The organism is Pokkaliibacter plantistimulans, assembly GCF_003194385.1.
Classification (GTDB): Bacteria; Pseudomonadota; Gammaproteobacteria; order Pseudomonadales; family Balneatricaceae; genus Pokkaliibacter; species Pokkaliibacter plantistimulans.
The window spans coordinates 1-115343 of record NZ_LAPT01000001.1 but is presented as its reverse complement, the minus strand read 5'-3'; the positions used below and the strand labels follow the sequence as shown (position 1 = coordinate 115343).

General features: G+C 53.3%; 102 protein-coding genes, 1 tRNA gene and 2 pseudogenes (1 of these 105 running past the window's edge). 43 read left to right on the top strand and 62 right to left on the bottom strand.

Annotated features, from left to right (window positions below; all coding sequences use genetic code 11):
- A protein-coding gene (locus WH50_RS00530) for an insulinase family protein (RefSeq protein WP_110185556.1) crosses the window boundary here: on the bottom strand, window positions 1–264 show its start. The gene continues 2646 nt to the left of window position 1, outside the view; 264 of the gene's 2910 nt are visible here — the first part of the coding sequence; its start codon is at window positions 262–264; its stop codon lies beyond the left edge, outside the window.
- 132 nt (window positions 265–396) lie between these two features.
- The gene (locus WH50_RS00525) at window positions 397–1242 is read right to left on the bottom strand and encodes an SDR family NAD(P)-dependent oxidoreductase (protein WP_243409928.1); all 846 of its coding nucleotides are present in this window, start codon (window positions 1240–1242) and stop codon (window positions 397–399) included.
- 372 nt (window positions 1243–1614) lie between these two features.
- Here WH50_RS00525 and WH50_RS00520 point away from each other — a divergent pair, with 372 nt between their 5' ends.
- Window positions 1615–2073: a phasin family protein gene (locus tag WH50_RS00520; RefSeq protein WP_104151537.1), complete on the top strand. Its 459-nt coding sequence runs from the start codon at window positions 1615–1617 to the stop codon at window positions 2071–2073.
- A gap of 82 nt (window positions 2074–2155) precedes the next feature.
- Here WH50_RS00520 and WH50_RS00515 read toward each other — a convergent pair whose 3' ends face one another.
- The gene (locus tag WH50_RS00515) at window positions 2156–3385 is read right to left on the bottom strand and encodes an FAD-dependent monooxygenase (protein ID WP_243409927.1); all 1230 of its coding nucleotides are present in this window, start codon (window positions 3383–3385) and stop codon (window positions 2156–2158) included.
- 326 nt (window positions 3386–3711) lie between these two features.
- Here WH50_RS00515 and WH50_RS00510 point away from each other — a divergent pair, with 326 nt between their 5' ends.
- The 3 genes and pseudogenes from WH50_RS00510 (at window position 3712) to WH50_RS00500 (ending at window position 5808) form a co-directional block, all read left to right on the top strand.
- The gene (locus WH50_RS00510; protein ID WP_104151539.1) at window positions 3712–4227 is read left to right on the top strand and encodes a chemotaxis protein CheW; all 516 of its coding nucleotides are present in this window, start codon (window positions 3712–3714) and stop codon (window positions 4225–4227) included.
- 127 nt (window positions 4228–4354) lie between these two features.
- Window positions 4355–5401 (top strand): annotated as a pseudogene (locus tag WH50_RS00505) (transposase domain-containing protein); the annotation flags it as partial.
- Between the two features lie 110 nt (window positions 5402–5511).
- Window positions 5512–5808 (top strand): ribbon-helix-helix domain-containing protein, encoded by a 297-nt coding sequence (locus tag WH50_RS00500; protein WP_110185554.1) that lies wholly within the window; start codon window positions 5512–5514, stop codon window positions 5806–5808.
- Between the two features lie 77 nt (window positions 5809–5885).
- On the opposite strand, the gene WH50_RS00495 is transcribed toward WH50_RS00500, so the two are convergent.
- Window positions 5886–7097, bottom strand: coding sequence for an EAL and HDOD domain-containing protein (locus tag WH50_RS00495; protein WP_110185553.1), 1212 nt, complete (start codon window positions 7095–7097; stop codon window positions 5886–5888).
- A gap of 164 nt (window positions 7098–7261) precedes the next feature.
- Here WH50_RS00495 and WH50_RS00490 point away from each other — a divergent pair, with 164 nt between their 5' ends.
- The 5 genes from WH50_RS00490 to WH50_RS00470 all read left to right on the top strand — a co-directional run bounded on the left by WH50_RS00490 (window position 7262) and on the right by WH50_RS00470 (window position 10337).
- The gene (locus WH50_RS00490) at window positions 7262–8005 is read left to right on the top strand and encodes a TIGR01621 family pseudouridine synthase (RefSeq protein WP_207780112.1); all 744 of its coding nucleotides are present in this window, start codon (window positions 7262–7264) and stop codon (window positions 8003–8005) included.
- 84 nt (window positions 8006–8089) lie between these two features.
- A complete protein-coding gene (gene yciH, locus WH50_RS00485) occupies window positions 8090–8416 on the top strand; it encodes a stress response translation initiation inhibitor YciH (RefSeq protein WP_110185552.1) in 327 nt (108 codons plus the stop codon).
- Window positions 8417–8467: 51 nt separating this feature from the next.
- Window positions 8468–9097, top strand: coding sequence for a flavin reductase family protein (locus tag WH50_RS00480; protein ID WP_110185551.1), 630 nt, complete (start codon window positions 8468–8470; stop codon window positions 9095–9097).
- 63 nt (window positions 9098–9160) lie between these two features.
- On the top strand, window positions 9161–9655 hold the full coding sequence (locus WH50_RS00475; protein WP_110185550.1) for an acyl-CoA thioesterase: 495 nt from the start codon (window positions 9161–9163) through the stop codon (window positions 9653–9655).
- A 535-nt stretch (window positions 9656–10190) separates the two neighbouring features.
- A complete protein-coding gene (locus WH50_RS00470; RefSeq protein WP_412053221.1) occupies window positions 10191–10337 on the top strand; it encodes a hypothetical protein in 147 nt (48 codons plus the stop codon).
- Between the two features lie 325 nt (window positions 10338–10662).
- Here WH50_RS00470 and WH50_RS00465 read toward each other — a convergent pair whose 3' ends face one another.
- The 14 genes from WH50_RS00465 to WH50_RS00400 form a co-directional block, all read right to left on the bottom strand.
- Window positions 10663–11202, bottom strand: a complete 540-nt coding sequence (locus tag WH50_RS00465; RefSeq protein WP_207780111.1) for a DUF1285 domain-containing protein — start codon at window positions 11200–11202, stop codon at window positions 10663–10665.
- Window positions 11203–11218: 16 nt separating this feature from the next.
- Entirely contained in the window at window positions 11219–11998 is a 780-nt protein-coding gene (locus tag WH50_RS00460) for a TatD family hydrolase (protein ID WP_110185549.1), read from the bottom strand.
- 141 nt (window positions 11999–12139) lie between these two features.
- A complete protein-coding gene (locus tag WH50_RS00455) occupies window positions 12140–12472 on the bottom strand; it encodes a PilZ domain-containing protein (RefSeq protein ID WP_104151548.1) in 333 nt (110 codons plus the stop codon).
- Between the two features lies 1 nt (window position 12473).
- Entirely contained in the window at window positions 12474–13493 is a 1020-nt protein-coding gene (locus tag WH50_RS00450) for a DNA polymerase III subunit delta' (RefSeq protein ID WP_279305889.1), read from the bottom strand.
- Window positions 13486–14121 carry a dTMP kinase gene (gene tmk / locus WH50_RS00445; RefSeq protein ID WP_110185547.1) on the bottom strand — a complete coding sequence of 212 codons (636 nt, stop codon included), beginning with the start codon at window positions 14119–14121 and terminating at the stop codon, window positions 13486–13488. The genes WH50_RS00450 and tmk overlap by 8 nt, the downstream gene beginning before the upstream one ends.
- Window positions 14118–15152, bottom strand: a complete 1035-nt coding sequence (gene mltG, locus WH50_RS00440) for an endolytic transglycosylase MltG (RefSeq protein WP_207780110.1) — start codon at window positions 15150–15152, stop codon at window positions 14118–14120. The genes tmk and mltG overlap by 4 nt, the downstream gene beginning before the upstream one ends.
- Entirely contained in the window at window positions 15149–15994 is an 846-nt protein-coding gene (pabC, locus tag WH50_RS00435) for an aminodeoxychorismate lyase (protein WP_110185546.1), read from the bottom strand. The genes mltG and pabC overlap by 4 nt, the downstream gene beginning before the upstream one ends.
- Window positions 15994–17232, bottom strand: a complete 1239-nt coding sequence (gene fabF, locus WH50_RS00430; RefSeq protein ID WP_110185545.1) for a beta-ketoacyl-ACP synthase II — start codon at window positions 17230–17232, stop codon at window positions 15994–15996. Before fabF (WH50_RS00430) ends, pabC begins: the two co-directional genes overlap by 1 nt.
- An 88-nt stretch (window positions 17233–17320) precedes the next feature.
- Window positions 17321–17554: an acyl carrier protein gene (gene acpP, locus WH50_RS00425; protein ID WP_104151553.1), complete on the bottom strand. Its 234-nt coding sequence runs from the start codon at window positions 17552–17554 to the stop codon at window positions 17321–17323.
- 175 nt (window positions 17555–17729) lie between these two features.
- A complete protein-coding gene (fabG, locus tag WH50_RS00420; protein WP_110185544.1) occupies window positions 17730–18473 on the bottom strand; it encodes a 3-oxoacyl-ACP reductase FabG in 744 nt (247 codons plus the stop codon).
- A 24-nt stretch (window positions 18474–18497) separates the two neighbouring features.
- Window positions 18498–19427, bottom strand: coding sequence for an ACP S-malonyltransferase (gene fabD / locus WH50_RS00415; RefSeq protein ID WP_110185543.1), 930 nt, complete (start codon window positions 19425–19427; stop codon window positions 18498–18500).
- A gap of 18 nt (window positions 19428–19445) precedes the next feature.
- Window positions 19446–20471 carry a phosphate acyltransferase PlsX gene (gene plsX / locus WH50_RS00410; RefSeq protein ID WP_110185542.1) on the bottom strand — a complete coding sequence of 342 codons (1026 nt, stop codon included), beginning with the start codon at window positions 20469–20471 and terminating at the stop codon, window positions 19446–19448.
- Window positions 20472–20473: 2 nt separating this feature from the next.
- The gene (rpmF, locus tag WH50_RS00405) at window positions 20474–20656 is read right to left on the bottom strand and encodes a 50S ribosomal protein L32 (RefSeq protein ID WP_104151557.1); all 183 of its coding nucleotides are present in this window, start codon (window positions 20654–20656) and stop codon (window positions 20474–20476) included.
- Window positions 20657–20675: 19 nt separating this feature from the next.
- Entirely contained in the window at window positions 20676–21038 is a 363-nt protein-coding gene (locus WH50_RS00400) for a YceD family protein (protein ID WP_207780109.1), read from the bottom strand.
- 311 nt (window positions 21039–21349) lie between these two features.
- Here WH50_RS00400 and WH50_RS00395 point away from each other — a divergent pair, with 311 nt between their 5' ends.
- Window positions 21350–21958, top strand: coding sequence for a Maf family protein (locus tag WH50_RS00395; RefSeq protein WP_279305888.1), 609 nt, complete (start codon window positions 21350–21352; stop codon window positions 21956–21958).
- A 96-nt stretch (window positions 21959–22054) separates the two neighbouring features.
- Here the strand turns inward: WH50_RS00395 and sppA are convergent, their stop codons facing one another.
- From sppA to WH50_RS00380, 3 genes are read right to left on the bottom strand one after another with little or no spacing between them, the layout of a single operon-like run.
- Window positions 22055–23080 carry a signal peptide peptidase SppA gene (gene sppA, locus WH50_RS00390; RefSeq protein WP_104151558.1) on the bottom strand — a complete coding sequence of 342 codons (1026 nt, stop codon included), beginning with the start codon at window positions 23078–23080 and terminating at the stop codon, window positions 22055–22057.
- A complete protein-coding gene (locus WH50_RS00385; RefSeq protein WP_104151559.1) occupies window positions 23077–23736 on the bottom strand; it encodes an HAD family hydrolase in 660 nt (219 codons plus the stop codon). The genes sppA and WH50_RS00385 overlap by 4 nt, the downstream gene beginning before the upstream one ends.
- Window positions 23737–23794: 58 nt before the next feature.
- Window positions 23795–24664, bottom strand: coding sequence for an alpha/beta fold hydrolase (locus tag WH50_RS00380; RefSeq protein ID WP_110185541.1), 870 nt, complete (start codon window positions 24662–24664; stop codon window positions 23795–23797).
- Between the two features lie 238 nt (window positions 24665–24902).
- Between WH50_RS00380 and pabB the strand changes: the two genes are divergently transcribed.
- Window positions 24903–26267, top strand: coding sequence for an aminodeoxychorismate synthase component I (gene pabB, locus WH50_RS00375; RefSeq protein ID WP_243409926.1), 1365 nt, complete (start codon window positions 24903–24905; stop codon window positions 26265–26267).
- A gap of 69 nt (window positions 26268–26336) precedes the next feature.
- Here the strand turns inward: pabB and cysB are convergent, their stop codons facing one another.
- Entirely contained in the window at window positions 26337–27311 is a 975-nt protein-coding gene (cysB, locus tag WH50_RS00370; RefSeq protein ID WP_110185540.1) for an HTH-type transcriptional regulator CysB, read from the bottom strand.
- A gap of 222 nt (window positions 27312–27533) precedes the next feature.
- On the bottom strand, window positions 27534–29438 hold the full coding sequence (gene dsbD / locus WH50_RS00365) for a protein-disulfide reductase DsbD (RefSeq protein WP_165838250.1): 1905 nt from the start codon (window positions 29436–29438) through the stop codon (window positions 27534–27536).
- Window positions 29439–29693: 255 nt separating this feature from the next.
- Here dsbD and WH50_RS00360 point away from each other — a divergent pair, with 255 nt between their 5' ends.
- The gene (locus WH50_RS00360) at window positions 29694–30761 is read left to right on the top strand and encodes a 3-deoxy-7-phosphoheptulonate synthase (RefSeq protein WP_110185538.1); all 1068 of its coding nucleotides are present in this window, start codon (window positions 29694–29696) and stop codon (window positions 30759–30761) included.
- A 568-nt stretch (window positions 30762–31329) separates the two neighbouring features.
- On the opposite strand, the gene nfuA is transcribed toward WH50_RS00360, so the two are convergent.
- Window positions 31330–31920: a Fe-S biogenesis protein NfuA gene (gene nfuA / locus WH50_RS00355; RefSeq protein ID WP_104151564.1), complete on the bottom strand. Its 591-nt coding sequence runs from the start codon at window positions 31918–31920 to the stop codon at window positions 31330–31332.
- Between the two features lie 264 nt (window positions 31921–32184).
- On the opposite strand from nfuA, the gene WH50_RS00350 reads away from it, so the two are divergent.
- Together WH50_RS00350 and WH50_RS00345 are read left to right on the top strand one after the other, a co-directional pair.
- Window positions 32185–33498, top strand: a complete 1314-nt coding sequence (locus tag WH50_RS00350) for an MATE family efflux transporter (protein ID WP_243409925.1) — start codon at window positions 32185–32187, stop codon at window positions 33496–33498.
- A gap of 135 nt (window positions 33499–33633) precedes the next feature.
- Window positions 33634–34806, top strand: coding sequence for a cation:proton antiporter domain-containing protein (locus tag WH50_RS00345; protein ID WP_110185536.1), 1173 nt, complete (start codon window positions 33634–33636; stop codon window positions 34804–34806).
- Between the two features lie 87 nt (window positions 34807–34893).
- Here WH50_RS00345 and WH50_RS00340 read toward each other — a convergent pair whose 3' ends face one another.
- Both WH50_RS00340 and WH50_RS00335 read right to left on the bottom strand, forming a co-directional pair.
- Complete coding sequence (locus WH50_RS00340) at window positions 34894–36783, bottom strand: feruloyl-CoA synthase (RefSeq protein ID WP_110185535.1); 1890 nt, start codon at window positions 36781–36783, stop codon at window positions 34894–34896.
- A 233-nt stretch (window positions 36784–37016) separates the two neighbouring features.
- Window positions 37017–37853: a p-hydroxycinnamoyl CoA hydratase/lyase gene (locus tag WH50_RS00335; RefSeq protein ID WP_104151568.1), complete on the bottom strand. Its 837-nt coding sequence runs from the start codon at window positions 37851–37853 to the stop codon at window positions 37017–37019.
- A 171-nt stretch (window positions 37854–38024) separates the two neighbouring features.
- Here WH50_RS00335 and WH50_RS00330 point away from each other — a divergent pair, with 171 nt between their 5' ends.
- The gene (locus tag WH50_RS00330; RefSeq protein WP_104151569.1) at window positions 38025–38501 is read left to right on the top strand and encodes a MarR family winged helix-turn-helix transcriptional regulator; all 477 of its coding nucleotides are present in this window, start codon (window positions 38025–38027) and stop codon (window positions 38499–38501) included.
- 66 nt (window positions 38502–38567) lie between these two features.
- Here WH50_RS00330 and WH50_RS00325 read toward each other — a convergent pair whose 3' ends face one another.
- Window positions 38568–39455, bottom strand: a complete 888-nt coding sequence (locus WH50_RS00325; RefSeq protein ID WP_110185534.1) for an alpha/beta hydrolase — start codon at window positions 39453–39455, stop codon at window positions 38568–38570.
- A gap of 273 nt (window positions 39456–39728) precedes the next feature.
- Complete coding sequence (locus WH50_RS00320) at window positions 39729–41480, bottom strand: sigma-54-dependent Fis family transcriptional regulator (protein WP_110185533.1); 1752 nt, start codon at window positions 41478–41480, stop codon at window positions 39729–39731.
- Window positions 41481–41807: 327 nt separating this feature from the next.
- Here WH50_RS00320 and WH50_RS00315 point away from each other — a divergent pair, with 327 nt between their 5' ends.
- The 4 genes from WH50_RS00315 (at window position 41808) to WH50_RS00300 (ending at window position 46450) form a co-directional block, all read left to right on the top strand.
- Window positions 41808–43286 (top strand): benzaldehyde dehydrogenase, encoded by a 1479-nt coding sequence (locus tag WH50_RS00315; protein ID WP_110185532.1) that lies wholly within the window; start codon window positions 41808–41810, stop codon window positions 43284–43286.
- A gap of 67 nt (window positions 43287–43353) precedes the next feature.
- Window positions 43354–44145, top strand: a complete 792-nt coding sequence (locus WH50_RS00310; RefSeq protein WP_243409924.1) for a coniferyl-alcohol dehydrogenase — start codon at window positions 43354–43356, stop codon at window positions 44143–44145.
- A 124-nt stretch (window positions 44146–44269) separates the two neighbouring features.
- Window positions 44270–45208: a SphA family protein gene (locus WH50_RS00305; protein ID WP_110185530.1), complete on the top strand. Its 939-nt coding sequence runs from the start codon at window positions 44270–44272 to the stop codon at window positions 45206–45208.
- Between the two features lie 135 nt (window positions 45209–45343).
- Window positions 45344–46450: a PA0069 family radical SAM protein gene (locus tag WH50_RS00300; RefSeq protein WP_165838248.1), complete on the top strand. Its 1107-nt coding sequence runs from the start codon at window positions 45344–45346 to the stop codon at window positions 46448–46450.
- A 22-nt stretch (window positions 46451–46472) separates the two neighbouring features.
- Here the strand turns inward: WH50_RS00300 and WH50_RS00295 are convergent, their stop codons facing one another.
- Entirely contained in the window at window positions 46473–47627 is a 1155-nt protein-coding gene (locus WH50_RS00295) for a GGDEF domain-containing protein (RefSeq protein ID WP_110185529.1), read from the bottom strand.
- A gap of 814 nt (window positions 47628–48441) precedes the next feature.
- On the opposite strand from WH50_RS00295, the gene WH50_RS00285 reads away from it, so the two are divergent.
- A complete protein-coding gene (locus WH50_RS00285) occupies window positions 48442–48627 on the top strand; it encodes a hypothetical protein (protein WP_110185527.1) in 186 nt (61 codons plus the stop codon).
- 393 nt (window positions 48628–49020) lie between these two features.
- Here WH50_RS00285 and sucD read toward each other — a convergent pair whose 3' ends face one another.
- The 9 genes from sucD to sdhC form a co-directional block, all read right to left on the bottom strand.
- Window positions 49021–49902, bottom strand: a complete 882-nt coding sequence (gene sucD, locus WH50_RS00280; protein WP_110185526.1) for a succinate--CoA ligase subunit alpha — start codon at window positions 49900–49902, stop codon at window positions 49021–49023.
- Window positions 49902–51068: an ADP-forming succinate--CoA ligase subunit beta gene (sucC, locus tag WH50_RS00275; RefSeq protein ID WP_104151589.1), complete on the bottom strand. Its 1167-nt coding sequence runs from the start codon at window positions 51066–51068 to the stop codon at window positions 49902–49904. The genes sucD and sucC overlap by 1 nt, the downstream gene beginning before the upstream one ends.
- 192 nt (window positions 51069–51260) lie before the next feature.
- A complete protein-coding gene (gene lpdA / locus WH50_RS00270) occupies window positions 51261–52697 on the bottom strand; it encodes a dihydrolipoyl dehydrogenase (protein WP_104151590.1) in 1437 nt (478 codons plus the stop codon).
- Window positions 52698–52733: 36 nt separating this feature from the next.
- Window positions 52734–53936, bottom strand: a complete 1203-nt coding sequence (gene odhB, locus WH50_RS00265; RefSeq protein ID WP_110185525.1) for a 2-oxoglutarate dehydrogenase complex dihydrolipoyllysine-residue succinyltransferase — start codon at window positions 53934–53936, stop codon at window positions 52734–52736.
- Between the two features lie 59 nt (window positions 53937–53995).
- Window positions 53996–56827: a 2-oxoglutarate dehydrogenase E1 component gene (locus WH50_RS00260; protein WP_110185524.1), complete on the bottom strand. Its 2832-nt coding sequence runs from the start codon at window positions 56825–56827 to the stop codon at window positions 53996–53998.
- 348 nt (window positions 56828–57175) lie between these two features.
- Window positions 57176–57886, bottom strand: coding sequence for a succinate dehydrogenase iron-sulfur subunit (locus tag WH50_RS00255; RefSeq protein ID WP_243409923.1), 711 nt, complete (start codon window positions 57884–57886; stop codon window positions 57176–57178).
- 10 nt (window positions 57887–57896) lie between these two features.
- Window positions 57897–59669: a succinate dehydrogenase flavoprotein subunit gene (gene sdhA, locus WH50_RS00250; protein ID WP_110185523.1), complete on the bottom strand. Its 1773-nt coding sequence runs from the start codon at window positions 59667–59669 to the stop codon at window positions 57897–57899.
- Between the two features lie 3 nt (window positions 59670–59672).
- A complete protein-coding gene (sdhD, locus tag WH50_RS00245; RefSeq protein WP_110185522.1) occupies window positions 59673–60020 on the bottom strand; it encodes a succinate dehydrogenase, hydrophobic membrane anchor protein in 348 nt (115 codons plus the stop codon).
- Window positions 60014–60391 (bottom strand): succinate dehydrogenase, cytochrome b556 subunit, encoded by a 378-nt coding sequence (gene sdhC / locus WH50_RS00240; protein WP_110185521.1) that lies wholly within the window; start codon window positions 60389–60391, stop codon window positions 60014–60016. Before sdhC ends, sdhD begins: the two co-directional genes overlap by 7 nt.
- A gap of 520 nt (window positions 60392–60911) precedes the next feature.
- Between sdhC and gltA the strand changes: the two genes are divergently transcribed.
- Window positions 60912–62195, top strand: coding sequence for a citrate synthase (gene gltA / locus WH50_RS00235; protein WP_110185520.1), 1284 nt, complete (start codon window positions 60912–60914; stop codon window positions 62193–62195).
- A gap of 165 nt (window positions 62196–62360) precedes the next feature.
- Window positions 62361–63266, top strand: coding sequence for a tRNA 2-thiocytidine(32) synthetase TtcA (ttcA, locus tag WH50_RS00230; RefSeq protein WP_110185519.1), 906 nt, complete (start codon window positions 62361–62363; stop codon window positions 63264–63266).
- Window positions 63267–63324: 58 nt separating this feature from the next.
- Here ttcA and WH50_RS00225 read toward each other — a convergent pair whose 3' ends face one another.
- From WH50_RS00225 to recQ, 5 genes are all read right to left on the bottom strand, one after another.
- Complete coding sequence (locus WH50_RS00225) at window positions 63325–64407, bottom strand: 5-(carboxyamino)imidazole ribonucleotide synthase (protein WP_110185518.1); 1083 nt, start codon at window positions 64405–64407, stop codon at window positions 63325–63327.
- Complete coding sequence (gene purE, locus WH50_RS00220) at window positions 64404–64898, bottom strand: 5-(carboxyamino)imidazole ribonucleotide mutase (RefSeq protein ID WP_110185517.1); 495 nt, start codon at window positions 64896–64898, stop codon at window positions 64404–64406. Before purE ends, WH50_RS00225 begins: the two co-directional genes overlap by 4 nt.
- 205 nt (window positions 64899–65103) lie before the next feature.
- Window positions 65104–66762: a pyridoxal-dependent aspartate 1-decarboxylase PanP gene (gene panP / locus WH50_RS00215; protein ID WP_243409920.1), complete on the bottom strand. Its 1659-nt coding sequence runs from the start codon at window positions 66760–66762 to the stop codon at window positions 65104–65106.
- Window positions 66763–66892: 130 nt separating this feature from the next.
- On the bottom strand, window positions 66893–67309 hold the full coding sequence (locus WH50_RS00210; RefSeq protein ID WP_110185515.1) for a YqaA family protein: 417 nt from the start codon (window positions 67307–67309) through the stop codon (window positions 66893–66895).
- Window positions 67310–67315: 6 nt separating this feature from the next.
- On the bottom strand, window positions 67316–69472 hold the full coding sequence (gene recQ / locus WH50_RS00205) for a DNA helicase RecQ (RefSeq protein ID WP_110185514.1): 2157 nt from the start codon (window positions 69470–69472) through the stop codon (window positions 67316–67318).
- Window positions 69473–69563: 91 nt separating this feature from the next.
- On the opposite strand from recQ, the gene WH50_RS00200 reads away from it, so the two are divergent.
- A complete protein-coding gene (locus WH50_RS00200; protein ID WP_165838247.1) occupies window positions 69564–70157 on the top strand; it encodes a YecA/YgfB family protein in 594 nt (197 codons plus the stop codon).
- A 71-nt stretch (window positions 70158–70228) separates the two neighbouring features.
- Here WH50_RS00200 and WH50_RS00195 read toward each other — a convergent pair whose 3' ends face one another.
- The 4 genes from WH50_RS00195 to WH50_RS00180 form a co-directional block, all read right to left on the bottom strand.
- Window positions 70229–70756 carry an outer membrane lipoprotein gene (locus WH50_RS00195; RefSeq protein WP_243409919.1) on the bottom strand — a complete coding sequence of 176 codons (528 nt, stop codon included), beginning with the start codon at window positions 70754–70756 and terminating at the stop codon, window positions 70229–70231.
- Between the two features lie 391 nt (window positions 70757–71147).
- The gene (locus WH50_RS00190; protein ID WP_110185511.1) at window positions 71148–71378 is read right to left on the bottom strand and encodes an HP1242/YdcH family protein; all 231 of its coding nucleotides are present in this window, start codon (window positions 71376–71378) and stop codon (window positions 71148–71150) included.
- Window positions 71379–71478: 100 nt separating this feature from the next.
- Entirely contained in the window at window positions 71479–71793 is a 315-nt protein-coding gene (locus tag WH50_RS00185; protein ID WP_110185510.1) for a BolA family protein, read from the bottom strand.
- A gap of 110 nt (window positions 71794–71903) precedes the next feature.
- Complete coding sequence (locus WH50_RS00180; protein ID WP_110185509.1) at window positions 71904–72836, bottom strand: adenosylmethionine decarboxylase; 933 nt, start codon at window positions 72834–72836, stop codon at window positions 71904–71906.
- A gap of 252 nt (window positions 72837–73088) precedes the next feature.
- Here WH50_RS00180 and WH50_RS00175 point away from each other — a divergent pair, with 252 nt between their 5' ends.
- The 3 genes from WH50_RS00175 to WH50_RS00165 all read left to right on the top strand — a co-directional run bounded on the left by WH50_RS00175 (window position 73089) and on the right by WH50_RS00165 (window position 76506).
- Window positions 73089–74084 (top strand): adenosine deaminase, encoded by a 996-nt coding sequence (locus WH50_RS00175; RefSeq protein WP_110185508.1) that lies wholly within the window; start codon window positions 73089–73091, stop codon window positions 74082–74084.
- Window positions 74085–74198: 114 nt separating this feature from the next.
- Window positions 74199–75263: a succinylglutamate desuccinylase/aspartoacylase family protein gene (locus WH50_RS00170; RefSeq protein WP_110185507.1), complete on the top strand. Its 1065-nt coding sequence runs from the start codon at window positions 74199–74201 to the stop codon at window positions 75261–75263.
- A 100-nt stretch (window positions 75264–75363) separates the two neighbouring features.
- Window positions 75364–76506, top strand: a complete 1143-nt coding sequence (locus WH50_RS00165; protein WP_243409916.1) for a PQQ-dependent sugar dehydrogenase — start codon at window positions 75364–75366, stop codon at window positions 76504–76506.
- Between the two features lie 112 nt (window positions 76507–76618).
- On the opposite strand, the gene fabF (WH50_RS00160) is transcribed toward WH50_RS00165, so the two are convergent.
- Window positions 76619–77857 carry a beta-ketoacyl-ACP synthase II gene (gene fabF, locus WH50_RS00160; RefSeq protein WP_110185505.1) on the bottom strand — a complete coding sequence of 413 codons (1239 nt, stop codon included), beginning with the start codon at window positions 77855–77857 and terminating at the stop codon, window positions 76619–76621.
- 343 nt (window positions 77858–78200) lie between these two features.
- Between fabF (WH50_RS00160) and WH50_RS00155 the strand changes: the two genes are divergently transcribed.
- The gene (locus WH50_RS00155; protein ID WP_110185504.1) at window positions 78201–79187 is read left to right on the top strand and encodes a GlxA family transcriptional regulator; all 987 of its coding nucleotides are present in this window, start codon (window positions 78201–78203) and stop codon (window positions 79185–79187) included.
- 61 nt (window positions 79188–79248) lie between these two features.
- On the opposite strand, the gene WH50_RS00150 is transcribed toward WH50_RS00155, so the two are convergent.
- Window positions 79249–79998, bottom strand: a complete 750-nt coding sequence (locus tag WH50_RS00150) for a TIGR00266 family protein (protein ID WP_207780108.1) — start codon at window positions 79996–79998, stop codon at window positions 79249–79251.
- An 826-nt stretch (window positions 79999–80824) separates the two neighbouring features.
- Between WH50_RS00150 and WH50_RS00145 the strand changes: the two genes are divergently transcribed.
- From WH50_RS00145 to WH50_RS00125, 5 genes are all read left to right on the top strand, one after another.
- Complete coding sequence (locus WH50_RS00145) at window positions 80825–82408, top strand: cytochrome ubiquinol oxidase subunit I (RefSeq protein ID WP_110185502.1); 1584 nt, start codon at window positions 80825–80827, stop codon at window positions 82406–82408.
- A gap of 11 nt (window positions 82409–82419) precedes the next feature.
- Window positions 82420–83547, top strand: a complete 1128-nt coding sequence (gene cydB / locus WH50_RS00140) for a cytochrome d ubiquinol oxidase subunit II (protein WP_110185501.1) — start codon at window positions 82420–82422, stop codon at window positions 83545–83547.
- Between the two features lie 60 nt (window positions 83548–83607).
- Window positions 83608–83712: a cytochrome bd-I oxidase subunit CydX gene (cydX, locus tag WH50_RS00135; RefSeq protein ID WP_104156948.1), complete on the top strand. Its 105-nt coding sequence runs from the start codon at window positions 83608–83610 to the stop codon at window positions 83710–83712.
- Between the two features lie 309 nt (window positions 83713–84021).
- Window positions 84022–84639 carry a hypothetical protein gene (locus WH50_RS00130; protein WP_110185500.1) on the top strand — a complete coding sequence of 206 codons (618 nt, stop codon included), beginning with the start codon at window positions 84022–84024 and terminating at the stop codon, window positions 84637–84639.
- Between the two features lie 243 nt (window positions 84640–84882).
- On the top strand, window positions 84883–85494 hold the full coding sequence (locus tag WH50_RS00125; protein WP_110185499.1) for a hypothetical protein: 612 nt from the start codon (window positions 84883–84885) through the stop codon (window positions 85492–85494).
- A 168-nt stretch (window positions 85495–85662) separates the two neighbouring features.
- Here WH50_RS00125 and WH50_RS00120 read toward each other — a convergent pair whose 3' ends face one another.
- Entirely contained in the window at window positions 85663–88176 is a 2514-nt protein-coding gene (locus WH50_RS00120; protein ID WP_110185498.1) for a CoA transferase, read from the bottom strand.
- A 785-nt stretch (window positions 88177–88961) separates the two neighbouring features.
- Here WH50_RS00120 and WH50_RS00110 point away from each other — a divergent pair.
- The 4 genes from WH50_RS00110 to WH50_RS00095 all read left to right on the top strand — a co-directional run bounded on the left by WH50_RS00110 (window position 88962) and on the right by WH50_RS00095 (window position 94540).
- Window positions 88962–90575, top strand: a complete 1614-nt coding sequence (locus tag WH50_RS00110; RefSeq protein ID WP_207780107.1) for a BCCT family transporter — start codon at window positions 88962–88964, stop codon at window positions 90573–90575.
- 97 nt (window positions 90576–90672) lie between these two features.
- On the top strand, window positions 90673–91830 hold the full coding sequence (locus WH50_RS00105) for an iron-containing alcohol dehydrogenase (RefSeq protein ID WP_110185495.1): 1158 nt from the start codon (window positions 90673–90675) through the stop codon (window positions 91828–91830).
- Between the two features lie 74 nt (window positions 91831–91904).
- Complete coding sequence (locus WH50_RS00100) at window positions 91905–93401, top strand: CoA-acylating methylmalonate-semialdehyde dehydrogenase (protein WP_110185494.1); 1497 nt, start codon at window positions 91905–91907, stop codon at window positions 93399–93401.
- A gap of 239 nt (window positions 93402–93640) precedes the next feature.
- Complete coding sequence (locus WH50_RS00095) at window positions 93641–94540, top strand: LysR substrate-binding domain-containing protein (protein WP_110185493.1); 900 nt, start codon at window positions 93641–93643, stop codon at window positions 94538–94540.
- A gap of 81 nt (window positions 94541–94621) precedes the next feature.
- On the opposite strand, the gene WH50_RS00090 is transcribed toward WH50_RS00095, so the two are convergent.
- Together WH50_RS00090 and WH50_RS00085 are read right to left on the bottom strand one after the other, a co-directional pair.
- A complete protein-coding gene (locus WH50_RS00090; protein ID WP_110185492.1) occupies window positions 94622–95338 on the bottom strand; it encodes an LrgB family protein in 717 nt (238 codons plus the stop codon).
- A complete protein-coding gene (locus tag WH50_RS00085; RefSeq protein ID WP_243409915.1) occupies window positions 95322–95705 on the bottom strand; it encodes a CidA/LrgA family protein in 384 nt (127 codons plus the stop codon). The genes WH50_RS00090 and WH50_RS00085 overlap by 17 nt, the downstream gene beginning before the upstream one ends.
- A 276-nt stretch (window positions 95706–95981) precedes the next feature.
- On the opposite strand from WH50_RS00085, the gene WH50_RS00080 reads away from it, so the two are divergent.
- Window positions 95982–98147 carry a malate synthase G gene (locus WH50_RS00080; protein WP_110185491.1) on the top strand — a complete coding sequence of 722 codons (2166 nt, stop codon included), beginning with the start codon at window positions 95982–95984 and terminating at the stop codon, window positions 98145–98147.
- A 57-nt stretch (window positions 98148–98204) separates the two neighbouring features.
- Here the strand turns inward: WH50_RS00080 and WH50_RS00075 are convergent, their stop codons facing one another.
- The 3 genes from WH50_RS00075 to WH50_RS00065 all read right to left on the bottom strand — a co-directional run bounded on the left by WH50_RS00075 (window position 98205) and on the right by WH50_RS00065 (window position 99827).
- Window positions 98205–98789, bottom strand: a complete 585-nt coding sequence (locus WH50_RS00075) for a hypothetical protein (RefSeq protein WP_207780106.1) — start codon at window positions 98787–98789, stop codon at window positions 98205–98207.
- 132 nt (window positions 98790–98921) lie between these two features.
- The gene (locus WH50_RS00070; protein ID WP_104156953.1) at window positions 98922–99320 is read right to left on the bottom strand and encodes a GFA family protein; all 399 of its coding nucleotides are present in this window, start codon (window positions 99318–99320) and stop codon (window positions 98922–98924) included.
- 24 nt (window positions 99321–99344) lie between these two features.
- On the bottom strand, window positions 99345–99827 hold the full coding sequence (locus tag WH50_RS00065) for an Lrp/AsnC family transcriptional regulator (RefSeq protein ID WP_104156954.1): 483 nt from the start codon (window positions 99825–99827) through the stop codon (window positions 99345–99347).
- Window positions 99828–100080: 253 nt separating this feature from the next.
- Here WH50_RS00065 and WH50_RS00060 point away from each other — a divergent pair, with 253 nt between their 5' ends.
- The 4 genes and pseudogenes from WH50_RS00060 (at window position 100081) to WH50_RS00050 (ending at window position 106420) form a co-directional block, all read left to right on the top strand.
- On the top strand, window positions 100081–102189 hold the full coding sequence (locus WH50_RS00060) for a transketolase C-terminal domain-containing protein (RefSeq protein WP_110185489.1): 2109 nt from the start codon (window positions 100081–100083) through the stop codon (window positions 102187–102189).
- Between the two features lies 1 nt (window position 102190).
- Window positions 102191–103483, top strand: a complete 1293-nt coding sequence (locus tag WH50_RS00055; protein ID WP_110185488.1) for a dihydrolipoamide acetyltransferase family protein — start codon at window positions 102191–102193, stop codon at window positions 103481–103483.
- A gap of 290 nt (window positions 103484–103773) precedes the next feature.
- A pseudogene (locus WH50_RS26780) lies at window positions 103774–103919 on the top strand (integrase core domain-containing protein); the annotation flags it as partial.
- 863 nt (window positions 103920–104782) lie between these two features.
- Window positions 104783–106420 carry an electron transfer flavoprotein-ubiquinone oxidoreductase gene (locus tag WH50_RS00050; RefSeq protein ID WP_207780113.1) on the top strand — a complete coding sequence of 546 codons (1638 nt, stop codon included), beginning with the start codon at window positions 104783–104785 and terminating at the stop codon, window positions 106418–106420.
- 252 nt (window positions 106421–106672) lie between these two features.
- Here the strand turns inward: WH50_RS00050 and WH50_RS00045 are convergent, their stop codons facing one another.
- The 3 genes from WH50_RS00045 to WH50_RS00035 form a co-directional block, all read right to left on the bottom strand.
- Entirely contained in the window at window positions 106673–107155 is a 483-nt protein-coding gene (locus WH50_RS00045; RefSeq protein ID WP_133251206.1) for a LexA family protein, read from the bottom strand.
- Window positions 107156–107325: 170 nt separating this feature from the next.
- Window positions 107326–107748 carry an immunity protein Imm33 domain-containing protein gene (locus WH50_RS00040; protein WP_110185485.1) on the bottom strand — a complete coding sequence of 141 codons (423 nt, stop codon included), beginning with the start codon at window positions 107746–107748 and terminating at the stop codon, window positions 107326–107328.
- A gap of 113 nt (window positions 107749–107861) precedes the next feature.
- Entirely contained in the window at window positions 107862–108194 is a 333-nt protein-coding gene (locus WH50_RS00035; RefSeq protein WP_104154133.1) for a hypothetical protein, read from the bottom strand.
- 437 nt (window positions 108195–108631) lie between these two features.
- Here WH50_RS00035 and WH50_RS00030 point away from each other — a divergent pair.
- Window positions 108632–108708: transfer RNA gene (locus tag WH50_RS00030), tRNA-Pro, on the top strand.
- Window positions 108709–108952: 244 nt separating this feature from the next.
- On the opposite strand, the gene prpC is transcribed toward WH50_RS00030, so the two are convergent.
- The 4 genes from prpC to rlmKL all read right to left on the bottom strand — a co-directional run bounded on the left by prpC (window position 108953) and on the right by rlmKL (window position 114514).
- Window positions 108953–110083 carry a bifunctional 2-methylcitrate synthase/citrate synthase gene (gene prpC, locus WH50_RS00025; protein WP_110185484.1) on the bottom strand — a complete coding sequence of 377 codons (1131 nt, stop codon included), beginning with the start codon at window positions 110081–110083 and terminating at the stop codon, window positions 108953–108955.
- Between the two features lie 101 nt (window positions 110084–110184).
- On the bottom strand, window positions 110185–111090 hold the full coding sequence (gene prpB, locus WH50_RS00020) for a methylisocitrate lyase (protein WP_110185483.1): 906 nt from the start codon (window positions 111088–111090) through the stop codon (window positions 110185–110187).
- 58 nt (window positions 111091–111148) lie between these two features.
- Window positions 111149–111853: a GntR family transcriptional regulator gene (locus WH50_RS00015; RefSeq protein WP_110185482.1), complete on the bottom strand. Its 705-nt coding sequence runs from the start codon at window positions 111851–111853 to the stop codon at window positions 111149–111151.
- 486 nt (window positions 111854–112339) lie between these two features.
- Window positions 112340–114514 carry a bifunctional 23S rRNA (guanine(2069)-N(7))-methyltransferase RlmK/23S rRNA (guanine(2445)-N(2))-methyltransferase RlmL gene (gene rlmKL, locus WH50_RS00010; protein ID WP_110185481.1) on the bottom strand — a complete coding sequence of 725 codons (2175 nt, stop codon included), beginning with the start codon at window positions 114512–114514 and terminating at the stop codon, window positions 112340–112342.
- Between the two features lie 454 nt (window positions 114515–114968).
- Between rlmKL and rmf the strand changes: the two genes are divergently transcribed.
- Window positions 114969–115175, top strand: a complete 207-nt coding sequence (gene rmf, locus WH50_RS00005; RefSeq protein WP_104154138.1) for a ribosome modulation factor — start codon at window positions 114969–114971, stop codon at window positions 115173–115175.
- The last annotated feature ends 168 nt before the right edge of the window (window positions 115176–115343 follow it).

Here is a 115343-nt window from a genome sequence, read left to right as displayed (position 1 = left end):
GCGGCGGGTCATCATGAAGAACGGATCACGCACCGGGTAGCGTTCGCTGCCGCACAGGGCCGTATGCTCCAGAATATGTGCTACGCCGGTGGAGTCCATGGGCATGGTGCGAAATGCCACCATGAAGACGTTTTCTTCGTTATCGCTGGCAATGTGGTAGTGCATGCTACCGGTCTGAAGGTGTTCGAACTCGGCAACTTCAATTCCCAAGGACGCAATGGGCGTCTGCCGGATTAGGCGGAAGGCGGAGTGTGTCTTCATCATTTAGTTTCATCCAGACAACGCTGCACTGCCTCTGATCATTGTTACCGTCAGGGCGTACAGCAAAAACTCAGTAACGGCACACACCATTACAACCAGTCAGTTCTGTCAGGCCAGCAAACTGTGCTTACAGTCTCAATCAGCGGCCTTTAATAGCAATTTATCCAACATACGGGTCGGCAGCAGCCGTTTCAACCAGGGCAACACTCTTGCCGGGCGGGTAACACGATAGCGAGGCCTCGGATTCGTTGCCGTCAGTGCACTTTCCAGCACTTCCAGCACCGCTTCAGGCCCCAGAGTGAACTTGTCATTCAACCCGTCACGCTGCAAACGCGCGATCATATTGTCATAGGTGGCCGAGAAGCGGCTGTTGTTCTTATCGATATGACGCATGAATGCCTGATAGGCATTATCACGAAACTGACTCTGAATCGGACCGGGCTCAATCAGCACGACCTTGACGCTGGTATCAGCCAGTTCCAGTCGCAGGGTATCTGCCATCCCTTCAATGGCAAACTTACTGGCCACATACGCGCCTCGTAGCGGCATGGCCACCTCGCCCAGCACCGAGCTGTTGTAGATCAGCCTTGCGTCTGATGAGGCTTTGAGCAGGGGAAGCAACTGACGTGTCAGCTCATGCCAGCTGAAGACATTGGTTTCAAACTGCTCTCGCAGGGCTGCGACAGGCAGATCCTCTAGCGCCCCTGGCTGGCCGTATGCACCATTATGAAAAAGTGCATAGAGTTTGCCTCCTGTCAGTGCATGAATCTGCTCCACCGCCTCATTCAGCGACCGGCCGTCGCGCAAATCCAGTGGCAATACCGTCAGGCCCTCTTTCTGCAAACGCTCAACATCTTCCTGTCGGCGGCAACTGGCGATGACGCTGTATCCCTGCTGATGCAGAGCCAGAGCGCAATGACGGCCAATGCCGGTTGAGCAACCTGTGATCAGTATCCATTTCTGCGTGCTATCTACTGTCAACCTCAGCCTCCTTTCCACGAGCTGGTAGCCACTGTAACCAAGATGACTTTCAGGATAATCAGCGATTGTTGATCCATATCGTGGCAAACACCCTGTGACACACTGACAATTGATCAATATTTGCACATGGCATTTGATGTGCATGTGCAGCACTGAAGACCCTGTCAGTCGCCAAGGGTGTGGCACTGGGGCAATCTGCAATGATATTGAAACTACCGCCAACTAATGTTTTGACTAGCCAAACTATTGCTTTGACTAAATTGTGAACAGCGATTAACATCTGTTCATCCTTATTGTGCAACGCACAAAACAGCATAAGTGCCAAGCGCAAATCCATAGGTGAGAAGCCCGATAAACTACAGGAGTTGCCCCATGTACGAAGCTTACTTTACTGACTTTAAAAAGACTTTTGCGCCCATGACTGAAGCCATGGAAATCAGCAAGAAGGCCTTTGACAAACTGAGCAGCTGCCAGAGCGCCTGCTTTGTAGACTTGAGCGGAAAATGCTTCAAGCAATCTCAGGCCCTGATGGAAACCAAAGACGTCAAAGCCGCCATGGATCTGCAGGTGCAGTTTGCCAAGGATATGGAAGCGCGTCTGACCAATACCTTTGAAGAAAGCGTCGCTGCCATGACTGAAGCGCGTGAATCTTACACCGCACTGTTTGAAAAACAGATGTCTGAACTGACCGACTCTTCAACTGCCTTTGACTTCAGCAAGTTCGTTGATTTCAGCAAATTCGCGCTGGACAAGGCGAAAGAAACCACCAAAGAAGTCACCAAAACTGCCAGCAAAACCGCTAGCAAAGCTGCTGCTACTGCCACTGAATAATTCAGCGCCAGTAACAGCCAAATAACAATGCCGACGCAGCGATGTGTCGGCATTGTCATATCTGCAGGCAAGAAAGCAGTGCTCAGAGGGTGGAACTCAACCCCATTGCGTACTTCATGACCTTATTCTTGATCGGCCCGGTTTTATCAGCCAACCCCAGCCCCAGAATGCGCAATAGTTTCAATGGTGGTAAGGAAGATGAAAAGGCTCTGGCGAACAAGTCCATCGTGCTCATCATCAGCAAATTGGGCTGTCTGCGCCGCTTTTCGTAGTCTTGCAGCGGTGCCCCCTCACGAAGAGATTGCGGTGTAGCCTCACGCAATACATCACGAAGCGCCATAACATCCATAAATCCGAGATTTACCCCCTGCCCTGCCAGCGGGTGGATACTGTGTGCCGCATCTCCAATCAAAACGATACCGGGCTTAACATAACTTTGCGCATGCTGGCGTTTGAGCGGGAACCAGGTCCGCCCCTCAATGGCAGCAATCTGACCCAGCTCAGCAGGAAAATGCTGCTCGAATGCGGCTTTCAGGCTGTCAATATCCATCGCCATCAGCTCCTGCACTTTCTGCGGCGTGTTGTACCAGACCAGTGATGCATGGGGTCCACTCAGTGGCAAAAATGCCTCTGGCCCGGTCTGACGAAAGCGCTGCCAGGTAATATCCTGCTGGCTATAGACGGTGCCTACGTTGGCAACGAGCACATGCATGGGGTATTCCCAGGCGGTGACACCAATACCTGCAGTGTCTCGTACGCGGGAGCGTGCACCATCGGCGCCCACCAGCAGTGAGGTGTGGAAGCTACGCCCATCATCCAGGGTCAGCGTTGAAGCACTGCCATCGTAGTCAATCTGGTTAATACTGGCGGGGCAGATTACCTCGACGTTGTCATACTGCTCCAGTGCTTGCCACAGGCCCAACTGAACGATGCGATTTTCAATGATGTGACCAAGGTAGTCTCGTTGAATATCGTGACTGTCGAACAGGGTGCCAGACTGCCAGTCTTCTTCCCACACCCGCATACGACGATACGGACAAGCTCGCATGGCAAGAATCGCCGACCATGCTCCTACTTCAGCAAGCAGCTGCTGCGAGGCCACACTGATTGCAGAAACACGCAGATCATGGGGTTGTTCTGCAGTAAAAGGCTCTGGTAACTGCTGCTCCAGCACCACCACACGGTATGCCGTATTGCCTAAGGCGGCAGCCAGAGCAGCCCCTACCATTCCACCACCAACTATGACGATATCGACGTCAACTACCGCTGGGCGATGCTGATTTGAACTAACCTCTGCTGTAGTCTGGCTCACAGTAACCTGCCCTCTCGCAGTTGCACATTTTTCATCAGGCAATATCAAGGCTATTAAACTTCAATAACTCATTGCTCATCTCTACCGCCGTAAACCTGTTTATCACTTACCCGCAATTACTTGCGTACAAAAGTCGGTTAACAGGCCAGGTGGGAGGGATTATACTGCAGAGCCAGTGGTTCATCTGTATGAAATACAAGGGTTTTGATCCAGCACACAGTGACACAGGATACTGCCGACAAGTCACTGGCTGACGCCACCATACAGGCACAAGCTGCCAAGCTGTGCTACCGTGAAGAAAACCAACGTGTGACCGGGCTGACGAAATGGCAAAGAACGAAGCAAAAAGCCAGGCTGAAAATAATGATCCACTGATGCAGTGGGCCACATTCAACCTTGCTGAAGAAACCTACGCAGTCGATGTAATGCAGGTCAAAGAAGTTCTGACCTACTCCTTCACAGAAATTGCTCCCGTACCGGGGTCTGCCTACTTTATTCAGGGCATTCTCAATCTGCGTGGTAACGTCATCACCGTAGTCGATACACGCGTGCTCTTTGGCTTGCCAAATACAGAGTCCACCAGCAACACCCGTATTGTGGTTATGGAGTTCCAGGATCAGGTCGTTGGCATGGTGGTCGATGCCGTAGCCGAAGTCATTTACCTGCGCCAGTCTCAAATCGAACGCACACCCAACGTGGGCACTGAGGAAAGTGCAAAATTCATTCAGGGTGTCAGCTATCACAATGACGAGCTGATCATCCTTCTGGACCTGAACCGCATCATTGAAGAAAACGAGCACGCCAAAGAAAGAATCGCCGAGCATGCGGCCGAAGATTTCTGATAGCTGAGCCAAGTTGACTGTTGTGAAGCCCCCCATGGGATAATGCTACCCTGTTAAGGCTCACCGCCTTCCCGGAGGCTTAAGAATATCCGGTATTCTTCACTGGATACCGGATTCTCTTGCGCCTATTCAGCAAAGCTTGCTCGACATGAACGAGCGGCACTCTATTCACTGATTTCCGCACCTTATACCCAGCATATCCCCGTCGAGTGCATCGAGTCAGCCCTCCACCTTTCCTGCCAGGCCGCCCTTCGGCGGCGCCGATTGCCCAATGCTCTTGCTGATGCTGGTGCAGGGTATGGCGCCGTTCAGGAACGAACCGGTAACGTTGCCCCGAGGATGACCGGCACAGTTTGCAGGTACTGGCCGTCGACAGGGCCTTGCTGCAGACACCCGATACGCCAACGCTGCGTGAGCATTTCCGCTCCGGGAACAGCTCAACCAACCGCCAGACACCTTTCCCGATGCTGCGGCTCGTTGCACTGATGAATGCGCACTCGCATGTCAATCTGGATGCGCCACTCAGCCCCTTTTCGGCACAGTGAACTCTTCCTGGCTGATACGTTTTAGCCCACATACTTAATCACTCCACAACCCTGTTTGACAAAGGCTTCTGGGACACCAACTTCCTGTACCAGCGGGCATCCCAGGAGAGCGGTGACACTGATTAATCTCCGACGAGCGCAAGGCGAGGAACTGGAGCGCTACAGCGAGCAAGATCGCCTGCTGCGCATGAAGGTCTCGCCCACAGGCCCACGAACGCAACTCGCGCTGCCATAAACCTGGACCGTCCGAGCGGTAAGCTATGAGGTCAAGAGCCGATGGAAAACCGCCTTCACTTCATTACCGGTAGGGCAGTACAGTGCCGTGACGCTGTACTACAAGAAGGTCGAGCTGATTTATTAGAAGGCATAGGGATGGTTGCTGGCCTATAACGTGGTGCGGCGAGAAGCCAGCCAGGCGGCGGTGAGCTATGATCGACCGCCGAGTCGGATCCGTTTTAAACCGGCCTATCAGTATCGCGGCACAGTTGATCGGAATGGTGGCAGCGCAGCCGGTATCGAGAACAGGGGCATGGATCTCGGAACTGAAAGCGGGAATGGCAAGTTTGTTCCCGGAAGACCGCCGTCCTCGACCTTCGAGACCAATGACAGTCAAGATGTCCATAGACAGGGCATTTACACTCGCCCACAGAATACGACCAGACATTGTTGCTTCAACACTGATCCTACCCAGTTGTTCTGCTAAGCTACTTCACTCTGAGCATTGAGGGAGCGCCCCAGCATGTGTGATATTTATGCGAGCACAGATCCAGCACTCTATGAGCCTGTAAGCAGATCGATACGACTAAACGGGCAGGTAACAAGTCTTCGCCTTGAGCGCCGGTTTTGGACACTATTGGATCAGTTAGCACATCACGAGCAGTTATCCACGCCTCAGTTCGTCAGTACCCTCTATCTGGAGGTATTGCAACGGCGAGGAGAGATACAGAATTTTGCATCGTTGTTGCGTGTAATTTGCACCGAATATGCGAGCCGACAGGCAAATACCCTGGCAGAAGAGGCGGCTGAACTGCTCTGAGTCATGCAGGTTCAGCCAGAAGACGAATGCGAGTGAGATAGTTCAGCAGTACACACATGCTGTGCTATTACGCACAGCTAAGCGAGGCCAGCAGCCATTTTGCCAGCCCAACCAACACTCTCCATGTACGCAACACCCGGATCGTAGGGCGCTTTAGCCAGCCGTTCGACCATGTTCCATTGTTCCCGCTCATAAGCTCGGGTAATCAGAAGCAGCTCCCCCAGAGCACCCACGCCTTTCATCCCTTTTGCCAGACGTTCATCCAGCGGCAGATCTTGCAGAATCTGGCTTATCGACACACCGTAGAGCATTTCAAGACTGCTCAGAATGCCCAGAATAAAGGCATCTGCGGTGTCTTCTCCTTTCTGCTCTGCCAACAGCTCACACATTCGCGCACGCGTCAGGGCCAAGACAATCTGTTCTGAGATGCATTGCTCATTACAGACCGTCAACAACATCGTCAGCCATTTCTTCATGGCGATCCGCCCTAACAGGTTGACCGTTTCGCGGACTGTGGTGATTTCGCGTACAAAGGCAAACTGAGCAGAGTTGATGAGCCGCAGCAACTTATAGGTTAACCCTGGATCCATACGAATGATCTGTTCAATCTCTGCCGATCCAGCCCCTTTTGAAAGGGCATCCAGCGTCCGCAGCAGGACTGATGCACTGGCAGGAATTCGCTTACCTTTGGTTAATGTTGGGCGACTGAGAAAATAGCCCTGAAATAAATGACAACCCAGTACCTTGCACTGCTCCAGCTCATCAGCTGTTTCCACTTTCTCCGCCAGGATGCGCTTCCCGAACGGCTTCAGCAGCTCGATCTGTCGCCCAACTTCTTCAATACCCAAAGCGAGCACATCCAGTTTGATAATGTCAGCCAGCTGTACAAAAGGCTTTTTGGAAGGTGTATAGACAAAATCATCCAGCGCCAGGGTGTATCCGTCTTTTTTCAGTAGCACCAGTGCGTCAAACAGTAGCTGATCGAAGCCTGCATTCTCGAGGACTTCAAGAACTACCTGATCACGCGGCAAGTCAGGAATCTGGTGGGAAAGAATAAACTGACGGCCAAGATTGATATAGGCAGGGAGAAATACCCTGTTCTTCGAGCCGGTATCCCAAATGGCCATGAAGTTATTGATGATAACGTCACGGGTAGCACCGTCAGGATCATCAAACAGTGCCTGATGCTGATCCTGCTGACTTCTGAACAACAGTTCATAGCCACAGATTCTCAACTTTGCGTCGAAAATAGGTTGGCGCGCAATCAATACGTTATAGGCCCCGCCCATGCTTTATTCCAACTTCCGTGAAAGACCCTAACCATAACATCGTCTACCAAAGACGACACCCATCCCCTCACGAAGGATTAGCCACTTTCAGCGCCATCCAGAACACAGAAGCTTTGGGAGCACCAAATCAGTCTGCTAATCTTTAGTGCTTGCTGGAGATCCCTATGTACGAAGTACTCATAGATACTAACGATTTTTTATTGATCAACAAATTTCCTGGCGTCAGTTTCCACAGTGAAAGTGAGACAGGTTTGGCTGCTCAGTTGAAGGCCGATCTACAGCTCCCAGAGTTATACCCGGTACACCGCCTCGACAAAGTGACTTCCGGGCTGATCATCTTCGGTAAAACCCTCGCCTTTACACGCCATATCGGAGCACAGTTTGAGAACCATTTGGTTCGTAAGCTCTATGTAGCACTAGCCGATAAGCGCCCAAATAAGAAGCAAGGCTGGATTAAAGGAGACATGGAAAAAGGCCGTCGCGGCAGCTGGAAGCTGTCTTCGTCCATGACCAACCCTGCCATCACCCAATTTACCAGTGCCAGCATTCGAGCCGGATTACGTGCTTTTTTCCTTTACCCTCATACAGGTAAAACACATCAGCTGCGTGTGGCTATGAAGAGCCTCGGCTCCCCGATTCTGGGCGATACGCTGTATTACCCTAAGAACGTCCCGGCTCCGCTGCTCCAGACACCGGTTGAGCGCACTTACCTGCATGCGGCTGCGTTGTCATTTCACTGGCAGGAACGAGTACACACCTATGTCCTCTGGCCACGTCAGGGTGACCTGTTCCTGAATATCAACTGGCATCAGGCACTGATCAGCCATAGCCAGCCCTGGATGACATGGGTCCTGGATGCCATTGAGCTGGGGCACCATGATCAGCCCGTGCTATCCGTTGCAAGTTAACTCCTTCACGTCCAAAGGTTTCTCCTCCGACACAATCAAGGTTACCATGCCTGATAAACATACCCAGGCATCCAAGAGGACATCATGTCTCGCCGCGACACTACGTTGGTTTACTCTACTGAACATGGCCGAATCAAAGAGGACAAAGCGCCTGCTGCCCGCCCCAAAGGAGACGGTATCGTCCGCATTCGGCGAGAAACCAAGGGACGCAACGGTAAAGGCGTCACCACTGTCGACGGCTTTGACCTTGATGATGCAGCCCTGAAACTACTGGCCGCCGAGCTAAAGAAACGCTGCGGAACAGGTGGCACATTGAAAGATGGTGTGATTGAAATTCAGGGTGATCAACGCACTGTCATCCAGCAAGTACTGGAGAGCAAGGGGTTCAAGGTTAAACTTGCCGGAGGCTGATGTACTGCTATCACCTGATTAACCGCCCCTAATAGCAATAAGGACGTCATTGTGCATTTCGAAACCCTCGTCAACGGACGTGGTCCGCTACGTCATGATCCCTTCAAAGCATTAGTGGTTCCCCGTCCCATAGGCTGGATTTCATCGTTAAGTCGGGAGGGTCATGTCAACCTTGCCCCCTACAGCGCCTTCAACATGGTGGGCTACGACCCCAATATAGTGATGTTTGCCAGCGCCGGGCGTAAGGACAGCCTGAATAACATTGAAGCCACCGGCGAATTCGTCTGTAACCTTGCGACCTACGATTTGCGCGAGGCGGTAGTGAAGACGTCAGTACCAGTCAACCACGGGGTGGACGAAATGCAGCTGGCAGGCCTGACCGCGGCCCCCTCTCTGCATGTTAAGGTGCCACGCGTGGCCGAGTCTCCGGCTGCACTGGAATGCCAGTATCTGCAGACAATTCCTGTACCCACTCTGGATGGCAGTGAGCCACAGCACTTTATGGTACTGGGCAGAGTTGTCGCAGTTTATCTGGATGATGCCATTCTCACTGATGGCAAAGTGGATATCGCCAAGCTGAAGCCTTTGACCCGTCTGGGTTATCTGGATTACGGTGTGCTGGAAGATTGCTTCAGCATGCCTCGCCCCAAAGCCACACCAGATGGCACCGGCATAGACTGACTTATCACCGTGTTTAACTTCAGTGCACCTGCCTGAGAGCATCCGCATAGAGAGAGGACCTCCATGGATTTTAGTAATCATCAGCTCACCATGACCGTACTGATGACTCCGGATATGGCCAATTTTTCCGGCAATGTTCACGGGGGCACCATTCTCAAATACCTCGATGAAGTCGCTTACGCCTGCGCCAGCCGCTATGCCGGACGTTACGTGGTCACACTGTCTGTCGATCAGGTGATGTTTCGTCAGCCTATTCATGTAGGTGAGCTGGTAACCTTTCTGGCCGCCGTCAACTTTACCGGTAATACCTCGATGGAGATCGGTATCAAAGTCGTCACCGAGAACATTCGTGAGAAACTGGTACGCCATACCAACAGCTGCTACTTCACCATGGTTGCAGTAGATGATGAACGTAAACCGGTCGCTGTCCCGCCTTTCATCCCCACCACCGAGGAAGAGAAACAACGCTTTGAAGCAGCCAAGCTGCGCAAGCAATTACGTCGCGAACTGGATGAGCGTTACGCAAGTATCAAGCAGGAATCTCAGACTCAGGCCTGACCTCATCATAGATGCTATGCTGCGTAGATTCGCAGCATAGCGGCTTTGTTCTGGAAGCCGGCAGAACCCCGCACCTCCATCGTCATATCGAACAAAACTTAGCCCCTGATGCTTGATTAACTTGGCTAATGGGTTTTAAAAAGCTCAAGAAGATAACGGTATAAGATAAATAACCTCCGGCAAAGCCGGAGGCTCATTGGGGGGGCGCCCTAAAAGGGCTATCCGTTGCGCCCAAGGCGCTACATCATCCCGAATTTCAACTGGTCACGATGCCCATCCTCTTTCTCCTGATTCCTGATGTATTCACGCCCCCTCTCTTCATCTACTCCCCACAGTATTGACAATATTGCAGCATCCTGACGGTCCCCAGGGGAGGAGCGGTATTGGCGGATCCGCCGTTTCAGTCACCGCAGCTGCCTGGTGACGCTGCCTGTCTCGCCACAAGCCCCGCAACGGTACCCGAGACTCCGAAATACCTGATTGCTCACCTAGTCAATGGTCAGTTGCGTCAAGTGCTGACATCGATGATCGACCGATGCGTTATCCATCCGACGACATCGTTCACCTTCATACTCATCGCTGGGAGATCAAGCTGGGTTACCGGGAAATGAAGCAGTACATGCTGGGAAGTCGACTGACCCTGAGGAGCAAAAAGCCGGACATGGTCTGGCAAGAATTGTGAGGCACGCTGCTGGCGTAAAACCTGCCACGCTTCCAGACAGCGCCATGCCCCCCTGCCAGATTAGCTTCAACCAAGCCAACGGCGTCCCCGGACAAGGTTCCTCCGGCTATCAAGGCCCTGACCGATTGGCACCCGCCTTAGTCCTGCCACTGAGGCGTGAGCGAATCCATCCGCGAGAGGTGAAGCGGTGCCCTTACCGCTACACCCTTAAATAAGGAAAAGCCAGTCAGTTGCCTTAACTGACTGGCACTATGCGTCCTTTTAAGAGAGTATTTTCGACAAAAGAAAAGACTGTGGTAGCTGGAACAGCAATAGACAATTTCAGTTAGATAGTGCCAAGGCAAAACCATTCACCCTGACTCTGCAGCCACATTCCCTCGACATTTTGTTCGGTACGCTGCTCAGCCAACTCAACCAGCTGGTAAAAAACGTTGCGATGAAGCCTCGCCCAGAGATTTTTGCGCACCAGCACATAAGGAATTTCGCTAGCGTTGCCATGAGCAGCCCTTACACGTATTGGATGCTCACGTCCAAGTGTGATCACCTCTTCACAGTTAGTGACCATCACCACACTGTCATCACGTACCTCGGCTGCCAAAATAACAAAAGGCGCGTCTTCTACCTGAATACGTACTTTCTCTACCGGTGTAACCAGGTAATAGCAGCCATCATCATCCAGGCGAAGGATACGGGAGAATAGCTTCATCAACGCTGGACGCCTGAACTCTCCTCCCTCATGCACCCAGGTACCATCAGCGCGTATGACCAGATCCATATCAGCACAAAAATCAGGATGCCATTCTTCCACCGGAGGAAGGCCATCAGCTGTCGCATGCTGCTGCAGAAGTGCCAGATCAATAGCCATATACGCTCCTCACCGGTTAAGCGCGATGAAACAACGCTTTATAGTTCGTAGTTGTGAGCTCAGCCATTCTGGCCAAAGGCAACTGATGAAGGTCAGCCAGGCACTGCGCCACTTCAACAACGTATTGTGGCTCATTGGTTTTTCCACGATACGGGACCGGTGCCAGATATGGGGAGTCTGTCTCTACCAATACGCGATCCAGTGGCACCTTACGCGCGACTTCACGCAAGCTGTCTGCATTACGGAAGGTAAGGATGCCAGAGAATGAAATGTAGTATCCGAGATCCAGTGCAGCTTTGGCCATTTCCCAGTTCTCGGTAAAGCAATGCAGCACACCCGCTGACTGCGTTGAACCATAGGCACGAATCAGCTCCAGAGTATCCTCTCTGGCTTCTCGAGTATGAACCACGATAGGCAGATTCAACTTACTGGCCACACGCAATTGCAGACCGAAGACCTGCTTTTGGGCTTCACGCTGCTCATCACTGTCCGTATAGAAATAGTCGAGCCCGGCCTCGCCTATCGCCAATACCTTTGGGTGATCGGCCAGGGTCATCAATGCTTCTTCAGATGGTAACGAGTCTACCGGGTGCAATGGATGGATCCCGACGGTAGCGTAAACATCGTCATGCTGTTCAGCGATTTCACGTACCTCTTGCCACTTATCCAGATCGACGCCTATACATAAAAACTCTGCGACACCACGCTCTCTGGCTGCACGCAGTATGTAGTTCAGGCCATCAGCCTGCTCTGGCTTCAACATGTTCAGGTGACAATGGGAATCGACAATTTTCATGAGTATTCAATAAGACACTTTAGTGAGTAAGAACGAATACTAATTTGCCTGGAGACAGATTCTCTGACTCACAATCAGCAGTTCATATCAGAGGGATCATTCAGCTGACTAACTACAATCCATCACGCTGCTGATCAGATATTACATTGTGAACGTAGTGGTATCAGATTCCTGAGTTCCCGCCAGCAGCGTTTCGAGTTTACGAATAGCTGCTTCGTCTTGCGGATTGACCTGAATTCCAACACCCGCTGGGCGATTATTCTGACCACCAGGCGGAGTAATCCAGATCACTTTGCCTGAGACCGGTACCTTTTCAGGCTCATTCATAATAGTTAATACCGCGAATACTTCATCACCCAGCTGATAGGTACGCTGAGTAGGGATAAACAAGCCACCTCGTTCAATGAAAGGCATATAGCACTGATACAACATGGTCTTGCTATCAAACGTACAGTTCAGTATTCCGTGTGCCATTTCAATTCCTCACGGGTTTGCCGTCTACTCTGGACCGAGAACTCGTCCGCATCAGTCGAGACCATTCGATCAATATCATTTCCAGAGCCAAAGACGGATTGAGATTAGCCGTGCCATCCAACTGCACTCTTAAAACATTTAGTTTTTCGTAAAATGCCAGCCACTCAGAGGCTCGGGCAGTTGCAATAGCCGCACTCAGCAGCTCGGGCTGAAACAAACCGGTTGTTGAATGCGCCGCTCCCATCATCTGCTTGACGGCCTCGCTTATCCAGTCCGACAGCCAACTGAGAATCATGCCTGTCTGGCGATTCTTCCATAGCTCTGCCAGCTCAGAAACACTGACCCTGCCGGCCTGCAGTCCGATCAGTTGTTGCTGCCATTCATCCCATACCTGCAGCAGATTGGCCTCATGATACTCCAGTGCCTTCAGAGGGGAGCCGCGAGCGATGTTGAGCAACTGGGGAAACTGATCCGCACTGACGCACTGTTGCACCAACCATTTTTGCGAATCTTCTGTAGCGGGCAGCGAGAAGGCTAACTGTTGGCATCGACTTCGAATGGTGGGCATCAGCCTGGTAAAGTGTGCTGACCATAAAACAAAGAGCGTCCGCGCCGGAGGCTCTTCAAGGTTTTTCAGCAGCGCGTTGGCTGCTTGTACATTCAACCGATCAGCATTCTGTACCAGGACCACCTTACCGTTACCCTGTTGCGCAGTTTCCGCACTAAACTCACTCACCTGACGGATAGCATCGACTTTAATGGTTCCCTGCGCGCCTTCTGGCACAATCACTATTCTGTCTGGGTGACTACCGTGCCCTAACAACATACAACTACGACATTGGCCACATGGAGTACGCTGCTGAGCCGAACACAAAAACCACGCAGACATGTACTCAGCGAACTGCCGCTTTCCTACCCCTTCCGGCCCATTCAGCAACAACGCATGAGGTAGACGCCCCTGCTCATGCCGAGCAATCACCTGCTGCCAGATTGACTGCTGCCAGGGCAATAACTCAGCCACGATGCAGCTCCGACCATCCACTCAGAGCTTGAGTGATTTGATCCTTTACCGACTCCAGGTTCTGATCTGCATTGATTACACGAAAACGCTCAGGCGCTGACTCTGCACGCGCCAAAAATGCCTGTTTGGCGCGCTGGAAGAAGCTCATGGCTTCTTGTTCTATTCGATCAGCTGCGCTACGACGAGAGGCACGGCGCATACCGACTTCCGGCGTGACATCAAGCAAGAGCGTCAAATCGGGCTGGAAGCCTGCCTGTACCAGGTTTTCCAGTTGCACAATTGGCTCAAATGGTAACTGCCGCCCTCCCCCCTGATAGGCATAGGTGCTGTCAGTAAAACGATCACAAACCACCCAAGTACCTAGGTTCAGCGTTGGTTTAATCAACTTTTCAATATGTTGTGCTCGAGCCGCAAACACCAGCAGCAACTCGCTAAGAGGAACCACCTGCTCATCACGAGGAGAAAGAACGAGCTGGCGAATCTCCTCTGCGATAGGAGTGCCCCCAGGCTCTCTTGTTAGCACATAAGGAATATTTCTATACTCCAGCCAGGCGACAATGTGCGCCAGTGCAGTTGTCTTGCCCGCTCCCTCAGTACCTTCAAGCGTTATGAAACAACCTCTTGTCATTTGCTTTTATCTTCTGCCTTGGGACGATTTTTCAATACCTTGAGGTATTGGCTCACCGCTTGATTGTGCTCCTGAAGTGAATCAGAGAACGTGTGCCCGCCATTACCGGTGGCTACAAAATAGAGTGCTGTTCCCTCCGCTGGATGCAATGCAGCGTGAATAGCTGCTGCTCCGGGCATAGCGATCGGCGTAGGTGGGAGGCCAACAATGGTGTAAGTGTTGTAAGGGGTTGGGCTGTTCAAATCCGCCTTGGTAATATTGCCATCGTAGGCATCCCCCAAGCCGTAGATCACCGTCGGGTCTGTCTGTAATCGCATCCCCTTTTCGAGCCTGCGCACAAAAACGCCTGCAATCTTGTCACGCTCTTCGGGAACGCCTGTCTCTTTCTCAACAATCGAAGCCATAATCAGTGCTTCGTAGGAATTCCGATAAGGCAAGCCATCTGCCCGCTGCTTCCACTCTTCACTAAGCACCTTCTGCATACGGTCATAGGCCTGAGAAAGCACATCAGCGTCAGACATACTTGAATGATAGACGTAGGTATCAGGGAAAAACCGCCCTTCCGGGTGCTGACCTTCGTGCCCCAGCTTCTGCATCACAGCGGCAGGCGTCATGCCATCCAATACACTCGCTAACTTCTCCTGCTCATGCAGAATACGAAGGAAGTCTTTGAAGGTATGCCCTTCCACCAGCGTGACGCGATATTCCACCACTTTGCCTTCCTGCATCATCTGCAATAACTGCAGAGGAGTCAGACGTGGAGATAACTGATATTCGCCAGCCTTGATGGTGGCATTGGGGTGTTTCCATCGGTTATACAGCAACAGCAGTCTGGCATGCTGCATTAATCCTAAGCGTTCCAAATCCCTAGCAACCTGATTCAGTGAACTGCCCGGGCGCAAGGTGTAAACCTGATTATCACTCTGTAGTACCAGTGGCTTGTTTAATTGCTGCCATCCCCATTGCCATGCAAATGAACCAGCAATAACCAGCACCAGGATGGTTAGCAACAACCTCATCAACCACTTCATTTTTGATACTCTGCCTCTAGCAATGCTTCTCGCAATCGCAAACTTATATCTCTGGACGGTAATGTTCTATCTGCCACTTCCATTGCGGGAAGAATACCAATTAGCGCATTGCAGAAGAAAACCTCATCTGCGCTCAATAAATCCTCAGCACTTAAAATACCAACCTTGGCCACCAGCCCAAGATCGTTGGCATTTTCAAGCACCCAACGCCGCCTGGTCCCTGCTATACCACACCCACTCACATCAGCGGTAAGCAGCACTCCCTCCTTGACCAGAAAGAGATTGCTCATGGTACCGCAGATCATATTGTTAGCGGTGTCATTCAAAATACCCTCGTAGTACTGAGGATCACTCCACTCATTACGTGCGATCACCTGCTCCATCCGATTAAGATGCTTCAGCCCTGCCAGTGCCTCCGACCGCGCAAGTCGCAATGAACAAAGTCGCGCTTTGATCCCTGTTCGAGCCAGAGCCTCAGCATCAGTCGCAGGAAATACAGTGACAATACGAGTCAGTGGCGCGTCTGCAGTATATCGATAGCCACGCTGACCAATACCACGTGTTATGGTGATTTTTAGGGTTGCCTCAGTTAACTCAGCAACAAGTAACAGACGCTCGATGTCACTCAGCAGCGCTTGCTGAAGGGCCTCAGCATTGAAGGAAAAATTAAGGCGGGTTAAGCCTGTTTCCAGGCGTTGCCAGTGCAACGCCCAGAGAGCAGGTTGAGAGCAGACGATGCGAACCGTTTCAAACAGCCCATCACCGTACGTCAGCCCTCTGTCCAGAATACTGACTTGGTCAGAAGGCAGACCGTTGATCAGTGAAGCCAGTACTGTCAGCATCACACCTTGCGGAAGATAAGGGTGCCGTTTGTGCCACCAAATCCAAAGGAGTTGGAGACAGTCACATCTATCTTGGCTTGTCGGGCCTCACCTGGCACATAGTCAAGGTCACAACCCTCCGACGGATTCTCCAGGTTGATGGTGGGAGGAACCACCTGATCACGCAGTGCCAGCGTGCAGAACACCGCTTCGACAGCACCAGCGGCGCCTAACAGATGCCCAATCATCGATTTAGTAGAGCTGACGGTAAGTTTATAAGCATGTTCGCCAAACACAGACTTCACTGCGTTAGACTCTGCTTTATCGCCTGCAGGAGTAGATGTACCGTGAGCGTTGATGTAATCAACTTCCTCTACATTCAAGGCTGCATCCTTGACTGCATTGCGCATAGACTGCGCAGCACCTGCGCCATCTTCGGGCGGAGAGGTCATATGATAGGCATCATCACTCATACCAAAACCAATCAGTTCAGCATAGATCGTCGCGCCGCGGGCTTTTGCATGCTCATACTCTTCCAGAACCAGCACACCAGCACCATCACTCAATACGAAGCCATCACGATCCTGATCCCAGGGCCGGCTTGCTGCCGTCGGGTCATCATTACGGGTGGATAGTGCACGAGCGGCTGCAAAACCACCCAAACCTAGCGGAGTGGTTGCCATTTCAGCACCACCAGCCAACATGACATCTGCATCGCCATGACTGATCATTCGCGCCGCAAAGCCAATATTGTGTGTGCCAGTGGTACAGGCAGTCGTGATAGCAATATTTGGCCCCTTGAAACCATAGCGGATCGCAAGGTTGCCAGAAATCATGTTGATGATGGAACCAGGAACAAAGAAGGGAGATATGCGTCTTGGCCCGGAAGCGTTCAGAACATCGTGGTTTTTCTCAATCATTGGCAATCCACCAATGCCAGAGCCTATTGCCACACCAACACGATCCATATCCAGGGAGTCACTTATGAGTCCGGCGTCTTGAATTGCCTGTTGAGCAGCCGCCATACCGTATTGGATAAAAAGATCCATTTTTTTGGCTTCTTTACTATCCATGTACAGACTGGTATCGAAATCTTTTACACAACCGCCAAAACGCGTGCTGAAAGCAGCGGTGTCAAAATGCTCGATAAGCCCGATGCCGCTTTTGCTGGCAAGAATGTTGCTCCAGGTTTCTTCGACTGTATTCCCCAGGGGGGTGAGCATGCCGAGCCCCGTCACTACCACTCTTCTCCGAGACATGCGCATATCCTCCAACGTTACTGAAAAGAAAAGCCGCTCTATTTACTCAATAGAAGCGGCTTTTCATGAAACCGAACAGGTTTAGTGCTTATTGATGAGCTTTGATGTAATCAATGGCAGCCTGAACAGTAGAGATCTTTTCAGCTTCTTCGTCTGGAATTTCGGTTTCGAATTCTTCTTCCAGAGCCATAACCAGCTCAACGGTGTCCAGGGAGTCAGCACCCAGGTCATCAACAAAAGAAGACTCAAGAGTGATTTCGTCTTCTTTAACACCAAGCTGCTCAGCAACGATCTTTTTTACGCGCTCTTCAATAGTGCTCATAACGTATCCTATTTGCTCAACACAACCCACATTATCAAATGCGGATGGCTATTTTAGGTAAACCCACGTCCTTTGCCAAGCTTGGCAGGAGAGGCGCCTTTTTACAGGTGCCGCATATATCTGCGGCACATTATCAATAATTTATCGGAGATTACAAGGTTAGATGCTGATTGCATCAGCCCATGTACATACCACCGTTAACATGCAGGGTCTCACCAGTCATGTAAGCAGCACCTTCGCCCGCCAAGAAGCCTACTACAGATGCAATTTCTGTAGGCAGACCCAGTCGAGCCATAGGGATCTGACCTTTAAGATGAGTCTTATGCTCTTCAGCCAGGCCACTGGTCATATCGGTATCAATAAAACCCGGCGCGACCGCATTGACCGTGATATTGCGAGAGGCAACTTCTCTCGCCAATGCACGAGTAAAGCCCTCAATACCCGCCTTAGCTGCTGCATAGTTTGCTTGGCCTGCATTCCCCATCGAGCCAACCACTGAGCTGATGCTAACGATACGCCCCCAACGAGCCTTTGTCATGCCACGCAGACATGCTTTGGACAGACGATAAACAGAGCTCATATTGGTGTTAACCACCTGATCCCACTCATCATCTTTCATGCGCATCAGGATATTATCCTTGGTGATACCTGCATTGTTGACAAGAATCTGGATGGCACCATACTCGCTGGCTACAGCATCAACCACGGACTGAATACTGTCTGTATCCGCTACATCCAGAACCAGCCCCTTACCCTTGACGCCAGCTTCAGCCAGTGCATCAGAAATGGATGCAGCCCCTTTTTCAGAGGTCGCAGTACCAACCACGACAGCACCCTGGCGCCCCAATTCAAGAGCAATGGCACGCCCGATACCACGGGTAGCACCTGTTACAAGCGCAACTTTACCTTCGATACTCATACACTAAGCCGCTATCAGTTTTAGTTAGGCCAGCGCACTGGCCAACGATGCAGGATCATTGATTGCTGCAACATCGAGTGCGCGCGCAATACGCTTATTCAGACCAGACAGCACCTTACCAGGGCCGCATTCAAGCATAGTCTCGACCCCCTGAGCAACCATGAACTCCACAGAGCGAGTCCACAATACAGGGCTGTATAACTGCTTAAGCAAACGCTCACGTATACCTTCCAAGCTGTCTGAAACCTGTGCATCTACGTTCTGAACAACCGCTATGGCAGGTACAACCAGCTCCACATCTGCAACAATGGCAGCCAGTCGATCTGCAGCAGGCTTCATTAACATGCAGTGCGAAGGCACACTCACAGACAAAGGCAAGGCTCGCTTGGCGCCTGCCTCCTTACATAACACCATGGCACGCTCAACAGCAGCAGCCTCACCAGCGATAACCAGCTGCCCGGGAGAATTATAGTTCACTGCTGACACTATCTGCCCTTCAGCCGCCTTATCGCAGCAAGCCTCTACAACCGAATCGTCCAGACCAAGAATTGCTGCCATCGCACCTTGCCCTGCTGACACCGCTTCCTGCATAAGCTCACCACGAGTACGAACCAATCGCACGCCATCAACCAGAGACATAGCTCCTGAACATACCAGCGCCGTGTACTCACCCAAGCTATGTCCAGCCATATAGCCAGGCGTGCGCCCACCCAACTGCTGCCACAATTTCCATAACGCCACACTGGCAGTCAGCAGCAAAGGCTGGGTGTTTTCAGTTTTATTAAGCTCCTCATCAGGACCCTGCTGAGCCAGACTCCACAGATTGACACCGATAACATCAGAAGCTTCAGCAAAAGTTTCCCCTATTACGTTGTGAGCCTCGGCCAGCTCGCCAAGCATCCCCAGATGCTGCGACCCTTGCCCAGGAAAGACAAACGCCAGTTTGGAATCCATGCACACTCTCTCTTTCTATTAGGTAGCACTTGAAATATCTGAATCTACCAAAGCTTCCTGCAGACGGGCTGGCAGCTTTAATCGAGTCAGCATAGCAGCATAGTTCAGCGCATTAAGAAATGCAGCCTCACTTGCACCACCGTGACTTTTCACAACACAGCCGTTTACACCCGCCAATACTGCTCCGTTATATATAGCAGGCTCAAACCTTTTCCCCCAAGCACGCAAAGAAGGCATCAACATCGTCGCGAGCAATCGACTGTACCAGTGCGCCTTGAGATACTCACTGAGAGAGTCAACAATAAGGCGCGCAACTCCTTCACCCGTTTTCAAGGCAACATTGCCGACAAAGCCATTGCAGACAACCACATCAGCTCGCCCTTCAAACATCCCATCACCTTCTACGAAGCCAATGAAGCGAAGCCTCTTGTCATTAGCAAGAATCTCGGCAGCAGCCTGCACTACTCCACTACCTTTAACTGGTTCTTCACCTACATTCAGCAAAGCGATTCCAGGATCAGCCCGCCCTGTCATCAGTGCTGCGAGCACACTCCCCATAATGGCATAGCTATAAAGATGGCGAGAAGTCGCCTCCAGATTCGCCCCCAAATCAATCAGTAAGCACTGCCCTTTTCGAGTCGGAAGAGTAGTAGCAATAGCTGGACGATCTACCCCCTCAAGACGTCCGAGAATAGTACACGCCATTGCCATTAGCGCACCGGTATTGCCGGCACTGACCATAGCATCGACCTCTCCTTCTGACAGCGCCCGCAGTCCGATTGCCATAGAGGAATCACGCTTACTGCGCAAAACCTGAGATGGCTTATCACTCATAGCAATATCAGACTGGGAAAATGCAACAGATATCCGCGCAGCCAAACTTTTGTGCTTTTGCACAAACGGCAAAAGGACATCCTGCGCACCGTAAAGACGCACATCGACATCAGGCTGTGAGGAGAGAAACTTGAAAATAGCGGGGAGGGTAACGCGGGGACCGAAGTCCCCGCCCATCACATCAACTGCAATGGTTGTGCGCAGTGGCAAAATTAGTCTTCAGACTTGCTTGCTACTACTTGACGACCACGATAAAAACCGTCTGGTGAAACGTGGTGACGCAGGTGAGTTTCACCGCTGGTTGCATCAACGCTCAGTGCAGGTGCACTCAGAGCGTCATGAGAACGACGCATACCACGCTTAGAACGGGTTTTACGGTTCTGTTGTACTGCCATGACTAAGAAGCTCCTAAGTCTATTTCTTCAATTTCAGCTGTGTTAACACATCAAACGGATTGGACGCTGGCCTTTCGTCCAATACTTCTTCGACCGCCTCGCCGTACTCAGTCTTGACCTCACAATCTTCGTGCAGAGGCACGAGAGGTAAACTGATTATCAGCTCGTCTTCCAACACGGGAAGCATCTCAACAAACTCATCACTCACGATCAAGGGGTCGTAATGTGATGGTAAATTTGCTGCAGCTTCGTCGTGCCAGACGATCCCCAGAGAGAAGTTGCTCTCCACTGCCAATTTCACTGACTCCAGACAACGCTGGCAGGTCATTTCAACCTGAGCATGAAGATCACCTCGCACAAAGCGAATACGCTCTTCATCCACGTCAAACTCCATTGACACTTTCACAACCCCTGCAGAGCCCTGCAGCGACTCAACCAGACGCGTGAAATGGGATAGAGGGAGATCCCCGGTCCAGGAGCTCCCTTTTTCAGCCCACTTACGTGGGTTAATTTTTGCCGGAAATGCTTGATTCGACATAAGCGCGCAATGATATTCACCAACCCCGGCAGTGTCAAAGGTCAATTACATACATAATGTATTAACCCCGGTGCTGTGCAACAGAACACCGTAACCTTTGCATGAGGCATATTAATGTTAGACTCGGCGCCTATTGTCCACTCCAGAGCGGCTCCATGCAAATGCCTTCTTCCAATCCTCCGCAGATAGTTCTTGCCTCCACCAGTCCATACCGCAAAGTATTGCTCTCCACACTTACCTCTTCATTTGTATGCACCAGCCCCAGCGCAGATGAAACAGCCCAGCCAGACGAAGCAGCCGATGCTCTGGCTCAGCGTCTAGCCAGGGCGAAAGCAGAAAGCCTTATTAACCATCATCCTTATTCACTCATCATCGGTTCAGATCAGGTTGCTTCACTCAACGGTCACTGTCTCGGCAAACCCGGTAACTATGACAATGCCTTTACCCAACTCTCCATGAGTTCAGGTCAGATTGTGAGTTTTTTCACCGGCATATGCCTGCTGAATAGCCAGTCTGGAAAGTATCAATTAGACGTAGTGCAATTCGACGTGCGCTTTCGACAGTTAACGAAAGAGCAAATTCATCACTATTTGCTACGAGAGCAACCTTATGACTGCGCAGGCAGTTTCAAATCAGAGGGGCTGGGTATTGCGCTATTTGAAGAAATGCGTGGCAGTGATCCATCGAGCCTGATTGGCCTGCCCTTAATCCGACTAACTCACATGCTGATGAATGAAGGGATTGATATTTTGACGTTGGAGTAAAGCACTCTCACTTTAAACAAAAAGGCGCAGAAACATGTTCCTGCGCCTTTGCTGTATCAGTCATGCCCAGACTGAATAATTTGCATCATGGATAACTCAGTGCATCAATGGCAAATCCAAACCCAGCTGTTGCGATACCCCTCGACCAACACTGACACCAAATTCTCTGGTCAGTTTTTGCCAGGGTGACATCTCTGGTGCATAGTCTTGCACCTCGTCCAGCCCAACAACCTCCCTGGCAACACTATCTACGCTACCCAAGCCATCAATCAGCCCGAGAGTCACCGCTTGCTGCCCGGTCCAGACCATGCCCGTAAACAAGTCCGGCGCATCCTTAAGTCTGTCACCACGCCCTTTCTTCACCTCATCGATAAATTGCTGATGAGTGACATCCAGCATCGCCTGCCAACGCTGGTCAATCTCCTCAGACCGAGGACTGAAAGGGTCCAACAGGTTCTTGTATTTACCTGATGTCATGGTTCGGCGCTCAACGCCCAACTTATCCATCAGCTGCACAAACCCAAAGCCTGATGAAATAACGCCAATGGAACCGACGATACTGGCTTTATCAGCATAGATATCGTCCGCAGCGGCTGCTACATAGTAGCCTCCTGAAGCTCCGATATCATCGATCACGGCATAGAGCTTCTTGTCAGGATGCAGCCCTCGAAGACGTTTGATTTCATCGTAGATCTGCCCGGCCTGCACGGGACTGCCGCCTGGGCTATTGATACGCAGAATGACTGCCTTGGCATGAGCATCAGCAAAGGCATCACGCAATGAAGCATTGATAGCGTCCGCACTTGCCTCCTCACCATCCGCAATAACACCCTTCAGATCGATCAGAGCAACGTGATCTTTAGTACCCAACTCGGTCTCTGCACTAGGCCATGCGAGCAGAAGAATGACGATAAAGTAGCCCAGTGTTGCGAGCTTAAAGAAGATCCCCCAACGTCTTGCCCTGCGTTGTTCCTTGAACAACCCAAGTACAACTTTCTCAATGAGGCGCCATTCCTTATTAGTGCGCACCTCCAGCGGCTGACCAGAGAAGTCCTTGTCCGCACCAGTGCTACTTGTATCCTGTTGTTCGGATCCTTCCGGCCGCCAATTAGAGTCGCTCACCCTTTCTCCTTAGTTTCCGTAAGCCAATGAACAATATCGCGAATTGAAGTGAAGAAAGCTTTCGGCGCAAAGGGTTCTAGCCGCTCCGCACCATGTACGCCATAGAGAACAGCTGTAGAGTCGATACCAGCCGCTTGCGCCATCTGTAAATCAAAACTGGTATCCCCTACCAGCAGCGCTTCGCTTGCCTGTACCCCATAATGCTCCAGCAGCTCAAAAAGCATTTGAGGATGGGGCTTAGAGGCCGTCTCATCAGCGCAGCGCGACGCTGAAAAATACTCACCCAGGCCAGTATTCTGCATTCCTCTGTCTAGTCCACGGCGACTTTTCCCAGTTGCCACCGCCAGAGAGTAACTAGCCTCACGCAATGCGGTAAGCGTTTCCCTGACGTGAGGAAATGTCGGAGATGGCTGCTGATCTGCATCAAAAAAGTGATGACTATAGATTGTCCGGAAATACTGATTGGACTGAGGAGATATCCCCGGAAACAAAGCTTCAACCATTTCAGGCAAACCCAACCCGATCAATTCCCTGATCTGACTAGCGCTCGGCTGAGCAAGCCCGGCATCTTTGGCTGCCCGCAGCATACATTGTGTGATTCGCTGTGCAGAATCGATAAGCGTTCCATCCCAGTCAAATATGATCAGTTTGTACATCAGCCATCCCGTAAATTTATTGCGACCCCAAACATCCGCCAGGTAAAAGCGTTAAACACTAACTGTTTGTATAGCGTTGACGTGCCTCGTTCATCAACCGGGCAATCTGCCGTGGTTTTTGATAAGGCAACGAGTGATCCGTACCTTTCACTTCATGGTAGTTAACCATGGTGTTTTGCCTGGCCAGATGAAGATAGTGGTCATGCAACTCGCGAACACTACGCCCACCTGCAAATAATTCTGCATGCTGTAAATGCTCAAGCAACTGATCCCGCTCGACCTCATGGGCCGAGCGAGTCACAGAATCCAGTGCATTGGCAAATCCTAACGGACGTTCTGCCAAACGGCTGATCGTCATAGACTCGGTTTTATCTGATCGATTGCGCCCCGGCGCAATGGTATCGAGAAACAGGCGAATTCCATCACTGGGATCATGATGTTGGCGAATATGCTGTGCAGCCTCGGAATAACGCTCACGAATACTCCTGACCTCATTAATATCAGCTCGGTCCAGCAGTGCAGGCTCCAGCAGATAGAGCTGTCCCACTCGTGAAGGGTTACGCTGCTTAAGCAACATGGCTATTAACCCCCCGAAGGAGTAACCGCCCAGATCGAAACGCCACCAGCCGAGCTGATCCAGCAGATGCACGACATCATCACACACTTCCTGCACGGTAAAAGCGGATTCACTGCCGTCCAGACAACGGGTTTCCCCCATTCCTCGCAAATCGGGTACGAGTATCTGCCCCCAATGATCCAGATGCTCGACAATCGCAGACCAGGTCAGCTCCCCTGCCACACCCGCACCATGCAGCAGCACCAAGCGTTCGGAAGAAGAGGCAAGATTGTTGGTATATATCTGATAGGAAACATCTACGCCGCTCACTGAAAAACTGCGGCGTACCACTGAGTAACTTTGCTGGGTCATGAGTTCCGACTGCGAGACTGCGGGTTTGGAACGAAACTGCGGTATATCACTGGCGAGCAGATGAAAGTAGCCACCCTATTCTCTGTCACCTGGCTGATTTCCGGACCTCAGAATCAGCAACGTTGAGTTACATCGTGATATACCAAGACTATGGGCCCTTAGAGCCAACCGTTGTTAGCCTACACCTTTCTTATCTGGCTGGGTAGAATTCCCTGCATCGCTACCAGGAGTCGTTCGCGTGCAATTTATTTCACTGCCATATCTGAATGCTGAAGATGCTTTTGTAGGCATCAAGATGGGAACATACCCTGTTTTACTCGACTCCAACGCTCCCCACTCACGCGATGGCCGATTTGATGTCGCCGCCTGCGACCCACTCTTTGTACTCTCTTACACCCCCGGCCAAGGTACCTATTTGCAGGATGACTCAGGGAGGATGCTGCCCTGCCCGGACGATCCCTTCTTGGCGACAGAGCACCTGCTGCAGCGCTTCAGGCAGATCAATACCGACACCGATCATCCTGACATTCCCTTTTATGGCGGTTTGTTAGGTTACTGGTCCTATGATCTGGGCAGAGTTGTTGAACATCTGCCGCAGCTGGCAGATCACGATTTAGCCTTGCCCGATATGTATTTAGGGCTGTACGCCTGGGCTTGGGTTACCGATCATGCCAAGCGATCAAGCTGGTTGGTCATCCATCCTCAATGCCCCTATTCTGCTGAATTTTTGATCCAGCGTTACCTCTCTCAGCAAGAACCATCAGAACCTTCTGCCTTTGAACTGACATCCGCCTGGTCAAGCAACATGGATCGGGCTCAATACGGTGAAAAGTTCCGTAGCGTCAAAGACTACATTCATGCAGGCGACTGTTATCAGGTCAATCTGGCACAACGCTTCAGCGCAAATTTCCGGGGGGATAGTTGGCAGGCATATCTTCGACTGCGTAAGCAGGCCCCTACTCCTTTTGCTGCCTACCTTTCTTTGCCCCAAGGAGACATCTGCTGCCTTTCGCCCGAGCGTTTTCTGGCAGTGAATCAACTTCAGGTGGAAACCAAACCGATCAAAGGCACCATTCCAAGAGGCACGACCACAAATGAAGATCAACAACTGATGGAGCAGCTGCGCAATAGCGAGAAGGATCGTGCAGAGAACCTGATGATCGTCGATTTGCTGCGCAATGACCTTGGCCGAAGCTGCGAGGTTGGGAGTGTTCAGGTGCCACTGCTTTTTGACGTGGAAAGCTACCCCAACGTTCACCATCTGGTCAGCACAGTAACCGGGAGACTACGCAACTCAGCTGACCGTCTCGACCTGCTGAAGGGAGCTTTTCCTGGCGGCTCTATTACCGGCGCCCCCAAAATTCGCGCTATGGAAATCATTGAAGAACTGGAGCCTCACAGGCGTAGCGTCTACTGCGGCAGCATCGGCTACATCAGCCTGCACGGTCGTATGGACACCAATATCGCCATCAGAACAGTGCTGTTCCATCAGGGCCAGGCGCATTGCTGGGCGGGAGGCGGTCTGGTCGCAGACTCCGTTGAAGAGTCGGAGTATCAGGAGACCTTAAGCAAGGTAGGTAATTTGCTCAGAGCGCTGGCTTAATCGCAGCAAGCCCGTGATACAAAGCCCCGCTGCAGATCGGATATCGCAGCGGGGAGAGAGCATCAGGCGTTAATGCTCAGGTAACTTAACATCAGCAAAGAGCTCATCGACTTCCTGCCGTGATGTGCACTCACCTGCTTTCTGCACCCGATCACGGGTCAGATGAGGGGCAAACAATTCGAGGAAGTCGTACATATAACCACGCAGAAAGGTACCCTTACGGAAGCCAATTTTCGTCTGACTGGGCTCAAACAGCTCACTGGCATCCAGTGCCACCAGATCATCATCGACCTCCGGCAGCACTGCCATGGATGCAATAATACCGACACCTAATCCCAAGCGTACATACGTCTTGATCACATCTGCATCCACCGCAGTAAAGACCACACGAGGGTGAAGCCCCTTGCTGTTAAATGCGTCGTCGAGCTTGCTGCGACCAGTAAAGCCGAACACATAAGTCACCAACGGATAACGCGCCACATCCTCCAGCGTCAACTTGCCTACCTGCGTCAACGGATGATTACGCGGCACCACGACTGAACGGTTCCAGGTGTAGCAAGGCATCATAATCAGATCACTGAAATGCTCCATCGCCTCGGTGGCAATCGCAAAATCGACGGTACCATCTGCTGCCTCTTCGGCAATTTGCATCGGAGTTCCCTGATGCATATGCAAGCTGACGTCCGGATAGCGCCCCATAAAACTCTTGATCACTGGCGGCAACGCATAACGCGCCTGGGTATGAGTAGTGGCAATGGAGAGGCTACCCTTGCGCTCATTACTGAACTCCTGTGCAACCTGTTTAATACTTTCAACCCGACGCAGAATTTCTCCCGCCATACTGAGAATGCTTTCACCGGCTGGTGTGACATGGGTGAGATGCTTACCGCTACGGGAAAAAATTTCGACACCTAACTCATCTTCGAGAAGTCTGATCTGCTTGCTGATGCCTGGCTGGGAGGTATAGAGACTTTGGGCCGTCGCTGACACATTCAGATCGTGTTTGGCGACTTCCCAGATATAGCGTAATTGCTGGAGCTTCATGCATTCCCCCTGGCCGTATCTGGTTATTGCTTTCCGGGCAGTGCGAACTGTTATAAATAACCGTTATACAAAAGGACCCGAATATTCCTTTTTCGGTAATTTAGATAAGGCCATGGGATTTCACAAGTGAGAATTGTATCTGTGCACCATGCTGATCCTGAAAGATGAAGCTTGCCAGCCCGGAGCGACGCTCAACAGCGGGACTCCGGGCTTGCCTCAGGGTCAGATGGGCATCCTGGACAGGTGACGCAACAGTTGCTCGGCTGACAACACACCAGACCAGCTCATCGATCGTAACAGATCACCCTGGGAGGAATAGAAAACCAATGCGGGAGGGCCAACCAGTTCGTAGAACTTGTACATGCGCTGATGGTCTGTCGTGTTTGCGGTCAGATCAACCCGGATCAGGTGAAAGCCTTTCAGCTCCTGCATGACAGCCGCATCTTTGAAGGTAAAAGCGTCAAGCTCCTTGCAGGAGATACACCAGTCAGCATAAAAGTCCATCATCACCGGGCGCCCCTGCTCTTTGGCTTGAGCCAACTGCTGCTGCAATTCCGCCCAGGTCGTGACGGTGTGAAAATTCAACTCCGTGCTGACATTACCTTCATGACTACTCCCCGCATAGACTGCCAGAGGAGCAAGTGGATTACGGCTACCACCTGCCAGCCCCACCAGCAATACGACCGAGTACAACAGCACAAGCAGTGCAATACCCTTACCCAGACGCCTTCCAGCACCGGCAGTATTATCAAGAGGCTGTAATGCACCCAACACGACAGCCGCCAGCAGCAATACAATGGCTAGCAAAGCCAGCACTAATCCCAGTGGCAATACGCGCTCCAACAGCCACAAAGCCATTAGTAACATCAGTACGCCGAAAACGTGCTTGACCGATTCCATCCAAGCGCCAGCTCTTGGCAGGATATGCCCCGCAGACATGCCCACTATCAATAATGGCACCCCCATCCCAAGGCTCATGGCAAAGAGTGCTGCCGCGCCAAGCCCTGCACTCCCCTGCTGGCCGATGAAGATCAATGCGCCAGCCAGCGGAGCAGCCACACAGGGTCCAACAATCAGTGCTGAAAGCATGCCCATCACAGCAATTCCAGCCCATCCGCCCCCATTCTTCCGATTGGCAGCAACACTGATGCGACTTTGCAATGCCGAGGGCAACTGAAGGGTAAACACACCAAACATCGCCAGCGCAAAGGTCACAAAGAACAGAGCAAGCAAGATCAGTATCCATGGTGCCTGTAGCTGTGCCTGAAGATTGGCGCCAAATAATCCAGCGATCACCCCCGCGATCGTGTAGGTCACTCCCATGGCCAGCACATAGGTCAGGGAAAGAAAAAAGGCACGTCGGCTGGACATCGGCCCTTGCTGGCCCGCAATCATGCTGGAAAGAATGGGAATCATTGGAAACACACAGGGCGTGAAGGACAGTCCCAGACCGGCAATAAAGAAGGCCAGCACGATGACCCAGCTACTTTGCTGTTTCAGCAGCTGCAGGAAGTCAGCCTGCCCCGCCGAAAACCATGACCCCGTATTGCTGGTAGATACCTGCTCGCCTTCCGGAGGCACTGTGACACCCTGTCCCTGAACAGGCTCTGCAGGCCCGGAGAGCTTGCTGCTCTCCACACTGTCAGCCGGTAAGACGGGCGTATTTATGCTGTCGCTGGCACGAACGGGAATATCTGTCACCTTCAGCTGCTGCTGTACAGGAGGAAAGCAAATCCCTCCTTCCCAGCATCCCTGATAGGTGACGGTCAGCGTATCCGAAGCAGCCGCACTCTCAGCTCGAGCAAGAGAAATCTGTGCGTGAGCCTGCTGATGGTAGACCACGACCTTACCGAACAGAGGATCCTGCTTCTCCTCGCCCGGATCGGGCAGCATCAGGCTCTCCACCTGACTGCCGGATGCCTCGACCTTGATCTTGTCTTTGTAGAGATAGTAACTCGGGCTGATATACCAGCTCAGCGCCACCTCGCCCTTCGCATTGTGATCAACCGACATCACAAAAGCCTGATCGACCGGCAACGGCTCAGTATTTGAAGATTTATCGAACAACCCGGCGTAAGCGGGTGATATCAGGATGCCCAGCAGGCAGGCGAATACTATGCGTAACATGCAGATACCGGAAAATAAGGACAGATATGGCATAGAGCGTTTCGACCGTCAGAAGTTCCCCAACCGTCGTCAGGCCCTGCATCTCTGCAATCGCTCGCATACCAGCCAGGACAACAAAGAAATGCAGGCTATTAAGCCAATAGTTTGAATCTTATGGGCTTCTGTGCCTGAGCTCACTATGGTACAAAGCTCGGGGGGACGGCACAGCCGTCACACAAAGGGCTTAGTATAACGGCCGCAAGGCCAGGAAAGAAAATGACAGATTCACGTGTAGAAAACCTCAATATCGAATCCCAAACGCTGCTTTCAACACCCGATGAGTTGAAAGCCAAGCTGCCCATTTCTGAGCGCGCACGTAATACCGTGCTGGCAGGCCGTGATATCGTGCGCAACATTCTGGACCGTCAGGACCACCGCCTGATGGTGGTGATTGGCCCCTGCTCCATCCATGACGTAGAAGCGGCCAAAGACTATGCAAAACGCCTCAAAGCCCTGGCGGAAGAGCTGTCTGATACCCTTTATATCGTCATGCGTGTGTATTTTGAGAAGCCCCGCACTACTGTCGGTTGGAAAGGCCTGATCAACGACCCCTATCTGGATGATTCCTTTGACATCGAGACCGGTCTTTATACCGCTCGCAAGTTGCTGCTCGATCTGTCCGAGCTTGGCCTCCCCCTGGCAACAGAAGCACTGGATCCTATCTCTCCACAGTATCTTCAGGACCTGATCAGTTGGTCAGCCATTGGCGCTCGTACCACTGAATCACAGACTCACCGTGAGATGGCCAGCGGCTTGTCCTGTGCTATCGGCTTCAAGAATGGAACGGACGGTGGCCTGGGCGTCGCCATTAATGCCCTGCAGTCGGTGTCACACCCACATAACTTCCTGGGTATCGATGATCAGGGTAAAGTGGCCATCACCCGTACTCGCGGTAACCAGTATGGCCATGTCGTACTGCGCGGCGGCAACAGCAAACCCAACTACGACTCTGTCAACGTCGCGCTTTGCGAACAGCAACTGAGTAAGGCAGGTGTCTCGACCAACATCATGGTTGACTGCAGCCACGCCAACTCCAACAAAGATCCTGCACTGCAGCCTCTGGTCGCAGACAACGTCGCCAACCAGATTCTGGAAGGCAACAAATCCATCATGGGTCTGATGATCGAGAGCCATATCAACTGGGGCAGTCAGTCCATCCCGGCCGATCTGAGCGAATTGAAATACGGCGTATCAATTACCGATGCCTGTATCGACTGGGCGACAACTGAGACTTGCCTGCGCAGCATGCGTGCCAAGCTGAAAGACGTGCTACCCACTCGTTAAGCAGCAAAGTATACACGCTGAACAAAAAATGGCCTTCGGGCCATTTTTTGTTCAGACAGGTGAAGGAAAACGTTCATCCCAGTACAACCCCATCGCATACAACCGAGTACAACGGAAAACGATAAGCAAGGGGATATAACAAAGAGGCAGAGTATTGCGCTCTGCCTAAGGAAGGGAAAAATCCATTTCAAAAACGTAGGTTAACGATTTGGCGGTTTTACACACTTACCTTTTGATGGAAGGTTGGTCTTAACACCTGTCAGGTAACAGGGATGCAGCCCTAAGGCTGCATCCGCCTTCAGTTTCGCCTTGCTCTTTGCTCAACAGACACTCGCTGTATGACACTATCCCCAACGGGGAGCATAACGGACGAAGCTGACAGCTATAGGTATAGCAAAGCACGACGAATTGTGCACTTTTTGAACAGATCAATTTTGCATATAGGCTTTATGTTTTGAGCACGAATAGCTCATTAGACGCTACCCACTTCGCTGCGAAGCCATACTCCGGATAACAAAAAGCCCATCTCAACGGATGGGCTTCTGGCCATTCAGGCAAGCAATCAGGCTTACTGATAGTAGGCATTTTCCTTGACAGTGTGGTCGGTTACGTCGCGTACAGCTACCAGGCCTGCAACACGTTCGATCAGCGTCTTCTCCACACCTTCCTTGAGGGTCATATCAACAGCGCTGCACCCCTGGCAACCACCGCCGAACTTGAGAATAGCCACTTTACCGGACGTTTCTTCTTCCAATCGCACCAAGCTCACCTCACCACCGTGGCTGGCGAGACCTGGGTTAATTTCACTATAGAGAATGTAGTTGATCTGGTCTTCGATAGGACTATCCGCACTGACTTTAGGCATCTTGGCATTCGGCGCCTTGATGGTCAGCTGGCCACCCATACGGTCAGTGGCATAATCCACCACGGCTTCTTCCAGAAAAGGCAGGCTGTTCGGCTCAACGTAGAGACGGAACTGAGTATATTCAGTCACATCATCAGTAGGGATAACTTCTTCGGGACGGCAGTAGGCAAGACAGGTTTCTGCATAGGGCGTGCCTGGCTGAGTGACGAAAATGCGAACGGCCATCCCTTCCACATTCTGCTTCTCCAGCAACGTCGCCAGATAGTCCTGTGCACTTTCAGTAACGGTTAACATAGCATCCCCTTTGTACGAGTACTGCTTTGTACTCATTGGAACAGGTCAAGACGGGCATTATATCCGCTCACTATCTTGATAAATATCACGGTCTTGCCGGGTATTTTAAGGTACGAATTTCAATTTATAAACCCTACCTTTTTACTAGGTTATTATCTTTTTTCCGGCAGCCTCAGCACTCTGATAGAATGGCGGCCTTTTACCTGACAACTGTCCCGTATGCCCCTATTTCGATTCCCCCTGCTACGTTCACGTGGAATCAATTTGCGTTACCGCAAATTGCTCAGCCTCAGTCTGCCTATCGTAGGCAGTATGCTGTCCCAGAGCCTGATGAATCTGGTAGATACCGCTCTGGTCGGACGTTTAGGCGAAGATGCACTGGCTGGCGTAGGTGCAGGCAGTTATGCCATTTTCCTGGCGACAGCCCTGCTTCTTGGACTGGCCTCAGCCGTACAGGCCAACATTGCCCATGCCTGTGGTGCGGAAGATCGGCAGCAACAGCGCGCGGTACTCAGCAACGGTATGCTGCTGGGACTGTTGATGAGCCTGCTGGTTGTCGGGCTGTTCTGGGCAATCAAGACACCGCTGCTGCACTGGATCACCATCCATGCCAGCGTGCAGGCCATCGCCGAACCTTACTTTGACTGGCGTATTCTGGGTTTGCCCGCCGTTGCCATGAGTCTGGTGTTTCGCGGTGTGCTGAATGGCTCCCACCAACCTGGCACCTTTCTGAAGTGGCTGGCACTGACCCATCTGCTCAATGCCAGTCTGAGTTTCTGCCTGATCTACGGACATGCGGGCTTGCCAAAAATGGGCGCCTCAGGCGCGGGGCTGGGCACAACCATTTCACTCTACGTCGGCAGCCTCGCTTACGGGCTGCTGGTGGTACGCACCTTACACCCATCCTGTCGCCTGCTCTCCCTGATACTTCTTCGTACCATGCTGGGTTATGTCATCCCCCATTCGGCACAGCAGTTATCCTTTGCCCTGAGCCTCACCGTACTGTTCTGGATCATCGGCCTGCTCGGCACTGCCCAGCAGGCCATTGCCCATGTACTGATGAATCTGTCACTACTGCTGATTCTGCCCGGCGTCGGTCTGGGGATGGCCTGCACAACACTGGTTGGCCATGCACTTGGCCGCAATCATCCCGACGCGGCTTATCGCTGGGGCATTGATGGCGTCAAGACAGCCTTCGTCGTGCTGCTGGTGCTGGGCATACCGCTCTGGTTGTTCCCTTCCTTCCTGCTGAGTCTGTTTCTGCCACAGAGCAACCTTATTGCCACTGCCAGCCCGCTGCTGATCATCACCGCCTTGATGCTGGCGCTGGATGCCGCCTCGCTGGTGCTCAATCAGGCACTGTACGGCGCAGGTGCCGGGCAGATGTCCATGACCATCAATATCGTCAGTCAGTGGTGTTTCTTTTTACCCCTGGCCTGGCTGTTTGGACCCATTCTGGGTGGCGGACTGCTGGCCATCTGGCTGGTACAGTTCGCCCAACGTTGTATAAACTCGGGCTTGTATACGTGGATCTGGCGACAGCGCCACTGGCAACCCCAGCCTGCCAGCCTTGATTGAATTGATTAGAACGTAATAGCGGTTTCATGAAGCTGACTCAGGCAGGGCAATCATGGCCATGTGACGAGCACGCAGCAGATCGTAACTACGTTCTTACGAGTATCCGCAAACCTACTTGTCAGGATGAAGTAGCGTATGGAACAACACCTGATTTACTCGTTCTTTCTGATCTTTGCCGGTGCCGCCGTGCTGGCTTCCATCGCGCTGTATACCCGCCAACCGCTACTGGTTGCCTACATTGCCCTTGGCGCAGCCTTCGGCCCCTATGGCTTTGCCTGGGTGTCCGATATCAAACTGCTGGATGAAATCTCCCACATCGGCATTATCTTCCTGCTGTTTCTGCTCGGGCTCGATATGCAGCCTTCCCACCTGTTGCACATGCTGCGCAAGGCAACTCTGGTAGCGGTACTCAGCTCTATCGCCTTTGCTGCCATGGGTTATGCGGTGGGTGTGGGATTTGGCTTTACCCAGACCGAAAGCCTGATCATCGGGCTGGCGATGATGTTCTCCAGCACTATCGTCGGCATCAAGCTGCTGCCGACCACCGTACTCCACCACAAGCACACGGGTGAGCTGGTAGTGGGCCTGCTGCTGTTACAGGACGTGATTGCCATCATCGTCCTGCTGGGTATGTATTCAGGCGACACCTCGGCAGCATCTTCAGGAGGCTGGCAGTACCTCAAAACCTTGCTGGCATTGCCGCTGATGAGTGGTTTTGCCTACCTGTTCGTGCGCTTTGTACTGCTCAAACTGATCCAGAAGTTTGACCGCTTCCACGAATATATCTTTCTGGTGGCCATCGGCTGGTGCCTGGGTATGGCAGAAGGTGCCCAGTTTCTGGGCCTGTCGGCGGAAATGGGTGCGTTTGCTGCCGGTGTGGTACTGGCCACCAGCCCGATCTCGCAATATATCGCTACCAGTCTGAAACCCCTGCGCGACTTCTTCCTGATCCTGTTCTTTTTCTCCATTGGTGCCAGTTTCAACCTCGGCCTGATCAGCAAGATTCTGCTGCCATCACTGGTCATGGCGGCACTGGTACTGACGCTGAAGCCGGTGATTTTCCGCGGCCTGCTGACACGCATCAGTGAAGACGCCAAGATGGGCTGGGAAATTGGCTTTCGTCTGGGGCAGGTGAGCGAGTTCTCGCTGTTGATAGCCTATCTGGCCACGGACCTGAATATGATCGGCATTGAAGCCTCCCACGTTATTCAGGCCACTGCGATTCTGACTTTCCTGTTGTCATCCTATATTGTCGCTTTCAACTTTCAGTGCCCGATTGCCATTCCCGATCATCTGCGCCGGGACTAGCCAGGGTATTCACCAGAGCGTTATAGCCATAAAAAAGGGCAGACTCAGTCTGCCCCAACAGGTGTAACGCACTTCAGAACCTTCGCACTATTTAGCAGCCACAATCATTCGCTGATCTTCACCGCTATACATGCTCTCAATTAGCGCAGCACGTCGTGTCAGCACCGCACGTTGGTTGATCGAACCCTTATCGGTGATTTCATGCTGATCGACTGAAGGCGGCTCCACCAGCAGATGCAGAAACGCAATGCGGGTAGCCGATCCGGTCGCACTCAGGTTGAGCTTCGCTATTAATGCCGCAAATGCTGCACGCACCGGTTCACTGTCGAGAATCTGCTGCGCCGGGCTGCCAGCCGGTAATCCCGCCAGCTTCTGACAATGCTCCAGACGCGGGAAGATCATCACGCCGATGTCATCGCGGTTCATGCCGGTAATGACGGCATCCTGCACGTAGGGCGCACCCTGACTGATCAGCCGCGCACGCATAGGCCCGACACTGACGAAGGTTCCCGAGCTGAGTTTGAAGTCTTCGGTGATACGGCCATCGAAGGCCAGACCGTATTCGGGGTGATTGTCATCCGCCAGCTTGATGGCATCGCCGCTGCAGTAATACCCCTCTTCATCGAACACTTCCGCCGTTTGCTCAGGCATGCGCCAGTAGCCAGGCATCACATGTGGGCCTCGAAAACGTGCCTCGGCTTTGTCACCCATCGGCACCACCTTGACCTCACACCCGGGCGCAGGCAGCCCCACATAGTTGGCGAACATCAGGGGGCCGGAAGTGAAGGTGCAGGATGGTGATGTTTCAGTCATCCCAAGTCCACTCATGATGCGAATACGCTCGCCACAGTGGCTTTCACTGACCGCATCGAGGCGATCCCATGCCGCCTGCGACAGCCCGGCACCAGCAAAGAAAAACAGCTTCATGCGGGAAAAGAACTTCTCTCTCAGGCTGGCATCATCATTCAGTGCATCGGTCAGCAGCTCCCAGCCTTTGGGTACGTTGAAAAACACCGTCGGGCTGATGTCATGGAGATTACGCAGCGTGGCAGCAAAGCCCTTCTCCGTTGGTTTGCCCTCATCAATGTAATAAGAGCCACCGTTGTACAGTGCGATGCCGACATTATGGCTGCCGCCAAAGGTGTGATTCCACGGCAACCAGTCAAGCAGCACCGGCGCGTCCTCGCCAAAGCAGGGGAAGGTCTGAAGCAGCATCTGCTGGTTGGCGCACAGCATCTGATGCGTGGTAATGACCGCTTTGGGTAACTTGGTCGAACCGGAGGTAAACAGAAACTTGGCGATCTGCTCAGGGGTAATGCGTGCGTTGGCCTCATCCACACTGTGTGCCGTGGTTGCCAGCAACTCCGTAAAGGCAGTGGTCTGGCGGTCAGCAATATTTCCGCGCGCCAGCACCACCTCGACGTCGTCCGTCACCACAGCATTAATCGCTCTGGCAAAAGCATCGCCATCCGTCGCATAGACCATACCCGGCGTCAACAGCTCAATGGCATGGCGCAATTTGCCGAAATCTTCCGACAGCAGCGAATAGGACGGCGACAGCGGACAAAAGGGAATACCGGCGTACATGGCTCCCATCGCCAGCTGCAAATGCGGGATATCATTGCCGGACAGAATCAGCAAAGGCCGGTCAGCAGACAAGCCACGGTCCAGCAGTGCCTGACCAATACTGCGCGCGTGCTGCACCATTTGTGCATAGCTGACCTCACGCCACTGCCCACCCGCATCACGCTCGGCAATCAGCGTACGGTCAGGATGCTGACTGGCGCCTTGCTGCAGCCGGTCGGTCAGACAACGTGGGTAAGGCTGTAAAGGTTCTCTGGACAGAAATCGCCAGACGCCGTCGGCGTCTTGTGTCACCTCCACTGGTGCAGAACCAATGGTTACATCGCGATAGCGGACAGCAGTCTGCAGTTCCGGCTGGCGACCGGGCTGTCTCGCCGCATGGATGGCATTCATGTGTCTTCCTCCCTGGGGCGCAGCATAGCTGCACCTGCGGTGACTACATGGAAACTGCCTGACCGGCTTGCCTGAAGATGTTGAATAGTCGCCACGAACACGGTGGCAGTCTGTCGATCAACACCCCTCGCCGGGGGCACTTTTATTTTTGTTGAATTGATCTTGGCTCTGGTTGCGTCGCTGCGCGCTCAAAGGGATGCCCCGACATGCTGTAAGGGCATCCTTCCGGCGCCTCAGCCGCGGCGCTTGTAGGTCTGCAGCCCGGGTTTGATGGTCTTGTCATCAAGGAACTGCTTCAGCCCTTCTGCACGGCCGCGTTCCGGGTCACGATGAATCGACTGATCGACCTTGGCATACAAATAGTCTTCGTTCTGATCCCAGGTCAGCTCACGGCAGCGTTTGAAGCCATGTTTGGCAAACCGCAGCACCACCGGATTTTTCTCCAGTAGCTTGACCGCGACCTGGCGCACTTCTTCTCGCAGCTGCGCCAGTGGCACGCTCTTGTTGACCAGTCCCATCTCTGCTGCTTCCTGACCGGTGAAGGTGTCGCCGGTCATGATGTAATACAGCGCCTGACGGTGGCCCATAGTATCAGCAACGGCCTTGCTGACCAGATTGCCGGGAGGAATACCCCAGTTGATTTCTGACAGACCGAATACCGCCTCATCTGCCGCGTAGGCAAGATCACAGGCAACCAGCGGGGAGAACGCACCCCCGAAGCACCAGCCGTTGACCATGGCAATCGTGGGTTTGGTGTAGAAGCGCAGCAATTTCCACTGCCACTCGGAGCAGTCACGGCGCATACGCTCCTGCCATACATCAGACTTCCCGTCGGTTTCGCGGAAATACTCCTTGAGGTCCATCCCCGCCGACCAGGACTCCCCAGCACCGGTCAGTACCAGCACCTGAGCTTCGTCATCCAGCTCCAGCGTTTCCAGCACATCAATCATTTCCCGGTTCAGTGTCGGGCTCATGGCATTGCGCTTTTCCGGACGATTGAGGGTCACCCAGGCAATGCCTGATTCCACTTCAACCGTAACGGTATTCCAGCGCGATAGGTAATTACTCATAATGTCAGCCCTCTGATGTTGTTGTTAACGGACATGAATTGCTCAATGACGGATCGATATGGTGTGTAATGACGCAGGCGGGCCAGCGCATTTGCCTCAACACATAATATCAACTAACCTGATATTGAATTGATACTAAGACTGCATTTGGAAAAGCGCAAGGCGGTAGTGATGAAAAAAAATGTTACGGAAGCCGTAGCCGATGACAGCCTGAGTAATGAAGGGCGCAAGCCGCTGGGCGTGTCCTACCTGATCGGCCGACTGGATCGTGCTCTCAACCGGCATATCCGCCAGGCCATCGCACCACTGGGCCTGACTATCGGCCAATACACGGCGCTATCGGTATTCAGTACACGTGGTCAGCTGTCCAATGCTCAGCTGGCAGAGCGCACCATGGTGTCTCCACAGGCCGCCAACGAGCTGATCAAGGGAATGGAGGCGCGAGGCTGGATCGAGCGCCAGCCCGACCCCAATCATGGCCGGATCATCCAGATCAGCCTGACTGCAGAAGGTCAGGCCCTGCTGACACAGTGCGACGACGCCATTGCTGAGCTTGAGGCTCAGATGCTGGAGGAGCTGTCAGAAGAGGAGCAAGGCACACTGCAAAAGCAGCTGCGCAATCTGGTAAGAGTGCTGGCGGAGATCTGATCTCCACCAGCCTTATGCGGGTTGCTGCAAACCGCTTGTGTTACCAAAAGCGGTGTCAGAACAGGATCAGCCCATATAGCGCCGGATAAAAGCGGCCGCCTCAACGATGGACTGCATCCCCTCATCCAGTGCGGGCGCGAAAAGCTGCCACGAATGGCACATACCCGGCCACAGCTTCAGCTCCGCCTGACCGCCCGCCACTCGGATACGCTCGGCCATCACGACGCTGTCATCGCGCAGCATTTCCGTTGAGCCAACATGCAGCAACACGGGCGGCAGTACCGGTAAGGGGCTATAGAACGGCGTTACTGCAGGCGAGCGCCGGTCGCCATCGCCAATGAACACCGTCAGAAACAGCTCGCTCATGGCCCGGTTAAGCAAGGGTGCATCGGCCAGCGTCGTGTGTGATTCGGTGTCATTGGCCAGATCCAGCGCCGGAGACATCGCCACCACGGCAGCAGGCTGAGGTAAACCGAGCCGACTGATACTGACCGCGGTCGACAGTGCCAGATTGCCTCCTGCCGAATCCCCCGCCAGCGCGATCTGCCCCGGCTGATAGCCCTGCGCCAGCGCCCACTGATAGGCGTGCAGACAGTCTTCATGACCTGCCGGTGACGGGCTTTCCGGTGCCAGCCGGTAATCGACGCTCAGCACGGTGACACCACCTGCCTGTGCCAGAAAACTGGTGATGGTGTTGTAACACTGCGCCGACCCCATGATAAAACCGCCACCGTGGTAGTAGATCACCAGCTTGCCGGGATCGCTGTCCGGTGAACTCAGCAGATCCGCTGAACAGGGCCCGAGATTGACTCGTTGCACCTGTGTTTCCGGTGCCATCGGAAACACCGCATTCAGCCCCTCAAACCAGTCTCTCAGTGCCTGAATATCGCCATTCTGTGGTGGCGGATTGCCCTTGCTCTGCTCCAGTAACATGGCCAGTTGTGCATCAGACATGCTGGCCTCCCTGCCTTCTGGCCCGCAAGAGTGAAGAGGAAGATTGGGTAAGCGGGAGAGACCTGGCTGAGACCGAGGCCTGTGATGTAATCATTGCCATAGCGGATTCCTGTTGTTGTTCTTGAGGAGGAAACGACAGCACATAGTCAGGATAAGCTCTGTGCATTGGGTGACTCCCGCCACTCATTTTATCAACTTACCTGACATATTTTTGATACTAGCGCCAAGTTTCATCGTTCGGCAACAGGCAATTTTTCCTTCACGATTGCACATTTATCGCTTTTGCAGGCGATAGGCCAGCTGCGCCCGGCTCAATCCCAACTGTCGTGCAGCAGCAGCCAGATTGCCGTTGGCCCGCTCCACCGCCTCCTGTAACAGACGCTGCTCCAGCTGTTCCATCGACAGCTCATCACCCGCCAGCTGCTGCAGTTGCTCCCACAACGACGCTGCCGATGCCTGTGGTTTATTGCTCAGCGCTCCCTGCCGGTTGACAGAAAAAATCATGCTCTGGGGAATTTTCTCGTTGCGGAACAGATGGGGAATATCCACCAGCCCGTCTTCGTCGGCGGCAATAACGCCTCGCTCGATAAGATTCTGCAGCTCGCGAATATTGCCGGGGAAGTCGTAGTTGAGCAGTGCCTGAGTGGCCTTTTGCGTCATCCCGCGCAACAGGCGGCCATGCAGCTGGCAGTAATGCTGGAAGAAGTGGCTGACCAGCAACGGAATATCGTCACGCCGCTCACGCAGCGGCGGCAATGGAATGGGGAAGACATTGAGGCGATAGAACAGGTCTTCACGGAACTCGCCGCGCTTGACCGCATCACGCAAGTCTTCGTTGGTGGCCGCAACCACCCGCACATCGACCTTGATGGCACGGCTGCCGCCCACCCGCTCCACCTCACGCTCCTGCAACGCGCGCAGCAGCTTGCTTTGCCCGGCAGCACTGAGCGTTGCGATTTCATCCAGAAAAAGCGTGCCGCCATGGGCCCGCTCAAAGCGACCGGCGCGGCTGTGCGAGGCGCCGGTAAAAGCTCCCCGCTCGACACCAAACAACTCCGACTCCAACAGATTCTCCGGGATGGCCGCGCAGTTGAAGGCAACAAAAGGCTGCTGGCTGCGAGGGCTGAGGCGATGGAGCATGGTGGCAAACAGCTCCTTACCTACCCCGGATTCTCCCGTCAGCAATACCGTCGCCTGCGTGCCCGCGACCTTCTGCAACGCATGACTGGCGGCGGTGAACGCCGCCGAGGCGCCAATCATTTTCACACTGTTGTCGGCCTCTGCGGTGGTCGCCACTACGGTGGATTGCTCTGCAGACATCACTGTGGGGCTGGCATACCCCTGCGGATTGAGATAGCGCAAATCCTCCTCGGCGTCGGGCCACAGCTCCGCCGTCTTGCCGATCACCCGGCACTGGCGGCTGCCCATGGATCGGCACTCCACCTCACGAAACAGTACCAGTCGCCCCACCAGACCGCTGACATAGCCAATGGCATACCCCAGCTCCAGCCAGCAGGCAGGATCAGTCCCGATCCCATAGGCAGCTATGTGTTCATCGTCCTCACTGCTGTGATGCCAGAGAAACTCTCCCTCGTAGCGGCCCTGTTCGGTATCGAACTCGAAATGCACAGGTTCCACCTTCACCATCCCTTCCAGCCCGTGCAGTTGCGTACCGGCACCGAAGATGGAGGCCGGATCAGCGTCCGGCCAGCGCTGCCGCACCAGCTGAGCATCACGCGTACCCGACACATAGCCGGTGCGGGTCAGCAGCCCCCGGGCAGCCTCGATACCCAGCGTATCGATCAGCTCCCGGCGCAAGGTGCCGAGGGAAGAGGCGTGAATCAGCAGCATGCGCTGATCGTTGAGCCAGATACGTCCGTCACCGGGCGAAAAGCACAAACACTCGGTCAGCTCTTCCAGCGTGGGCGAATGCTGATAGTCCAGCTGACTGGAGTTACCACGCAGCAGAACCCCTGCATCGAGACGAGACAGGTCGGCAAGTGAAATACGGCCAGGGTGCGTCATTGTTGTTATTCCCCGAAAAAGACAGTGAATTACGTCGGCGGGCATTCGCTCGCCGACTGCTTCCTGAGTGGAGGGTGCCTCCTGGCAGGTTGCGCAAATCATCAATTTTTTATCAGTTTACTTGATACTCTTTACTAAATGAGAAATCCAGCGCTTTACATTAGGCGCTGCAGTGGATGCGCCCAAATCCACAGACATAGCGAATATCTTTATAAAATTCAGATAGTTATATATGCCTCATCAGATTTTTCAGGGCCTGATCGACGATTGGGCACAGCGTTTGCGATAGCTGCCAGGCAAGCTCAATTGCTGACTGGAGACCCAATAATGACAACAAGTACATCCTCCACTGCCGTGCTCAAGCATCATCTCTGGCATGGCAAGCTGTTCAACGGAGACTGGATTACCGCCAGCGGCGGCCTGAACCCGGTGCAGGAACCTGCCACGCAGGAGACGTTGACCATCACCGGGATGGCCACAGCCGAAGACGTGCTGACCGCGGCCACCAGTGCCAAACTCGCACAACAGCAGTGGGTGAAGATGCCTCCCCGAGAGCGGGCCGCTATCTTCCTGCGCGCTGCCGACTACCTGCAGCAGCACTTCGATGAACTGAGCCTGTTTATCGCTCGTGAAACCGGCGGCATCATCCCCAAGGGCCAGCATGAAGTGCGCGAAGCCATTACCCTGCTGCAACTGTCCTCGGCCATGCTGCTGCAACCCAACGGTCTGACGCTTCCCAGTGTTCCGGGGCGGCTGTCCTATGCCCAGCGCGTTCCTCACGGCGTGGTCGGTGTTATTTCGCCGTTCAACTTCCCTCTGATTCTGTCACTGCGCTCCATCGCGCCCGCACTGGCCACCGGCAATGCGGTGGTCAGCAAGCCTGATCCACAAACACCGGTGAGCGGCGGGCTGATCATGGCACTGGCCTTTGCCCATGCGGGTCTGCCCAAGGGCTTGTATCAGGTCCTGCCCGGCGGTGTCGAAGCAGGTGAAGCCCTGTGCAATGCCCCTGAAATCGGCATGGTGGCCTTTACCGGTTCAACCGCAGCAGGCCGTAAAGTCGGTGAAGCCTGTGGCCGCAATCTGAAAAAAGTCGCGCTGGAGCTGGGGGGAAAAAGCTCGCTGATCATCCTTGATGATGCCGACCTCGACCTCGCCGCCAGCAATGTGGCCTGGGGTGCTTATATGCATCAGGGCCAGATCTGCATGGCCTCAGGTCGCATACTGGTGCAGGAAAACGTGGCTCCGGCGCTGATCGCCAGAATCGTGGAAAAAGCCGTCCACCTGCCCGTCGGTGACCCAACCTCCGGGCAGGTGGCGCTGGGGCCACTGATCAACCATCGTCAGCTGCAACGGGTGCACGGCATCGTGCAGGACTCCATCGCCGCCGGTGCGCGGCTGGAAGCCGGCGGCAACTACGACGGGCTGTTCTACTCCCCCACCGTGCTGTCCAACGTGACACCCGGCATGCGCTGTTTTGATGAGGAAATCTTCGGCCCGGTCGCCACTATCGTCACCTTCCAGAGCGACGAAGAGGCCGTGATGCTGGCCAACGACACCGAATACGGTCTGGCTGGAGCGGTGATCTCTGCCGACATCAATCGCGCCCTTACTCTCGGCCAGCAACTGCACACCGGGCTGTTGCATATCAATGATCAGACGGTCAACGACGAATGTATCAATCCGTTCGGCGGCTGCGGCAACTCAGGCAACGGCGGCGGTGTAGGCGGCCCGACTGACTGGGACAACTACACCCACTGGCAGTGGGTGACTATCAAGGGTGAGCCGACCCGCTACCCCTTTTGAGCACCTGTTCACCATCGGCTGCATCACGGTGCCTTCGCCCTGCAGCGACGTTTTCCCACGACTGTCCATGAACAATAAAGAGAACAACATCATGAGCCTGAACAACAAAACCCTCGTCATCACCGGCGTCGCCTCTGGTATCGGTGCCGAAGTCGCCCGTCTGGCCCGCTTTCAGGGAGCACGAGTCATTGGTCTGGATCGTAATGCCCCGGCCATGACTCTGGATGACTTTATTCAGGTCGATCTGAGCAGCACTGCACAGATCGATGCCCTGGTCGATGCACTGCCCGCCAGCATTGATGGGCTGTGCAATATCGCCGGTGTACCGGGCACCGCCCCTGCCGAGCTGGTCGGCAAGGTCAACTACCTTGGCCTGCGCCACCTCTGCCAGACACTACTGCCCCGCTTTAGCCCGGCAGCTGGCATCGTCAACATCGCCTCCATCCTGGGTGCTGAATGGCCCGCACGACTGGAACAGCACAAGGCACTGGCGGCCACGTCCAGCTATGCCGAGGGGCTAGCCTGGCTGGATGCCAACCCGGTCGCTCAGGAAACCTGCTACCAGTATTTCAAGGAAGCGCTGATCGTCTGGACCACGCAACAGGCATCGCCGTGGTTTCTCGAACATAACGTCCGTCTCAACTGCGTCGCGCCCGGCCCGGTGTTTACCCCGATTCTGGGTGACTTCGTCACCATGCTGGGTGAAGAACGGGTGCAAAAAGATGCTCACCGCATGAAGCGCCCCGCCTATGCCGACGAGGTGGCCGCGGTGATCGCCTTCCTTTGCTCCGATGCCGCACGCTGGGTTTGTGGTGCCACTATCCCGGTCGATGGCGGGCTGGCGGCCAGCTATCTGTAAAGCGCATTAGCAACCAAAACATAACGGCGACGATACGGTCTGGCGGAGTCTGGCTCCCCTCCACGCTCTGCGACCGCTCGCCGCTGCATGACACCCCGACAACAACAATAATCGAGGTTTTCCCATGCGTAGCACTTCCATCATGCTGGCCCTTGGCCTGGCAGGGCTGCCTGTTGCCGCTTCTGCCTACGATCTGCCTGCCGTCAATCTCGGCGGCACCAGTTTCTACGATGGCGCTCCGGCTCCCAACGGCCCGGGCTGGTACGCCATCGAGTATCTGCAGTCCATCAACTCCAAGCGGATGAACGATGCCGACGGTAACAAGCTCGGCCTGCCCAAACAGGACATCAACCTGTTTGTGCCTCTGACGCAGGTCATCTATCAGTCCGATCTGCGCTGGGGCAATGCCTCTCCCGGCGTCACTGTGCTGCTGCCCTGGGTTGCCGATGCCAGGGTGGACGACGGTCTCAACCATGCTGCGCTGGACAGCCAGACCGGTCTGGGCGACACCATTGTCGGCGCCTTCCTGCAGTTCGATCCCATCATGGGCGAGAACGGTCCGCGTTTTTCCCAGCGCATCGAGCTGGATGTCAGCATTCCTACCGGCAGCTATGACCGCAACAAGGCCATCAACCCCGGCAATAACTACTGGAACATCAACCCCTACTACGCCGCCACCCTGTGGGTGACACCCAAGTGGTCGTTTTCGGGACGCCTGTTCTATCTGTGGAATGGCAAGAATGACGACCCATCGACCAGCCTTGGTGCTAGCCATGACAGTCAGGCCGGACAGGCGCTGCATGCCAACTTCACGACTGAATACGCGCTGAACGCCAACATGAGTGTCGGCCTGAACGGCTACTGGCTGAAGCAGATCACCGATACCCAGGTGGACGGTGAAGACGTGAAAGGACGACGCGAGAAGGTCTGGGCTATCGGTCCGGGTATGGTCTACAAACTCGGTCAGGATGACTCGATGTTTGCCAACCTCTATTTCGAGCAGGATGCAGAAAACCGGGCGCAGGGTAACCGCTTTATCCTGCGCTTCAATCATCACTTCTGATCAGCTCCACAGCTGATCCGCAAGCGCACACCCCGGAGCTGTCGCTTCCCCTCGGCAGCTCTTTTCATTTCCTTCTTGCAAAACGGCGCCGACAAAAATACTGTATATACAGCCAGTTATTTTGAGCCTGCCGCGATGCCTGAACCCAAGGTCTTTTTCCGCCAGCCTGCCAGCCAGTTACACAGCGACAGACAGGCCATGCGTCACCGTGGCGCGCTGAACAACCCGCACAACCGTTTTCATGGTCAGTCACTGGAACAGGTGGATGATGGCTGGTACCACGATGCAGCGGAGGATCAACCCTCCATCGCGACCGAGGTACGGCAGGAAACCAGCAAAAGCATCCTGTCACGCAATACCTCACCGGACATTCCTTTCGATGTCAGCCTCAACCCCTATCGCGGTTGTGAACACGGCTGCATCTACTGCTTTGCCCGCCCCAGTCATGCCTACTGGGATATGTCGCCCGGCCTCGATTTTGAAACCCGGCTGATCTACAAGCACAACGCCGCCCGGCTGCTGGAGGAAACCCTGCAAAAACCGGGTTACCAGTGTCAGGTCATCGCGCTGGGCGCCAATACCGATGCCTATCAGCCAATTGAATCCCAGTACCGCCTGACCCGCTCCCTGCTGGAAGTCTGCCGACGCTTCAAGCAGCCCTTCTCGGTCGTGACCAAAGGTGCACTGATTCTGCGCGATCTGGATATTCTGCAGGAAATGGCCAGCGAGCAGCTGTGTGCCGTGTACATCAGCCTGACCAGTCTTGACGATACGCTGCGCAGCACACTTGAACCCCGTACAGCCACCGTTACCGCCCGCCTCAAGGTCATAGAGCGGCTGGCCAAAGCCGGTGTGCCCGTCGGCGTGATGATGGCGCCGATCATCCCGGCGCTGAATGATGTGGAGATAGAACGCCTGCTACAGACCGCGGCCGGTGCGGGCGCGACCAGCGCCAACTATGTGCTGCTGCGCCTACCGTTGGAAGTCAGCCCGCTGTTTCAGGACTGGCTGCAACAGCACTACCCGCAGCGCGCCGACCATATCATGAGCCTGGTGCGCCAGAGCCGTGACGGCAAAGACTACGATGCCAGCTTTGGCACACGTATGCGTGGCACCGGTCAGTTTGCCGACCTGATTGCCCAGCGCTTCAGGCTGGCCTGTAAGCGTTACGGTCTCAATCAGCGCCGCCTGCCACTGGACTGCAGCCGCTTTCAGGCGCCGGGCCAAATGAGTTTGTGGTGATCACGTCACACGGGCGAAAGCGCTAGCCCGGCTTGCCAAAGATCTGATAGCCGTTCTTGCCGTTACGCTTGGCCTGATACATGGCGCTATCAGCATTCTGGATCAGCTGTTGCAGGCTGCTGCCGTGGTAAGGGTAAAGACTGATGCCAATGCTGGCACCCAGATGATAACTCCTGTTGCCGATGTGAATGACCTCGGTGACGTAGCTGCGCAGTTTCTCGGCGATAACTCTGGCCTGATTTTCATCCTCCAGCTGGGTCGCAATCACCATAAATTCATCGCCGCCGATGCGGGCACAGATGTCGGCACTGCGGGTATGCGACTGAAGACGTCTGGCAACAATTTTCAGCACTTCATCGCCCACGCTATGCCCGGCACCGTCGTTGATGGGTTTGAAGTTATCCAGATCAATGTAAATGACCGCCAGCAGCTGATTGAGGCGGCTCGCCAGCGCCAGCGCCTGCTCAAACAGCTTTCCCATATAGAGCTTGTTGTTTAACCCGGTGAGCGGATCATGAAAGGCCAGCTCCAGCGCCCGTTCTTCGGCATCCAGCAAGCGCTGCTGAAGTACCACCAGAACCGCCATCAACAGCAGCAGATACTGCGTCAGCATCAGTACCGTACCCACCAGCAAACCGAGCACTTTCCATTCCGGCAGCACTTCCATGGTGGGGAAAGCAAACAGCCAGTGCAGCGCCAGCAAGCTGCTGGTAGCCGATAACGCCGTCATCAGGCGATGCAGACTCTGTCGCTCACGCCAGGCCGTACCTGCGACATAGAGCAGACATGCAATATTGAACGCGCTTAAACCAGCGGTGAGCACCAGTGTCGGGCAGTGCAGCAGCCAGGTGATCAGCAACCACAGCTCGGTAATCAGCGCGCCAGCCCAGAACCAGCGCAGTGCTGTGGTTAGATTGAAAAAACGGCAGATACCCACTGCAAGACAGGCTTTTTCCAGAACGCTAAAGCTGCCGTAAAACAGCAGTGCCAGTGGCTCCTGCTCAAGAGAAAACAGGATAAACAGCAGCAACCGAGACAGCAGCGCAAACAAGATCGCTCTCGCCCACCAGCGAGCAGCCGTATTGGCACGGGGTATCCGGCTGAACCAGAACAGCAGGATAAAGACCACAAAATAGATGGATGTACCAATAGTGTGGACGATCTGGGTAGACAGCATAGATGCGTTCATCTCAAGCAAGAGCAATTCCACCTGGCGTTTGCCGAGCTGCCGGGGAATATGCTCTCAGGCAATCCGTCGACGCCAAGCAAAAGCCATCGACTAAGCATAGTCGCTCCAGCGCGGATCACCCTGCTGTTGCGGAACTGACGTCAGTATGACGGGTGCCAGAAATACATCAGATAATGACAAATTAGACACGCCTTTACCGAGCCTGATCATCCGCACACACCGCCTTTTGCAGCCTATAACGCCCGTGCCGACCGCCGCTCCTGGTAGACCATGCAGGTATTTTTCACCGAGATTTTCCTCTTACAGGTTTGAATGCGCCTGTGGCCGTCACACGGCTACCAGCGCCCGCCGGAGAACTCGATGGATCTTGGAATCAAAGGCTGTAGCGCATTTATCTGCGGTTCCTCGCAGAGCCTGGGCTTGACCTGCGCCCGTTCACTGTTGCGCGAAAGTATGAACATCACCCTCAACAGCTGTGACGCTGACAAACTGGAACGGGTGACCGCGCAATTGCAGCAGGCGACTCCAGCAACAGGCTCCACTTCGTCGCCGGTAAGCTGCAAGACTGACATGAAGCAACCTTGCTTATGCCATTCACGCCAACTTTCCCAGCCGATCCGTGCCTTTATACCGGCCATGGTGAAGTCCACTACATGATGGACCTGTTGACCTCGGCACGTACCGCACTGCCGGCTATCTGCAAAGCCATCAGCCGAGATGTGGAGCGGATAACGTCACCGTCAACAACCTGCTGCCCGAGTACATTGATACCCCACGTCAGGAGTTCATGCTATAGCGCCTGATGAATCGTGAAAGCGTTGACCGGGAGGAAGCAGGTCGCCATCACGCCGACAGCATCGCCGCAAAAAGCGATAGCCACCAGGAAGAGCTCCGTGATGTCTGCGTCCATCTGCGCAGCACTCAGGCCAGCCATATCTCCGAAAAGAATGTGCAGCTGGATGGCTGGCCACACGACAGTCTGATCTGACGAGCTTTTCTCCGACCTGCCGGGCGTCTGTCACCGCGAGTGGCTGAGCGCCAGCGAATACCACTCAATCTGTCACAGCAATCAAAATAACAAGTGATTCACCATCATTACTTCCATCACCCACCCCACACAGCACTTACGCTCTCACGGTACTTGCCTGTCTGGTTAGCTCCATAGCAAAAGCCTTTATGAAACGGAAAACATTCGTCGCGAACACAACGCCTGTTGCGACAAAAACAGATCGACTGATCATTCATTACGCTGAAAATGAACGAGCGCTGCACTCTTGCATGAGCTCCGACCAAAGCACTCTCTCTGAAAATAAAAATGCCAGTCAGCAGAACTGACTGGCATCTGAGCACAAGGCTCGCTTTTCTTACTGGTGGAGAAGGATTACTTCATTGCCCAGCCAGTCAGTTCAGCCAACGCCTTGCCGATGTCAGCCAGGGAGCGAACAGTTTTAACACCAGCGTCTTCCAGAGCTGCAAACTTCTCATCAGCAGTACCTTTACCGCCAGAGATGATTGCCCCAGCGTGACCCATACGCTTACCAGCAGGAGCAGTAACACCCGCGATATAGGAAACAACAGGCTTGGTAACGTTGGCTTTGATGAACGCAGCCGCTTCTTCTTCAGCAGTACCACCGATTTCACCGATCATCACAATCGCTTCGGTCTGTGGGTCTTCCTGGAACAGTTTCAGGATGTCGATGAAGTTAGAACCGGGGATGGGGTCACCACCGATACCTACGCAGGTAGACTGACCGAAACCAGCGTCAGTAGTCTGCTTGACAGCTTCATAAGTCAGAGTACCGGAGCGAGATACGATACCGACTTTACCTGGCAGGTGAATGTGGCCAGGCATGATACCGATTTTGCACTCTCCGGGAGTGATAACGCCTGGGCAGTTAGGGCCGATCAGGCGCACACCCAGTTCGTCACACTTCACTTTAACGTCCAGCATATCCAGCGTAGGAATACCTTCGGTGATACAAACGATCAGTTTGATACCAGCGTTAGCAGCTTCCAGGATGGAGTCTTTGCAGAAAGGAGCAGGAACGTAGATAACTGAAGCTTCAGCGCCAGTAGCGTCTACAGCTTCCTTGACAGTGTTGAACACTGGCAGGCCCAGGTGAGTCTGACCACCTTTACCGGGGGTAACACCACCCACCATCTGAGTGCCGTAGGCCAGTGCCTGCTCAGAGTGGAAAGTACCCTGACTACCAGTGAAACCCTGGCAGATCACTTTGGTGTCTTTATTGATCAATACGCTCATTATTTACCCTCCGCTGCTTTAACTACTTGCTGAGCAGCATCGGTCAGGCTGGTAGCAGCGATGATGTTCATACCACTTTCGGCCAGTTTCTGTGCACCCAGTTCTGCGTTGTTACCTTCCAGGCGAACAACGACAGGGATCTTCACGCCGACTTCTTTAACAGCGGCCATGATACCGTCAGCGATCAGGTCGCAACGTACGATACCACCGAAGATGTTGACCAGAACGGCTTTAACATTTTCGTCAGACAGGATGATCTTGAACGCCTCGGTTACACGCTCTTTAGTCGCGCCACCACCTACGTCCAGGAAGTTGGCTGGGAAGCCACCGTGCAGTTTGACGATGTCCATGGTACCCATGGCCAGACCAGCACCGTTAACCATACAGCCGATGTTGCCATCCAGAGCAACGTAGTTCAGCTGCCATTCAGCAGCGTGGGCTTCACGAGCATCTTCCTGTGAAGGATCGTGGAAAGCCTGCAGTTTGGGCTGACGGTATACAGCGTTGCTGTCGATGTTGATCTTGCCGTCCAGGCAGTGCAGGTTGCCTTGCTCGGTGATAACCAGAGGGTTGATCTCCAGCAGAGCAAAGTCATAGTCCTGGAACATCTTGGCCAGACCCATGAATACTTTGGTGAACTGCTTGATCTGGTCGCCTTCGAGGCCCAGTTGGAAAGCCAGTTCACGCGCCTGATAAGGCTGAGCGCCTACCAGAGGATCGATGGTTGCTTTCAGAATCTTTTCGGGAGTTTCTTCAGCAACTTTCTCGATTTCCACACCACCTTCAGTGGAAGCCATGAAGACGATGCGACGAGTAGAACGGTCTACCACCGCGCCCAGATACAGTTCTCTGGCGATATCGGTGCAGTTTTCTACCAGAATCTTGGAAACAGGCTGGCCTTTTTCGTCTGTTTGGTAAGTAACCAAACGCTGGCCCAACCATTTGGCAGCGAACTCCTGAGCTTCAGCAGGAGACTTGATCAGTTTCACACCACCGGCCTTACCGCGGCCACCAGCGTGCACCTGTGCTTTCACTACCCACATATCTCCGCCAATTTTCTGGCAGGCTTCTGCAGCCGCTTCCGGTGTATCCACGGCGAAACCCTTGGATACCGGCAGGCCGTATTCGGCAAACAATTGTTTTGCCTGGTACTCGTGAAGATTCATGCTTGCTACCGTTTAAGTGTGTACTGTCCTAGATACAGCAGATCTGATGTCTGCTACCTGGCTTGTCCCAGCAAGAGGATGGTTCACAAGGCAATTGCCCTGCTCTGCCATTCCTCTTTCTGGTGATCGGCTGATGTTGCCACCAGCCGAAAACGGGATCTGATCCCGAGCTGGCGTACGCCAGCTCCTGTATTACTTACGCTTGCGGTTGGCGATATGAATCGCGTGACCGTCAACAGCCAGCGCTGCTTCGTGAACTGCCTCACTCACGGTTGGGTGAGCAAATACAGTCAGAGCGATATCTTCAGCGCTTGAACCGAACTCCATGGCAACCACAGCCTGAGCAATCAGGTCAGCAGCGTGTCCACCGATGATGTGGCAACCCAGGATGCGGTCGGTCTCTTCGTCAGCGATCAGCTTGACGAAACCGTCGGTATCATTCGCAGCCATCGCACGACCAGAGGCAGCGAAGGGGAATTTACCGACTTTGAACTTAACGCCTTCAGCTTTCAGCTGCTGCTCGTTCTTACCAACCCACGCCAGCTCAGGGTGAGTGTAGATAACAGAGGGGATCAGGTCATAGTTCATCTGAGCTTTGTGACCAGCGATGATGTCTGCAACCATGATGCCTTCTTCGGACGCTTTGTGAGCCAGCATCGGGCCGCGAACGATATCGCCGATGGCGAATACGCCAGGCACGCTGGTAGCACACTGATCATCAACCTTGATGAAGCCGCGCTCATCCAGTACCACGCCAGCATCACCTGCCAGCAGTCCTTCGGTGTAAGGACGACGGCCAACAGCGACGATCAGTTTGTCTACTACAACAGACTGCTCACCATTAGCGTCGGTGTACTTGACGGTCACTTCGCTGCCGTTCACTTCGCTGCCAGTCACACGAGCACCCAGACGTACGTCCAGACCCTGCTTCTTGAACAGCTTCATGGCTTCTTTGCTCATGTCGACATCGCACAGCGACAGGAAGTCATTCATAGCTTCCAGTACGATGACTTCAGAACCCAGACGGCGCCATACAGAACCCAGCTCCAGACCGATAACACCAGCACCGATCACGCCCAGACGCTTAGGCACTTCCTGGAAATCCAGTGCGCCAACGTTGTCGACGATGGTGTCGCCGTTCATGGGTGCAGGAGGAATGTTCACAGGGACAGAACCAGAAGCCAGGATCACGCTGCCAGCTTCAACCACGGTCACTTTGCCGTCTTTGTCAGTCACTTCGACTTTCTTGCCAGACAGCAGCTTACCGGTACCCTGGATGGAGGTCACACCGTTGGCCTTGAACAGGCCGGCGATACCGCCAGTCAGGTTGTCAACGATCTGGTTCTTGCGCTTCACCATCGCAGGAACGTCCATTTTCACTTCGCCCACGGAAATACCGTGAACATCAAAGCCATGGCTGGCTTCCTCAAACTTGTGAGTAGAGTCCAGCAGCGCTTTGGAAGGAATACAGCCAACGTTCAGGCAGGTACCACCCAGCTTGGGCTTACCACTGGCGTCGATCCACTTTTCCACACATGCGGTCTTCAGACCCAACTGGGCAGCACGAATGGCAGCAACATATCCACCAGGGCCAGCACCAATGACAACTACGTCAAATTTCTCTGACATCATTTCATTCCTGTATTAGTCAATGTGTGTAACGGATCAGATGTCCAGCAGCAGACGAGCGGGATCTTCCAGCAGGTCTTTGATGGTCACCAGGAACTGTACTGCTTCTTTACCATCGATCAGACGGTGATCGTAAGACAGTGCCAGATACATCATCGGCAGAATAACGACCTGACCATTAACGGCCATTGGGCGTTCCTGGATCTTGTGCATACCCAGGATTGCGGTTTGTGGCGGGTTCAGGATGGGGGTAGACATCAATGAACCGAACACACCGCCGTTGGTAATAGTGAAGGTGCCGCCCTGCATGTCTTCCATACCCAGCTTGCCTTCGCGGCCGCGCTTGGCGAAGTCATTGATGGTACGTTCAACATCAGCCAGGCTCATGTCATCAGTATCACGCAGTACAGGTACGACCAGACCACGCTCAGTCGATACGGCAACGCCGATGTCCTGATAACCGTGGTACACGATGTCATTGCCATCCAGAGAGGCGTTAACGGCTGGGAAACGCTTCAGCGCTTCAGTGGCCGCTTTGACGAAGAAGGACATGAAGCCCAGGCGTACGCCATTGTGGGTTTTCTCGAACAGGTCTTTGTAGCGGCTACGCAACTCCATGACCGGCTTCATGTTGACTTCGTTATAGGTAGTCAGCATGGCCGCGCTCTGTTGTGCTTCCACCAGACGCTTGGCGATGGTGGCACGCAGGCGGGTCATCGGAACACGTTTCTCAACACGAGGACCGGCAGCGACTTCAACAACAGCGGCAGGTGCAGCGGCCGCAGCAGGTGCAGCTGGCTTGTTCTTAAGATGGTTCAGTACATCTTCCTTGGTGATGCGACCACCCTTGCCGGTGCCCTTGATATCAGCAGCTTTCAGGTTGTTCTCATCCAGCAGCTTGCGTACTGCAGGACCGAAACCTGATTCGTCACTGACTTCTTCAGCGGCAGCAGGTGCAGATGCTTCAGCAGGAGTAGCTGCAGGTGCGGCGGACGCAGCGGCGCCCTCTTCAAAAATCGCAATCACTTCAGCGCTGAGGACGGTGTCGCCCTCGCCTTTGATAATTTCCTTGATTACGCCATCAGCAGGCGCAACCACTTCAAGAACCACTTTATCAGTCTCGATATCTACAATCAGTTCATCGCGGGCAACCGCCTGACCTGGTTGTTTGTGCCAAGTAGCGACGGTGCCGTCAGCTACGGATTCTGGAAACGTAGGTGCCTTGATTTCAATAGTCATGGCTATTCCTTTCTGCTCTTTTTATACAAGCTTAAGTCTAATTGACAGGCTTAAGCCTGTTACCCATAGATGGCGTCGTTAACTACTTTCTCTTGCTCTTCCAAGTGCACGGAAGTGTAGCCTACTGCCGGTGAAGCAGAGTGCTGACGACCTACACCCACCAACTCGATGTTGGGGAAACACTTGCGAATGGCATTGCGCATATGATGCTGTGAACAGTACCAGGCGCCCTGGTTCATCGGCTCTTCCTGACACCAGACGACAGACTGAAGATTGGGATACTGACGCAGTACCTCTTCCAGATCGTCTTCGGGGAACGGATAGAGCTGCTCGATACGAATGATCGCTACATCCGGGCAATTATCAGCATCGCGCTTGTTCAACAGATCGTAGTACACCTTGCCGGAGCACATAACCAGTCGTTTGACTTCGGCTTTGTTCTGTTCAACGACTTCAGGAATAACGGTCTGGAAGGAGCCGTTAGCTAACTCTTCCAGGCTGGAGATTGCCTGTTTATGACGCAGCAGACTCTTCGGGGTCATGACTACCAACGGCTTACGCAGAGGACGAATCACCTGACGACGCAGCATATGGTAGACCTGAGCAGGAGTAGTCGGCACGCACACCTGAATGTTGTGCTCAGCACACAGCTGCAGATAACGCTCCAGACGAGCTGATGAGTGCTCAGGGCCCTGACCTTCATAACCGTGAGGCAGCAACATTGTCAGCCCGCACAGACGCCCCCACTTGGTTTCACCACTGGTGATGAACTGGTCGATAACTACCTGTGCACCGTTAGCGAAGTCACCAAATTGTGCTTCCCAGATAACAAGGGCATTGGGAGTCGTTGTTGAATAACCGTACTCAAACGCCAGCACGGCTTCCTCAGACAGCAAAGAGTCGCGAATGACGCACTCAGGCTGACCTTCGTACAGGTGCTGCAGCGAGTTGAAGGCGGTGCCATCTTTCTGGTTGTGTAATACCGCATGACGGTGTGAGAACGTACCACGACCCACATCCTGTCCGGTCAGACGAATCGGATGGCCTTGCTTGATCAGCGTAGCGTAGGCAAGCAGTTCTGCATGGCCCCAGTTCAGAGGCATTGCACCGCGGCTCATCAGCTTACGGTCTTCAATGATCTTGCCGACCTGACGCTGAACGACGAAGCCTTCAGGCAGATCACAAACCTTCTCACCTAATTCGTGCAGCAGGTTAATGTCTACAGTGGTATCGCACTTGGCCGTCCACTTGTGACCCAGGTAAGGTTTCCAGTCCACGAACAGTGCCGTGTTGGGTTCCAGTACCAAAGACTTGACAACGTGCTGACCGTTATCCAGTGCATCACGATATTCGTCTTCGATCTGCTTGGACTCTTCGGCAGAGACCACAGACTCGTTGATCAGACGCTGAGCGTAGATTTCACGCGTAGTTGGATGCTTACGGATTTTTTCATACATCAACGGCTGGGTCGCGCTTGGCTCATCAGCTTCGTTGTGACCACGACGACGGTAGCAAACCAGATCGATAACCACGTCACGATGGAATTCGTTACGGTAGTCAATTGCAACCTGGGTAACAAAAGCCACGGCTTCCGGATCATCACCATTAACGTGGAAGATTGGCGCATGGACCATCTTGGCAACGTCGGTGCAATACTCAGTAGAGCGAGAGTCTTCGCGGTTACTGGTAGTAAAACCTACCTGATTGTTGATGATGATATGTACGGTACCACCGGTCTTGTAGGCACGAGTCTGAGACATCTGGAATGTCTCCATGACCACGCCCTGACCAGCGAATGCGGCATCACCATGAATATTGATAGGCAGAACCTGCTCACCATCCACGTCACCACGACGATCCTGGCGAGCACGCACAGAACCTTCAACCACCGGAGAAACAATCTCAAGGTGAGAGGGGTTGAACGCCATGGCGAGGTGAACTTCGCCACCGGTAGTCATTACGTTTGAAGAGAAGCCCTGGTGGTATTTCACATCACCGGAACCTTCCACAGAACGCTTGCCATCAAACTCATGGAACAGATCGGAGGGGTTTTTACCCAGGATGTTAACCAGGCAGTTGAGGCGGCCACGGTGAGCCATGCCGATCACAACTTCTTTGACACCCAGTTTACCGGCGCGCTGAATCAGCTCGTCCATCATGGGAATCAGAGCTTCGCCACCTTCCAGACCGAAACGCTTGGCACCGGCGTAACGCGAGCCAAGGTATTTTTCCAGGCCTTCAGCTGCACTCAGACGCTCAAGAATATGCTTACGGAAAGCAGCGTCATAGACAGGATGGCAACGCACCGACTCCAGACGCTGTTGCAGCCAGAGCTTTTCCTGAGTATCAACAATGTGCATATACTCAGCACCTACAGTTGTACAGTAGGTCTGCTTGAGGTCTGCGATGATATCTTTTAGTGGCGCTTCGGCCTTGCCGAAGAACAAGGAGCCAATCTGGAAAGTGGTATCCAGATCCGCTTCTGAGAGTTCGTGATAGCGCAGATCAAGATCAGGCACAGGCTCACGCTGTTTCAGACCCAACGGGTCAAGAACAGCAGCCTGATGACCACGTACACGGTAAGCTTCGATAAGCTTAAGTACGCGAACCTGCTTGCGCTCGTGCTCTGTGCTGACCGAGCTGGTCGCTACAGGAATGCTGCGCTTTTTATTCTTAGAAAGCAGTAGGAAGTGATCACGGATAGCGGAATGAGGAATATCTTGAATTACTTGCTCAGTGGCTCTTGGAAGACGGTCAAACTCTTGACGCCACTGATCGGGTACTGAATTTGGATCACGAAGGTAGTCTTCGTACATTTGCTCAACGTAGGCAACATTTCCCCCTGAAAGATGAGATGTACGCCACATGAGCTCCATTATGCTTTCATGCATTCTTGATCACCCTGTCTGCGGGGATTCAACTGCTAGCCCGGTCAGTGTGCGATAACCGAGTTAGCAATAATGGGCTTTCCCCGTTCCCCTTGCTTTTGGTGGTTAGCAGTCGTTCTAGATTTTATTGAAAAGTGTCTAACTGGCGGTCTGTCAAATGTGAGTCTTTTCTCTAGCCGAACCCTATCTGCCGTCATGCGACACTTAATAGCGTTTAACTATCAACCAGAACCCCATAATCACATTGCATTATTAGACGACGCAACATTCTACAGGAAGTGACACCCGACAATACAGCACTTTCATAAGCAAATCGGCCGGATTAAGCCGGCCGATTTGTTGTTTCTTTTATCAGGTCGCTTGCTGCAACAGCATTGTTCTGATTTTGCCAATGGCCTTGGTTGGATTCAGGCCTTTAGGGCAGACGTTGACACAGTTCATGATGCCGTGGCAACGGAACACACTGAACGGATCGTCCAGTTCTGCCAGACGCTGACGAGTCGCTGTATCACGGCTGTCGGCCAGGAATCGGTATGCCTGCAGCAAACCAGACGGACCGATGAACTTGTCTGGGTTCCACCAGAAGGAAGGACAAGCCGTTGAGCAGCATGCACAAAGAATACACTCGTACAGGCCATCCAGCTTTTCACGCTCCTCAGGAGACTGCAGACGTTCAATCGCTGGCGCTGGTGTATCGTTGATCAGGAAGGGCTTGATCTTCTCGTACTGACGATAGAACTGAGTCATATCGACAACCAGGTCCCGGATTACTGGCAGACCAGGCAGGGGGCGCAGTACCAGTCGGTTGTTCTCAACACACTCAGACAACGGCTTGATACAAGCCAGACCGTTCTTGCCGTTGATGTTCATGCCATCAGAGCCGCATACGCCCTCACGGCAGGAACGACGGAATACCAGTGACGAGTCCTGCTCTTTCAACAGATGCAGAACGTCCAGCACCATCAGATCACGGCCGCCAGTATCAACCTGCATTTCCTGCATGTAGGGAGCGTTATCTGTCTCAGGATTGTAACGATATACGCTGACTTGAAGCATAGTCATGGATGAGACCTCAATATGTTCTTGCCTTGGGCGGGAAGGCTTCTACAGTCTTAGGCGCAAAGTTAACTTCACGTTTTCCGACACGCTTATCAACCGGGAAGAACAGTGAGTGCTTCAGCCAGTTTTCATCATCACGGTCAGGGAAGTCATAACGAGCGTGAGCACCACGACTCTCTTTACGCGCTTCAGCTGCATAAGCGGTAGCCACGGCAACCTCGAACAGGTTATCCAGTTCCAGAGCTTCGATACGCGCAGTGTTGAACGCGTTGCTCTTATCTTCCAGATAGACGTTCTCAACACGAGGACGCAGCTCTTCAAGCAACTGCAGACCTTTCTTCATGTTTTCACCGTCGCGGAACACGCCGAAATAAAGCTGCATAATCTTCTGCAGCTCAGCACGAACAGCTGGTGCACTTTCACCGCTCTTCGAATTGTTCAGACGATTCAGACGAGCCATAGCGCGCTGAATATCAGCATCACTTGGCTCGGCAGTTTCATAGCCGTCAGCCATGAGTTTTTCAATATGGAGACCTGCTGCACGACCAAATACAACCAGGTCGAGCAAAGAGTTTCCACCCAAACGGTTAGCACCATGAACCGACACACAGGCAACTTCGCCGCAGGCAAACAAACCATCAACAAAGTGATCGTTACCATTGGCATCAATAGTGATTGCTTGACCACCCACGTTAGTTGGCACACCACCCATCATATAGTGACAGGTAGGAACAACAGGGACAGGCTCTTTCACAGGGTCAGCGTGAGCAAAGGTCTTGGAAAGCTCACAGATACCGGGCAGACGGCTGTGCAACACCTCTTCACCCAGGTGATCCAGCTTCAGGTATACGTGATCTGCATTCGGGCCACAGCCACGACCTTCCAGAATCTCCATGACCATTGAGCGTGCAACCACGTCACGAGAAGCAAGATCTTTAGCGTTTGGCGCATAGCGCTCCATGAAACGCTCACCATCCTTGTTCACCAGATAGCCACCCTCGCCACGGCAACCCTCAGTGACCAGCACACCTGCGCCAGCGATACCCGTTGGGTGGAACTGCCACATTTCCATGTCCTGCATTGGCAGGCCAAGGCGCAGCGCCATACCAACACCATCACCAGTATTGATATGAGCATTGGTAGTGGACTGATAAATACGACCCGCACCGCCAGTTGCCAGAACAGATGCCTTGGCCTTGATGAACACCACTTCACCGGTTTCGATGCAGATCGCAATTACACCCACAACGGCATCAGCTGAGTTACGCACCAGATCAACGGCATACCACTCATTGAAGAAGGTAGTGCCACCCTTGAGGTTGGCCTGATACAGCGTGTGCAGCAAAGCGTGACCAGTACGGTCAGCAGCTGCACAAGTACGAGCTGCCTGACCACCACGACCATAGTCCTTGGACTGACCACCAAAAGGACGCTGATAAATACGACCCGCTTCGGTACGAGAAAATGGCAGGCCCATGTGATCAAGTTCAAACACAGCCTGAGGTCCTACTGAGCACATGTACTCAATGGCATCCTGGTCACCGATATAATCCGACCCTTTTACGGTGTCATACATATGCCAGCGCCAGTCATCGTTAGGATCTGAACTGGCGATAGCACAGGTAATACCACCCTGGGCAGATACGGTGTGAGAGCGTGTAGGAAATACTTTAGTGATACAGGCAGTTTTCAGACCGGATTGGGTCAGCTGCAGTGCAGCGCGCATACCTGCACCACCGCCACCGATTACAACTGCATCAAAGCTGATAGTTCGCAGATTAGACATTGTTTATAGACCCCAGATTACCTGAATACCCCAGACCACATAGACAAACATCAGGGTGCCGCAGACTGCCTGAAACACAAAGCGCAGACCAGTTTGCTTGATGTAGTCAGTAGACACCTGCCACAAACCGATCCACGAATGTGCACCAATAGACAGAAGGGTCAGCAGACTGAAGACTCGCACCCAGGTATGACCAAAGAAACCGCTCCATTGAGCATAGGTCAGGTCAGGAGTGGTAATCAGATAACCAACAATCAACAGGGTATATGCAGCCAGCACCACCGCAGTAATGCGCTGCATCATCCAGTCGTACAGGCCACTACGGCCAAAACTTGTAACTGCTGTTACCATACCCAGATCCCCATCAGCAGAGAGAACACAACACCAGCAGCCAGGGTTACTTTGGCGGCGAGGTGGCCGGATTCAAGTTCTTCGCAATAACCGAAGTCCTGCAGCAAGTGTTTGATACCCGCACACAGATGATAGAAGAGTGCCGTCAGAAGCCCCCAGGCAATCAACTTCGCAAAGAAGCTGTGCTGCATGGTGGCGGAGATAGAATTAAAGCTCTCTTCAGACGTCAGCGATTGATCCAAGGCATACATCATGAATACCAGGCCGACAAACAGGGCTACGCCTGTTACGCGGTGCAGTATCGAAGATATAGCCGGAAGGGGTTGCTTGATAGTCGTCAGATCTAGGTTGACTGGTCGTTTTTTATTCACGGCTCTCTACACCTTATGACTACCCAAAAGGGTAGGATTATTAAGGGAAGCGCAATGCACTTTTAGGGAAATTCCTATTTGCACTCCCACGCCTTGATCACTAATTCACCGACCTGGTGAAAAGTACCAATGTTGCAAGCGCAAACAAAAACTTTCGGGGCGACAGTATAGTCATTACCCCTAACCTTGACAACGAACCATGAGGCATCGCGCCTAGGCAAAAGGTAAAAAGACTGTTCCCATAGCATCGAACTATTGCCGTTATTATTTTTTATTCCGCACTGCGACTAAATCATGATTGAGAATCGGTTAAGGAATAGCTATTACTAGTTATCGTTTTGTCATTGAGCTCTGTTTTGTGCTTTTGTCTGCTATCCCCGAGGAATTGACAAAGCGGTTTTAGCAAATATAGTGAGGACCGTCCTCAACTCAGGGCCGTCCAGACAAAGCCATACCGGCCCGGCGGAACAACGCCAGCCTGCCGGTGACAGATTCCATTTAACACTCACAGGAGCCACCGATGGCTGACAAAAAAGCATATCTGAAGGTTGACGGCATAGACGAGACTATTGAACTTCCCGTCTACTCAGGCACTATGGGACCCGACGTGGTCGACATTCGTGGCCTGACCGCCAAAGGGCTGTTTACCTACGACCCCGGCTTCATGTCAACTGCGTCTTGTGACTCGCAGATCACTTTTATCGATGGTGACAAAGGCATTCTGCTGCACCGTGGCTACCCCATCGAACAGCTTGCAGAAAAGTCTGACTATCTGGAAGTCTGCTACCTGCTGATGTACGGTGAACTACCCTCTGCAGAAGAGAAAGAGCATTTTGTTCGCACCGTTAAGAAGCACACGATGGTGCACGAACAGCTAAGCTTCTTCTATCGTGGCTTCCGTCGCGATGCACACCCTATGGCCATCATGTGTGGCGTAGTCGGCGCCCTGTCAGCTTTCTATCACGATTCACTGGACATCAACGACTCTCAGCATCGTGAAATTGCGGCGTTCCGCCTTATCTCCAAGATGCCTACACTGGCAGCCATGTGCTACAAGTACTCCACTGGCCAGCCTTTCATGTTCCCGCGTAATGACCTGACCTATGCAGAAAACTTCCTGCATATGATGTTTGGCACTCCTTGCGAGGAATACAAGCCTAACCCAATCCTTGCCAACGCCATGGATCGCATCTTCTTGTTGCATGCCGACCATGAACAGAATGCATCTACCTCCACTGTACGTCTGGCTGGCTCTTCTGGTGCAAACCCCTTCGCCTGCGTAGCCTCAGGCATTGCAGCACTGTGGGGACCCGCTCACGGCGGTGCCAACGAAGCCGTACTGAGCATGCTGGAGCAGATTGGTGACGAAGAACGCATTCCAGAGTTTATCGAACGTGCCAAAGACAAAGATGATCCGTTCCGCCTGATGGGCTTTGGTCACCGTGTCTATAAGAACTTTGACCCACGCGCCAAAGTCATGAAGCAGACCTGCGATGAAGTGCTGGGCGAGCTGGGCCTTGATAACGACCCACTGCTGCGCATCGCCAAGCGCCTGGAGCAGATTGCTCTGGAAGACCCCTACTTCGTTGAGCGCAAATTGTACCCAAACGTCGACTTCTACTCAGGCATCATCCTCAAAGCAATTGGCATCCCTACCAATATGTTTACAGTGATTTTTGCCCTGTCACGTACCATTGGCTGGATTGCTCACTGGCATGAACACCACTCAAGCCCAATCGCTCGTATCGGACGCCCACGCCAACTCTATCTTGGCGAGAAAAAGCGCGACTATCCCGAGAGGTAATACCGACAGTGAAGCTTGTTTTGCCTAGGCAGGCACAAGCCTATCACGTATAGCAAAAACCACCTTCGGGTGGTTTTTGTTTTTACATCCAATCACAGCTGACACGGCGGGACAGCTGAGTATAATGCGCCTCATCTTTTTTGCTGCCACCGGGCCACATTCCTAATGGAACTCAGTAAATCCCAGACAACCAACTTCAACAAACTGCAGAAGCGCCTGCTTCGTTCCATGGGCCAGGCTATTACTGACTTCAATATGATCGAAGAAGGCGACCGTATCATGGTCTGCCTGTCCGGCGGTAAAGACAGCTACACACTGCTTAATCTGCTGCTTACCCTGCAAAATTACTCCTCAGTCAACTATGAGCTGATTGCGGTCAATCTTGATCAGAAACAGCCCGGCTTCCCGGAGACAGTACTGCCAACTTACTTGCAGGGGCTGGGTATCGAGCACCGCATTGTTGAAGAAGACACTTATAGCATCGTCAAAGAAAAGATCCCGGCAGGCAAAACCACGTGCGCACTTTGCTCACGTTTGCGTCGCGGTATTCTTTATCGCACCGCCAAAGAATTGAACTGCACTAAAGTGGCCCTAGGTCATCATAGAGACGACATTATTGAGACCATGTTTCTGAACATGTTCTTCGGCGGAAAAATGAAGGCCATGCCACCAAAGCTGGTAAGCGATGATGGCGAGAATATCGTCATCCGCCCCCTCGCCTATTGCCGTGAAAAGGACATCGCTCGCTTCGCCACGCTTAAGGAGTTCCCGATCATCCCCTGCAATCTCTGCGGCTCGCAGGAGAACCTTCAGCGCCAGTCCATCAAGGAAATACTTCAGAACTGGGACAAGCAGTTCCCCGGAAGAATTGAGAGCATTTATCGCTCAATGGCCAACATTGTCCCATCACACATGACAGACATTAATCTGTTCGATTTCAAGAACATTAAAGCGGACGGCACTCCCCGTGAAGATGGCGATAAAGCCTTTGACCCCCCCGAATTTCCGCCATTAGATGCCAGCGGAAATGAATTTAACGAAGCTGATTTATTAAATATAGTGGCGATTTAATCACCAATAAAAAACCAGGAATTAATCCTGGTTTTTTATTCGATCATTATTTATGCAATCAGACTTTCATTACGTCGACAACAGCACTCACTCGCTCACTCAGCAATTCAGTGGAATTAGCGGTAATAGTGATATGGCCAATTTTTCTGCCAGCGCGCGGTGACTTTCCATAGTCATGAAAATGAGCACCATCGACATTCTGGATTACACCACGATCCGGGAAATCGCCAATCAGATTGATCATAGTGCTGAACTCTACCGCGCGCGTATCGCCCAGTGGAATTCCCGCCACAGCACGGACATGATTTTCAAACTGACTGGTCTCAGCACCTTCAATTGTCCAGTGACCCGAGTTGTGCACGCGTGGTGCAAACTCATTGGCGAGCAGACGATCACCCACCTGGAACAGTTCAAGCGCCAGCGTGCCCACATAATCCAGCGACTCCATTAGCGTCGCAACATACTGCTGAGCCTGTGCCGTCATCGGATCATCAACAAGCGGTACAGACTTGTGCAAAATACCGTTGCGATGTTCGTTTTCTGTCAATGGGTAGAAACGCATGTCACCCTGTTGCGAGCGGACAGCAACAATAGAAACCTCACGATCAAAGGGGACAAACGCCTCAGCAATGAGAGGCACGCTACCAAGCTCAGCCCACAGCTGCTCAGCCTGATCAAGCGAGCGCAGCACAAACTGACCTTTACCGTCATATCCAAAGCGCCGTGTTTTCACAACCAGCGGCAAGCCCAGGGACTCCGCCGCCTTCAGGATATCCTCTTTGGTATTGATCGGTTCAAACCCCGGCGTTTCCACACCTAACCCGCGGAACATGTTCTTTTCATCCAGACGGTCCTGTGTCGCCTCGAGCGCTCTGGATGAGGGAAATACCGGCACGAATTGCTCAAGATAGCGTGCGCTTTCGAGCGCCACATTTTCAAACTCAAATGTGACGCAATCGACCGACTCGGCAAACGCCTTGAGAGCCGCTTCATCTTCATAGGCAGCACAGACGACAGGACATACATCACTGGCACAGGCTTCTTTTGCTGGATCAAACGCAGTAAAGCGCAATCCGAGCGGATAACCAGCCAGCGCCAGCATCCGAGCCAGTTGCCCGGCACCGAGTATACCTAGTTTCACAGTGCCTCCCGCGGATCAGGCTGAGACAAAACGGTTTCAGTCTGCTTGGCGCGGAATGCCTCCAGCGCCAGATGGAACTGTTCATACTTGTTACCCAGAATACTGGCAGCCATCAGTCCTGCGTTGGCGGCACCAGCACGACCAATTGCCAGCGTTCCTACCGGAATACCTGCTGGCATTTGCACAATAGACAGCAAAGAGTCCATTCCATTCAGCGCTTTGGACTGCACTGGCACACCCAACACGGGCAGGCTGGTTTTAGCAGCCACCATTCCCGGCAAGTGGGCTGCACCGCCTGCGCCTGCGATAATCACTTCGATCCCGCGTTCACGCGCCTGTTCTGCATAGCTGAATAACAGGTCTGGTGTACGGTGAGCGGATACGACGCGCACCTCGAAAGGTACACCCAGCTGCTCCAGCATGTCTGCTGCATGGCTCATGGTTTCCCAGTCGGACTTAGAGCCCATGATGATGCCTACCAAGGGTTTCATATGCTTACGTATTCTTCACATCAGGTTGAATGCGACGGCGTACACCGTGCGCTGAATGGATACCACAGCAACTGTGGCGACAGGGCAGCATTTTAACGCACCTGTCGGCTGTCTGTGCTGTTCTTTTCCATGGTTTTGGATAATTGCCCCATTAAATCTGGCGCGACTGGTTACGATGCCAACAAACCAAACCGAACGCATTGTTTTAGATCAGAGCCACTCCGCTCAGCTGTTTAATTTCCTGCCACAACACCTTAACTGCAGGACCAGCAGCAAGCTCTCTCTGCTCCTGCAATATCGCCGTTAATATCTCATCGGTCGTCAAAGGATTCGCTAATACCACACGAAATACCGTCTTCAGTAGTCCTTGCTGGCGAGCATGTGGCAAGCTCGTGCGAGAGACAAAATATTGGCCTCTTTCACGCTGAGCTCGTTGCAATATCTGGGTAGCCTGATTTAGCAGCAGCTCCACTCGCACTGATACTTCTGACGCAGCGTTTTCAGGGCTCTCTAGCCAGCGCTGCAGTGGTGCCGGGACGTAACGATAAGTCAGGATATTGAGCACTGGCACTGACACCAGCTCAAAATCTGCTGCCATATCGATCAGAGTAGAAAAATACTTGCAGCGCTGAATATTGTTTTCAACCAGCAACCCATATCCACGACGCCCAAAGATATGCAACCCGGCATGAACCAGCATGGACATCGCGGGCCGAGACCCTTCCAGCGTTGAGCTACCCAAGTCTTTCGAGCCCTGACGGATAATGTAATTAGCATGATGCCGAATGCTCGACTGCGACTCAGGATCCCTGAACAGCACCATACCCACCCCCATGGGGACATACATCTGTTTGTGCGCATCGATGGTGACGGAGTCTGCACGCTCAATACCTTTCAGCAGTGATCGATGCTTGTCAGAAAACAGCGCCGGTCCACCCCACGCCGCATCAACGTGTAGCCAGATGCCCTCTCTTTCTGCGATCACCGCCATCTCATCCAGAGCATCAATACAGCCCGTCTCTGTCGAACCTGCCACCGCAACCAGGCTGATCACTCTCTCCCCTCTGTCGTGACAGCTGGCAATAATGTCTGACAGTTGCTGAATATCAATTGATCCGCTGTCTGTGCAGGGAACGCTGCGTATGTTGTCACGGCCAATACCGAGCACATCTGCGGCTTTAGACAAGGAGTAGTGGCCACGCTCAGAAACCAATACAACGGCATCACGATCCCCATAAGCTGCCAGGGCTTGACTCCAGCCTGCTTTGGCAATCCCGGCGAAACCGGGCTTGGGGCCATAACAGCGGTTACGTGCCACCCACAACGCAGTGATATTGGCTACCGTGCCACCAGAGCACATGGCACCTAGCTGACCGTCAGCATGGTGCAACCAGTGTCGATAGAATGCCTCTGCCCTGGCAAAAACCAGATGATGCATCATGCCCAGCACCTGCCTCTCCATAGGCGTAAATGCTTTGGAAGTTTCGGTTTTCACCACGTTCTGATTCAACGCCACCATGATCTTGCTGAGTGGCAGCATGAAATAGGGTAGTGCCGAGGTCATATGCCCGATAAAGCCGGGTGCATAGGTATTGACGGAATGAGCAACCAGCTTCTCCATCAGGTTATCTATGTGATGAGCAACTCGCACTGGCTCCTCAGGTATGACTGCAGAAGCAAACTCCGCCTCGATCTCTGCAAGATCCTTCTCGGTTGCAACAACACGGGCATTAAGAAAAGCAGCAATGTCGAGTGACAGTTCACGATCTACCTGATTTAAGGTCGCCTCTGCTTTCTCGGGCACCGTAAACACCCGCAACAAGCTATCAATACTGACATCCGTCAGAGCCTGGCTGTCACTCAAGTAGAACTCCTTAATGCACATTTACGATGTCGAACCAAATAAAGAGGTGAAACCAATCACTACAGTGAAGATGGCAAAGCTAACGTGTGTGCGAATAAGCGGAAAGGTGAAAAGCGCCCGGTAACAAAAGCTATACCTGACTGAGCAGCCACCATAGCAGGGCATATCTGGCAGCCTTCCCCAGGCAGATCATGGTCACTGAAGCGGCCCATGGCAGCCGCAACCAGCCGGCAGCCAGACAAAGACCGTCCCCAATAACTGGCGCCCAGGATAGCAACAGCAATGGCGCGCCATAACGCTCTAAACGTTTTAACCATTTATAACTTATCGATGACTGGGCTTGGTGCCAGTGTGCTATTCCACGTCCCATCAGCATAGTAATGATGCCACCGATGCTGTTACCTACAGACACCAGCACCCAGGCAGAAAAAGCAGATTCGGGGAACGTTTTGAGAAAGGCGACAAACGCCAGCTCGGAACCACCGGGCAGCAAAGTCGCTGACAATAAACCACCCCAGAACAGACCAAACAATGCCGTACCAAGCAAGACGGGCTATCCAGCCAATGAAGTATCTTCTGTTGCAGCAGGGCTGCCGACAGATGCTCTGATACAGCGTAAGTCGCCCCAGGCAATTGCACCGCCGAAAGCGTCAAACGCGCGCTTCAATACGGCGCCCTGCCCATCCGCTTCGAGGCGAACAAACTCGCGCTGAACATCCCTGACCTGCCATCCGGGCAGGCTAACCACCTCCGTCAACGCCAGCTGCCCTGCTCTTATTGCTTCAGCCAGATCCGCGTAGATCCGGTTTTCCGGGCGATTGCGTTGACGTGCAATCATTCTGGGTTCCATACCAACTCTGAACAGAGCGAGGGTCTCGTGAGCGTCGTCGTCAATCAGACGGGTAGCACCCGCTTCGCTACGGTGAAGATCAATGATATCCAGGAAAAGCTTACCGTAGGCACTCAACTTTTCTCTGCCAACGCCGGGCAGCTTAGCCATTTCATCCAGGCTTGCCGGCAGTCGCTCGATCATCTCCATCAGGGTGACATCGTGGAAAATCATAAAGGCAGCAATGCCCTTCTCCCCCGCAAGGCGCCTGCGCTCCTGACGCAATGCCTCCCAGAGCTGTTTCTGTCCACCCTGAAGTCTTGTCTGCCCGCGCTCTCGCTCTTCCTTCCACTGGGCAGCAGGCTGATCCTGTTTCAGTGCAATGGACTGCTCGCCTTTCAGTAGAGGTCGGCAGCGCTCATGCAAGCGCAAGCCCTCACCTTCCTCACCATGCCATTCCAAATAGCCAGCAGCCAATAGCTGCCGATACACCGCCCGCCATTGATTGAGCGACAGCTCTTTACCAATACCGAAAGTGGACAGTTGCTGATGGTTTGCACTCCGCACCTTCTCCGTCACCTTGCCAAGCAGCACATCAATCTGATGGCTCACTCCATAACCCCCAGTGCGATAGACACAAGAGAGTGCCTTACGTGCAGCCTCGGTGGCATCCCAGGTTCGCGGGGGATGAAGGCAATTATCGCAATTGCCACAAGGTTCAGAAGTCTCAGCAAAATACGACAGTAACAGTTGGCGACGGCAGCCAGACGCTTCAGTAAACGCCAGCAACGCCTCTAAACGAGCCCAGTCCCGTTGACGCACATCGGCAGGCACATTGGCCTCCTGAATGCGCATGCGCTGCATCAGTACGTCCTGCAGCCCGTATACCATCCATGCATCAGCGGGCAGACCGTCGCGTCCAGCACGCCCGGTTTCCTGATAATAGGCCTCAAGATTTTTTGGCAGGTCGAGATGCGCAACAAACCGCACATCCGGCTTATTGATACCCATGCCAAAAGCGACAGTGGCAACGATGATGGAGTGTGACGCCTGAATAAAAGTGCGCTGATGCTGCTCACGGATATCGGCAGGTAACCCGGCATGATAAGGCAAGGCAGGCAGCCCTTTTTCCCGCAGAAATGCTGCCACATCCTCCACCCGCTTACGCGAAAGGCAATAAACCACGCCACTATTGTGCCGATGTTCACGCTTGATGAAATTCAACAACTGTTCTTTGGCGCCTTGCTTAGGCAGCACCCGATAACGAATATTCGGACGATCGAAGCTACTCAGGAATACCGGCGCATCCAGCAACCCCAACTGCTGCCGGATTTCGTTTCGGGTCTGTTCATCGGCGGTCGCAGTCAGCGCCAGTCTCGGTACCGTCGGAAAACGGCTGGCCAGCTGCCCCAGCTGCATATATTCAGGGCGAAAATCATGCCCCCACTGCGAAACGCAGTGCGCTTCATCAATGGCAAAAAGAGAGATGGTGAGGCGGGAAAATAATTCAATCATGCCCCCAAGAACCAGACGCTCTGGCGACACGTAAAGCAGATCGAGTTCGTTATTGAGCAGCTGCCGGATAATCTCGCTGTTGGCACTGGGATCAAGCCCGTTGTGAAAACAGGCTGCGCGAACCCCTACCTGTTTCAGCCCTTCCACCTGATCCTGCATCAGGGCAATCAGCGGCGAAATAACAATCCCCACACCTTCACGCACCATGGCGGGCAACTGGTAGCACATCGACTTACCACCACCAGTGGGCATCAATACCAGTGCAGATTGGCCGGACAGCACAGATGACACCACCTGTTCCTGTAAACCAATGAAATCATCGTAGCCGTAAAGGCGTTTTAATAGCTGTCGAGCCTGTGCGATCATGGGGGCGCATTATGCTGCAAACCAAATGCTCTGTCATCGCTCATTCGGGTTCGAGAGAGTAGAATGGGATCGTCTTCTTGAGGATATATCAATGACTCAATCTTTTAATGCCCGCCCCCTGACCGATGAAGAGTTTGAAAAGCTGGAGGACTTCCTGTTTTCACCTGCTGTCAGTGAAGAAGCCATGGACTATATCGGTATCCATGCCTTGTTAACTGCCGTTGCAATCTGCCCCAAGCCCATCAGCAAAAGCACATGGATGGAAAGCATTTTCGTTGAAGCCCCCAAGTGGGAAAGTGCAGAACAGCAAACATTTGTTGAAGGCCTGCTTGACCGCGAACTGGCCTGCATTCTGGAGGAGCTGGAAGGTGAAGAGCCTGTTGAACTGCCTTGCGACCTCACTCTGGAAGACGAAGATGGCCTGCTGACCAGCTGGTGCCAGGCATTTATTGAAGGCGTTTATCTGGAAGAAGCGGCCTGGTTCAACGATCACGAAGCAGAAGTGGCAGAGCTGATGCTCCCCATCATGGTTGCCTCCGATCTGTTTGACGATCCCGATATGCAGGCCATCCGCAAGAACAAACAACTGACCGAACAGTTCTGCAGCGAAATCCCTGACATCCTCACAGACATCTATCTGCTGTTCCGCGCACCGGCCGAAGGTGGCAAAGGTAAGCGTCACTGAGCGCTAACGCACTAACAAAAAAGCGAGGCATCTTCCTCGCTTTTTTGTTTGCCAGCCCCTCAGGGCATTGATCAGATACGAGTCGCGCGAGCAGAACCGTCCTGACCCGTCAGTACCTGCACACGATCGCCTACGTTCAGAGGTGTATTCGGATCTACTTCCTGAACGATGGCGATAGACTGGCCATTGTCCATACGAATGGTCATGTTGATGCCTTGCGCCGTGGTTGCCTGCTTCTCGATCGCTGAACCCGCAATCGCACCACCAACCGCACCAATAACAGTAGCAAGGCTCTGACCACGACCGCCGCCAATGGCGCTACCCGCAATACCACCGACTACCGCACCGGGAACAGCACCCAGTCCTGACTGATTGCCTTCAATTTTCACAAACCGCATGTTGGTGATCGTGCCATATTGTACGTTCTGTACCTGACGCGCCTCATTACGGCTGTAGGTATCGCCGGTCAACGTTGAAGCGCAACCAGACATGATCAACGTGGAAGCCACGAGCGCGCTAACAAAAAAAATCTTTCCCATAACACGTATCCCTTGGTTGACAGCATTTAAGCCGACAGAAAAATCAGGCTGACCTTCCACCGCCCTGCTCCCCCCTTGCCTCACTGTTGTCTTGAAGTCAGGTAAATCAGATAAGGGACGGACTCACTTCGCATTTCCTACAGACACGTCATGTCTGTACTGAAGGGCACGCAGATTCTAGCAGGATATAACCGCCAGTTTTGAACAGCTTGTTTCAGCATAGTGAATTTATAAGCACTATTTGCAGCCACACAAGCTCGGCACAGTTTCAATAAGCGCAGAAAATTTCAGGGCAAGGTAAATAGCCCAGGAAGTATTTACGTAGCAATACCGGATAGAAGGCAGAACGTAACAGACAGAGGTTTTCTGACAGGAAGATGTGAAGTTGAAAAGGGATGACTCTTGAGAAACAAGCAGAGAGCACCAACTCAGATGCTCTCTGGCTTTTGCCTTAAGCAGTGAGCATTGCGTACAGCTCATCTTTCAGACGCAGGCGTTTCAGTTTGAACTCCTCTTCAGTTGCTGTCGCAACCGGAGTCACCTCTCCTTCCATATTGCCAACCTGACGGTTCACTTCGTGGTACTCATCGAATAACCGCAGGAAATGAGCATCCGATGTTTTCAGCTCATGGATCTTTTCGCGCAGTTCGGGGAACTCATGTACCAGGTCGTGTTGTTGCATGTTATGACTCCTGAGGTCGTATCATTGTTCGACCACCATTATCCTCAGCCATGCAGTTAACGAATTGACACCCGTCAAGACCTTGTCATAAGTACCTGAATCAACTTGCTTTACTACCACCGCGGCAGGTGGGCGATGCGGGACTGACCTGCCCTTTTTCCTGCCACTCCTGCTCGGTAAACAAATGCAGCGCCAGAGCATGGATAGGATTCTGCATAAGCTCAGCGACGCTACGATAGACCGCCTGATGCCGGGCGACGGCGCGCATCCCCTCAAATCGGGCACTAACAAGAGTGACCTTAAAGTGAGATTCGGTGGCTGGGCCACTATGCATGTGGCTTTCATTGTCGATAGTCAGAAACTGGGGAGCAAACTCCTCAATCAACAGAGACTCAAGTTTACTGGCTACATTCATGGAAAGACTCCCATAGGCAAAACGCTCCCGATACTCACAAAAAGCTCAGGAGCATAACTTGAACTAATGCCTTATTAATTGTGATGTACCGCGACCATATTCAACGGGTACTAAATGATACGCTCGGCCACGGCAGGTTCCGTTACCACTTCCAGAAAATGACGGAATGTCATCTGATAACCACAGGCCAGAGGCTGTTCATAGTGACTGATACACACCACCTTATCAGGCACAGTCAGTGCTGGTGTTATATCAAAGCTGATGACGTCATAACTCTTGGGCTGGAAAATGGCCAGTATGCGATCAAACAGCTCTGCATGTTCATGCTCAACATCCAGATTAGTCTCAAAACTGACATAGGAGCTGCGCTCCTGTGGCGTAATGTGAAAGGTCGCATAGTAGCCATCCTTGATGGCATTCAGCGAGTAGCCGTAAGGCTCAAACACGAAGTCATCAATGGTAAAGCCGGGCAATAACTCAGACAGCTGCAAACGTGAACGAATACCCTCAGCGGTTTGTCCTTCCGACCGCAGATAGTCGGCAACAGGACCACTGATGTGATACATCAACAGCTCAGCGGTGAAATCGTCAGCATCTGGTTCAAAATGATTATTCAGATGGTAAACATAGTTGTGATGGGCATCGAGATGACCAAGCCGATAGGCTGTACCTGAAATGAACTGCTCCAGCGCCTCGATATCATCCTCGACACAGGTCTTCTGCAAGTGTGACTGGTATTCGTTCTTACGCTGGAAAACCACCATGGTCACGTTATCGCGGCCATAGGATTCAAGGAATTTGGTAATGGCATTCACCAGAGTAGTGGTGCCACAGGTCAGCATCAGGAATCGATCTTCCCATACAAAGAGGCTGGATTCAGACAACAGATACGCATCACAAACCTCGTTTGAAAGCGTGGACAAAATGGTTGCCTGTGACTCCGCGACAATCACCTCCCAAAAGGGCTTGCCCAGATCACGCAGAGAGCGCCCCCCTGCTTTAACGACCACTTCAACCTTCTTTTCAGACCCTTCAAAAAACAATTTTTGTCACCTCCCACCCGTTCAGGGAACTATAAAACCCATGTTTCGCTTTGAATCGCGCATTATAGCCACCATCCACCGGAGATTAACAGGAAGTCATGGGCGAAATTATGACGGCTCTGCGTCGGTTGTATGACAGCCATAAAAACCACGTGGCGCGTTTTGTATTACTTGTTACCATGGCACAACAGCTGCATAAGCATCGATGTAGACTGTTGATATTCTTCGATTTCCCCATGACGGAGCTCAGCTATGGAGACCTTTATTCACGCCCTTCCCAAAGTGGAACTGCACTTGCACATCGAAGGATCGCTAGAGCCCGAACTGTTATTCACACTGGCTGAGCGTAATCAGATTCCACTGCCCTATGCAGATGTCGAGTCTCTGCGCGCGGCTTATCAATTCACTAATCTGCAGTCGTTTCTCGACATCTATTATCAGGGCGCCAATGTCCTGATCAGGGAACAGGATTTTTACGATCTGACCTGGGCCTACCTACAAAAATGCCATCAGCAAAACGTTGTACACACCGAGATCTTCTTTGATCCCCAGACCCATACAGATCGGGGCATTCCTTTCGCTGATGTGATTGGCGGTATCAGCCGGGCACTGGCCGATGGCGAATCCAAACTGGGCATCACCAGCGCACTGATACTGAGCTTTCTGCGCCATCTGAGTGAAGAGGCCGCTTTTGCCACGCTTGAACAGGCACTTCCCTACCGGGATCTGTTTGTGGGTATTGGTCTGGATTCCTCGGAGAAAGGTAATCCTCCCGAGAAGTTCTCCCGCGTTTTCGCCAGGGTGCGTGAACTGGGCTTCAAAGTCGTCGCTCACGCTGGTGAAGAAGGCCCGGCCGAATACATCTGGACAGCACTAAATGACCTGCAGGTGGCTCGCATTGATCACGGTGTGCGCTGTGTGGATGATCCCGCGTTAGTTGAGCACCTGCGTCAGACCCGTGTGCCGCTGACGGTCTGCCCATTGTCCAACACCAAACTGTGCGTGTTCAGTGAGATGAGTGAACACAACATTGGCAAGTTACTGGACCAGGGTCTGTGTGTAACCGTGAACTCAGATGACCCAGCCTATTTCGGCGGGTATATGGAAGAAAACTATCTCGCCATCCAATCCGCTCTCGACTTGACCAAGCCGCAGCTGGCTCAGCTGGCTCGCAACGGCATAGAAGCGTCCTTTATGACGGAGCAACGAAAGCAAGCGCTGATGGCACAAGTGGACAGCCTGCTGTAAGCAGGCTGCTTTCACCATGGACTGACCGCGTCACAGCGGTATTGACCAGCACGTTGCACTGATGTGCCCTCAAACCACGGCCACGTATGAGGGTCTTCAACGCCAGGAGGCGACATGGCAACGCATTCTTCGACCGACAGGCAGAGCATCCTGACCCTAGGGGGTCAGCAAGTCAGACCCGGCACCCGCAGCAGCATTGCGCTGCCTGTGGCAAGGCTCTACACCCGCGAAGAGATTGCCATGCCCATTCAGGTAGTACACGGCCGCCGGACAGGGCCGTGTCTGTTTGTCAGCGCAGCCATTCATGGCGATGAGCTGAACGGTGTGGAGATCATTCGCCGTCTGCTGAAACAACCTGCACTGAACAACATTGCCGGCACTCTCATCGCGATTCCCATCGTCAATGTCCATGGTCTGGTTAACCGTTCACGTTACCTTCCCGACCGACGCGATCTGAACCGCAGCTTTCCGGGAAGCGAAAAGAGCTCTCTGGCAGGCCGCCTGGCCAATCTCTTTCTCAGTGAAATCGTCAGCCACTGCACTCATGGTATCGACCTCCATACCGGCGCCCGATATCGCTCCAACCTGCCGCAAATTCGCGCTGATCTGGATGACGCTCAGACACTGCACCTCGCCAATGCCTTTGGCGTTCCTATTATGCTCAATGCCAATGTGCGCGATGGTTCGCTGCGTCATGCGGCATCAGAGCTGGGCGTCCCCGTGCTGCTTTATGAAGGGGGCGAGGCACTGCGTTTTGATGAAATTGCCATACGTGCCGGAGTACGAGGCATTCTCAATGTGATGCGCGCACTGAAGATGATCAGAGGCAAGATGGTCACACCCCGTGTACCCCCGCTAATAGCCAAAAACACCAGCTGGGTGCGGGCGGCAGACAGCGGCATCTTTCGTGCGCTGGTACCACTCGGCAAGGAAGTTCGCAAAGGAGATATATTGGGGGTGATTTCCAGCCCCTATGGTGAAGATGAGCATGAGATTCGCTGTCATCGTTCCGGCGTGATCATAGGCCGCTGCCATCTACCCCTGGTGCATGAAGGGGAAGCCCTGTTCAACCTCGCTATCCTGCCGGGGGGTGAGTCGGAGGAGACAGGCGAAGCTATTACGATTTTCCATCAGGATATTCAGGACGACCCCTTCTTCGACGAAGAGATATACAGCTAGCCCCTACTCCACCTGATCAGTTGATATCGGAGACATCTCTCCCAAGAACTCTAGGTGCCATGACTCATTGATTCACCGTCATTGACCAGAGAGAAAGGGAATGATCAGAAAGCCGACTGTTTTGATGGCGTCACTGCGCCACCCTGTGACTGCAGGCATCGTCCTCACTGCCGCTTTACTGCTATTGCTGTCCTGCAAGGCAACGGCCAACACCTCGTTCTCCCAGCAGGTTCTGCTGGAAAGGCTCAACCAGCCCTGGTCTTTGGCCTTTCTGTCTGGGCAGGAAGTGCTGATTACCGAGAAAGGCGGCGCCTTACTGCGAGTCAACTTGCAACCCCGTCAGCGTCAGCACATCAGCGGACTGCCCACAAGTACAGTACATGGTCAGGGTGGGTTACTGGATGTCGCGCTGCACCCTGACTTCAATACAAACCACTGGCTCTATCTCACCTACACCCGACAGGTTGGCAAGCAGTTCACTACGGCACTGGCCAGAGGTCGCCTGAGTGGTAATACCCTCACCGATGTCACAGAACTGCTGATCAGCAAAGCGGCCTCAGACACCGGCCACCATTTCGGCTCCCGGCTGGCGTTCGACAAACATGGCTATCTCTATATGAGCGTGGGCGAACGCGGCGACCGGCACAATGCACAGCTGCTGACTAACCACGCCGGCAAGATACTACGCCTGCGCGACGATGGCAGCGTGCCTCCTGACAACCCGTTTGCTGGCCGGGCAGACGCCTTACCGGAAATATACTCCTACGGGCATCGCAACCCTCAGGGGCTGGCTTATGACCCCAAAACGGATCGCATGTGGTCCCATGAGCATGGCCCACGAGGTGGTGACGAAGTCAACCTGCTGGTCAAAGGAGCCAACTACGGCTGGCCTCTGGTGACTTTCGGGCGTGAATATTCCGGCCTGAGCATTACCAGCGAAACCTCCCGGCCCGGTATCGAACCTCCGCGCTGGGTATGGGTGCCGTCGATTGCCCCTTCAGGTCTGGCGGTTTATCGCGGCAAGGCCTTTCATGACTGGCAAGGCGACCTGCTGCTCGGCGGTCTGGCCGGGCAATTGCTGGTGCAACTGGAGATGAATGAAGATCAGGTGATTCAGGAGGATCGCTATCAGCAGCAAAACCTGCATCAACGGGTGCGTGATGTACGTGTCGGGCCTGACGGATTGATCTATCTGCTGACCGATGGCGCCAATGCGCAGCTTATACGTCTTTCACCGTTATAACGCCTGCCGTCTGTAAGCGCGCGGACACAATCTGCGCAGACACAATCTGAGAGCACCATCGCTGTTCTGGCTGGAATCAGCGATGGCACAGTGGTGTTTACCGAAGACAGGCTTACACGTCTTTGAGGCGACGGAACACCAATGACGCATTGGTGCCGCCGAAGCCAAATGAGTTGGACAGTGCCAGATCAATCGAGCGCTCACGGCCCTCATTAGGTGTGACATCCAGCTCACAATCAGGGTCGAGGTTATCGATGTTGATGCTCGGGGGTACGAAGTTGTCCTGCATCGCCATCACCGTCAGCACCGCCTCAATCGCGCCAGCCGCTCCCAACATGTGACCCGTCATGGACTTGGTAGCGCTGACTGATATCTTGCTGGCGTGGTCTTGCAGCACCGTCTGAATGGCGCGCAGCTCATTGATGTCACCCACCGGCGTTGAGGTCGCATGAGCATTAATGTAGTCCAGCTGATCAGGCGTCGCGCCAGCATCCTTGATCGCCAGTCGAATTGAGCGGGCTGGCCCTTCCACTGTCGGCGCACTGATATGGTGAGCATCAGAGCTGACACCATACCCCGCAAGCTCACAATAGATACGCGCACCACGTGCCTGCGCGAACTCCAGCTCTTCCAGAATCAGGATAGCGGCACCCTCTGAAAAAACAAAACCGTCGCGATCACGATCATAGGGGCGGCTGGCTTTTTCCGGTGCATCGTTGCGGGTACTCAGCGCTTTCATGGCAGCAAAGCCCCCCATACACAGTTTGGTCAATGCACCTTCCGATCCACCGACAATCATCGCCTTGGCATCACCGCGCTCAATATGGCGGAAAGCATCGCCGATGGCGTGACTTGAAGAGGCACAGGCCGACAGAGTCACCGCATTGTAATTACGCGTACCGAAGGTAAGAGAGACATAGCCTGCCGCCATATTGGGCAGAATCATCGGCACAAAGAAAGGTGAAATGCGCCCTGGCCCTTTCTCTTCCATCAGCAGCACATTTTTTTCCAGAGTTACTTCGCCACCGATGCCCACCCCGAGGGAGACACCCACATCGTCGGCGATGTCATCAGTGATCTTCAGCCCGGCATCATCCAGTGCCTGCTGGGTTGCAGCGATGGCATAGAGATCCAGCACATCCATCTTCTTGGCATCTTTAGCCGGAATAACGCTGGGAATTTCAAAGTTCCGCACTTCTCCGGCGATATGGGTTTTAAGGTCTGAAGCATCAAAGCGAGTGATAAGACCGATGCCGGAACGACCGCTGCGACAGGCTGTCCAGGCAGTTTCCAGGTCATTACCAAGGGGAGAGACAACACCCAGACCTGTCACCACAACGCGCTTGCGCATAGAAAAACTCCGTAACTTTCCAATCTTGCTGCCCGATAGCGTAGTGAACACGCCATCACTCCTGACATATCAACGAGTTATCGAAGCGCATTACACGCGACGTACTCTTCAGAATGATCACTATGCGCTGATATGCGTAGAATTGAGAGCGGCATTCCTGACGAAAAAAGGGCAAAATGCGACAGGCAGTGATAAAGAAAGAGACAGGTCAGGTCAGAATGCGGGCACTCAACACAACTGATCGTCCATTTACACTTCCGTGTCATGGCAGTGACAACGTCCTTTGCTACTGTTGGCACCGTCATCAGAAACCTGAGCCAGATATGCGCGAGATAAAAAGACCATGACATGCAGAGTCGCCATTATCGCTTACGAAGGTTGTTCAGCAGGCGTGCTGATGAGCGCTGCCGACGTTTTCAGCCATGCCAATCTGCTGGCCCAGTCCCTTGATCCACAGATGGAAAAGCCCTTCCATGTCCAGCTGGTCACTCAGGATGGCGCCTCGGTGCACAGTAGTAACGGCTATCCCTTGCCTGTTGACGGTGATCTTAGCCTGATCCAACCCGGTGATATCGCACTCTTTCATGGCACGCCTCTGTCTGACGAGGAACAAACCCGGCAGGCCTTACGCCGCTGGCCTAGTCTGACCAGCTGGTTGCAGGCCAATCTGCCACAACTCCGCCTGTTCGCCTGTAATTACAGCGGCAGCCAGCTGCTGGGTGAGCAGGGGTTGTGGCAAGCATCGCCGCCCAGCATTCGCCAGCGTCTGATGGATATGTTCAAGGACAACAGCAGCAGCTCAGTGATGGGGATTCAGGCCGACAACGTGCTCTGTGTACCGTTGAATACCAGCTTCGTGGATTTGTGCATGTCCGTTGTCGCACGCTTTAGCGGCAGCAACTTCGCCCGCAATGTGGCCCGCGAGATGGCCGTGGACTACCCCCTGTCGCCGGCAGATGGTTTTCTCAGCCGTAATATTCTGGGTAGCAGTCTGGTCGGCAATGCCAACTCACTGGTCAGCCGCGCTGAAGCCTGGATTCAGGCCAACCTTTCACGGGAAGTAAAAGTGGAAGATGTGGCTCAACAAATGGCGGTCAGCACGCGCACGCTGATTCGTCACTTTCAGGAGCAGATCAATCAGACGCCTCAGGGCTATATCCAGCAGCTACGCATTGAGAAATGCAAATTGCTGCTGTCCACCACCAGCCTCAAGTTCTCACAGATTGTGGACCGCTGTGGTTACAGCGATGAAAGCGCCCTGCGGAAACTGTTCAAGAAAACCTGTCAGGTTTCCCCCAGCGAATACCGCCGGCAATTCACCGATAAATAAAGTGCTGGACTGTTGCCATGCCTTCAACGTGGCAACAGTACCCGGTGCACTGACTCAGCGATCAGTCTTCACCCTGCTCTTTACCACCCAGCGCGGGTGCATGAGCAATGATGCGATCTGCCAGACGGGAGAACGGCAGGCTTTGCAGCCACACCTCACCGGTTCCGCTCAAGGTCGTCAAAAATAGCCCTTCACCACCAAACAGCATGGTTTTTAATCCGCGAGACAGCTCAATGTCGTAGTCCAGCCCCGGTGTGAACGCCACCAGACAGCCGGTGTCAACACGCAGCGTCTGATTATTGAGGCGACGCCGGACCAGAGTGCCACCCGCGTGGATAAATGCCAGACCATCCCCTTTCAGCTTCTGCAAAATAAAGCCTTCGCCACCAAAGAACCCGGCGCCGAGCCGGCGACTGAACACCACATCAATGCTGGTACCCAGTGCTGCAGCAAGGAAGGCATCCTTCTGGCAGATCAAGCCGCCGCCAATCTCTCCCAGATGCACGGCTTCGATAGAACCGGGATAAGGGGCAGCGAAGGCCACCTGAGCCTTGCCTTTGCCTTCATGGGTGAAATGGGTCATGAAGATCGACTCACCGGTCATCCAGCGCTTGCCTGCAGAAAACAACTTGCCGAACAATCCCTGATCAGGGTCTGAGCCATCCCCCATACGGGTCTCAAAGCGGATACCTTCTTCCATAAAGGTCATATTGCCCGCCTCGGCAATCACCGTTTCACCCGAATCCAGCTCAATCTCCAGCAACTGCATGGCGTTACCAAGAATACGGTAGTCAATATCGTGGGATCGCATGGGCATTCTCCTTCAGCACTAAAAAGCCTCTTCCAGACTGATCATCAGCTGGAGTCCATACAAACAGTTAGCAGCAAGGGTGCAGCCATTGCGCCTGCCTGACAAGCAACAGATCGCTTTAGTCATCGCCACCCGGCGCACTACCCCGGCCCGCCTCAGATTTGTCCTTGTGTTCAGAACGCGTTTTCAGGGCGATCCACCATCACGCACCCTCAAATTGTTCAATAAATATGCAAGCCGGTGCCTGAATAATGAATTTCGCCACTCTCGTGAACGGAAACAGCAGGTTGTCTTTGTTTCTGTTGATGTCCGTCAAGGCGCTTCCATGAGAGCAGTGCAAAATGAGCATCATCTAATGTAGCGAGCATTACGTTGCTTTCCTAAGCTCAGATGGACGACTTCCCTGCTGCAGTTCGCATAAACGGAACTGACGGGAATGAAAGCACACTTCAGGACGACGACTGGGAGAAACCGCCTGACACCAAGCCACATTACGAACCGGAGCTGACAGGCAACTGCTCTCTTTCACTGCCGCAGAGCCTATCCAGTTCCTCGCTCAGGTCTATCGGGTTTATCAGGAGCCAACCATGATAACCAGACAACTTACCCTGCCACGCTGCGCAGCATGGACTGTGCCGCGTGAACAAAGCTGGCCTCTCGCCATACCAACCGTGCCCGGAGTCTGTTCATCGCCTCACCATGCTCCCGGCCAACGAACGCCAGCATCGCCGACACTAACCAGCCCTATCAGCTGAAGGCCATCCGCGGCTTATGACGATTTCGCTTTTCCTTTCATCTCAACTTACTCTTCTTGAGGAGTCCAACCATGATCAGTGAGTCAGTCGTTGAGTTATCACGACTACAGTTCGCCATGACGGCGCTCTATCACTTCCTGTTCGTGCCCCTGACCCTGGGTATGTCCTTCCTGCTGGCCATCATGGAATCTGTCTATGTCATGACCGGCAAGGAAGTGTACAAAGACATGGTCAAATTCTGGGGCAAGCTGTTTGGTATCAACTTTGCCCTTGGGGTAACTACCGGTCTGACCATGGAGTTTCAGTTCGGTACCAACTGGTCCTACTACTCTCACTACGTCGGAGACATCTTCGGCGCGCCACTGGCGATTGAAGGCCTGATGGCGTTCTTCCTTGAATCCACCTTCGTTGGCATGTTCTTCCTTGGCTGGGAACGTCTGAGCAAGCGTGCTCACCTGCTGGTAACCTGGCTGGTGGCCATTGGCTCCAACATGTCTGCACTGTGGATTCTGGTAGCCAACGGCTGGATGCAGAACCCGGTGGGTGCGGAGTTCAACTTCGAATCCATGCGTATGGAGATGGAAAGCTTCGGCGCCCTGATCTTCAACCCGGTTGCCCAGGTCAAGTTCGTCCACACCGTGTCTGCCGGTTATGTCACTGGCTCCATTTTCGTCCTGGCCATCAGCGCCTGGTACATCCTGAAGGGTCGTGATCTGGCCTTCGCCCGCCGTTCATTCGCCATCGCGGCCGCTTTCGGTACCGCCGCCACCCTGTCTGTCATTATTCTGGGTGACGAATCAGGTTACGAAATTGGTGACGTTCAGAAAGCCAAACTGGCGGCTATCGAGGCCGAATGGCACACCGATGAAGCCCCGGCAGCCTTCACCCTGATCGGTATCCCCAACGAAGAGGAAATGCGTACCGACTACGCCATCAAGATCCCCTACGCTTTGGGTCTGATCGCTACCCGCTCGCTGGATGAGCAGATCAAAGGCATCAGCGAACTGCGTGCCGACCATGAAGTGCGTATCCGTAACGGCATCAAAGCCTATGCCCTGCTGCAGCAACTGCGTGGCGGTGACAAGAGCGCTGAAACCGTGGCGGCCTTCAATGATGTCAAGATTGACCTCGGCTACGGTCTGCTGCTGCAGCAATACACCGACAATATCGTCAACGCTACCGATGCCCAGATCAAACAGGCTGCCATCGACTCCATCCCCAAAGTCGCGCCGCTGTTCTTTAGCTTCCGCATCATGGTGGCATGCGGCTTCCTGATGCTGGTGCTGTTCCTGTGCAGCTTCTACTACTGCGCCAAACGCCAGGAATACCAGAAAAAATGGCTGCTCAAATTTGCTGTGTTCAGTCTGCCTCTGCCCTGGATTGCCGCTGAAACCGGCTGGTTTGTCGCGGAGTACGGTCGTCAGCCCTGGGCCATCGGTGAAATCCTGCCAACCCATCTGGCCGCTTCCAGCCTGACCGCAGCAGACGTAGCTGGCAGCCTGATCACCATGATCGCCATCTACACCGTGCTGCTGGTTATCGAGATGTACCTGATGATCCGCTTCGCCAAACAGGGCCCAAGCAGCCTGCACACCGGCCGCTATCATCACGAGCTGTCTGGCATCGAACATCAACATGGCGCTGTCGCTAAGTAAGGAGAGACACCATGCCAAGTTATGAAGAATTACAACTGATCTGGTGGGTACTGGTTGCCGTCCTGCTGATCGGCTTTGCCCTGACTGACGGTTTCGACATGGGTGCCGCCATTCTGCTGCCCTGGGTTGGCAGAACAGACGGCGAGCGCCGCGTGGTTATCAATACCCTTGGCCCGCACTGGGACGGTAACCAGGTGTGGCTGATCACCGCCGGGGGGGCCTTGTTTGCTGCCTGGCCTCCCGTCTACGCAGCTGCTTTCTCTGGCTTCTACTGGGCCATGCTGCTGGTACTGTTCGCCCTGTTCCTGCGTCCTGTCGGCTTCGACTACCGCAGCAAGCTGGATAACCCGCAATGGCGGAACGCCTGGGACTGGGGCCTGTTCGTCGGCAGTCTGGTGCCTGCACTGGTATTCGGCGTAGCCTTCGGTAACCTGCTGCAAGGCGTGCCTTTTGATCTGGATGAGTTTCTGCGGGTGTCCTACCACGGTAGTTTCTGGGCGCTGCTGAACCCCTTCGCCCTGCTGTGTGGTGTGATCAGCCTGTCCATGCTGACCCTGCACGGTGCCAGCTGGCTGGTCATGCGTACTGAAGGTGACATTCTGGCTCGTTGCCGCAAGGTACAAAGCATCCTGTCTGTGGTGGTTATCGTCTGCTTCACCCTGGCTGGCCTGTGGCTGACCATGGGTATCATGGGCATGAGCATCACCAGCTCTCCTCAGGCAGGTAACCCGCTGATCAAGACCGTTGCCATGAACAATCTGGGCTGGCAGGACTTCTACAAAGCCAATCCCATGGCCTGGTTAGCGCCTATCGTTGCCTACGCAGGCTTGGTGCTGAGCTTCTTTGCCAGCCGTGGCGGTCGCTGGACCGGCTTCCTGGGCAGCAGCCTGGCTATCATCGGCGTACTGCTGACGGTCGGTCTGGCCCTGTTCCCCTTCATCATGCCGTCCAGCCTGGCGCCCAGCCACAGCCTGACCGTATGGGATGCCACCTCCAGTGAGAAAACCCTCGGCATCATGCTGATCGCTGCACTGATCTTCGTACCGATCATCCTGTGCTACACCCTGTGGTGTTACTGGAAAATGTGGGGAACCGTCACCGTCAAGGATATTCAGGCCTACAGCCACAGCCGCTACTGAGTTGTGCTGAACACCAGAGACTGACATCCCAACCCTGTCATAAGACAGAAGGAGCTAGAAATGTGGTACTTCGCCTGGATCCTCGGCGTGTTGCTTGCCTGCAGCTTCGGCATCATCAATGCCATGTGGCTGGAAAGTCACTTCAACGGCAACGAAGAAGACTGATTAGTTTCCGTTGATCCATAGACAACGCCGGCCCTGTGCCGGCGTTGTGCTGTCTGACAATCGGTACACCTCACGCCTCACACCTCATTGCCCATCCGCTATCCCCTGCCTGTTCGTGACACTGCGGATACCCCTCGGATATACACAGCGCAAAACACGCTTTACTAAAAGTTGCAAATCTTCGGTGCCGATTCAGCATGTCATTGACTACACTTTGAAACGATAGGCTTTGCTTGTAAGCACACTGTTACGCTATGCAGGGTTTGCGTTTCAAATTACAGAGTAGGACTGGTAGATACAGGAAAGCCCATGCATCGCCATGTGGGTGGAATGATCAAGTTGATAGAGGGATTACACATGCAGCGTCACGTTATTCTGTTGGTTGGAGTGTTAGCAGCGGCGGGTCTGACCGGTTGTACGACACCGTTGACCGACCCATTGAATCCAACCGAACGGGATACCAGCGGACAATTCGATGGCAACTGGGAAGGTAAAGCCTGGTTGACCAAGACACCTCAGGTCACGCCTACCAGCCTCAACGACCGCGCCATCTCCAACTGCGCTCCCTTTACCGATGATCTCAAGTTATCCGTGATCAAAGGCTGGGCCGATGGCAGCTTCAAAGCCAATGAACCGGTCACCTTCCGTGTCCCCGTGGACAGCGAAGGCCGTTTCTATGCCTCAGTACCTGTGCAGGGCAGTCTGGGAGTAAGCCGCCACCTGCCCATTTTTGACTACCAGAAGCGCGTGATCATCAGCGGTATTCTTGATCCGAAAACCAGCATGGCCCACGGCTCCATCCGCACCGCGCCGATGAATGACAAGGCCGGATGCGAAGGAGATTTTGCGATGGCCAAAGACGGCACCATCACCGGATACCCCGACCTGCCTCCCTATTCCGGTGACAGCGCCATGTCGCCCTACTGACACTTCCCCCAGAATCAGAGTAAAACGGCCGGTAACTTCACCGGCCGTTTTCGCATCGCGATGCACACTCACCTTATGACGTGAATCAAGCCCTGCCTCCGGCAGAAAGCCATAAACTTTCTGCAATCGGTTGTTGTGACTACACATCACCATCCCCAGACATTTACCATGGCCACACTCAACCCGCACAGTAATGCAACCGCATTTACGATGGGTGACCTTACTCCTTTCAGGGACATAGCTATGCGTTACCACCACTCACTCCTCACAGCCTGCCTTTTTGGCAGCGTGCTGGCCCTGACAGGTTGCCAGCAACAGCTGACCAGACCGGTAGCTGAAGACATGCGCGACAGCTCCGGCCAGTTCGATGGCCAGTGGCAAGGCCAGGCATGGTCAACGATCAGCTCCGATATCCAGCATATGAACATGGGCTCAACGGTCAGAACGTACTGTGATCGCTTCACCGATGACCTAAGTCTGAACGTCAGCAACGGCTGGGTAACAGCTACTATGCGCAGTGCCCAGCCACTCACTTTCAAGGTCCCCGTCAGCACAACCGGCGAGTTCTACGGTGCAGTGAATGTCACAGGGGGCAAGTGGTTTGTCGATGGCAGCCTGCCGATTTTCACCAGCAAGCGTCATCTGGTCATCAGTGGCTTCTTCAATAGCGCATCCAACAACGTCAGCGGCTATGTGAAGACCACTCCGGTAGATGAAAATGTTGGCTGCCGCGGCCAGTTCGTCGCCAGCCGCGGCACGGCCTTCCATGGCGCACCGCAGGGGCTGCCCGGCTATACCGGCTCAGGCGAGCTGCATGAAGTGGGTGGTGATAACCCCATCATTATTGTTCGCTGATCATCCTGCAGCATAAAAAAGGGCGCATCTCAATTCGAGAGCGCCCAAAGATCTAGCAGCCGTCTGGAGTGATTTGCTCAATGCGGGGCATTAATTCAGGACACAGCCTGAACGGCATCTGCATCCCAGTATCAGTTCCAACAGGCAGCTAGCATCAGACATCCATCATTAGTTGGGCAGTAGTCGGTCACACCATCCCATACTTGCTATACCCGACGCTTCCATTTCCTCAATGTCTGCAGTGCTGTAGCCAACACTCAGAAGTACGTCTCTAGTTGAGTGCCCGAAGCGTTCAACCGGAGTCACCGCTCTGATCTTTGCCTCACTGGGGCGGATAGCAAAATGGTCAATCTGAGTTACCCGGTGACCGCTGGGATGATCAGGATAAATAGAGAAGGCGTAGCTTCCTTTGTCGATACCTACCGCACCGTCTGCAACACGGCTGTACTTGTCACGCAGCTGCTGCATGGAGAGTGGCTCAGCCGCAGCGATATCAGCCGAGTGCAAAACGTCCACCCAATAGTTCGTCGTCGCTGCTTTAAAGCTGGCCTGTAAAAACGCATGCCGGTCTGAAGCCAGGGAAATGCCCTTCATTCCTTCAATACTTTCCAGCTTGTCCAGTTCAGCAGGCGAAGCATCAATAAAGATCCAACCATCCTGTGTCGGATAAAAATGCGACAGTGGGTGATTACCCAATGCATTGCGGCCGGATGGTTCATTGAAAGGTGCGCGCCCGTTGAAATCGTAGGCATAGGGCAACTGTGCCATATTCGTTACCGCAGAGAGTGAAGTACGGGCACGGGTTACCTGCCCTGTCTTATGTTTCAGATACAGCGCCAACGCGATAGAAAATCCCGCAGCAAAGCCACAATTCACATCAAGCGTGCCGATATGGGCATGTTCTTCAGGAGTGGCTATGCCGCCAAATCGACTCATGATGCCACTGACTGCCTGAATAATGTCGTCATAGCCAATGTAATCGCTCATCGGCCCCCGATCAGGCCCGCCCAGGCAATCGAGTCGGCAGAACAACACGCCAGGGTTAATAGCCTGTAAAGTTTCATGGTCCAGCTTCAGCTGTCTGATTTGCCGCTCTGGCGCGTTGATGACCACCAGATCAACACTACGGACAAGCCGGTTAAATACTTCTCTGCCCTGTGCCGTGGTGATGTCGACCAGAGCACTTTTCTTGCCCATGCCACATTGGAAGGTATACATGGTACCTATCAATGGATCATACAGCGGTGTCACCGGATCCAGTTTGATCACCTCTGCACCAAAGCGAGTCAGGAAGGCGGCAGAATGTGGGCCCGCGATGACATTGGTCAAATCCAGTACTTTAAGCCCGTCAAGCCATCCTTTTGTTCCCTCTGGAGCTGCCATCCGCAATGCAGCAAAGTCTGACGTCAGACTGCGATCCACTGCACTGAACGCATCGAACGCCTCATCTACGCTCGCCAGCGTACGGGCTTGCGGGTGCAGCAGTGGGTCTGTTACCCCCTCTAACCAGGCCAATGGTCCCGGCTGCTTCATGAGGCCATACTCCGGATCATTCACTTCGACGATCAGACCACTGCTATTAGTGTGCTCCAGCTGAACCCATTCCTCGGTCGTTTTGTGAGGTGCACCCGGAATCTGCCCTTCACCGAAAATACGCCCCCACTCATCAGACGTTTTGAGCAAAAACGCCTTTTTCATCTTTGCGGCGATCTTATCCGCCCACCCTTTGGGCAGCGGGTAGACCCCAATGGACGTTTCTCCATCCCACTGATCCACTGGCAGGTACAGATTCTTAACATCAGGCAAGCCTTCTGCCACCAGCTCATCGTAGATGCCAAGCACCTGCAGACAACGTCGAGCGTGGTTGCGATGGGAAGGACAAACGCAATAGAACATGCGTCCATCAGCACACTCATAAGTACGGTAGAAAGGATCGAGAAACTCCTGCAAATCACTGTAGGACATATCCAGAGGCAGGTTACTGGCCTTACGGTAGGCGATTTCCTGTTCACGCATTGTCCTGTATCGCTCGGGCATCTCATCAATAACTATCGAGTTATAGCAGAGCCCTTCCATCAAGGAACTGGAAATGGGCACTTCTATGGCGTCGCCACGGCCGGACTTCTCACGACTGTATAGTGCCAGAGCGACGGCGGCTGCCCCCAAAGAGATAGCGTAAGAAGAACCCAAAGGTAATGGTGAAAAGCTGGGATTCAGCCCCATCAGCACACGATTGAATCCCATATCGGTGAAGACTCCAGAGGTTGCGGCCACCACCGCCTCCGTAGCTTTCCAGTCACGACGCAACGCGTCATTGCTGGCAAAACCTGGCATGGACAGCGTAATCAGTTCAGGGCGCTCCTGACGTAGAGCAGTGAAATCAATCCCCAGTCGCTGCATGACTCCGGGGCGAAAGCTCTCGATGACCACATCAGCCTGTGCAATCAATGCCAGTGCCTGAGTCAATCCTTCTTCCTGCTTCAAATCCAGACGGATACAAATCTTATTTCTATTTAATACCGCATTCGCAGGGTCATTCCAGAATGGACCTTCCGGCGGATCAATATGAATAACAGTAGCGCCCTGATCAGCCATTGCCATTGCCACAGCCGGACCCGCGATCTGCTGGCCAAAGTCAACAACTCTTACGCCAGCCAAGGGTAAATGATTACGAGTAATCATATAGACTCATCCTTTCCAAATTAATACTGCCAACGATTCAATAGGCAGCATTGTATTCTTATTTTCTTTTCGGAAGGCTCATAAGACGCCGCCTAAATAAGAAGCCACGAATTGTGCATTTCTAATAAAGATTAAATAAAAATCATACAGCCCTACATTTAGCTCAATAGTAAGCCTCACCAGAAAATTGACCAGCAATTTAAAACACGCCTGAGGCCTCATTTTTTTTATAGCTATGCTTATTACCAAATACCAAGAAATAGCTCATTACCTAGTATGCTGAAGCAAAGAAAAATAATAGTCCCGGGGAGGTCGTGCTGACTTGTCGCTACAGATAGGTCACAGCAGTCCTTTTCAACTGCATGCAAGCGTAGAAAAACCGGTATTGAAAGGGCTCAGGGTAATCAGAATGAGCCGGTTCAGGCATTGCAATACTCACCTGAAACTCGCCATCGTCATACCCAGAGACAAGCTAGCCATAATTATTTTCAACCCTAAGACCACTTTTTTATTGCTTTCCAAACGGATGATATCTACCAACAATGGCTTTGGTACGGAGGGTGGGTCACTAGATAGGGCGAAAGCACTACCACCATTCCGCCACAAGGTCCTCCTATAAAAACAAACCCGTTTGACCACTCCCAGGTCAAATGAAAGCAAAAGGCCTACATCATGAAAAGCAATCGAGGCTGCAATCCTCACCAGCGCTGTTTTTATACTGACTTACCGGCTAACCCACTATGTGCGCAAAGACAATCGCATATCTTGTTGATGGAGGCCTATAAATGAGCTCTCATATCAGCCGTCATAGTCCAAAAAACAACTCTGCTACAATGATATACGGGTCGGTAGCACTAATAGTGGCATTTGTGCTATTTACCATAATCAACACTACCTATGCCTCATCGTTGTTCAATTCAATGAAGGCATTCATTGCCAATGAGCTATCCTGGTACTACATCGGTGTAATATGTTTTTGCCTTATACTTTCTCTTTGGCTAATCATTAGCCCCTATGGCAGCATTCGTCTTGGTAAAGATGAGGACCGTCCTGAGTTCAGTAATTTTTCCTGGTTTTCCATGTTATTCGGCGCCGGAATTGGAATAGGTATCCTATTCTGGAGTATTGCCGAGCCAATCTATCATCTTCAGGGAAATCCATTTATTACTGATGCGCAGAAAGGAACCGTTGAGGCTGCTCAGGTTGCGATGCGTATTGCCATCTTCCACTGGGGTCTGCATGGCTGGGGACTATTTGCAGTCATCGGGATGCTTCTTGCTTATTTTTCCTACCGTAAAGGATTGCCCCTCTCTATTCGCTCCAGTCTCTATCCCATTTTCGGTGAGCGTATCTACGGCCCGATTGGCCATGCAGCCGACTTGCTTTCGGTATTTGGTACTGTATTTGGAATTGCCACGTCACTAGGACTGGGCGCCAAACAAATGAACACCGGACTGCATTACCTTTTCGGCCTGGAAGTATCTACTCCAGTCCAGATTGTTCTGATTGTTGTGATATCCGCTATTGCAACGGCCTCAGTATTATCAGGTGTCAACAAAGGCATTCGTCTTCTCAGCGAATGGAATATGCACCTGACGGTGGTTATTCTGGCGCTCTTCATTGTTTTTGGCCCTACGGTATATCTGCTCGGTGCTTTCTTCACCAATCTGGGCGATTACATTACCCATGCAGTCAATCTCGGCTTCTGGGTCAATCCCAATCCTAAAGACGCATGGCAAGGTGACTGGACCATTTTCTACTGGGGCTGGTGGATTGCCTGGGCACCCTTCTGTGGCATTTTTATCGCCAGAATTTCCAAAGGAAGAACAATCAGAGAGTTTGTCATTGGCGTGCTGATTGCCCCTACTCTGCTCGCCGCTTTCTGGATCACCATTTTTGGCAATACCGCCATGCATATTCAGCTGTTTGGGGCTGGAGGCATCGTCGAAGCCGTCAACAGCGATGTCACCATGTCGCTATTCAAGACTATCGAGCTGATGAATATCGGCCATGTCATGACCGTTGTAATGGCCAGTATCTGCACCGTATTGCTAGTGACTTACTTTGTTACCTCTGCTGACTCGGCAACGCTGGTTATCTGCACCCTGGTTTGTATGGGTGATGAAAATCCTCCCTCTCACTACCGGATTATCTGGGGTGCGCTGGTCGGTGCCGTCGCAGCTGTATTGTTGGCGGCGGGAGGATTAAGCGCCTTGCAGACGGCTTCTATTGTTGCTGCATTACCGTTCTCAGTGGTGCTACTTCTGGCTATCTATGGCTTGTTGAAATCGCTACACGAAGAAACCAGTCAGACCAGGAAAGAAAGTATTCAAAACGGAAGAGCTGAACGCGATAGCCAGGACGTATCAATCGAATCTATCAATACGACATCGGCATAAAGAACGTTGTGTCAGGATGGTTTTATCCATCCTGACAATACCAGCACTTTTTCAGCACCTTATACCTACTAGCCGTATCCACTTATAAGGAATGGTCATGTCATCACAAATAGTTCTTCCGCGCCTTATGCAGATCGGTGGTGGAGCGATTCAGCAAATAACATCCACACTCCACTCATTAAACTGTTCCAGACCTCTTATTGTGACTGACAATATGATGGTTAAACTTGAATATGCAGCACATATCGAGAGGCTACTCGCAGAGCACGATATTACAGCTGATGTATTTTCAGATACCGTCCCCGAACCTACGATGGCATCTATTCTTGCTGGTGTAGAAAAAGCCAAATCAGGTAATTACGACAGCATCATTGCTTTAGGTGGTGGCAGTCCTATTGATAGTGCCAAAGCAATTGCCATTCTCGCCAAATTTGGTGGAGAAATGCGGGACTACAAATTCCCCCGTATTGTCAATGAAGCAGGATTGCCAGTCATAGCTATTCCAACAACAGCAGGAACGGGCTCAGAGGTCACCCGGTTCACCATCATTACCGATGAAACCAGAGATGAAAAAATGCTCTGTGTCGGTCTTGGCTTTATGCCAATGGCAGCACTTGTGGACTACGAGCTCACTCTGAGCCTGCCACCCAGAATCACGGCGGATACAGGTATTGATGCACTGACCCATGCCATGGAAGCCTACGTGAGCAAAAAGGCCAATCCCTTCAGCGATGCTCAGGCCCTGGCAGCAATGCGCCTGATCGGCCCTAATCTTCGTCAGGCTTATCACGACGGTAAGAATGCAGCAGCACGTGAGGCGATGATGCTTGGCTCTACACTGGCTGGTGTCGCCTTCTCCAATGCCTCTGTAGCGCTCGTGCATGGCATGAGCCGTCCCATTGGGGCTTTCTTCCATGTACCCCATGGCCTGTCCAACGCCATGCTGCTGCCCCGTGTGACCGCCTATTCCATACCCGCCGCGGCTGATCGCTACGCTGACTGTGCTCGCGCCATTGGCGTTGCTGATAGCAATGACGATGACAGTACCGCCAATCAAAAGCTCCTTGATGAACTGGTCGCCCTGAATCGTGAGTTGCATGTGCCAAGCCCCGAAGCCTTCGGTATCGATCGGCATAAGTTCTTTGAACTGATGCCCACCATGGCGGAGCAGGCTCTGGCATCTGGCTCTCCGGGCAACAACCCTCGTGTACCGAGTGCAGAAGAAATCATTGCTCTCTATAGCGAACTTTGGTGAGTCACAAGCGAAGCAGTTAGTACCTGTTCACTGCGCATTAATCAGCACAACAACCCCTCTTGAGGAAAATAACAATGGAAACCTTGGGTCATTTGATCAATGGACACATGGTGCACGAAGGCCAGCGCCAGCAAAGCATCTACAATCCAGCAACCGGCGCAGTCGCGCGACAGGTAAGTCTGGCCTCCGTCGCGACCGTCGAGAGCGCTATCGCAGCCGCCCATCAGGCCTATCCCGCCTGGCGCAATACCCCTGCAATCAAACGCGCTCGTATCATGTTTCGCTTCAAGGAACTGCTCGAGCAGAACGCCACCAGGATTGCTGAACTGATCGGCGAAGAGCATGGCAAGATCAGCCACGACGCGATGGGTGAGTTACAACGTGGTATCGAGAATGTGGAATACGCCTGCGGTGCCCCTGAACTGCTCAAAGGCGAGCACAGCCGTCATGTCGGCCCCAACATTGACTCCTGGAGCGAGTTTCAGCCACTGGGCGTCGTGGCAGGGATTACACCTTTCAATTTCCCTGTGATGGTGCCGCTGTGGATGTTCCCCATGGCACTGGTATGCGGTAACACCTTTGTTCTCAAGCCATCAGAGCGCGACCCTTCTTCTACACTGTTTATTGCGCAGTTGCTGCAAGAAGCCGGGCTGCCGGACGGCGTCATGAACGTTGTCAACGGTGATAAAGAAGCCGTGGACACCTTGCTGCACGACAAACGAGTACAGGCTGTGAGCTTCGTTGGCTCAACCCCGATCGCTGAATACATCTACGCAACGGCCACTGCCAATGGTAAGCGTTGCCAGGCATTAGGCGGTGCTAAAAACCACGCTATCGTCATGCCTGATGCCGACATGGACAACACCGTCAATCAGCTGATTGGTGCTGCTTTTGGTTCCTCGGGTGAGCGCTGCATGGCCTTGTCTGTGGCGGTTGCCGTGGGCGATGCCACTGCCGACAGGCTCATTGCCGGGATGCAGGCGGCTATGAGCAGCCTGAAGGTCGGCGCCTATACTGACAGCCACAATGACTTTGGCCCGGTAATAACCCGTGAGCATCAACAAAAAGTACTGGGATTTATCGATAGCGCCGAGCAGCAGGGAGCCCATGTTGTCGTCGATGGACGGCACATTGAGGTCTGTGGTCATGAGCAGGGATTCTTTGTCGGCGGCACCCTGATCGACCATGTTTCTCCAGAAATGCACAGCTACAAAAACGAAATTTTCGGCCCTGTGTTGCAGGTCGTTCGGGTCAAGACCATGCAGGAAGCAATGGATCTGATCAATGCCCATGAGTACGGTAACGGCACCTGTATTTTCACCCGTGATGGTGAAGCGGCCCGTTATTTCTCTGATCATATTCTGGTGGGTATGGTTGGCATCAACGTGCCTCTACCTGTCCCTGTGGCTTACCACAGTTTTGGCGGTTGGAAACGCTCACTGTTTGGTGACCTGTCAGCTTATGGACCCGATGCCGTTCGTTTCTATACCCGACGTAAAACCATTACACAGCGTTGGCCCAGTGCAGGCGTTCGCGAGGGTGTTGAGTTCTCCATGCCGACCATGAAATAAGCAGATTGAAGTTTGACTGCCAGACAGATAGAAAACTCACTCGCGAGAGTGAGTCTGGCTGGCAGTCAGATCGGCCTTACACGGCTCAGTGGTGTCAGGATGAGCAGCTTCTCGGCCGTTCGTTTCATCCAGCCCTTGCGCACCAGTCAATGACAGTCACAATCACGCCTGAGCACAGCCATATTGCGATATATGGCGCTTGATTTTTTCAGCACCCGCCATAGCAGTTGAGTATTCAAGTGAGTAAAAAACGCCTCCCGCCGCTTAATTGGCTACGCTCTTTTGAAGCTTCCGCACGCCACCTCAACTTCACCCTCGCCGCCACAGAGCTTAACCTGACGCAGGCCGCCATCAGCCAGCAAGTGAAGGGGCTGGAAACACAACTTGGCGCGACCTTATTCAAACGCTTGCCGCGTGGGCTCGAGCTAACGGATGCAGGAAAGTCCTATCTCCCACCTGTACGAGACGCCATCGAACGCCTGGCCGCAGTCACCGATGAAATATTCGGGCAGGGCGTTGCCAAGGCGGTCACGGTCAAAGTCAATCTGGTGTTCTTTACGCACTGGCTGGCACCCCGTCTGCATCGCTTTTATGCGTTGCACCCGGATGTGCGGTTGAACTTTCCCAGCAGTATCTGGATTGAAGAACGGAAATGGGACTCTGATCTGGATATCCGTCATGGCCTTGGTAACTGGCAAGGACTGACATCAGAGCGCCTGACGTGGGATCATCTGGTCCCGGTCTGTGGCCACAACGTCAACGGCAAGGCACCACCTGCACACATCGGGCAGTTAGCAGAGTACACATTGCTGCATGTTGCGGGGTACAAGGAAGGCTGGGGATACTGGCTGAGTCAGACTGGCAATGACGACCTCGTTATTGCCAGCCATGTCCATTTTGACACTCTCATTTCGGCACTGCAGATGGCCTCGCTCGGCCATGGAATTGCTCTCGGCAGGACATCACTTATCAGCAACCTGCTACAGAGCCAGCTTCTGATTGCTCCCTTTGCAGAACAATTTGCAACGCAAGAGGCGTTTTATCTGGTTTATCCCTCACAGCACAGTATTTCCCACAATGCGGAGAAGTTCAGAGCCTGGCTAGTACAGGAAGCCATGGATGCTCACCTGAACAGCTGATCAGCCACCACGGCAAGAAGGAGCGGACAGAACTGCAGATCGATGCACTCTGCAGTTCGATGGCCACTTATCCCGCCAGGGTCACGACAGCATTCTGGCCATCAGAGGGATAAGAATCGCACTCACTACACCCGTCATGCCGATGGCCAGCCCCGCAAAAGCCCCTGCCAGAGCACTGATTTCAAAAGCCAGGGCCGTGCCAATGCCATGGGACGAGACGCCTAGTACAAAGCCTCTTATCTTGTGGTCTTCAATGTTCATCAACCTGAACAAAGGAGGAGCAACAAAGCACCCTAACGTTCCGGTAATCAGCACCAGACCAGAGGTCAACGACGGATAACCTCCGATCTTTTCCGATATCCCCATGGCTATCGGTGACGTCACGGATTTGGGCATGATCGACATCACCGTCTCCGGCATGCTGCCCATCAGCAGAGCCACGCCAGCCGCACTCATGGCCGCCACCAGAGCACCGCTGACACAGGTGACCAGCAACAGGGCCATGATTTCCCGCACCTTAGCCAGATGATCATAGAGAGGCACTGCCAGAGCCACAGTCGCCGGCCCAAGCAGGAAGTGCACGAACTGAGCTCCCTCGAAATACTGGTTATAGCTGATGCCGGTCAGGGTCAGAATGCTGATGATGATCGCCATGGAAACCAGCACTGGGTGCAGTAAGGGCGACCCCTTGGCCAGCCGGTTCAGCCACAGAGCAAACATGAACACGATCAGGGTTAGCGTCAGCCATAACAGGGGGCTAGCCGCCAGATACAGCCAGAGATCAGTCAGCCGATCCATGCTTGCCCTCCCCGTCTTTGCTCATCATCCGCCCCATGACCAGTGCCGCAATCACAATGGTCAGCACCGAGCTGATCAGCAAAGCCAGTGCGATGCTCAGCCAGTCCGCCTGAATCAGCTTGAAATGCACCATCAGACCTACCCCAGCCGGCACAAACAGCAGCGACAGATGCCTGAGCAGACCTTCGGCTACCACACGCAGCCCCTCCGGCACCTCACCATAGATCATCAGACCGATCAGCAGCAGGATCATCCCTACTACCGGACTGGGAAAAGGCAGATCCAGTGAGCGCACCAGTAGCTCACCGATCAGCTGACATCCCAGCAGAATTACAAATCCACCCAGCACCTTGATCTCTCCCTTCACTTCCCGGAACGTTCTTTGTTCACTTCACTGATTAGCGGCAGGTGAAGCCCAGTATCGTTCTGTGCTGCCCCCCATAGTCCGCCACAACTCACAATAATGTCGTATTTACACCTCGCACGATAAGTAGATCATGGTCTAGATATGCATGGTGCACCTGCACAAATTTTATCCAGACAGACTCTAACCATCGCCCACAAACCCTGTTTTGCCAGTCGTTCACTGTCGCGACCTGGCAGTAGCGAGACAGCGGTTCCGGGCAATCAGCATGAGGTGAGTATGAATAACCGGGTTCAGCGGGGCGGCCTGCAGGTCGCTGCTATTTTGGATGACCTGATCGCCACAGAAGTACTGCCAGGCACCGGGGTCAGCGAGGAGCAATTCTGGGCAGGGCTGGAGCGCATTGTGACCACGCTGGGTCCGGTCAATCGCCATCTGCTGCAACAGCGTGATGATATTCAGGCCAGGCTTGATGCCTGGTGGCAGGCTCGTTCAGGCCAGCCATTTGATCTGGCAGCCTACCGCCGCTTTCTGCAGGACATCGGTTATCTGGTCGAAGCTGGTGCTCCGTTCAGTATCAGCACCACTCAGGTAGATGCGGAAATCGCCACTATTGCTGGCCCGCAACTGGTGGTCCCCCTCAGCAATGCCCGCTTTTCCCTCAATGCAGCCAACGCCCGCTGGGGTAGCCTGTACGATGCCCTGTACGGCACCGACGTTATCGGTGAGGGCCAGGGCTGCGAACGTAATCAGGGTTTCAACCCCGTCCGCGCCCGCCGCGTGATTGAGTGGACCCACACCTTCCTTGATACCGCCCTGCCACTGGCAGAAGGCAGCCATGCGGATGTCAAAAGCTACAGCCGCACTGATACGGGCGGAACCGCTCAGCTACTGATCACCCTGAAGAATGGCCAGCAGACACAGCTCGCCACGCCTACTCAATGGGTCGGTTACGGAGACAACAGCTTCCTGTTCCAGAACAACGGCCTGCACATCGAGCTGAAGATTGACCCGCTCAATCCTGTTGGTCGTCTCAGTGATGCTGGCATCAAGGACATCGTGCTGGAGTCAGCCATCTCCACCATTCAGGACTGCGAAGACTCCGTTGCCGCTGTCGATGCAGCAGACAAGGTGCTGGTCTACCGCAACTGGCTGGGACTGATGAAGGGTGACCTTGAGGAAACCTTCAGCAAGGGTGGCAAGGACATGACACGACGCATGAACAGCGACCGTCACTTCACCGCCGTCGATGGCTCCACCCTCACCCTGCACGGTCGCAGCCTGCTGCTGGTGCGTAATGTGGGCCACCTGATGACCACCGATGCCGTGCTGGACGCTGACGGCAATGACATTTTCGAAGGCATGCTCGATGCCATGGTCACGGTTGCCAGCGCCATGCATGACCTCAAAGGTCTGGGCCGGGTGAGTAACAGCCGCAGTGGCAGCATCTACGTGGTGAAACCCAAGATGCATGGCCCTGCCGAAGCCGCCCTGACCAATGATCTGTTCTCGCTGGTCGAAGACGCGCTGGGCCTGCCCGCCTATACCGTCAAGGTCGGGGTGATGGACGAGGAGCGCCGTACCACAGCCAATCTGGCGGAATGTATCCGCGCCGTCAAAGAGCGTCTGGTGTTTATCAATACCGGCTTCCTTGATCGCACCGGCGATGAAATTCATACCAGCATGGAAGCAGGCCCCTTCCTGCCCAAGGAGCTGATCAAGGCTGAACCCTGGATCAAGGCTTACGAAAATCGCAACGTCGATGTCGGCCTGGCCTGCGGCCTGCAGGGCAAAGCCCAGATCGGCAAAGGCATGTGGGCCAAACCTGACAGCATGGCAGATATGCTGGCCAGCAAGCAGGCGCATCCTGAAGCAGGCGCCAGCTGTGCCTGGGTGCCTTCTCCCACAGCCGCTACACTGCACGCCACGCATTATCATCAGGTCTCTGTTGCGGCCCGTCAGGAGCAGCTGAAAAGCCGGCCGATGGCCAGTCTGGATGACATCCTCACCCCACCCCTGCTGGGCAATTATCAGCTTAGTGCCGACATCATTCAGGCCGAGCTGGACAACAACGCGCAGGGCTTGCTCGGTTATGTGGTGCGCTGGGTGGATCAGGGCGTAGGCTGCTCGAAAGTGCCTGACATCAACAATGTCGGCCTGATGGAAGACCGCGCCACCCTGCGTATTTCCAGCCAGCACATGGCTAACTGGCTGCGCCACGGTATCTGCAGTGAAGCGCAGGTGGTCGAAACCCTGCAGCGTATGGCCACCATTGTGGATCAGCAGAATGCAGACGACAGCGCCTATGTGCCCATGGCACCGGGCTATGACGGCATTGCCTTCAAGGCAGCGTCTGATCTGGTGTTCAAAGGATGCACACAGCCCAATGGTTACACCGAGCCTTTACTGCATGCCTATCGCAAACAGCTCAAAGGCAATGCCTGAGTTCGGCGATTGACAGAAACAAATCAGCCCGGATTATCCGGGCTGTTTTGTATGTGCCTACGGCATGGAAAGCTCGCGCCGTCGCATTACCACCAGCGCAAAAAATGCCACACAGAGCCCGCCAGACACCAGCGGGAACAGGATCGTCACCAGTGAGTAATGTTCCAGAGCCAGTAACGAGATGCCGTTGCGAATCGCCAGAATCATGAAAAAGCTCAGGCGTTCTTCATGGGGCAGCAGGTAGGCCTTGCGGAAGGAAGGCATGAAGCCAAAGATCTCCACCACCGTCAGGATGATGACCGCAATTAACGGGTCAGCGGTGAGATACCACAGCGGCAGCGATGACATCGCCAGCCAGAAATACACCCAGTCACTGCGGCTGACCGAAAAATCACCGCGTTTGGTAAAGGCCAGAACAGCGACATAAAGGGTCAACAGGCCGGAAATCACAATCGGCCATGAGCCCGCACCACCGTTATCGACCCACTGCGCCACCCCCACCACCAGTGTGGTCACCCCCCAGATGATCCAGCTGAATACATGGGGTTTGGTGCGGCCATCGTGGATGGAGCGGATATAAGGCAGGTATGCAATAAAGGTCAGGGCAATCGCCAGGGCGCTGTAAAACACCTTGAGGCTCATGATGGGCTCCATGGATCCGTGGTATTCAGAGGGAAACAGTGCAGCAGAGTAACACGCCTGCTGGCGAGTTAAATCGCCATTTGCGACATCATCCCTGTCGCCCATGGCGTTGTGAGCGCACTCTGTCAACCCTTAACGGTCGGAAGGATGATGAGTCCCGTTGGCGACCGGTACCTCTCCCAGCTCGAAAGGGTTAACACCTTCCAGACAGCCAATATTGAAACCACACTCGTTCGGATCAGAACGTCGCTGATGATGGGTATACACACCGCAGACAGAGCAGAAATAGTGCTTCGCGGTGTGACTGTGGAACTGATACAGGCGCAATACCTCCTGCCCCTGCAGCACATGCAGCCGACTGACGGGGATAGCCCCCATGATGGCGCCTTTGCGGCGGCAGAGGGAGCAATCGCAGCGTATCGGCCGCTCGATGCCGTCCGGCAGTTCCAGCTCAAGCACCACGGCGCCACAATGGCAGCTTGCCCTGTGCCGTGGCGCAATGATCGTTTCACCTATCTGTTTGATGCCCATAGTCCCCCCTGCTGGCAGCCAGCATCACTTCTCACCCGCCTGCCGACGGGCGTCCAGCGCGAACACCGTATCGTTCTTGATCTCACGCAGGGCGAAATGGGTATGTGCCTGCCCCACCCCTTCCAGTGTAAAAATCTTTTCGTTGAGGAAGGCGTCGTAGACCGTCATGTCTTCCACCGCGACCAGCAGCATGAAGTCCGCACTGCCGGTCACCGCAAAGCACTGCAGCACTTCAGGATAGGAACGGACGGCATCCTCAAAGGCCTGTTTACACTCAGGCATGTGACGCACCAGAGACACGGAGAGCATCGCCCGCAAACCACGAGCAATCTTGTTGGCATCCAGTAAGGCCGTGTATTTGCGGATGACGCCTGCCTCTTCGAGCGCTTTTACCCTGCGCCAGGCAGCAGCGGAAGACAAGCCGACACGTTCAGCTAACTCCAGGTTGGTAATACGGCCATCTTCCTGTAACAGATTCAGAATATGGCGGTCATACGAATCAAACATGACGAGATTCCAACAACGCTAAATTATTTTTCTTTAAATGACGGACCGGTCAAAAATCCTTTCGTTTTATCCGCCAACGGCTCTACAAAAGCAAGCACATTTCTACCGCAACATAATACAATTTTTCGCACATAAGGCAGGATTTACGTAACACTTTAGCGTTCACCCTCGCCCTGCCTGGATAGACGACGCCTTTATAAGAACAACAGCAGCACCCCGGCCCACGAGGTGCTTGATGAGCAGGAGTTATCCCATGTCGCGATCCAATGCTGCCCGCGTGGCTGCGTCCGACCTCCACCCGCAGGCCCACATCGACTGGTATCAGGTGGCTTATCAGCTACTGGTATCCCGGGCACTGGATGATCTTGAAGAAGGGACGCTGGTACCGGCCAAAGAAGTGCTGTACCAGTTCTCCGCCCGTGGTCACGACCTCAGCCAGATCATTCTTGGCCAGCTGCTCAAACACCCCCGCGATGCGGTCAGCGGCTATTACCGTTCCCGCCCGCTGATGCTGTCGCTGGGCCTGAGCCTAGAAGACGCCCTTGGTGGTCCGCTGATGAAAGCCGGTGGCTACAGCGATGGTCGTGATATTGGCGTGGTACATAACTTCCCCAATCTCGATGGCCCCTGCGGACTGCCCATGAGCGGTGGCGTTGGCGCCCAGTACACGCCCATTGCTGGCTGGGCTCAGGCGCTGCGCTACCATGTGGCTGTGCTCAAGGACTCACGCTATAAGGGCAGCATTGGCGTAGCGCACGGCGGAGAAGCCTCCTGCGCCACCAACGGTTTCTGGTCAGCCCTGACCATCGCCACCACGCAGAAACTGCCAATGCTGTTCTACATCGAAGACAACGGCTATGGCATCTCCACTACCTCCGACTATCAGACTCCCGGTGCCGACATCGCAGCCAATCTGGCATCCTTCAAACAGCTGCGTATTTTCTCCGGCGATGGCACTGACCCCCAAGGCGCCGCTGAGCTGATTGAGTCAGCCGTCAACTGGGTACGTGAAGGCCATTCCCCGGCGCTGATCCGCCTGACCGTGCCTCGTCTGTGCGGGCACTCTGCGCAGGATACCCAGAGCTATAAAAGCGAAGCCCGCATCGAAGCTGAACAGGCCCGCGACCCCCTGCCCAAACTCAAACATTTTCTGGTGCCGGACACACTCTCCGAGGCTGACTGGCAGAAGCTGGAACAGCAGGCTCAGGCCGACGTGGCGGCAGCCCTGAGCGCTGCGCGTGCTCGTCCGCAACCATCGGCTGCCCAGATTACCCGTCACGTCTTCGCTGAAGTCGACAGTCAGGGCATCCCCGAAGTGCAACGTCAGGGAGGTGTTGCGCCATTCCAGCTGAGTTATCCGGCCGCCAGCACCATTGCAGCGGTAGAAGGTCAGCGCATCAATATGGTGACCGCCATTCGCCGCACACTGGACAGCGAGCTGTCCGTCAATCCACGCATGGTGGTGTTTGGTGAAGATGTCGGCCCCAAAGGCGGCGTGCATGCAGTCACACTCGGCCTGCAGGACAAGTACGGCAAGGATCGGGTGTTTGATACCAGCCTGTCGGAAGAAGGCATCATCGGTCGTGCGCTCGGCATGGCTCAGGCGGGACTGCTGCCGGTGCCGGAAATCCAGTTCCGCAAATACGCCGACCCGGCTGAAGAACAACTGAACGATTGCGGCACCCTGCGCTGGCGGACCAACAACCGCTTTGCCGCCCCCATGGTGGTGCGCATTCCCGGCGGCTTCTTCAAGTGCGGCGACCCCTGGCACAGCCAGACGGCGGAAGTGAAGTGGACCCATGCCATCGGCTGGCAGGTGGCCATGCCATCTAACGCGGCGGATGCGGTGGGCCTGCTGCGCTTTGCCCTGCGTGATAACAACCCGACCATTTTCTTCGAGCATCGCAACCTGCTCGACGATGTTTCCGCCCGTCGCCCTTACCCCGGCGATCAGTACGTCATTCCCTTTGGCAAGGCCGCCACCCTGCTGCAGGGCGAGCGGCTGACACTGGTCACCTGGGGTGGCATGGTGCCTCGCTGCCTGAAAGCCGCCGAAATGAGTGGCGTCAGCGTCGAGGTACTGGACCTGCGCACCCTGTCCCCCTGGGATAAAGAAGCCGTGCTGACATCGGTGAAAAAGACCGGCCGCTGCCTGATCGTCCATGAAGACAACTTCACCGCCGGGTTCGGCGCTGAAATCGCCGCGACGCTGGCCAACGACTGTTTCTTCGATCTGGATGCGCCGGTCAGACGCCTGACCATGCCAGACATTCCCAGCCCCCATCATCCGGCGTTGCTCAATGCCGTGGTGCCAACTCCCGAAATGATTTGCGCTGCCATCCAGCAGCTGGTGGAGGTGTGAGATGGGCTCGATGATTAACGTCAGGCTGCCTGCCGGTCAGCTGGAAGGCACCGCGGCCACCCTGCTCAACTGGCTGGTGCGTCCCGGTGAAAAAGTGCAGAAAGATCAGCCACTGGTGGAGCTGGAGACCGACAAGGTCACCATGGAAGTCGCTTCACCCGCTGACGGTTTTGTGGATCAGCTACTGCTGGATGCCGGTGCAGAAGTCACCATGGAAAGCATTCTGGCCATTCTCAGTGATCAGCACGCGGACGACTTCGCTGCACAAGCGCCGACGACAGCACAACCCGCTGCGGCAGATACGCTGGCCGCCAGCGCAGTGGAGCCGTCGACCCGCCCCCCGCTGCTCAGCCCGGCCGTGCGCAGGCTGGCCAAGCAGCACCAGCTCGATCTGCATCAGCTGTCCGGTTCCGGCAAAGGGGGGCGGATCACCAAGAGTGACGTACTGAACTACCTGAGCAGCGCACAGACTAAGCCGTCTGCAGCCGCCAGCACACCGCAGCAGACCATGCCTGCCCTGACTCAGCCCGTTCAGCAAACGGCACCACAGAGCACGGCAACCCATGCTGCGCTGGAGCAGCCTGCCGCGACCGGCAATGCCTCCAGCCTGCGCCCGCATACACCAATGCGCAAACGCATCGCGGAACATATGGTCGACAGCCTGTTACATACCGCACCGCACGTCACCAGTATTTTCGAGCTGGACATGACAGCGATTCAGCGTCACCGCGCCGCCAATAAAGACGAGTTTGCCCGACAGGACGTCAAGCTGAGCTTCACCCCCTACTTTGTCGCCGCGGCCGTCAAGGCGTTGCAGCAGGTGCCCGAGGTCAACAGCCAGTTTCACCCTCACGGGCTGGAACTGTTCCATGACTGTAATATCGGCGTCGGTACGGCACTGGGTAATGACGGTCTGGTGGTGCCGGTTATCCGGCAGGCACAGGATCTGAACCTGCTGGGGATTGCCCGGCGTCTGCAGCAGCTGACCCAGGCCGCCTACGAGGGCAGCCTGAAACCGGCAGACATGAAAGGTGGCACCTTTACCATTTCCAACCATGGTGTCAGCGGTTCGCTGGTCGCCACGCCGATCATCATCAATCAGCCACAAACGGCGATTCTCGGTATTGGCAAGATGCAGAAACGGGTGGTGGTCAAAGAAGTGGACGGTGTCGACACCATGGTGATCCGCCCTATGTGTTACGTAACTCTGACCATAGATCACCGCGCGCTGGATGGCTATCAGACCAACACCTTCCTCAGTGTGCTGGTCGATATTCTGGAGAACTGGCGTTAACTCGCAGCTCACGACGTGAGCAACTCACGCCTCACGCCATCAATGAACGACTTCACTCGCAAACAGGTTTGGCATGTCTGCGTGTGATTCCCTTTGGCCGGTCCTGTCATCGGCCTTTTTTATTTCCGTATCCCGTCCTGAATAAGGCTTACACCTTCCATCCCGCCTTGACGGAGAATTCGATGGTACAGGGTGTGAAGCGCAGTCAACGAGACTACTCACTGGCTTTTAAATTAGCGCTCGTTGATCAGATCGAAAAGGCGAACTCACCTATAAGCAAGGAGCGGTAAGGCATTCTCAAGTCCGAGCTCTTGCTGCATAGCCCTGACCATCTGTAGCAGGCGAGGAATATGATTGATGAGGCTGTGCAGATTTACTATATGGAACGGCTGCATATGGCCCTGAAAACAAAACGCCCAATGTGGTGCATCGGGCGCTGCATGGTCGACCGACCTATCTGATCAGGTGTAGACCTATTTCAGGACTAGACAAAGAAAAGCAGAAACTAACCTGACCCAGGCTCAAGGCCCATGAACTCTAGGCTGCAGCAGGTTATCCAAAGATAATGTGGATAACCTTGTGGAAAGAGTTATGAATACGTCATTTAAAGCCCGAGTTCATGGCAGCACCAACAAACTGATCATTTTTTGATCAGTTTTTAAGCCTATATAAATCAGATATTTAGAAAACCAAATAGCTTAGACAGCAATTTCTTGCAACACTTGGCGACTGAGAGTTGAATATACTCTTCAAAGTGATCAGAAATTAACACACCCGCTTTTGTGGTGGATAAATACAGAAGTCAAGCACTTTTCTTGAATAAAATTGATGTAAAAGTACTTGACCTTACGACCCGTTGAAGCCTCCGTAAGAGCGGAATACCTGGAAAGGTGACCCTGCTTTTTATTATAGCAAGGCAGCCTAAAAGATTACTTGACAGCGATACGGCGCTATTGCGACAGACTTGCCTGACTGCTGAGAGGCAACTGAACCAATGCTGCTGGCTAAGGCAAACAGCAGCGCATGCCGATCTGACGCATAACGTCAGCTATAGATGGCGAGTACTAGTCTGTATGAGAAATACAGCGATACCAGCTACAGCGCTGTCCAGAGCATCTAAGCACTGTTTTTTAAACGATTTTGTCAGAAGCCTCGCACCATTATGTTATTGCCTGCTCAGGGTGCGGAAGGTAGTCTCGGGCAAACTTTAAAAGTGTGCGGCGCATAAGCTGCACAAGCTACATCAGTCACGAGCAATGAATAAAAAGAACCGGAGGGTGAACCGTGGAACGTGAATCAATGGAGTTTGATGTTGTCATCATTGGTGCTGGGCCCTCTGGGCTCTCAACTGCATGCCGCCTGATGCAGTTAGCCAATGAGAAAGAGCAGACTCTGAGTGTATGTCTGGTAGAGAAAGGCTCAGAAGTCGGTGCCCATATTCTCTCTGGCGCAGTGCTTGAACCCAGAGCACTGAATGAACTCTTCCCCGACTGGCAAGCCAAAGGCGCTCCACTTACCACCCCCGTTAGTGATGATGAAGTCTACTTTCTCCGCGATGCAGAGAAATCGGTAAAGACACCACATGCCGTCATACCCAGCACCATGACCAACCATGGCAATTACATCATCAGCCTTGGCAACCTCACCCGTTGGCTGGCGACCCAGGCGGAAGAACTGGGCGTGGAAATCTTCCCGGGCTTTGCTGCGCAGGAGCTCATCATTGAAGACGGCGTCGTCAAAGGCATCATTACAGGTGATATGGGCATCGCTGCTGACGGCACGGAGAAAGATGGCTACATGCCTGGCATGGAGCTACGCGCCAAATACACCGTCTTTGCCGAAGGCTGTCGAGGGCATCTGGGCAAACGCTTGATCAAGCAGTTCGCTCTGGATCGTGACGCAACGCCTCAACACTATGGCATCGGTATCAAAGAATTATGGGATATCGACCCTGCCAAGAGCCGGCCAGGCCTGGTTGTCCACACAGCAGGCTGGCCACTGGAGGAAAATGGAGCAGCAGGAGGCTCCTTCCTCTATCACCTGGAAAACAATCAGGTGGTTGTCGGTCTGATTACGGACCTCAGCTACAGCAACCCCTACCTGAGCCCCTTTGATGAGTTTCAGCGCTGCAAGCATCACCCTATCCTGAGTAAGCATCTGGAAGGTGGTAAGCGGGTAGCCTATGGTGCCCGTGCCATTACCAAAGGTGGCTTCAATAGTTTGCCGAAAATGACCTTCCCGGGTGGGCTGCTGGTAGGCTGTGATGCAGGCACGTTGAACTTCGCCAAAATCAAGGGCGTACATACAGCCATGAAATCCGGCATGGTCGCCGCTGAGACGTTATTTACAGCACTGGCACAGGGTGATGAAGGAAGCCGCGAGCTGACCGAATATACCGAGAACTTCAAGGCCAGCTGGGTTTACGATGAACTCTATCGCGCACGCAACTTCGGACCCGCACTGCATAAATTCGGCACCTATCTGGGTGGCGCTTTCAACTTTATCGATCAGAACATTTTCAACGGAAAAATCCCGCTGACACTGAAAGATGAAACCGAAGACTACGCCCAGCTAAAGCCAGCTGCCGAATTCACTCCCATCAGCTACCCCAAGCCTGACGGCAAACTGAGTTTCGACAAATTGTCATCGGTCTTTCTGTCCAATACCAATCACGAAGAAGATCAGCCTTGCCACTTGCGCCTGAAAGACCCAGCCATCCCCATCAGCATCAACCTGCCGCGTTTTGCAGAACCAGCACAGCGATACTGCCCTGCAGGGGTGTATGAGGTCGTTGAGCAAGATGATGGAGGGAAGCGCCTGCAGATCAACGCTCAGAACTGCGTGCACTGCAAGACGTGTGACATCAAGGATCCATCGCAGAACATCGACTGGGTGCCACCAGAAGGTTCAGGCGGCCCCAACTATCCAAATATGTGACGCAGTAGTCGTTAGCTCATCGTTCTAACAGGTTGTTGAAAAACGTTATCGAGGCCGCCGAGACAAGGAAATACCCCGAGGGCACAAGAAACAGGCGAAAAAGCGGAGTTTAGTGAGCTAAATGAGCATTTTGAGCCTGTTTTTGACGCGGTATTCGGCAACGCAGATAGATTTTCAACAGCCTGCTAAGGCTAACGGTTGCGAGCCCTGTTCAGCCAGGGTTCGCACTATCACTGACAACACAACCAGCAACTACTTAAGAGCATGTATCACGCGCGTCACGACACCCAGAATCTGGAATGACTGACCATCCTCAATCGGCGTCCCCACAGATTCCGGATCATCTACCCACAGCCAGGGTCGCCCCTCTTCATACTCCAGTCGTTTGAGGCTGACGTCATCCTCAAAGTGAACTAGCACGAGATCCCCTCTCTGAGCCTGCATGCGGCCGTTCAGTATCAGTACATCACCGTAGCCGATGCCAGATGGCAAGCAACGCTCAAAGGCTTCATAGACGAAATCATGGCGGTCTCTTTTCAGATAGCCAGACAAGTCGAAGCTCTGCTCCTCTTCCCCTGACTCTTCGTCCACACCCACGCTGCTAAAAACAGGCAACATCAACTGGGCTGGCTTAAGGCTCCAGATACCAGCTGGGCGCATTGATGACTTTCTGGCACGTTTTACCATGACCAGACCTTGAGGGACTTCCATTGATGGCAATTGAGTCTGTTGCATATCTGACCTCCAACTACTGGACAAATATACACATCTTTTAGTAAATCACAAATTTTACTGGATATAAAAACAGCAAACCCAGCAGGAGCTGGGTTCACATTTCGCTGACACATTCATTCAGCGCAGGCTAGAAACTGTCAGGAAGCACCTTCATGCTCTTTACAGTCAAGTCAGGCAACAGGCTTCGATTCATCTTCATCTGCAAGCTTACTGGCAGCCTCGACGATATCGTTAGAAATCCAAACTTCGACATGATCGCTGGGAATTTTGTAGTCATGCACACGCTGCCAGTCACTGCCAGGAGCCCGCTCCCAGACTGTTCCTGCGTTATATTCCAGCAGATCGGCAAGTGACTCATCCCGAGAACACAGGGCATCAATGGGGTAGACCACCATAGCATCGGCGTCATGCAGCATTTCTTCGTCCTCGTAACCCGAGTACATGCGCCAGCCGGTGTCATTCAAATGCGCGGGAACCGTCTTGTACATAAAGCGTACAGGACATGCTTCATCACCAAAGCAAAGCCTGGATACCAGTGCCAGAAAACCTTGCTTAGTCTGGCCTTTTTCTGTTTCGTCGCCTCTCGCCGTCACGTCTTCAAACCTCTCCGGTAGCGTCGTTTGCCGGGGCTACTATACAGCCTGTCCCGTGCCTGTAAACCCCGGTACGCCCCGTGGTGACTCACACCGAGCCATGATGTGACTGACTACTTCATCAGATTTATTCGATATCCCAGCTGACCTTTGAAAGTACTGCTCAAACGCCAAGCAATCCTGTCTCCCCTTCCTGAAGTATTACCCTCGGGAATGGTTTCCTCTATCTGAACTTTTTCAGCGAGTCCTTTACTGGCGAGGTTGGCCAGAATCTTCTCCAGTCCGCGACGGGACAAGTCTGTATGAGCGATCATTTCCCTCATCAGCGCCTGTTCATGCTCCATCAGATAAGCAATAACCAGAGACGCATGGAGAGTCAGTACACCTTCTTCAGTTAGCATGGTAGCGATTTCTACAAAATGCTGAATCTTCTTGTTACGTCGCACACTAACCACCTTTTCTTTCTAGTTTCGGAAGCGGCTCAGAACAGCTGTTCACTAATTGAAAAACTACTCAGAAAACCGTTAAAACCATATTAGACACAACAAAGTAGGGACAACCACCTTCAGATCGCGCTTAGGAAGAGTTGATTGGAAGAATGACGTCAGAGTGACAGAACATCCCGTATTCTGACCCAACTCTTATAGGAACCTGATGGACACTCAGGCAATAAGAGCCATTGGCGTAATGCATCCTGCGACGCCTTTTGACGGTAATATCCCGGATCACCTTAGGTAACCCTACCCCTTAAAATGACCAGACTTATGGCTATCCTTCAAGTAACGGAAAAAGTCAAACAAACACTTTTTCAAACAACAGGTTATCTTGCAATGCAAGAGCGGATGAATATACTTGGGCAGATCATCACTTCTTGGTATCAGATCGGAGAGTAGCTCAGCTTGGTAGAGCACTGCCTTCGGGAGGCAGGGGTCGCAGGTTCGAATCCTGTTTCTCCGACCAGACTACTGTTTATCCCTGTCTATATCTGTCTACAAAATCCCTTGTAAAGCCCGCCGCATGCGGGTTTTCTTGTCTCTTTCTGTATATCCCTGTCTCCCCTATAGCTACTCTCCGTGTATGCCTATGAGGTTCAAAGCGTCCGCATACGGCTAACTGCACACCAGATGCACGAGCGCACCTGACAAATGTAAATATGGCAGGATTCTATGCCTGCCATTCTGTAGTAAACCTGAGGTTCAGCGCGTTAATCGCGCTTATCAATATCTACCCATGCTTCTGCTTCTGGGCCCGTATAGTTTGCACTGGGCCGAATAATACGATTGTTGGCACGCTGTTCCATCACATGTGCAGCCCACCCCGTCAGACGCGAACATACGAAAATAGGAGTGAAGAGCTTGGTTGGAATACCCATGAAGTGGTAAGCCGAAGCATGGAAAAAATCGGCATTACAGAATAGCTTTTTCTCACGCCACATCACTTCTTCGCAGCGCACAGAGACTGGATACAACACCTTGTCCCCCACCTCTTCTGCCAATTGCCCGGACCATTTTTTGATGATTGCGTTGCGTGGATCACTCTCACGATAGATGGCATGACCAAAACCCATCACCTTCTCTTTTCGTTCCAGTTTACCGAGCAGCGCCTGTTCCGCCTGATCTGGGGAGGCCCAGTCCTGAATCATTTCCATCGCAGCTTCGTTGGCACCACCATGCAATGGGCCACGCAACGTGCCAATAGCCGCAGTGATACAGGAATGTATATCGGACAGGGTCGACGCACAGACTCTCGCTGCAAAGGTAGAGGCATTGAATTCATGCTCTGCATAAAGAATCAGCGATGCGTGCATGACTTTGACATGCAGCTCCGAAGGCTTCTTACCATGTAACAAGTGCAGGAAGTGAGCGGCAATAGAGTCATCGTCGGTCGCTGTTTCGATACGGATACCCTCATGACTGAAGCGGTACCAGTAATTGATTATCGAGGGAAATACGGCCAGCATGCGATCAACACTATCATGCTGTCCGGAGAAGTCATGTTCTGTCTCCAGGTTGCCCAGCATCGAGCAGCCTGTACGCATGACATCCATAGGATGTGCATCAGCGGGAATCAACTCAAGCACCGACTTTAATGCTGCGGGCAATGCACGCAGGCTTTTCAGCTTACTTTTATACGCGGATAACTCGGCCCGGTTGGGCAGTTTGCCGTACAACAGTAAGTAGGCGACCTCTTCAAACTCTGCCTTATCAGCCAGCTCAGCCATGTCGTAACCACGATAGGTCAAGCCCGCCCCCGTCTTGCCGACGGTGCACAAGGCAGTATCACCCGCCACCTGACCACGCAAGCCAGCCCCACTCAGTTGTTTCGCTTCAGCCATGGAGTTTCTCCTTATCATCATGTCCGGTCTCGGCCGGCTGTGAGGACATCCGGGCTGCTGCAGAGCAGCCCCGCAGATGCATTAGTTGTTGTTATATCGATCTACTTATTTTTACCCTGGGCAAAGAGCGCATCGAGCTTCTGCTCGAAACTGTGATAGTTGAGAAAGTCGTACAGTTCCATCCGGGTCTGCATCAGATCAACGACATCCTTCTGATCCCCTTTCTCCAGAAGATTCTGATACACCTTCAGCGCCGCCAGATTCATTGCCCGGAATGCGGATAACGGATAGAGCACCATGGTGGCACCATGCGCTGCCAGCTCGTCCTTGTTGAACAGAGGCGTTGCGCCAAACTCAGTAATGTTGGCGAGCAAGTGGGCACCACCTAATCCATCGGAGAAGGCTCGATAGTCTTCCAGCGTGTGTACCGCCTCAGCGAAAATGCCATCAGCACCGGCCTCCAGACAGGCTCGTGCCCTGTCGATCGCAGCATTCAAGCCATCTTTCTGGAAGGCATCCGTTCTCGCCATGATAAAGAAGCTGTCATCCTGGCGAGCATCCACCGCTGCCTTGATCCGGTCTACCATCTCTTCCTGGCTGACAATTTCCTTGTTAGGACGATGACCACAGCGTTTTTGTGCTACCTGATCCTCGATATGAACGGCGGCGGCACCGGCACGTTCCATTTCCTTGATGGTGCGGGAAATATTGAACGCCCCCCCCCAACCGGTATCGATGTCGACCATTAGCGGTGTCTGCACAGCAGCAGTAATACGCCTGACGTCTTCCAGCACATCATTCATGGATGTCATACCCAGATCAGGCAGACCGTAAGAAGCATTTGCCACACCACCACCAGACAAATAGACCGCCTGATGGCCTACGCGCTCAGCCATCATGGCGCAATAGGCATTGATGGTGCCGACAATTTGTAAAGGCTTGTTGTTCTCCAGTGCAGCACGAAAACGCTGACCGGCAGACAATCTGGATGTACTGGAATTGCTCATCTTTGTCCTACCTGTTGTTGACCTTCCCGCTGTGGGTAGTTACTGAAGATCATTGTTATTACTGGGACTCTTGCAGCTGCTGCTCTTGCAAGCGCTGCTCAACATTCTTTCTTGAATTGCTGACATGACGACGCATCAGAATCTCAGCCAGCTCACCATCACGCTGAGCTATGGCTTCAACAATGTTGCGATGCTCAAACAAGGCCTGCCGTGGCCGGTTACTGGCGGCACTGAACTGATAGCGATACATACGCACCAGGTGATAAAGCTCACCACCGAGCAACTCAATCAGCTTGGTGTTTTTACTGCCCTGAACGATACGATAATGGAAGTCCAGATCGCCTTCCTTCTGAAAGTAGGACCGATTCTCCAGCAGATCGGGGCTGGTCTCGTGATGCTCAATCAGCTGCCTCAGGCTGGCGATTTCAGCGTCCGTCATGTTCTCGGCAGCAAGGCGAGCCGCCATTCCTTCCATTGCTTCACGGATGTAATAGATTTCCAGCAACTCTTTTGTCGACAATGACACCACTCTGGCACCGATATGCGGTATACGCACCAACAAGCGCAAACCTTCAAGACGGCGAATGGCCTCTCGTAACGGACCACGACTGATACCGTACTGCCGGGCCAGCTCAGGCTCGCTAATCTTGTATCCCGGTGGTAGCTCACCTTTGACGATAGCCGTCGCAATTTGTTCAGATACGCGATCTGCCAGGGTGCGGGCTTCAATCTTTATAGGCTCAAGCTCGATAATCTTCGCCATACACATTCTCAGATTGTCGACAATGTTCAGTCCGGCAACTCTATACTCCTGAATTTTTGGGGTCAACTGCTGAAAAGGTCAAATTGTCGACATTAAACGAAAGTAGCATCTGCTTACACTTTGCGCGTCAGCAGGATCAAAGTTAAGCCAAAACCCTATAAAACCTGAAGTCTGCTAATAGCCTATAGATTTTTTAGGCTGAGCCAAGATGGTAATCGGAGCGATTAAAGAGATAGCAGACAGCAAATGTGTCGACACTTTCTGCTGTGATACGGTAAAAGCGTCTGTGAATCAGACAGTTTCAGCCAAGACGGCAAGATGACGCTCAAAACGTGGCTAGAATAATCAGGCAGGTATCTGAACGCTCTGAGCGTACAGGTATAGAAGACATAGGCAGGAGATATATTTGCGATAGCATCTGCTACTGCAGATGCTATCAAATCATGTAAGAGGATAATTCAATGGCTGGATGCCAGGAGCGCCCAACTAGTGCGCTTTTCTGATTTCAAAACACTGGTGAATTTTCTCATTGCGAGCAAAATCCGGGTCCAGTGACGCCTTGGTAACATCTTTGATCTGCAGATTCGCCAGTGACTCATAATCCATCTTGAAAGTCCGCAGATTATTGGAGAACAGCAACACCCCATCATCAGACAGCAATCGCACAGCTTCACGAATCAGCCGTACATGATCACGCTGGACATCCAGCACATCGAGCATACGCTTGGAGTTAGAAAAGGACGGTGGATCCATGAAGATGACATCAAACTGATCCTTGCACTGCTTCAGCCAGTTAAAACAGTCATCCTGAATAAAGTGATGGAAGCGCTCACCAAAACCATTCAGTGCCATGTTTTTTCTGCCCCACTCCAGATAGGTTTTGGACATGTCCACACTGGTCGTGGAGCGCGCACCGCCCTTCGCAGCATGCACAGTGGCAGTGGCGGTATAGCAGAACAGATTCAGGAATCGCTTACCTTTACTGATCGACTGCAGCTGCGTACGCGTTGGCCGGTGGTCAAGAAACAGCCCGGTATCCAGATAATCGTGCAAGTTCACCAACAACTTGCAGCCTGATTCAATCACCTCCAGCAACTCACCTTGTTGCCCAAGGCGCTGATATTGATTCGTACCAGACTGGCGCTGACGCTGCTTGAGAACAATCCGCTCCGGAGCAACACCGGTAACCACAGGCAGCGCCGTTATCACCTCCTCCAGGCGTCGTTGTGCCTTTTTCGCATCTACTGACTTGGGCGGCGCATATTCCTGCACGTGTAACCAGTCACGATACACATCCACCGCCACCGCATACTCGGGCATATCGGCATCATAGAGGCGATACGCATCAATCTTGTTGCGCTCAACCCATTTGCTCATCGCCTTGAGGTTCTTGCGAACCCGGTTAGCAAACATCGCTGCGCCTTCGGAAAGGTCCTCGACCGCTGCAGCTGACGTCTCTACTTTGGCTTTAGATGGGGAGGTAAAAATATAAGGTTCAGATATGTCAAACAGCACGAGTTCACAAGGAATCGCACCATTGAAAAACTTGTATTGCTTGGTTGAACGCAACCGCATCTGTTTGCAGAGATCGGGATTGCCGGTGAATACGCCCGCATACCACCCTTTAAACTGATCGATCAGGCGGTCGCCAAGTGAACGATAGAGATGTACCAGCACAGGAACATCACTGAGACGCTCACCGTACGGGGGGTTGCAGACTAACAGCCCAGGAAGATCGTCACTGACATGGCTAGGCTTGACCAGTTGCCCCACTTCACGCACGGAGACACGTACCCACTTCTCCAAACCAGCACGGGCAATATTGGCCTCGGCCACGTTAATCACTCGCGGGTCCTCATCGTAACCACGAATTTCTGCACAGCCCCGCAGCAGTCCTGCTTCCTTACGCTCGGTAGCCTCTTTCCGCAGCTGCTGCCACAACGCGGCCTGATGTTGCTTCCAGTTATTGAAGCCATATCGCCAGCGTGCGAGGCCGGGGGCAATGTCCAGAGCCATCAATGCCGCTTCTACCAATAGGGTGCCAGAGCCACACATCGGATCGATTAAACGACTGCCTTTCTGACCCAGCTCAGACCATCCGGAACGCATCAGGATGGCAGCGGCAAGGTTCTCTTTTAACGGCGCAGCGCCACTTTCCTGCCGATAGCCACGGCGATGGAGGCTATCTCCGGAAAGGTCGATAGATACTGTTGCACGATGTTTGAACAAACTGGCGGACACACGCAGATCAGGTGCCTGCGCATCAACGCTAGGGCGCTTGCCTGTCAGATCACGTAACTGATCGACAATGGCATCCTTCACTTTTAGTGCACCAAAATGGCTATGACGGATATCTTCTGCACGACCGTTGAAATCAACGGCCAGCGTCCCATCAGCTGCCATATGCTCCATCCAGTTGACAGATTTGACACCCTGATACAGTTCATCGGCACTGCTTGCATCCCATTCATTAAGAATCAACAGCACACGGTTGGCCAGACGAGACCACAGGCAGATGCGATATCCCAGCTCAATCTCTCCGTGACAGAACACCCCGGCGACGGTCTGTTTGACTGAGGTGCCGCCCAGCTCCAATAACTCATTCTCAAGCAGCAACTCCAGCCCTTTCGGACAGGTAACAAGGTATTTGTGTTCTGACATGTAAAGACTCGTATCCAGAGTACAGATGAAAACAGATGCGGATCGCAGATTGGCAAACTGGCTTCTACAGCGGATTATCGCGACCCACTTCGGCGGTTCACGCCGGACTGACAATGATACTGGACGAAGGCGTCGTCACCAAGAAACCGTTTGATATTCCCTTCGGCTGATCAACTCAGAGCCTGAGCAGCGCAATTATGAAAAAAAATCGTGATCTGACATATCTGGCAGCAATTTGAAAAAACCATCTCAAGCGATTGATATTATTGAACAATCAGGGTCAAACAACGACTGAAATCATAACGGACAGGCTTTTTATAACGCATATTTATTCGACAACGATTTTACAAAGCTGCTAAAAAACGATGACAGCGCTTTTTACCGCTGTTCAAGCGCTGTGCATCGCGATGTTCATATCGCCCTGCTGTCAACCTGAAAATGAGGTCACACGGATATGAAAAGACAGAAACGCGACACGTCCAACCGTATGTTTTCACGCGGTTATCAGGCCGGTCTTGCTGGCAAATCCAGAGATATATGCCAGTTTACCAAGTTAGACCAAAGGGCTAACTGGATGACCGGGTGGCGCGCAGGCAGGGAAGACTATTGGAACGGTATGGAAGGCGTATCCGCAATTCACCGCAATCCGATGATCGTTTAACCCCTCAGGCATATCAGATTTGTAAACAACATTTCCCACGGTAGTAACTTCATTAACCGCAACCACCAGAGCCGCAGTGCTCTGGTGCCCTGCAGCCCAAAGACACTCCACTATTTAAATCGATCTTAGCCTTAGCAGGCTGTTGATAAACGTTATCGAGGCCGCCGA

What these genes read in the sequence shown, in the direction of transcription:
- WH50_RS00520 (WP_104151537.1), top strand. Translation starts at nt 1,615, where the DNA reads ATGTACGAAGCTTACTTTACTGACTTTAAAAAGACTTTTGCGCCCATG.
- WH50_RS00510 (WP_104151539.1), top strand. Translation starts at nt 3,712, where the DNA reads ATGGCAAAGAACGAAGCAAAAAGCCAGGCTGAAAATAATGATCCACTG.
- WH50_RS00500 (WP_110185554.1), top strand. Translation starts at nt 5,512, where the DNA reads ATGTGTGATATTTATGCGAGCACAGATCCAGCACTCTATGAGCCTGTA.
- WH50_RS00495 (WP_110185553.1), bottom strand. Translation starts at nt 7,097, where the DNA reads ATGGGCGGGGCCTATAACGTATTGATTGCGCGCCAACCTATTTTCGAC.
- WH50_RS00490 (WP_207780112.1), top strand. Translation starts at nt 7,262, where the DNA reads ATGTACGAAGTACTCATAGATACTAACGATTTTTTATTGATCAACAAA.
- yciH (WP_110185552.1), top strand. Translation starts at nt 8,090, where the DNA reads ATGTCTCGCCGCGACACTACGTTGGTTTACTCTACTGAACATGGCCGA.
- WH50_RS00475 (WP_110185550.1), top strand. Translation starts at nt 9,161, where the DNA reads ATGGATTTTAGTAATCATCAGCTCACCATGACCGTACTGATGACTCCG.
- WH50_RS00470 (WP_412053221.1), top strand. Translation starts at nt 10,191, where the DNA reads ATGCGTTATCCATCCGACGACATCGTTCACCTTCATACTCATCGCTGG.
- WH50_RS00465 (WP_207780111.1), bottom strand. Translation starts at nt 11,202, where the DNA reads ATGGCTATTGATCTGGCACTTCTGCAGCAGCATGCGACAGCTGATGGC.
- WH50_RS00460 (WP_110185549.1), bottom strand. Translation starts at nt 11,998, where the DNA reads ATGAAAATTGTCGATTCCCATTGTCACCTGAACATGTTGAAGCCAGAG.
- WH50_RS00455 (WP_104151548.1), bottom strand. Translation starts at nt 12,472, where the DNA reads ATGGCACACGGAATACTGAACTGTACGTTTGATAGCAAGACCATGTTG.
- tmk (WP_110185547.1), bottom strand. Translation starts at nt 14,121, where the DNA reads ATGACAAGAGGTTGTTTCATAACGCTTGAAGGTACTGAGGGAGCGGGC.
- mltG (WP_207780110.1), bottom strand. Translation starts at nt 15,152, where the DNA reads ATGAAGTGGTTGATGAGGTTGTTGCTAACCATCCTGGTGCTGGTTATT.
- pabC (WP_110185546.1), bottom strand. Translation starts at nt 15,994, where the DNA reads ATGCTGACAGTACTGGCTTCACTGATCAACGGTCTGCCTTCTGACCAA.
- fabF (WP_110185545.1), bottom strand. Translation starts at nt 17,232, where the DNA reads ATGTCTCGGAGAAGAGTGGTAGTGACGGGGCTCGGCATGCTCACCCCC.
- acpP (WP_104151553.1), bottom strand. Translation starts at nt 17,554, where the DNA reads ATGAGCACTATTGAAGAGCGCGTAAAAAAGATCGTTGCTGAGCAGCTT.
- fabG (WP_110185544.1), bottom strand. Translation starts at nt 18,473, where the DNA reads ATGAGTATCGAAGGTAAAGTTGCGCTTGTAACAGGTGCTACCCGTGGT.
- fabD (WP_110185543.1), bottom strand. Translation starts at nt 19,427, where the DNA reads ATGGATTCCAAACTGGCGTTTGTCTTTCCTGGGCAAGGGTCGCAGCAT.
- rpmF (WP_104151557.1), bottom strand. Translation starts at nt 20,656, where the DNA reads ATGGCAGTACAACAGAACCGTAAAACCCGTTCTAAGCGTGGTATGCGT.
- WH50_RS00395 (WP_279305888.1), top strand. Translation starts at nt 21,350, where the DNA reads ATGCAAATGCCTTCTTCCAATCCTCCGCAGATAGTTCTTGCCTCCACC.
- WH50_RS00385 (WP_104151559.1), bottom strand. Translation starts at nt 23,736, where the DNA reads ATGTACAAACTGATCATATTTGACTGGGATGGAACGCTTATCGATTCT.
- WH50_RS00380 (WP_110185541.1), bottom strand. Translation starts at nt 24,664, where the DNA reads ATGACCCAGCAAAGTTACTCAGTGGTACGCCGCAGTTTTTCAGTGAGC.
- cysB (WP_110185540.1), bottom strand. Translation starts at nt 27,311, where the DNA reads ATGAAGCTCCAGCAATTACGCTATATCTGGGAAGTCGCCAAACACGAT.
- dsbD (WP_165838250.1), bottom strand. Translation starts at nt 29,438, where the DNA reads ATGTTACGCATAGTATTCGCCTGCCTGCTGGGCATCCTGATATCACCC.
- WH50_RS00360 (WP_110185538.1), top strand. Translation starts at nt 29,694, where the DNA reads ATGACAGATTCACGTGTAGAAAACCTCAATATCGAATCCCAAACGCTG.
- nfuA (WP_104151564.1), bottom strand. Translation starts at nt 31,920, where the DNA reads ATGTTAACCGTTACTGAAAGTGCACAGGACTATCTGGCGACGTTGCTG.
- WH50_RS00345 (WP_110185536.1), top strand. Translation starts at nt 33,634, where the DNA reads ATGGAACAACACCTGATTTACTCGTTCTTTCTGATCTTTGCCGGTGCC.
- WH50_RS00340 (WP_110185535.1), bottom strand. Translation starts at nt 36,783, where the DNA reads ATGAATGCCATCCATGCGGCGAGACAGCCCGGTCGCCAGCCGGAACTG.
- WH50_RS00335 (WP_104151568.1), bottom strand. Translation starts at nt 37,853, where the DNA reads ATGAGTAATTACCTATCGCGCTGGAATACCGTTACGGTTGAAGTGGAA.
- WH50_RS00330 (WP_104151569.1), top strand. Translation starts at nt 38,025, where the DNA reads ATGAAAAAAAATGTTACGGAAGCCGTAGCCGATGACAGCCTGAGTAAT.
- WH50_RS00325 (WP_110185534.1), bottom strand. Translation starts at nt 39,455, where the DNA reads ATGTCTGATGCACAACTGGCCATGTTACTGGAGCAGAGCAAGGGCAAT.
- WH50_RS00320 (WP_110185533.1), bottom strand. Translation starts at nt 41,480, where the DNA reads ATGACGCACCCTGGCCGTATTTCACTTGCCGACCTGTCTCGTCTCGAT.
- WH50_RS00315 (WP_110185532.1), top strand. Translation starts at nt 41,808, where the DNA reads ATGACAACAAGTACATCCTCCACTGCCGTGCTCAAGCATCATCTCTGG.
- WH50_RS00310 (WP_243409924.1), top strand. Translation starts at nt 43,354, where the DNA reads ATGAACAATAAAGAGAACAACATCATGAGCCTGAACAACAAAACCCTC.
- WH50_RS00305 (WP_110185530.1), top strand. Translation starts at nt 44,270, where the DNA reads ATGCGTAGCACTTCCATCATGCTGGCCCTTGGCCTGGCAGGGCTGCCT.
- WH50_RS00300 (WP_165838248.1), top strand. Translation starts at nt 45,344, where the DNA reads ATGCCTGAACCCAAGGTCTTTTTCCGCCAGCCTGCCAGCCAGTTACAC.
- WH50_RS00295 (WP_110185529.1), bottom strand. Translation starts at nt 47,627, where the DNA reads ATGCTGTCTACCCAGATCGTCCACACTATTGGTACATCCATCTATTTT.
- WH50_RS00285 (WP_110185527.1), top strand. Translation starts at nt 48,442, where the DNA reads ATGAATCGTGAAAGCGTTGACCGGGAGGAAGCAGGTCGCCATCACGCC.
- sucD (WP_110185526.1), bottom strand. Translation starts at nt 49,902, where the DNA reads ATGAGCGTATTGATCAATAAAGACACCAAAGTGATCTGCCAGGGTTTC.
- sucC (WP_104151589.1), bottom strand. Translation starts at nt 51,068, where the DNA reads ATGAATCTTCACGAGTACCAGGCAAAACAATTGTTTGCCGAATACGGC.
- lpdA (WP_104151590.1), bottom strand. Translation starts at nt 52,697, where the DNA reads ATGTCAGAGAAATTTGACGTAGTTGTCATTGGTGCTGGCCCTGGTGGA.
- odhB (WP_110185525.1), bottom strand. Translation starts at nt 53,936, where the DNA reads ATGACTATTGAAATCAAGGCACCTACGTTTCCAGAATCCGTAGCTGAC.
- WH50_RS00260 (WP_110185524.1), bottom strand. Translation starts at nt 56,827, where the DNA reads ATGCATGAAAGCATAATGGAGCTCATGTGGCGTACATCTCATCTTTCA.
- WH50_RS00255 (WP_243409923.1), bottom strand. Translation starts at nt 57,886, where the DNA reads ATGACTATGCTTCAAGTCAGCGTATATCGTTACAATCCTGAGACAGAT.
- sdhA (WP_110185523.1), bottom strand. Translation starts at nt 59,669, where the DNA reads ATGTCTAATCTGCGAACTATCAGCTTTGATGCAGTTGTAATCGGTGGC.
- sdhD (WP_110185522.1), bottom strand. Translation starts at nt 60,020, where the DNA reads ATGGTAACAGCAGTTACAAGTTTTGGCCGTAGTGGCCTGTACGACTGG.
- gltA (WP_110185520.1), top strand. Translation starts at nt 60,912, where the DNA reads ATGGCTGACAAAAAAGCATATCTGAAGGTTGACGGCATAGACGAGACT.
- ttcA (WP_110185519.1), top strand. Translation starts at nt 62,361, where the DNA reads ATGGAACTCAGTAAATCCCAGACAACCAACTTCAACAAACTGCAGAAG.
- purE (WP_110185517.1), bottom strand. Translation starts at nt 64,898, where the DNA reads ATGAAACCCTTGGTAGGCATCATCATGGGCTCTAAGTCCGACTGGGAA.
- recQ (WP_110185514.1), bottom strand. Translation starts at nt 69,472, where the DNA reads ATGATCGCACAGGCTCGACAGCTATTAAAACGCCTTTACGGCTACGAT.
- WH50_RS00200 (WP_165838247.1), top strand. Translation starts at nt 69,564, where the DNA reads ATGACTCAATCTTTTAATGCCCGCCCCCTGACCGATGAAGAGTTTGAA.
- WH50_RS00190 (WP_110185511.1), bottom strand. Translation starts at nt 71,378, where the DNA reads ATGCAACAACACGACCTGGTACATGAGTTCCCCGAACTGCGCGAAAAG.
- WH50_RS00185 (WP_110185510.1), bottom strand. Translation starts at nt 71,793, where the DNA reads ATGAATGTAGCCAGTAAACTTGAGTCTCTGTTGATTGAGGAGTTTGCT.
- WH50_RS00175 (WP_110185508.1), top strand. Translation starts at nt 73,089, where the DNA reads ATGGAGACCTTTATTCACGCCCTTCCCAAAGTGGAACTGCACTTGCAC.
- WH50_RS00170 (WP_110185507.1), top strand. Translation starts at nt 74,199, where the DNA reads ATGGCAACGCATTCTTCGACCGACAGGCAGAGCATCCTGACCCTAGGG.
- WH50_RS00165 (WP_243409916.1), top strand. Translation starts at nt 75,364, where the DNA reads ATGATCAGAAAGCCGACTGTTTTGATGGCGTCACTGCGCCACCCTGTG.
- fabF (WP_110185505.1), bottom strand. Translation starts at nt 77,857, where the DNA reads ATGCGCAAGCGCGTTGTGGTGACAGGTCTGGGTGTTGTCTCTCCCCTT.
- WH50_RS00155 (WP_110185504.1), top strand. Translation starts at nt 78,201, where the DNA reads ATGACATGCAGAGTCGCCATTATCGCTTACGAAGGTTGTTCAGCAGGC.
- WH50_RS00150 (WP_207780108.1), bottom strand. Translation starts at nt 79,998, where the DNA reads ATGCGATCCCACGATATTGACTACCGTATTCTTGGTAACGCCATGCAG.
- WH50_RS00145 (WP_110185502.1), top strand. Translation starts at nt 80,825, where the DNA reads ATGATCAGTGAGTCAGTCGTTGAGTTATCACGACTACAGTTCGCCATG.
- cydB (WP_110185501.1), top strand. Translation starts at nt 82,420, where the DNA reads ATGCCAAGTTATGAAGAATTACAACTGATCTGGTGGGTACTGGTTGCC.
- cydX (WP_104156948.1), top strand. Translation starts at nt 83,608, where the DNA reads ATGTGGTACTTCGCCTGGATCCTCGGCGTGTTGCTTGCCTGCAGCTTC.
- WH50_RS00130 (WP_110185500.1), top strand. Translation starts at nt 84,022, where the DNA reads ATGCATCGCCATGTGGGTGGAATGATCAAGTTGATAGAGGGATTACAC.
- WH50_RS00125 (WP_110185499.1), top strand. Translation starts at nt 84,883, where the DNA reads ATGCGTTACCACCACTCACTCCTCACAGCCTGCCTTTTTGGCAGCGTG.
- WH50_RS00120 (WP_110185498.1), bottom strand. Translation starts at nt 88,176, where the DNA reads ATGATTACTCGTAATCATTTACCCTTGGCTGGCGTAAGAGTTGTTGAC.
- WH50_RS00110 (WP_207780107.1), top strand. Translation starts at nt 88,962, where the DNA reads ATGAGCTCTCATATCAGCCGTCATAGTCCAAAAAACAACTCTGCTACA.
- WH50_RS00105 (WP_110185495.1), top strand. Translation starts at nt 90,673, where the DNA reads ATGTCATCACAAATAGTTCTTCCGCGCCTTATGCAGATCGGTGGTGGA.
- WH50_RS00100 (WP_110185494.1), top strand. Translation starts at nt 91,905, where the DNA reads ATGGAAACCTTGGGTCATTTGATCAATGGACACATGGTGCACGAAGGC.
- WH50_RS00090 (WP_110185492.1), bottom strand. Translation starts at nt 95,338, where the DNA reads ATGGATCGGCTGACTGATCTCTGGCTGTATCTGGCGGCTAGCCCCCTG.
- WH50_RS00080 (WP_110185491.1), top strand. Translation starts at nt 95,982, where the DNA reads ATGAATAACCGGGTTCAGCGGGGCGGCCTGCAGGTCGCTGCTATTTTG.
- WH50_RS00075 (WP_207780106.1), bottom strand. Translation starts at nt 98,789, where the DNA reads ATGAGCCTCAAGGTGTTTTACAGCGCCCTGGCGATTGCCCTGACCTTT.
- WH50_RS00070 (WP_104156953.1), bottom strand. Translation starts at nt 99,320, where the DNA reads ATGGGCATCAAACAGATAGGTGAAACGATCATTGCGCCACGGCACAGG.
- WH50_RS00065 (WP_104156954.1), bottom strand. Translation starts at nt 99,827, where the DNA reads ATGTTTGATTCGTATGACCGCCATATTCTGAATCTGTTACAGGAAGAT.
- WH50_RS00060 (WP_110185489.1), top strand. Translation starts at nt 100,081, where the DNA reads ATGTCGCGATCCAATGCTGCCCGCGTGGCTGCGTCCGACCTCCACCCG.
- WH50_RS00055 (WP_110185488.1), top strand. Translation starts at nt 102,191, where the DNA reads ATGGGCTCGATGATTAACGTCAGGCTGCCTGCCGGTCAGCTGGAAGGC.
- WH50_RS00050 (WP_207780113.1), top strand. Translation starts at nt 104,783, where the DNA reads ATGGAGTTTGATGTTGTCATCATTGGTGCTGGGCCCTCTGGGCTCTCA.
- WH50_RS00045 (WP_133251206.1), bottom strand. Translation starts at nt 107,155, where the DNA reads ATGCAACAGACTCAATTGCCATCAATGGAAGTCCCTCAAGGTCTGGTC.
- prpC (WP_110185484.1), bottom strand. Translation starts at nt 110,083, where the DNA reads ATGGCTGAAGCGAAACAACTGAGTGGGGCTGGCTTGCGTGGTCAGGTG.
- prpB (WP_110185483.1), bottom strand. Translation starts at nt 111,090, where the DNA reads ATGAGCAATTCCAGTACATCCAGATTGTCTGCCGGTCAGCGTTTTCGT.
- WH50_RS00015 (WP_110185482.1), bottom strand. Translation starts at nt 111,853, where the DNA reads ATGGCGAAGATTATCGAGCTTGAGCCTATAAAGATTGAAGCCCGCACC.
- rlmKL (WP_110185481.1), bottom strand. Translation starts at nt 114,514, where the DNA reads ATGTCAGAACACAAATACCTTGTTACCTGTCCGAAAGGGCTGGAGTTG.
- rmf (WP_104154138.1), top strand. Translation starts at nt 114,969, where the DNA reads ATGAAAAGACAGAAACGCGACACGTCCAACCGTATGTTTTCACGCGGT.